The sequence below is a fragment of the Neorhizobium alkalisoli genome, assembly GCF_007829835.1.
GTDB lineage: Bacteria > Pseudomonadota > Alphaproteobacteria > Rhizobiales > Rhizobiaceae > Neorhizobium.
The window spans coordinates 562,240-674,823 of the sequence record NZ_VIWP01000002.1; the positions used below are offsets into that span (position 1 = coordinate 562,240).

Here is a 112,584-nt window from a genome sequence, read left to right on the forward strand (position 1 = left end):
GGTTTCCGCTGCCTGATCCGCACCATTTCGCTCGCAGGCGCAGAACTCGATGTCAGCCCGCATCTACCGGTTCCGAGCCATTTCTTCCTGGAAATTCTCGGCATTCATGACGAGATCGGCTGCACCGTGATCCGTCGCGAGGAAGAAAAGGTAACGATCGGCTTCAATATGCTGCTCGATGCCGAATTCCTGCACCACGTGATCCGGCTGAGCTTCGAGACGAGCCACTAAGGTCCAGGGTAGATTTGACGCAGTCATGGCAGATGCCGGTGGTTTAATGCCGGCATTGCTGCCCTTGCGGATTTCGGCGCACCGGCTGCCTCCGGAAAGCATGGAGATGTAAAGCGTCCTTGACACCGCTGGCGCCTCGCCAATATGTAAAGGAAACTTTACATGGAGCAGTCAGATGCGAATTCCGGCCAGATATCGTTATTTCTTAGAATTCGGCGCCTGCATGGCGGCCTATATCATCGCACTGATCGCCTCCATCTCCGTCCTGAACACGATCGACGGCGGACCTGCATTCCGCATTATACTCTCTCTTCTGCCCATGCTCCCCGGCATTGCGATCTGCTGGGTGGTGCTGCGACAGCTTCGCCGCATGGATGAGATGCAGCGCAGGATGCAGTTTGAGGCGCTGGGTCTCGCCTTCGCGGCAACCGCAGTCGTGACCTTCAGCTACGGTTTTCTCGAAGGTGTCGGTTTTCCGAAAATGTCGATGTTCGTCATCTGGCCCGTCATGGCCACGTTCTGGATCATCGGCACCATCGCAAGCCATCTGCGTTACCGATGAAAAACCGGCTCAAAGCGCTTCGCGCCGAAAGACAATGGTCGCAAGGCGAGCTCGCCACACGCCTTGATGTCTCCAGACAGACGATCAATGCGATAGAAACCGGCCGTTACGACCCCAGCCTGCCGCTTGCCTTTGCAATCGCGCGCGTCTTCGGCCTGAAGATCGAAGAGATTTTCGAGGAATAGAATCAGCATGGCGTCCTGCACGCGCACCGGAAAGCGAGCAAAACCCGATGAGCCTCAACGACACGAACGCCCTGTCGGCGGGCAAGACCGCGATTCTCGGCGTTGCGGACTGGATCAGGAGACTGGAGAGCGATCCGGATATTTCCGTCTGGCAGGTATGGCTGGGCGTGCGCGAACCACTCACCCGGACATTCTATTACAGGCTCTCCAGCGCGCGCCAAAAACATTATGCCTATCTGCCGGGAGCGCCGATGCAGGTCTGCAAGGGCAGCGAGTTCACCAGCCGGTTCGAGCGAGCCCTGGAATGCCCGGCATTCATCAATCTCGTGAACCTCACCTTCGACTTCCCGCCGGCGGCAGATATCGGGGACCATACGGATCTCGATGACCGATGGATCGTCTCCTATCACTCGAGCTTCACCGATACCCGCCTGTCAGGAAATGAGCAGTTTCAGAAATCGACGCGGTTTTTTGTCGGCCTGAAAGGTCATGCCGCCGCTCTGGAAAGCGATGCCGCACGCCTGACTGCGCGGCTCTAGAGCCCCCGGCCTTATTGCCCGCTGCCGCAATGCGATTCGGACTGTTTTTCGCCCACTCTCCCCAATGCGGCAAAGGCGCACTTGCGCGACAGGCAAACCCTCCTATTGTGGGCGCGATTTCGAAACGGACCCTTTTGGTCCCCTCACTGGACCCCTCTGCCATGCCCGCATTCTCGCGCTTCACACCTCTGGTGGGTGCCCTTCCCTCCACCGTTCCCTTTGTCGGCCCAGAAGCCATCGAGCGCAATCGCGGCCTCGAGGTGAAGGCGCGCATCGGCGCCAATGAAAACGGCTTTGGCCCCGCGCCTTCGGTGATCGAGGCGATGCGCACGGCGGCAACCGATACGTGGAAATATGCGGATCCGGAAAATTTCGAGCTGAAAAGCGCCCTTGCTGCCCATCTCGGCTGTCAGCCGGGCAATCTGGCGATCGGCGAAGGTGTCGATGCGCTCTTGGGCATGATCGTACGCATGGTGATCGATCCCGGCATGCCGGTCGTCACCTCGCTCGGCGCCTATCCGACCTTCAACTTCCATGTCGTCGGTTATGGCGGCAGACTGGTGACGACGCCTTATGTCGACGACCGCGAGGATCTGAACGGCCTGCTGGATCTCGTGCGCCGGGAAAATGCGCCTCTCGTCTATTTCGCCAACCCGGACAATCCGATGGGCAGCTGGCACAAAGCCGAGGATGTGGTCGCTTTCGCCAAGGCTCTGCCGGAAACCTGCCTGATGGTGCTGGACGAAGCCTATTGCGAAACAGCACCCGAAGGTGCCACGCCGGCGATTGCCGAGCTGATCGACTTGCCGAACATCGTGCGCACCCGCACCTTCTCCAAGGCCTATGGTCTTGCCGGCTCGCGTGTCGGTTACGTGATCTCGACGCCGGGCACGGCACAGGCCTTCGACAAGGTCCGCAACCACTTCGGCATGAACCGGATCGGCGTTGCCGCCGCGATCGCGGCCCTCAAGGATCAGGCCTATCTTTCCGAGGTGATCGGCAAGATCAAGGTTTCGCGCGAAAGGATTGCGGCAGTTGCCGCCGCCAACGGCCTCAAGGCCCTGCCTTCCGCCACCAATTTCGTGGCAATCGACTGCGGCCGCGACGGCGCTTACGCCAAGGCGATCGTCGACGGGCTGATGCAGCACGGCGTCTTCATCCGCATGCCGGGTGTCGCGCCGCTCAACCGCTGCATCCGCGTCAGCACCGGACCGGAAGCGGACATGGCGCTTTTTGAACAGGCGCTGCCACAGGTTCTGGCTTCGCTTTAAAGCACGTCGCGATCCTTCGGATTCGCTTCCGCGCTTTAAGCTTTTGTTTTATCGCATGTCGTTATCGCAAAACCGCTGCACACTTTTGCGCGACATGCTTGAGCCCCGGAATCGACAGGAATCAAAACGACCGCGCCGGCCTTGTTTCTGCCGGTCGCGGTCGCAATTCTTCGGCTTCGGCTCCCTGACCGCTGCCGTCCATCCCGTTTTATTGTTTGTTCTTGTCGATCTTTATTGCTGCCGGCTTCTTCAACGACCGGCTCTGCATTGAAATTTTCAGAAGATCTCAGTGGACCGTCATCCATTCGCGGGCCGCACGCAGCGCGGTCGCCAGCTGCATCTTGGTCATCGTGGCGGCCAGATCGGCGCGCAGCTCGGCGGCGCGGTCACAGCCCTTGATCGCGGCGATGTTCAGCCACTTGTGGGCGGAGACGAGGTCGACCGGGCAACCACGGCCCGTCGCATACATCAGACCCATTTCGCACAGGGCGTCTGCCCGTGTCTCGCCACCCATGGTGGCCATTTCAGAACCATTCATTTCAAAGCGTGCCATCGGTTTTATCCCTGTTTAAAAGGTTGTTGTTCGTCTGCCCTGTTTTCCATCCGGACCACCGTCTTCTGCGGCTGTTGTTAAGGTCCTTCAGGGTGGCGGTTTGTCCCGCTCGTCTTGTGGCTTCACTATCGCTCAAACCTTGCAATGGACGCCTAAAAAGCAGAGTTAATTCAACGAAAACAAAGTTCAAATGCTTCGTAAACTTGGGTTTTCGTTAAGCATCGGATGCCTTGCATTTTAAGGATTTTGGCTCTCTGTTTACGAAGCATTTACGATGGCGCGTAAACCGAATGTTCACCACGAATTCGGGTCGCGTTTTTTCCTCTTGCGGAAAATGGGCGCAAAGCCGCACCGGAAAACCGGCGTTTCCGAGGATAATCCGAGCAGTATTTACCTTTACGTCTGCGTCAGATAGATCTCTTCCAACCCGCGCGGAGGAGCACGGCCAGGACGACAAACCACCGCCCGCTGAAACGAGGCGGTGATGAATGGGAGGATTTTTCTGATGAAGCGCACACTTATGCTGGCGGCCGCCTTTTCGCTTGCGGCCATTGTCGGCCCGATGGCGGCCCAAGCCGCCGAGCCGATCGAGGGCAACTGGAAGACGGAGAGCGGCGAGACGGCTGCGATCGGCAAATGCGGCGACGGCTTCTGCATCACCCTGAAGACCGGCAAGTTTTCCGGCCGCCAGATCGGCAAGCTTTCCGGCGCGGGCAGCGAATATACCGGCGAGATCACCGATCCCGAAGCCGACAAGACCTATAGCGGATCCGGCTCCGTCAGCGGCAATTCGCTGAAGATGAAGGGATGCGTCCTGAAGATCCTCTGCAAGTCGCAGACCTGGACGCGGCTTTAAAAGCTTGATGCGGAGGCAGTGCCGTGGTCGCGGCACTGCTTTTTTCATGATGAGGCTGCGTTGGGGGCTTTGGACTTCTCAAAAGCCATCATTAATCACCCTGAATGCCTCATGAATTCGGCTCTCAGCACCCATTCAGTCCGCCGCCTCTATTCTGCCTCCAATTCGCTCCGAACCGTTCCGAGGGCGATCTGGAGGGGTTCATGGATATCATCATTGCGCGCCGGCTCACCATCATCACGCTGACCTTCATGATCTTCGCGCTGACCTTCTCGGCACTGGTCGCCCATCCCGGCCGTCACGGGAGCTATCAGCTTGGCGGGCTTGCCGGCGGCTGCGAGGCAATGATGTCCTGCCATGTCTCGCTGTGATGGTTGTGCGCCATAAACATGGTTGCGCCGTCATTTGATTGTCGGCGAGATCTCATTATAATGGCGCATGAACACACGAATCTCTCTCTCCCCCCTCGCATTCATCAGCCCGGCCCCGGTGCCGGCACAAAGTTTCGACAATCCGGTCGAGGCTGTGGATGCCCTGATCGCGCTCTATGAGCGCAACACGCAATTCCTGATCGAGGCCTTCGGTGGCCTTGCCAAGGGCGATCCGGTGACCGCCCGTTATCGCGCCTGCTATCCGCAGGTGTCGATCGAGACGACCTCGTTCGGCCATGCCGATTCGCGCCTCTCCTACGGCCATGTCGCCTCGCCCGGTGTCTATACGACGACTGTCACGCGGCCAAAACTGTTCCGGCATTACCTGATCGAACAGCTCGACCTTCTGATGCGCAATCACGGCGTTCCGGTCGTGGTGTCGGAATCGACGACGCCCATCCCGCTGCATTTTGCTTTCGGGGAAGGCGCCCATGTCGAAGCCTCGGCCACCAATTCGCTGGCCGACATCCCGATGCGCGACCTGTTCGACACGCCGGATCTCAACAATACCGACGATCTCATCGCCAATGGCGAATATGAAGCGTCGCCCGGCGAGCCGGCGCCGCTTGCGCCCTTTACCGCCCAGCGCATCGACTATTCGCTGGCACGCCTCAGTCATTACACGGCGACCGGCGCCGAGCACTTTCAGAATTTCGTGCTCTTCACGAACTATCAGTTCTATATCGACGAATTCGCTGCCTGGGCCCGCAAGCTGATGGCGGAAGGCGGCGAAGGCTATACAGCCTTTGTCGAGCCCGGAAATATCGTCACACCAGCCGGTGCCGACCGGCCGGACGCGCCGGGCGCGGTGCGCCTGCCGCAGATGCCGGCCTATCACCTGAAAAAGGGCGACCATTCCGGCATCACGCTGGTCAACATCGGCGTCGGCCCCTCCAACGCCAAGACGATCACCGACCATATCGCCGTGCTGCGCCCGCATGCCTGGCTGATGGTCGGCCATTGCGCGGGCCTCAGAAACAGCCAGCGGCTCGGTGATTATGTTCTGGCCCACGCCTATGTGCGCGAAGACCACGTGCTCGACGACGACCTGCCCGTCTGGGTGCCGATCCCGGCGCTGGCCGAAGTGCAGCAAGCGCTGGAAAGCGCCGTCGAGGAAGTGACCGGTTACGAAGGTTTCGAACTGAAGCGGATCATGCGCACCGGCACGGTCGCGACGATCGACAACCGCAACTGGGAACTCCGCGACCAGAAGGGACCGGTCAAGCGTCTCTCCCAATCACGCGCGATTGCACTCGACATGGAATCGGCAACGATCGCGGCGAACGGTTTCCGCTTCCGCGTGCCCTATGGCACCCTGCTCTGCGTTTCCGACCGGCCGCTGCATGGCGAGCTGAAACTGCCTGGCATGGCGACCGCCTTCTACCGCACCCAGGTCAGCCAGCATTTGCAGATCGGCATCCGCGCCGTGCAGAAACTGGCGGCCATGCCGACCGAGACGCTGCATTCGAGAAAGCTCAGGAGCTTTTACGAGACGGCGTTTCAGTAAGATTGCGAGGCCTGCTTCAATGGTGTATGATTTTTCGAAATCATACACCATGAGGCTGAGATGCGTACCAATATCGAATTGGATGACGATTTGATCGCAGAAGCCATGGAGCTTGGCGGCTTATCGACGAAGAAGGCTGCCGTAGATCAGGCGCTTCGAGATTTTGTCCGAACCAAAAGGCAGTTGCGCGCCATCGATAACCTTGAAGGTATCGGCTGGGACGGCGATCTGGCTGCAGCGAGAGACAACTCTGTCAGATATGGAAACTGGGGCTTTCAGGAGGGGGAATGATCGTTGCGGATAGTTCCGTCTGGATTTCCCTCTTTCGCAAAGATGATGTCGACGTCGCTTCCAGATTGCGGTCATTGATACCCCGTGGCGTCGTTCTGCTCGGGGACGTCATCCTGATGGAAGTACTGCAAGGCGCGCGGGACAATCACCAGGCACGTTGGATCGAGCAGAATTTGCGGGATTTCCCGGTTGTGTCGATGCTGTCTCCCGAATTGGCGGTCAGGGCTGCATCCAATTACCGAGCACTGCGTGAGCGCGGCTTTACGATCAGCAAGGCGCCCGATCTGATTATCGGAACGTATTGCATAGCCAATGGCTACAGTCTCTTGCAGCGCGACAAGGACTACCTGCCGATGGCAGAGCATCTCGGCCTCAAACTAGTCTGATCACCCTTCCGTCTTCGGCCGCGCCGCAAACAGCGACAGCGCAGTGCCGATCATCGACGAGACGATCACCAGCAGATGGGTGTTGACCGCCGCACGCCCCAGTTCCGCCAGCGACGGGCCGCTCGCGCCTGCACCGAAAGCAACCGCACCGGCAGTGATGCCGGCGGGATAGGTGCCGACGCCGGCGGGGGCGTGGATCGGCAGGACGGAAGAGAGCTCTCCGCCCAGCGCGCCGCCGAAACCGGCCGCGATGTTCAGATCGCCGAGCAGGCAAAGAACCCAGGCGAGAACGGCAATCTTGGTGAACCAGTTGATCAGCGTCGCGCCCCAGGCGCGGGCAAAGGCGCCGGCATTGGCGGGAAGACCGGCCTCGACCTCGTCCAGCAGCTTTTTCGCCTTGCCGGGCAGGATTTTTGCCGCGAAACGCAAAGCGTGGCTGCGCAGCGCAAAGGCGCCGGCCGGCAGGATGAGGAAGACGAGCCAGAGGCCCCAGGCCCAGGCATGGCCGTTCTGCAGCGCAAGCCCGGTACCGGCCGCGGCAAGCAGCGCATGCAGGTCGAACAGGCGCATGACGAACAGGGCCGATGTACCGCGGGCGATCGGCAGATCGAACTCGCGCTTCATCAGCAGTGGAAAGCTCGCCTCGCCGGTGCGGAAGGGCAGCATGATGTTGAGGAGATTATGCACCTGCGTGAGGCGCAGCAGCGTGCCGAAACGGCCGGCAGTTTCCGTCGGAAAGTAATCGTAGATGCGCCAGGTGCGCAGGACATAGGTCGCGAGCAGAAGAAGAAGCGCGATCAGGCCGGATGTCCAGCCCGCCTCGATCCACAGCGAAACGACGCTTTCCCAGCCCCAGACCCATTGGATGAAGACGGCATAGACCAGCACGATCGCCAATGTTGCAAGGCTCATGGCGTGGCGAATTATCCACGGGCGACGGCTGGCAACCGGGGAATTCTTCATATAGTAGGAGGCCCCATCTGACGTTTGCGGGTCGGTATCGCCATGACGGCGGCTTTGAGGCCCGAGTTTCTAGGAGAAACACAAGGTGCGTACAACAGCAGAATCGGTCAAGAGCCGCATCGAGCCGGCGGAACCGATCGAACTGTCCCTCGTCGTGCCACTCTTCAATGAAGAGGAAAGCGTCGGCCCGCTGATCGAGCGGATCTGCGAGGCCATGACCGGTTATACCTCGACCTGGGAACTGATCCTCGTCGATGACGGCAGCACGGATGCGACCATTACCAATGCCCGTTCCTGGCTCGGCCGGCAGGGTCTCGATCTCAAGATCGTCGCCCTGCAGCGCAACTTTGGCCAGACGGCCGCCATGCAGGCCGGCATTACCCAGGCTTCGGGCCGGCTGATCGCGACGCTGGACGGCGACCTGCAGAACGACCCGAAGGACATTCCGGCCATGGTCGGCGAACTGGAGCGGCGCGAGCTCGACCTTTTGGTCGGCTGGCGGAAAAACCGCAAGGACGGTCTTGTCCTTCGGAAAATCCCGTCCTTCATCGCCAACCGGCTGATCGGCCGCATTACCGGCGTGCGCCTGCACGATTACGGCTGTTCCTTGAAAATCTATCGCGGCTCGGTCATCAAGCAGGTCAAGCTGATGGGCGAGATGCACCGTTTCATTCCGGCCTGGGTGGCCGGCGTCGTGCCGAGCTCGCGGATCGGCGAAATGCCGGTGACGCACCATGCCCGCCAGCACGGCGTTTCGAAATACGGTATTTCGCGCACATTCCGGGTCATTCTCGATCTTCTGTCGGTGATGTTCTTCATGCGCTTCAAGGCGCGGCCGGGGCATTTCTTCGGCTCGCTTGGACTTGGCCTCGGCGCGCTTTCGGCGCTGATCCTGTTCTATCTGTTCATCGACAAGTTCATCATGGGCAACGATATCGGCACACGGCCGTTGTTCATGATCGGTGTCATGCTCTTCCTCTCGGCGGTGCAGATGATCACAACAGGCATTCTCGCCGAAATGCTCGCGCGGACTTATTACCGCGAGGATACGGCGCTGAGCTATATCGTCAGGGAAGTGTATGAAGGCGATACGCCGGCTCCGTGAGACCCTCGCACTTCGGCCCGAATTCGTTCTCTGGCTGATTGCTGCCTATTACATTACGGCGATCACCTTCCGTGTCCTGCGCACGGAGGGCCTTCAGAATGATGAGGCCGAACAGCTATTCCTGTCGCAATTCCTGCTGACCGGCTACGGCCGGCAGCCACCACTCTATAACTGGATCCAGCACGCTGTCGTCACCCAGCTAGGGCCGTCGATCCTGGCGCTGTCGCTGGTCAAGAACACGCTGCTTTTCCTGGCATGCGCGCTTTACGCCATGGCCGCCCGCAAGATCGTGACGCAGAAGGGCCTGCCGGCGATCGCAGCCCTCGGCGTCATCGCCGTGCCGACCATCTCCATCCTTGCCCAGCGCGACTTGACCCATGCGATCGCGACCATCTGTGCCGTCGCCTTTTTCCTTTACGGCTTCTTCGGCACGCTGACCCGGCCGAGCATCACCACCTATGCGCTGACCGGGCTTGCCGTCGGTCTGGGGCTGATCTCGAAATACAATTTCGTCATCGTGCCGGTTGCCGCGGCCCTCGCAATTCTGCCCGAGCCGGATTTCCGGCGCCGCCTTTACGATGTCCGGATGCTGGTGACGGTCGCCGTTGCTCTCGTCATCTGTCTTCCGCATGGCCTGTGGCTGATCGAGAATTTTCGTGCCGCGACGGTCGGCACGATCAATGCGATGCGCGACGATGCGACCGGCAACCCGATCGCCGACCGCTGGAGCGGCTTGAGCGACCTCGTCGTGTCGATCATCGACACCTCGTTTGCGCCGATCGCCTTTTACCTGGTCGTCTTTCGCGGCAAGATGCTGACCATCATCCGCGCCGAAAGCGTCTGGACCCGGGTTCTGGGCCGCACCATCATTTTCAGCCTTCTGCTCGTCTGTCTGATCGCCATTATCGGCATCGGCGCCTCGACGATGAGCCAGAAATGGCTTTCGCCCTTCCTGATGATGATGCCGCTCTACCTCTGTCTCAAGCTCGACGCTGCCGGCCCGATCGACCGCAATGCGACGCCGCATATGGCGGTGCCGGTCTTCCTCATGGCATTCGGTTTCATCATCTATCTGATGCTCAGCACGCTTCTGGCGCCCTTCACCGGCAGCTATCCGAAGGACAGCCTGCCTTCGCGGGCCTTCCTGCGCGAGGTTGTGGAAAAACAGATGGGCGGCGACCTCCCCGGCTATATCATTTCCGGCGACATGGCGCTTGCCGGTGCGGCACGGCTTGAACTGCGCGACGTGCCGGTGATCATGCCTAATCTCAACGAGATCGAGCAGGAACAGCTCTACAGGCCGGAGGCCGACGGGCTGGTCATCTGGCAGCCGAAGGGGCATGACACGACAATTCCGCCCTGGACCGCGGCCTTTCTTTCCGCGCACGGAATTGTTGCCAAGCCGGATGCAGTCAGAATATTGGATGTCCCGTTCATTCGTTCACGGGGAAAGGCGACGGCGCCTTTCGCCTATCTGGTGCTCGACAGGCGCTAGCGCATAACCATAGACCAGTGTTCTGGCCAGTATTCTGGAGATCCGATGAAACAAGCCCGCCTCTCACCGCTCGACGGAACGCGCCGGCTTGACGGCAGATCTCCGGTTGGTGGCCAGCTGGAAAGCGCCAAAACGCTGTTTTCGGTCCTCGCTGCCTATTTCCTCTTCAACATGGCCTTGCGGCTGATCATGCCGCACGGGCTGGAACTGGACGAGGCGGAACAGACCAATTTCTCGCAATGGCTGCTCGCCGGCTACAGCTCGCAACCACCGCTCTATAACTGGCTGCAATATGCGGTTTTTCAGATTTTCGGCACGTCTCTCGCCTCGCTTTCGGGGCTGAAGAACGCGCTGCTTTTCTCTTCCTATGTCTTCTATTATCTCGCTGCACGACAGGTCGTGGCGGACAAGCGGCTGGCAATCGTTGCAGCGCTTGGTCTGCTCACCATTCCGCAGGTCGCCTTTGAGGCGCAGCGCGATCTTAGCCACACGGTGGCGGCCATCTTTGGCGCGTCGCTTTTCGCCTATGCGCTGCTCAGAACCCTGTCGGCACCGTCCTTCGTGGCCTTTATCCTGTTCGGCATCGCCACCGGTGTCGGCGGCATTACCAAATACAATTTCATCCTGCTTCCGGCAGCGGCGCTGCTGGCGATCCTCTGCGACCGTGACTTGCGCCCGAAACTGCTCGACTGGCGGCTCCTGATCAGCGGCGTGATCGCTCTTGCAATCGTCACGCCGCATGCGCTCTGGCTGCGCGACAATTTTGCGGCGACGAGCAGCCACACGATGCAAAAACTGGTCGGCGGTGACGGCAATCCGTTTATCGCCATCCTTGAAGGTCTCGGGACGCTTGGCCTTTCGGCGATCGGATTCCTGGCGCTGACTTTCGTCATCTTTGCCATCTGCTATCGCGAGCATGTCAAAACGCTGATCAGGGCGGAAAACCGCTGGACCCGGTTTATCGGGCGCGTGCTGATCTTCTCGCTGGCGCTGATCGTGCTGATGGTTCTGTTTGCCGGCGTCGAGCGGGTGCGCGACCGCTGGCTGACGCCGATCCTCATTCTAGGCCCGCTCTATCTGACCCTCAAGGTCGATGCGGCAAAGATCCCGCTTCTGCCGGGGCTGAAACGGATCTGGATCACGGCCGGCATCATCATGGTGCTGGTGCCGGCTATCCTGTTCGGGCGGATCGCCACCTCGCGTTACACGCATGACTACGAATATATCAACATCCCCTTCCAGGCGGTTTCGCGCGAGGTCGCGTCGCGGATGGCGGGGGCGGATTCGGTGGTGCTGACCTCCGACGGGCAGCTGGCCGGTAATATCCGGCTGAACCTGCCGCAGGCGACCGTTTTGACGACCAAGGCGCCGACCGGCATGCAGCCCGTCTCGCTCACATCCTACCAGCGCATCGTTTTCGCCTGGCGCGACCGGGACGGCTCGACGCCGGCGACTTTCGAGGCCGAGTTTGCCGATTACCTGCGCGAGCGGGGGATTACCGCGACCTCGCCTTCGGTCGCAATCGTCAGCTATCCCTATGTCTGGGGTAATGTCGGCGATCAGTATGCGTTCGGGATCGCCGTGATGGATCTGCCGCGCTGATGGAGCCAACCATGCCGGTCACGATATCTGTCGAGAGCCCACGTCAAGCTGGCGTGATCAGGCTTTTGGAGGCGTCCAATGCCTATGCTGCCTCATTGTACCCGGCAGATAGCAACCATCTTCTCGACCTCGAAACCTTAGAAAAACCAAACGTTACGTTTTTCGTCGCGAGAAGAGACGAAGACATCGTTGGCTGCTGCGCCCTGGTGAATTCCGGTGATATGACGGGTGAAATCAAGCGCATGTTCGTCGATCCGGATGCGCGCGGCCTTAAAATCAGCAAACGAATTATGGACCAGCTCGTTCTTCGAGGCCTGGAAATGCGTCTGCGGGCCATCCGGCTGGAAACCGGCATCTACCAACCCGAAGCCATCAGACTTTATCGCAGTTACGGGTTTCGGGAGATCGGGCCTTTCGGGAGTTATAAAGCTGACCCCCTTAGCCTTTTTATGGAAAAAGAACTGACCTGAGCCAACCGCAGCGGAGCGATGATGTCCGCTTAGGGCCGAAAGCAGTCTTGGCTTTATTCGGGAGGATCGAAGCCGGCAACAGACTTGCCATCACGCCCTATTACTGAACCGCCGCTCACCACAATAACGTAGGGCGTCTGTTTCGATGGTAAGGGATCGTCTGGATCGCCAGTAAAAAACCTTACACTATTACCCAGATCATCGGGATCGTCCCATCGCCAGCCCGGAGCGCTGGAGGTAGGGCGGCCCATCCAGTGCGACGGGATTTTCTCCGGTCGGACCTTACCTGAAAAAATATCGTCTTCCATCAGAAACCCTGCTAGTTGAATGGCGCATACTGCATAGTCGTATACTGATTTCAATGACCGCTTCGGGCCGAAAGCAGTCTTGGCTGGTCGTCGGATATTCCTCGCCGCCTATCCCAGCCCCTTCTCCCGCAAATGATCCAGCGCCTTCGACAAGGTCTCGATCACCTGATCCACTTCGCTCCGGCTGATCGTCAGCGCCGGCGATGCCAGCATGCGGTCGCCGGTGGCGCGCAGGATCAGGCCGTTTTCGAGGCAGTGGTTGCGCACCAGCGTGCCGATATCGTCCGGCTTTTCGTAACGGCGGCGCGTGGCCTTGTCGGCCGCCAGCTGCAGGCCGCCCATCAGGCCGACCGATTGGGCCTCGCCAACGACTTCATGGCTTTCGAGGCTTTTCCAGGCGGCGGCGAAATAGGGGCCGATATCGTCGCGGACACGTTCCACCAGCCCCTCTTCCTCGATGATGCGGATGTTTTCCAGCGCTGCGGCAGCGGCGACCGGGTGACCGGAATAGGTAAAGCCGTGATAAAACTCGCCGACCTCGTTCATCATCACCTCGGCGACACGGTCCGAGACCAGCACGCCGCCGATCGGCAGATAACCGGAGGACAGGCCCTTGGCGATCGGCGCGAGATCCGGCTCGACGCCGTAATGCTGGTGCCCGAACCATTCTCCGAGTCGGCCGAAGCCGCAGATGACTTCATCCACCACCAGCAGGATGTTGCGCGCCTTGCAGATGCGGGCGATTTCCGGCCAGTAGGTGTCCGGCGGAATGATGACGCCGCCGGCCCCCTGGATCGGCTCGGCGACGAAGGCGGCGACGCGGTCCTCGCCGAGTTCGTCGATCTTCGTTTCCAACTCGCGGGCGATCTTCAGGCCGAATTCGGCCGGCGAAAGATGTTCGCCCTCGGCATACCAGTAGGGCTGGTTGATATGGTGGATGCCGTCGATCGGCAGGTTGCCCTGTTCGTGCATCAGCTTCATGCCGCCGAGCGAGGCGCCGGCGACGGTGGAGCCGTGATAGCCGTTCTTGCGGGCGATGACCTGCGTTTTCTGCGGCTTGCCGAGCGCCTTCCAGTAGACGCGCGCCATGCGGAACCAGGTATCGGTCGCTTCCGAGCCGGAATTGGTGAAGAAGACGCGGTTGAGATTTGGCCCCGCATGCGAGGCGACCTTCTGGGCAAGCAGGGTGGCGGGCGGCGTCGTGGTGCCGAAAAAGGCGTTGTAATAGGGCAGTTCCTGCATCTGCCTGTAGGCCGCCTCGGCAATCGACTTGCGGCCATAGCCGACATTGACGCACCACAGGCCGGCAAAGGCATCGAGATATTTTTTGCCGGTGGAATCAGTGATGAACAGGCCTTCGGCCCGCTCGATGATGCGGGTGCCGCGGGCGTTCAGCTCGGCCATGTCGGAAAAAGGATGGATGTGATGGGCAGCGTCGATCGCGGCGAGATTGGAAATCGATGGCTTTTCGTTCATGGCGTGCCTCCCTGCCCTTGAGCATCAGCCCAGCCCGATGCCTCAAGATTGTAAGGCCAATTCTTATCGGCTACGAACAGGCTTCTGCAACCATTCAAGTGCAACCGTTCAGGTGATCTTCCCGCATGGCTTTAGAAACCGCGCCGCCCCGTATCGAAATCCTGCTCGTCGGCATGAATGGCGACCTGCGCGGCAAGCAGATCCCGCTCGAGGCCGAAAAGAAGGTCTGGGACGGCACGGTGCGCCTGCCCTCCTCCACCCAGTCGCTGGATATCTGGGGCGATGACAATGACGATATTACCGGTCTGTCGCTTTCGGTCGGCGATCCGGACGGGCAATGCCTGCCGGACCGCCGCAGCCTTGCCCCCATGCCCTGGGCGCCGGAAGGATCGAAACAGGTCCTGGCGACGATGCACGAATTCGACGGCACGCCATCCTTCATGGATCCGCGCGCCATCCTCGCCGCGCTTCTGAAACGCTTTGATGACCGTGGCCTGACGCCGGTCGTGGCGACGGAGCTGGAATTTTACGTGGTCGAAGACGACTGGCGCGAGACCGGCAAGCCGAGGCCGCCGGCAAAACTGACCTATCGCGGCGAGCCGAACGGTTTTCAGCTCTACGACATGGGCGCCGTCGATGCGCTGGACGACTATCTGCAGACGGTGCGCAGCTGGGCCAAGGCACAAAATCTGCCGGCCGATGCGACGACGGCGGAATTCGGCCCTGGCCAGTTCGAGATCAATCTTTTGCACCGCGCCGATGCGCTGGCCGCCGCCGACGACTGCATTTACCTGAAGCGGATCGCTGAGCAGGCCGCCCGCAAGCATGGGCTCAAATCCACCTGCATGGCAAAACCCTATGCTGATCATGCCGGTTCCGGCCTGCATGTGCATGCCAGCATCATCGACCGCGACGGCAAAAACATTCTCGATGCCAAGGGCGGCGATCCGCAGAAACTCAAATCCGTCTCAGCCGGCATGCTGAAGACGATGCGCGATGCGCAGCTGATCTTTGCACCCTTTGCCAATTCCTACCGACGCTTTCAGCCCGGCTCGTTTGCGCCGGTCGATATCGACTGGGGGTTTGGCCATCGCGGCACGGCGGTGCGCATTCCGGATGCCGATGGCCCGGCTGCCCGTATCGAACACCGCGTCGCCGGCGCCGATGCCAACCCGTATCTGCTTTTGACCGCCATTCTCGGCGGCATGCTTTTGGGCCTAGACGAGACGCTTGATCCGGGTCCTGCGACCGAACCGGGCAAGGAACCGCCGGCCGGCACCAAACGCCTGACCCACGACTTTCTGACCGCCGTCGAAGACTTTTCCGCCTCGCCTTTCATCGCCGACGTGTTTGGCGAACGGTACCGGAAGCTTTATGGCGACACGAAGCGGAAGGAAGCGATAACCTACCTACGCACGGTTTCGGATTTCGATTATCAGACCTATCTGCCGCGGATCTGAGGCTTCGATTTCACGGCTCTGGCGAAAGGCAAAAATCCGTCCTACAGATATTGCGAGCATTCGCGGCGCGGCACACCGCCACGGAGGACCGCGGAGGATGTGGAATGGTGCTGGTCGACGGGTTTATCAAAGCGGTCATCAGGCGTTTGTGGCTCGGGCTGCTGGCGTTGGGCCTTGGGCTTTCCGGGGCCTCCGGCCTCTCCGCGCAGGACGCGCCGCTGACGATCGTACTGCGTCCGGGCCAGAGCGAAGCGGATATCAAGCCGATCCTCGACATTGCGGCGCAAAGCGGCCGGGCGGTCAGCATCCGAATGGATGGTGCGGCAAGCCCCTCCTCCAGTGCAGTTCAGGGTAATACATCAGCGACCACCCAGCAGACCAGCCAGGTCGCATCTGCCCCCGCCCAGCCAACTCCCCAGCCAACCATGGAAATGCCCGAGACGGCAGCGGCCAATATGGGCATGGCCTCCTGGGAACGCCTGACCAGCGCTTTCGGCCGCGGTGCCTCGACTGCGGTAGCCGGATTACTCGGCATGTCGACGATGATGGACATGACCAAGTCGCAGCTGGAGGCCGAGGGGATTGGCCATGGGCGGATCCTGTTCGTCGCCCTTTCGGCGATTGCTGCCGGGCTTGTCGCGGCCGGCCTGGTGAGGACGCTGTTTGCGCTTGCCATGCGTCACCGCGATCCTCGTGTTCACCGGATTGCCGGAAAATTCCGGCGGGCTTTCAAGCGGCTGATCGGCGATCTCGTGTCGGTCGCAATCTTTCTCGGCGTCGCGCGGCTGGTGTTGCACATGCTGCTGCGTGACAATACGGTCGCCTTCGAGGTCGGCCGGGGTGTCGTTGCCGTGGCGCTGGTCTCGCTGATCTACCTGTCGGTCGGCCGTTTCCTGTTTCGCCCGGACCAGACCGGCCAGACGCTGATCGCCATCCGGCATCCGCAATGGCATTTCCGCATTTTGGCTGTCTATGGCGTGATCAGCGCCTTTTTCAGCGAAGCGATGCGGATTTCCGACCAGATCGGCCTTGATCGCGGTTCGATCGACGGGCTGTTCCTGATCGGCGGCACACTGCTGACGCTCCTGAAACTGATCTGGTTCATCGGCGGACGGAGCAGCATTCGTGATGCCTTTATCGGCGAAAATTCCGGCCTCGTGCGCCGGGTGATCGGCAATATCCTGCCGGATTTCTACACCGTCTCGGCCATTTTCATCTGGCTCTCAGGCTTTCTTGTCGCCGGCACGCCGGATAGCGCCCGCTGGAGTTATGCCGCCGTGCTGACCCAGGTCATCCTGCTGGTCCTGCCGATCCTGGCGCTCGGTGCGCATCATGTGGTCGACGAATTCGCGCGCCATTGCGAGACGACCGGCGGTCCCGGCCTGATGTCCTCGATCCTTGCCAGCCTGCGCGTCGTCTGCTCGGGCGCAGTCTGGATCGGCGGGCTGCATCTGATCGCCGCCCTATGGTGGCCGCTGATGGCCGGCGACGCGGCGATCGCCACCGGCTGGATCATCTGGCTCGAGCGCCTCAGTTTCGCGATCGTCGCAAGCTGGGCGGTCTGCACGCTGATCTGGCGGTATTCGGAATCGATCGCCCCCTCGCCGCATGTGCAATTGCCCGGCCAGGAAGACGAACAGGCAAAAAAGCAGACCAGCCGGCTTTCGACCGCTCTGCCGGTCGTGCGCAATCTGGCGCTCGGGGCGGTGCTGGCGGTCGGGGCACTGCTGGTCCTGAGCTCGATCGGCATCAATGTCGCGCCATTGCTGGCAGGCTTCGGCGTGCTGGGTCTGGCACTTTCCTTCGGCTCGCAGGCGCTGGTCAAGGATGTCGTTTCGGGGATTTTCTTCATTACCGACGACGCATTCCGCATCGGCGAATATATCGATACCGGCAAGCTGCAGGGCACGGTCGAACAGATCACCGTCCGCTCGATCCGGCTTCGCCACCATAACGGCCCGATCCACACGATCCCCTTTGGCCAGATCAGCTCGGTCACCAATTTCAGCCGCGACTGGGGCACGACGAAATTTCAGCTGCGTTATGAGCGCGATGCGGATGCCGAGGTGATCCGCAAGATTGCCAAGAAGATCGGGCTTGCGCTTCTGGAGGATCCGGAATTCGGACCGGAATTTCTGATCCCGCTGAAGATGCAGGGCATTCAGGACATTACCGAGAATTCGATGATCGTCCGCTTCAAGTTCACCTCGCGGCCGGGCAATCCGAGCCTGATCAAGCGGGAGGCGATGAAGCGGCTGATCGCCGATTCCAAGGCCGCCGGCCTGGAATTCGCGTCGAATGCCGTGACCGTGCGCTCGGGAGCGGGCGGGCAGGCTTCGACCGAGGCTGCGGCGGCAGCGTCACTGCCGACCGCGACACCGATTGCCGTTTAAGCCGATCTCGATCACACCGACCGGGTCAGGCCACCATCGACCTTGAGGTTCTGGCCGGTGATGTAACCCGCCCCTTCCGAGGCGAGGAAGGCGACAGTTGCGGCGATTTCGGCGCTGGTGCCGTAACGCTTCATCGGCACGGAATCGCGGCGTTCCTCGATCGCCGGCAGGCTGTCGATCCAACCGGGCAGGACGTTGTTCATGCGGATATTGTCGGCCGCATAGGTATCGGCATAGATCTTCGTGTAGGAGGCAAGGCCGGCGCGGAACACGGCCGACGTCGGGAACATGGCGGCCGGTTCGAAGGCCCAGGCGGTCGAGATATTGACGATCGCGCCGGATTTCTGGGCCTGCATGATCGGCGTCACCAGCCGCACGGGGCGGATGACGTTCATCAGATAGACGTCGAGACCGGTATGCCATTGTTCATCGGTGATCTCGGTGATCTGAGCCCGCGGGCCGTGGCCGGCGCTGTTGACCAGGACGTCGATACGGCCCCATTTTTCCATGGTCACATCGACGAGGCGCTTGAGATCGTCATTCGACTGGTTGGAACCCGTAATGCCGATGCCGCCCAATTCGGCCGCCAGCGCCTCGCCCTTGCCGGAAGAAGACAGGATGGCGAGCTTGTAACCATCCTTGACCAGTCGCTTTGCGGTTTCGGCACCCATGCCGCTGCCGCCGGCCGTAACGATTGCTACTTTTTCTACTGACATGATCCGGTTCCTTTCAAAAAAGGCTGCTGCTTGATTATGGTCTGTCGAAAGGTCTAGCATCATGGGCGGCCACTCCGCCAATCAGTTCTCTTCTTTCCTGGCAGTAGAAAATCTATCGGATGAGCAATGCACCCGGAAAGCTTCCGTCGCTCAATGGCCTGAAAGCCTTCGAGGCTGCGGCGCGCCGTCTGAATTTCAGGCTTGCGGCAGAAGAACTCGGCGTGACGCAGGGGGCGGTGGCGCAGCAGGTGCGCGGGCTGGAAGCCGAACTTGGCGTCAGATTGTTCGAGCGGTTGCCACGCAGCCTTGCTCTGACCGGTGAAGGCCGGGGATATATCGCCGATATTCGGCGAGCCTTCGAGATCATCGCGCGGGCGACCGGCGATCTGCGGCCGCGGCCGGTGACGCTGACGATCAGCACGACGCCGACCTTCGCCTCGAAATGGCTGATCCCGCGCCTGCCCGACCTGACGGCCCGGCATCCGGATCTCGACATCCATATCGTCGCGACGGATCGCATCTCCAGCTTCCAGATCGACGGCATCGATCTCGCTGTCCGTTATGGTCGGCCGCCCTTCGGACCGGGGCTGGAATCGCGGCTTCTGTTCCGGCAGGAGATCATTGCCGTCTGCAGCCCGATGCTTCTGAAGGAACGCGCGCTGCCAAAAACCGCCGCGGAATTCTCCGGCTTCGCGCTACTCAACGATGCGCATAATTTCTGGCCGGAATTTCTCGAGCGGCATTTCAGCGGAAACCCGCAGCAGACGCCGCCGCTGTCGAAACGCATCAGCTTCAACCAGTCGTCGCATGCAATCGATGCCGCGATTGCGGGACAAGGGATTGCCCTTGCGACCCGCAGCTTCGTCGCCGGTGACCTTGCGGAGAAACGGCTGGTGCAGATGGATGCGCCAATCCTCTACGGGCCGTCGGACTTCTATCTCGTCTGGCCGCGGCATCGAAAATCCGCCGCGCTGCAATCGGCAATGGACTGGATGATTGCATCCATGGATGCAGGAGCCGAAGCGGCCACCCGGTAAAGGTCTCCGGATGGCCTGTGACATGGCGATCGGCGCTCAATCAGGGTTCATGGCAGCAAAGATGCTGTCGTAAGTGCCGTCGCGTTCGGCAAAGCGGCGGGCGAGGTCGCTGTCGAGCAGCAGTTCGCCGCGCGGATGCCTGCCCTCTTCCAGCATGGCCATGACCTCCGACATATAATCGCCGAGCGGCATCGCCCGTGGATCGGCAGCCTGGGCGGCCCCCGTCAGTTCGGTCTGAACATAGGGCGGCGACAGTTCGAGCACCTCGATCGGCAGTTTCCGCAGCTGGTGGCGCAGCGAGACCAGCCAGGAATGCAAAAAGGCCTTGCTGGCGCAATAGGCGGGAAAATCGGCGCGCGGCAGGAAGGCAAGCGCCGAGCTGGTTGCCATGATCGTTGCCTGCGGCTGTTCCTTGAGGATCGGCAGGAAGGCCGCGGTGACGCGCAGCACGCCGAGAATGTTGGTATTGACGATCGCCTCGGCAGCCGACGCGTCCCAATCGGGGGATGCCATGTCTTCCGTCCGCGAAATGCCGGCATTGGCGATCAGGACATTGAGTTCCGGGAAACGTCCGCGGACTTCCCCGACCAGATGCGGGAGGGAGCTGGGATCGTCGAGATCGAGATGGAGGCCGGTGATGCCGGGGCGAGCTTCAGCGATGTTTTCCAGCAAATCGCGGCGCCTACCGGTGACGATGACGCGATTGCCGCGATCATGAAATGCCTCGGCCAGTGCACGGCCGATGCCGCTTGTGCCGCCGGTGACGAGGATAGTGTTGTCGGTCATTCTCATTGTCGGACCTTTCAAAAGTCGTGCTTTTGGGAAGGCCACGGCGAGATCATCGATACCCGCAGACAAATGTGCGGAGCCGAAAAACGGTCCTGCAAAAACTTGTCCGGGGTGAGGATTGAAATCCATACCGCGCGCCTTGGTGATCGAGCTTTCCCAGCCGGGACCTTCTCGAAAAGGCGCGTTGGATGACGGTAACGCCTACGGCAGCGTTTGTATCGCTGCATGCAGATCGCTAATGGAAACGCCGCCGGCAGTCAATCCGGCAGCGGAAAGCCGCGCTGACGGTCAGATGCCGCCGCCCATCTCGTTTTCGCCGGCAGATGACCGTTGCGGCCGGTTGACCAGCACTTTCAGCTCGCCGGCATGGATCTTCAGAACGACATCGCGCTTCATCGGCAGGAGCTCACCATCGATGACGCAGCGCACGTCCTTGCGATGGCGGGGAAAATGCAGCTCCAGTTCGGTTGCGGTCATGGCGGTGACAGCCGCGTTTTCCTTCAGCCGGCCGCGCAGGATGTCGAAGGTGAGCTTGGCGACGCCGGCCGGCTTCATCGGTTCGGCAAGGTAAAAGCCGAGGCGGCCGCGCGTCAGGCTGTCGGCATACATCAGCGGGTCGCGGCCGAACTCGTTGTTGGAAACGGAAATCGCCGAGACCTTGCGATAATTCGTCTTGCCGTCGACCGTATATTCCACCTCGAATTCCGGCGGATTGAGCATGACGCCGATCGCCGCCCGCGTGCTAGCGCGGATCTTTCCCAGCCGCGAGGCAAAATGCATGGAATTGCGATAGCGCACCATGCGGGCATGCAGGCCGGCGGAAAACTGGTGGACGAAACTCTTGCCATTGGCGCTGGCAATGTCGATCGCCTCCGGCTCGCCCTCGGCAAGCGCATCGAGGACCTGCCAGATATCGAGCGGCAGCTTTAGCGAGCGGGCAAACAGGTTCATCGTGCCGGCCGGCACGACGCCGAGCGCAATGCCTTCCTTCCAGGCGATGCCGGCCGCTGCCGAGATCGTGCCATCACCGCCGCCGGCGATCAGGCCTTCGACACCCGAACGGCCGGCCGCCTTCTTCATCGCGTCGACCACATCGTCGCCGGGCACGACATGGCATTCGAAATCATGGCCTGCCGCGCGAAAAATCTCGGTGGCGCGGGCGCAATAGGCTTCCATGTCGGTGGTTCGGAAGGTACCGCCATCGCGGTTGAATACGGCAGACAGTTTCATCGCGTCCCGGGCTCACGAGCAAATTGGTCAGCCCATCAAGGGCAAGACAAAAATGGTCACTGCTCGAAAATTATCAACGGCATTTCGCTGCAACACCTTGCGACAAAAGCCCTCTGGAGCAGGACGGCGGCGCCAATCGAGGCTCGCTCGCACCCCGACATGCGGCAGGCGCACACATTCCTGTGAGGCAAATGCAAATTTGCCGGGACGGCTACCGCGGTGCACAATAAAGTGATAGCATTGATAAAGGTCATCTTAATGACCACTCGCCTTCAGCGTGGGTAGGCGCCGTTCAGGCCTGACCCGCTTTCTTTTTTCGATACCCGACAGATCAGACGCGATGACAGAACCTGCCATTCCTTTCGATTCCGCGCGCCCGCAAGACAGTGAGGCGATCCCTGCCCTCTCCCCGATCGCCATTCTCCTGATCGAATTCGCACTCGCCGTCGGCGGCTTCGGCATCGGCACGGGCGAATTCGTCATCATGGGCCTGCTGCCGGATGTGGCCAGCAGCTTTCAGGTCAGCATTCCGATGGCGGGTTACGTCATCAGCGCCTATGCGCTCGGCGTCGTCATCGGCGCACCGATCATCGCCGTGCTTTCGGCAAAGCTGCCGCGGCGCACGCTGCTTCTGTGTCTGATGAGCGTATTTGCGCTCGGCAACATTCTGTCCGCGGTTGCTCCGTCCTTCTGGAGCTTTACCGTTCTGCGCTTCATCACCGGCCTGCCGCATGGCGCCTATTTCGGCGTTGCCGCGCTCGTGGCCGCCTCGATGGTGCCGCCCAACAAGCGGGCACGGGCCGTCGGCCGGGTGATGCTTGGCCTGACCATCGCAACGCTTGCCGGCACGCCGCTGGCCACATTCATGGGCCAGATCCTCAACTGGCGCGCAGCCTTCTTCCTCGTCGGCGGCATCGGTGCACTGACCGTTGTCCTGCTCTGGTATTTCCAGCCGCGTGATACGGTGCAGGAAGGCGCCAGCATCCGCCGCGAACTCGGTGCCTTCTCCAGGCCGCAGGTCTGGCTGACGCTTGGCGTTGCAGCGGTCGGCTTCGGCGGCATGTTCTGCGTGTTCAGCTATATTGCCTCGACCACGACCGAGACGGCCCATCTTCCTGCCTCGACGGTTGCGATCGTGCTCGCACTGTTCGGCATCGGCATGAATGTCGGCAATATCGTCGGTTCGCGGCTCGCCGATGTGTCGCTCGGCGGCACGATCGGCGGCTCGATGGCTTTTTATGTCATCGTCATGCTCGGCTTTGCCGCTTTCGCGCATATTCCGGCCATGCTCTATGTCACCGTCTTCCTCGTCGGTTGCGGTTTTGCCTGCGGCCCGGCGCTGCAGACACGGTTGATGGACGTGGCAGCCGATGCGCAGACGCTGGCGGCCGCTTCCGTGCATTCCGCCTTCAACATCGCCAATGCGCTCGGCGCCTGGCTCGGCGGTCTGGTCATTGCCTGGGGATGGGGTTTTGCCTCGACCGGTTATGTCGGCGCATTCCTGTCCTTCCTGGGCCTGATCGTCTTCATCGTCTCCGTCCTGCTTGAGAAGAAGACCGCCCACGCCTGATAGCCTCCCGGCGAGCGGGTGCCTCCTGCTCGCCGTCGCTCTTTCCGAATGAAAATCGGTGCGATCACGCTTGCTCGCACCGGGTAGATGCGCCATCTAACCGGGATATCAGACAGACCGGGAGAAGAGACCATGCGCGCCGTCGGCTTCAACGCACCGCAACCGATCACCTCGGACACGGCCCTTCTCGACATAGATCTGCCCATGCCGGAGCCCGGCCCGCGCGACCTTCTGGTCGAGATCAAGGCGATCTCCGTCAATCCCGTCGATACAAAAGTGCGCAAGTCGGCGCCGGTTGAACCCGGTCAGTATCGTATTCTGGGGTATGACGCGGCCGGCACCGTGACGGCGGTCGGCAAGGACGTGAAACTCTTCAAGCCGGGTGACGAGGTGTTTTATGCCGGCGCCATCAATCGGCCGGGCACCAATGCCGAATATCATCTGGTCGACGAACGGATTGTCGGGTTCAAGCCCAAAAGCCTGTCCTTCGAGGAGGCGGCTGCCCTGCCCCTCACCTCGATCACCGCCTATGAAACGCTCTTTCACCGCATGAAGGTGCAGGACCGGGTGACCGGTACCTGGAACGCCGTGCTGATCATCGGCGCTGCCGGCGGCGTCGGTTCGATCGCCGTCCAGCTTTTGCGCACGCTGTCCGACGTGACTGTGATCGGTACCGGGTCGCGGCCGGAAACGAAGGACTGGATTGCAAAACTCGGCGCCCATCACGTTCTCGACCATTCCAAGCCGCTTGCGCCGCAATTTGCGCAGATGGCGATTGGTGCGCCTTCCTTTGTTTTCTCGATCACCGAAACGTCGCAGCATATCGAAGACATTCTCGAACTGATCGCGCCTCAGGGGCGTCTCGGGCTGATCGACGACCCGAAGGATCCGGTCGATCTGCGCCTGTTCAAGCGCAAGGCGCTGTCGATCCACTGGGAAACGATGTTCGCCCGCCCGGTCTTCCAGACGGCCGACATGATCGAACAGCACAAGCTTCTCAATCAGGTTGCCGAGCTGGTCGATGCCGGAAAGGTGCGCACGACGCTTGCCGAGACGCTGGGCACGATCAACGCGACGAACCTGAGACGAGCGCATGCGATGATCGAAAGCGGAACGACGCGCGGGAAGCTGGTGCTTTCGGGATTTTGACCCTTCCTCATTCCTGTGCTTGTCACAGGGATGAGGCCGAAGACATGTTCGCACCAGCACATCTTACAAAAAGACGTCTCTCATGTATCATCCGACCCGAGGGCAAAGGGGGATGTCATGTCGACACTACAGAACAATACATTCGGAAATCCGCTGAGTATCGTCACCAGCACGAGCTGGTTCGGTTACTTGGCGCGGATCGTGCTGACCTTCATGTTTTGGGGCAGCGGCCTGTCGAAACTTATCGATTTTCAGGCGGGCATGGCGGAGATGAGCTTTTTCGGGCTCGAGCCGGCGGCCGCCTTCAATACCGCTGTCATCATCACCCAGCTCGGCGGCTCGGCGCTGATCATTCTCAACCGCTGGACCTGGCTCGGCGCCGGTGCGCTTGCCGTCTTCACCGCACTGACCATCCCGATCGTCCATCATTTCTGGACGATGGAGGAGCCGATGCGGACATTCGAGTTCTACGTGGTGATGGAGCATATCACCGTCATCGGTGGCCTGATGGTCGTCGCCTGGAAATCGCGCTGAGCGCAGAAACGAAAAAGCCCGCCGTGGCTGAAACGGCGGGCTTTCGGGTTGGGCCTGAGGCGGTGGTTTTGATTCAGGCCCGGATCTTCAATCACGCCTGGATCACGACCACATGGGCGCCGACCTTGACGCGTTCGTAAAGGTCGATGACATCGTGGTTCATCATGCGGATGCAGCCGCTCGACATGGCATAACCGATCGATTCCGGCTGGTTGGTGCCATGGATGCGGAAATGCGTGTCATTGCCGGCGCGGTAGAGATACATGGCGCGGGCACCGAGCGGGTTGTTGGGGCCGCCCGGCATGCCGCCGGCGAGTTTTTTGTAGCGGGCTTCGCGGTTCTGCATGTTGAGCGTCGGCGTCCAGGTCGGCCATTCCGCCTTGCGGCCGACATAGGCATCGCCCGAGAGCGCCAGACCCTGGCGGCCGACGCCGACGCCGTAACGGATCGCGCGGCCACCGCCGAGCACGTAATAGGCGCGACGGGCCGGCGTATCGACGACGACGGTGCCGGCTTCATGCGTGGTTTCATAGGCGACTTCGGTGCGGCGCAGGTCCGGCTTGATCTTGTCGATCGGCACCTGGCGCAGCGGAAACTTTTCATCCGGAAGGGCTGCGTAATTCGTCTGGCTGTTCAGCGTCGTGGACGAGCAACCGGCCAGGAAGAGCGGCAGGCCGGCCAGAAGGCCGCGGCGGGAAATCGGCATGAACGTGTCCTTGGTGCGTCGAAATGATGTCGCAAGCTAAGGAGTTTATGGTTAACGAATGGCTAAATAAGCGGCGCGATTGCGCTGACGAATGCGTGAATTTTAACCTTTTGCATTGCCCTTCTGCTGCCTGCGCCTGGGAGCCAGTTCCGGGACTGGTTCCGTTGCGACCTTCGTGTCATGTCTCGTGACGCAGAATGGCGGATCAGGTGCGTTGCGTGTCGTATATCGACAGGGCATGACGGCCGTCCTGAACTAACGTCGCCCGCAGATCACGGAGCAAGTCATGGCAAAATTCCCCGAAAAGGCAAAGGTCGTCATCATAGGTCTCGGCGGCATCGTCGGCGCCTCCATCGCCCATCATCTGATCGAGCGCGGATGGGACGATATCGTCGGCATCGACAAGTCGGGCATCCCGACCGATATCGGTTCGACGGCGCATGCCTCGGACTTCTGTTACACGACGAGCCACGACTATCTCTCCGTCTGGACGACGCAGTACTCGATCGATTTCTACGAGAAGATGGGCCATTACGCCCGCATCGGCGGCCTTGAAGTGGCCCGCACCGGCGACGATACCTGGATGGAAGAGATCAAGCGCAAGCTTTCCTCCGCCAAGGCCTTTGGCACCCGTGCCCATTACGTCTCTCCGGCCGAAATCAAGGCGCTCTTCCCGCTGATCGAGGAAGATCAGGTTCAGGGCGGCCTGTTCGATCCGGATGCCGGCCTCGTCATTCCGCGCAGCCAGACGGTTGCCGGCAAGCTGGTCGATGCGGCTGAAAAGACCGGCAAGCTTTCCATGTTCGGCAATACGCCGGCGACTTCGCTGATCGTCGAGAAGGGCCATATCAAGGGCGTGGTGACGCCGCGCGGTACGATCATGGCCGACCATGTCATCGTCTGCGCCGGCATCTGGGGCCGTCTGATCGCCGAAATGGTCGGTGAAGATCTGCCGGTCATGCCGGTCGATCATCCCCTGACCTTCTTCGGCCCGTATAACGAGTTCGAAGGTACCGGCAAGGAAATCGGTTATCCGCTGCTGCGCGACCAGGGCAATTCCGCCTATATGCGCGATACGGGTGATCCGAACACGACCGAAGGCGGCCAGATCGAGTGGGGGTATTACGAGACCGACAATCCGCGTCTCTGCCATCCGCGCGAGATCCTTGAAAAGCACGAGGCGCGCCTGTCGCCGTCTCAACGCGATCTCGACATGGAACAGATCCTGACACCGCTTGAAAAGGCGATGGAACTGACGCCGATCCTCGGCGAACTCGGTTACAATGAGGGCCATTCCTTCAACGGCCTGCTGCAGGTGTCTGCCGCCGGCGGCCCGTCCTGCGGCGAAAGCCAAAAAGTGCGCGGTCTCTGGTATTGCGTCGCCATCTGGGTCAAGGACGGTCCCGGCTACGGCAAGCTGATCGCCGACTGGATGACCGACGGCCGCACCGAGATCGACCACAATTCGATCGATTATTCGCGCTTCTACCCGCATCAGCTGACGGAAGAGTTCATTCACGGCCGCACATTCGAGGCCGCGCAAAAAATCTATTTCCCGGCCGTGCATCCGCGCGAGCCCTATGCGACCGGACGCGGCGCCAAAAAATCGCCCTTCTATGAGCGCGAGAAGGAACTCGGCGGTCATTTCATGGAACTGGGCGGTTGGGAACGCGCCCATGGTTACGCTGCCAACGAGCATCTGCTCGAAAAATATGGCAACCGGGTTCCGGAGCGCAAGAACGAGTGGGACAATCGGCATTTCTGGCGCGTCTCGAATGCCGAACATCTCGCGATGAGCGACGATTGCGGCATCGTCAACCTGTCGCATTTCCACATGGTCGATATCGAAGGCCCCGACCATGTCGAGCTCTTGGAATGGCTCTGCGCGGCAAAGATCGGCGGTGACGCCAATATCGGCAAGGGGATTTATACCCACTTCCTCGACGACGAGGGCATGGTGCGGGCCGACTTCACCGTCTTCCGCCTCGCCGACCGCGGCCGCCTCGTAAACGGCGCCGATGCCGGCCCGCGCGATCTGCATTACATGAAGCGTATCGCCGAGGATCGCGGCCTCGACGTTACCATTACCGACGTCTCGGAAAAATTCATTACGATCGGCATCTGGGGCCCGAATGCCCGCGATACGCTGAAGAAGGTGGTTGCGGATCCGGCAGGCCTCGACATCGAGAATTTTGCCTTTGCGGCGATCAAGCCGATCGAGATTGCCGGCAAGCAGGTCACTGCCTTCCGCATTTCCTATGTCGGCGAACAGGGCTGGGAACTGCATATGAAATACGAGGACGGCCTTGCCGTCTGGGACGCGCTGCGCGCTACCGGCGTGATGGCGTTTGGCGTCGAGACCTATGCGAACTCGCGCCGCATGGAAAAGAGCCTACGCCTGCAGAACTCCGACCTGCTCACCCAGTACAACCTGATCGAGGCCGATCTGGCCCGTCCGAAGGTCAAGGAAGCCGATTTCCGCGGCAAGGCGAAACACCTGGAATACAAGGCCCGAGACCATCAACCGGCCATGCTTTGCACGCTGGTCATGACCGACAATGTCGATGAAAAGGGTGTCGCGCGTTATCCGGTCGGCTCGCTGCCGGTGATGGATCCGGCGACCGGCGAGACGCTGGTCGACAGCCTCGGCCGCCGTTCCTACACGACCTCGATCGCCTATGGCCCGACGGTCGGCAAGAACATCGCGCTCGCCTATCTGCCGCATGATTATTGCCAGGTCGGCCGCAAGCTGAATGTCGAATATTTTGCGGAAACCTATCCGGTGGAAGTGGTCGGCATTGGTTACAAGCCGATCTACGATCCGGAAAACCTCAAGCCGCGGACGTAAGAGGGGATTGAGAGGGGAAGCCGTCTCAGGTTCTGCCGTGTGGCGCGCCCCTCTGCCCTGCCGGGCATCTCCCCCACAGGTGGGGAGATCGGCTCGGAGAGCTCACATCACCCAGACCTCAAGCGTCAAGAGAAGCGAGAGGTTGCCACGACTGGATCTCCTCCCTTGTGGGGCAGATGGCCGGCAGGCCAGAGGGGGGCTCTGGCACGAACGACACCAGATCACCCCTCGTCCACCCTCCCGTGGTCGCTCCCTGCCAGTTTCAGCATGATCCCGGCCGCCTCCATCAGCACCGCCCGCTGACGCTCATCGAGCGTCTCTTCCATGGCGCCTTCGAGCCAGACCCGGCGGGCTTCGATATCGCGGCTCAACACCCGTTTTCCTTCAGGCGTGATGGCAATCAGGATCTCGCGCCGATCGGCATCGCTGCGGCGGCGGGCAATCCAGTCCTTCTCTTCCAGAATGCCAATCATCCGCGTCAGTGACTGCGGCTGCAGTCGCTCTTCCGCCGCCAGCCGCGTGGCCGGCATTTCTCCCAGACGATGCAGCGTGCCGAGAAGGCTCAGCAGGGACAGAGGCGCCGCCCCTTCCGGCCGTTCCGAGCGTAGGCGTCGGGCGAGCAGCAGAACGGCTTTGACGATGGCGGGCGAAATCTTCGAATCGGGCGATTGCATTTCATACGTATAGCGTATTAATTTTAGTACGCATAGCGTATCATCTGGAACCCGCGCCTCGGAGACAGCCATGACCTATCGTTCGCATCTGAAGGACATGTTTCACTGGTCCGTCGAGACGGAGGTGACGATCGTCGAAATGGCGGCCGGCGGGCTTGCCATGCTTTTGCCGGCGGCGGCGCTGACGATGGGAGGGCATCTCGGCGCGGGCCTCGCCGCAGCTTTTGGCGGCATGGCGGTGAGTGGCCCGGTCGATGCGGATACCGCACAGAACCGGTGGCGACTGCTTCTCCTGAGGTTTGCCGCAGTCGCTGTGGCCACGATCGCTGCCCTCGCATTTGCGGGCTTCGGGCAATTGGCCCCGGTCGCCATCATCGTCTGCGCGGGAATGGTCGCCGTGATCTGCGGCTATAGCCGGCCGCTGGCAGAGGCCGGCATACGGTTCGTGCTGTTCCTCGTCATCGTGAGCGGCATGATGGGAAGCGGCATGGCGGCAAGCATCGCGGCTGAGGGCGCGCCGAAAGGACACCACGTCATTCTGGCCGGACTTGTACTCGCCGGCGCGTTTTTCGCCATTCTGCTGATGATGGCAGCGGGCCTGATCGAAAGGCGGCTGGGACCGGCCAAAGCCGCACAAGCGGCAGCGACAAGACCCGAGCCCACCCACGTCCAAAAACGCGCGCGTCTGAAACGCAGCCTGAAGCAACTGGCGGGTTGGCATTATCCGATCAGGCTCTGCACATGCCTTGCGATCGCAGCGCTCGCCGAATGGTTTTGGCCGGGCCATCATCTGCACTGGATTGCCGTTACCACCGCGACGCTTCTGCGCCGCCAACCGGATGCCGCGGCGATGAGGGCGAGCCAGCGTGCGATCGGTGCGATCATCGGCGTGGCGCTGGCCGGTGCACTCCTGTTCACGCGGCCGGATGCCTGGCTGATCGTCGCCGCAACCGGCCTGATCGCCGCCTTGCGCCCTCTCCTCGCCGCCCGCAACTATATCGCCTATTCGGCGCTGATGACGCCGCTGATCATGCTGATCCTCGACGGCAGCGGGCATTTCGACAGCGGGCTTTTGGCAGACCGGCTGATCGCGACGTTTGCGGGAGCGTTTCTTGTGATTTCGGCGGACAAGCTGACGCTGCGGTTTCTACCGCAAGATCAACCGACCGGCGAGCCCAAGCCAGCTGTGCGTTGAAATATGCATCATTCGGTGATAATTTTGATGCGCCTTTGGAGATGCCCATGCGCACGACAATTACCATTGACGACCAGCTTATCGAGCGGGCTCAGGAAGTAACCGGGATCACCGAAAGATCGGCGCTTATCAAGAGGGCATTGACCCAGATGATCGAGCGTGAGGCAGCGCTTAGGCTGATCGCGCTTGGCGGCAGCGAGCCCGATGCGAAAGCTCCGCCGCGACGACGCTGGAATACCGAAGAAAGCTTCGGCAGCCCTGAATGATCATTGCCGACACATCGGTCTGGATCGATCATCTGCGGACTGCGGAGCCATCGCTTGAGAGCTTGCTTCGGCGAGAACAGATCCTGATACATCCCTATGTGATCGGTGAGTTGGCTCTCGGATCATTGCGGAACTACGATGCCGTGATTGAAGCACTGTTGGAAATGCCTCAGGCGGCAGTGGCAACGCCCGAAGAAGTTCTCTTCACGATCAAACGGCATTCACTGATGGCAAGCGGCATTGGTTATGTCGATACGCATATCCTGACGGCGGCCAAGCTGATACCCGGCACGCTCGTCTGGACCCGCGACAAGCGCATGGCGCGCATCGCCGCCGGTCTTGGCCTCAGATACGAACCTTGAGGCCAATCACGCAGCGACGGCGCACAATGCCATCCGGGATCACATATTCGGATAAACCGGCCCTTCGCCACCCTGCGGCGGCACCCAGTTGATGTTCTGGTTGGGGTCCTTGATATCGCAGGTCTTGCAGTGGACGCAGTTCTGGGCGTTGATCACATAGACCTCTTCGCCGTTCTGCTCGCGCCACTCATAAACCCCGGCGGGACAGTAGCGCGTCGAGGGACCGGCATAGATGTCGTGTTCGGAACGCTTCTGCAGATCCATGTCCTTGACCTTGAGATGGACCGGCTGGTCTTCCTCATGATTGGTGTTGGACAAAAAGACCGAGGACAGGCGGTCGAAGGTCAGGACACCGTCCGGCTTCGGGTAGTTGATCGGCTTATGGTTTGCAGCAGGCTCTAGGCTCTGCGCATCGGTCTTGCCGTGCTTCAGCGTGAAGGGCGACGTGCCAAAAATCTGGTTGATCCACATGTCGAGACCGCCGAGCGAAATGCCGAGCACGGTGCCGAGCTTCGACCAGAGCGGTTTTACGTTGCGGACGCGCTTCAGGTCCTTGCCGATCGCGGTATCGCGCCATTCGTTCTCGATCTCGACGACCTCGTCATTGGCGCGGCCGGCAGCGATCGCAGCCGCGATCTTGTCGGCTGCGAGCATGCCGGAGAGGACGGCGTTGTGCGAACCCTTGATGCGCGGCACGTTGACGAAGCCGGCCGAACAGCCGATCAGCGCGCCGCCCGGGAAGGTCAGTTTCGGCACCGACTGGTAACCGCCTTCGGTAATCGCGCGGGCTCCGTAGGAGAGGCGCTTGCCGCCCTCGAACGTGTCGCGGATGGCCGGATGCGTCTTGAACCGCTGAAATTCCTCGAAGGGAAAGAGATAGGGGTTCTTGTAATTGAGATGAACGACGAAGCCGACCGCCACCTGATTGTCTTCGAGATGATAGAGGAAGGAGCCGCCGCCGGTCTTCATGCCGAGCGGCCAGCCGAACGAGTGCTGCACGAGACCTTGGCGGTGCTTCTCCGGCTTGACCTGCCACAGCTCCTTGATGCCGATACCGAACTTCTGGACGTCGCGATCCTTGGACAGGTCGAATTTGGCGATCAGCTGTTTTGCCAGCGAGCCGCGCACACCTTCGCCGATCAGCACATATTTGCCGAGCAGCGCCATGCCGCGGGTATAGTTAGGGCCGAGTTCGCCGTTCTTCTCGATGCCCATGTCGCCGGTCGCGACGCCGATCACAGCGCCCTCGTCATTGTAGAGGACTTCCGATGCGGCAAAACCCGGATAGATATCGACGCCCAGCGCCTCAGCCTTTTCGGCGAGCCAGCGACAGACATTTCCGAGCGAGACGATGTAATTGCCGTGATTGTTCATCAGCGGCGGCATCATGAAGTTCGGCAGGCGGATCGAGCCGGCGGGGCCCAGCACGAGGAACTGGTCGTCCTTCACCTCGGTCTTGAACGGATGGCCTTCTTCTTCGCGCCAGCCCGGCAGAAGCGCATCGATGCCGATCGGATCGACCACGGCGCCGGAGAGGATATGCGCGCCGACTTCGGCCCCCTTTTCGAGAACGACGACGGAGAGATCCGGATTGACCTGTTTCAGGCGGATCGCCGCCGAAAGGCCGGCCGGGCCGCCACCGACGATCACAACGTCGAATTCCATGCTCTCGCGTTCGGGAAGCTCTTGTTCGCTCATCTAAAACTCCGCATGCCGGTCCCTTCCCGGCTTGTTATTCAAGCTCTTCTTGACAAAAGCCGCCCTGCTTGTCGAGGCGCTAAAGCGTCCTTGGCCTTGCCAATCGCGCAATGGGCCGTGTCTTTTTCTCATATTACGTTTACGTTCACGTAATATCAATGTGGATTGGACCCGGACAAGTTCAAGCTTTCGCCTTTGAAACGGCAAAGCTATAACGGCCAGCGCATCATTCGACCGGTCGCGTTCCGTCATCGTTGCGGGCATTGGCGACCTCAAAGGGCAAGGACTTCATCATGGATCTCGGCATTACCGGCAAACGCGCACTCGTGCTCGCCTCCTCCCGCGGCCTCGGCCTCGGCATCGCAACCGCGCTGGCAGCAGAAGGCGCAAACGTGCTTCTGGTCGGCCGCTCCGGCGACAAGCTGGCGGAGAACTGCAAGGCGATCAATGCGCTCGGCAAGGGCAAGGCCGACTGGGTCTGGGGCGATCTCGGCGAAGAAAATTTCGTCGAGTCGATGGTTGCGGCCGTCAAGGAAAAGCTCGGCGGTATCGACATTCTCGTCAACAATACCGGCGGCCCGACGCCCGGCACGACCGAAGACATGAGCGTCGACAAGCTGGACACCTTCTTCCAGTCCATGGTGCTGCGCGTCATCGCGCTCACCAACGCGCTTCTGCCGCAGATGAAGGCGCAGGGCTGGGGCCGCGTCCTGACCGTTGCCTCTTCGGGCGTGATCGAGCCGATCGCCAATCTGGCGCTGTCGAACACGCTGCGCGGCGCGCTCGCCGGCTGGAACAAGACGCTGGCGACGGAAGTGGCCGGTTCAGGCATCACCGCCAACATGATCCTGCCCGGCCGCATCCATACCGACCGGATCGAGGAGCTGGATGGCGCCGCCGCAAAGCGCACCGGCAAAAGCGTCGAGGAAATCCGCGAAGCGTCCGTCAAAACCATCCCGGCCGGCCGTCTCGGCACGGCGAAGGAATTCGGCGCTGCCGGTGCCTTCCTGTGCTCGGAACAGGCAGGTTACATTACCGGCACGATGCTGCGGGTCGATGGCGGCGCGGCGCGCTCGCTCTGATTTTTCTTGCGGCAGCCCAAAAGCTGCAAACCCTGTTTTGATAAAAGCACGTCCTAACCCTCCCCGCCTCATGGGGAGGGTTTTCTACTCCACTCAGCCTTGGCCTAAGTCGACAGACATCCCCCTCTCCATCACAGTTTTGCGTTTCGCGATCGGCTCGCCACAGTGTAGATTGCCTCAACAGGCAAGCACGCAACAGCCGAAGATGGAGGCTCCTTTGGCAGTCCTGCGCATAGCGGTTTCACTGGTCGGCATTCTTGTCATCTTGAGCGGTGTCATATGGATCGGCCAGGGCAGCGGACTGTTTCCCTATCCGGCCTCGAGCTTCATGATCAACCAGTCGCCATGGATCTGGCGGGGCGCGCTGACCGCGGTTGCCGGCCTCCTCATTCTCTGGGCGGCGCGGCGTTTCCTGCGCTAATGCAATACCGCAGATCGCAGACCGTATCGGACAGCACGCAGAGATCGCGAAAAACGCTTTACCTTACCATCCGGTAAGCCCTTCATTACCGAGATTTAATGCCTCATTTCAGAAACTTGGCGTAGTATTTTTCCGTATTGCAGCAGGGCAGCTCCATTGCGACGTCTCGGCAGAGACAGCAGGCAGACGGGAATATCCGATGAAGAAGACGTGGCTTTTTGTTTTCTGCCTGGCCATTGCCGGCATAGCGGCGTGGCAATATCGCGACCGCATCCCCTATCTCTCCAGTTTCGGCAAGACGACAGCCGGCTCGCAGGAAGCCAGCAGCGGACAGCAGCAAGGCGGCCAGAACGGTGGCCAGTCTGGCGGTCAACGCCGTGGCAACGGTGCCCCGCCCGTCGTCAAGACGGTTGCTGCCGCAAGCCGCGTTCTGCCGCTTGACGTAACCGCGACCGGTTCGGCCGATGCCGACGAAAACACCACGATCGCCGCCCAGGAGGCGGGGATCATCACGTCCATCGCTGCCCATGACGGCGATGTCGTCAAGGCCGGCGACCTGATCGCCAAGCTCGACGACCGCACGGCCAAGGCCGATCTCGACAAGGACAAGGCGCTTTTGCTGCGCGACCAGGCAACGCTCGCCCAGGCCGAAACCGCCCTTGCCCGCGCCGAAAACCTCGTGCAGCGCAATGCCGGCACGCAGCAATCCGCCGACGAAGCGCGCGCCGCCCGCGATACGGCCGCAGCGACGATCGAAAGCGACAAGGCCGCTATTGCCGCCGACGAGATCGTCGTCGAGCACACGGAAATCCGCGCACCCTTCGATGGCAGGCTCGGCGATATCACCCCGAGCGTCGGTGCCTATCTGACGGCCGGTTCGGCAGTCGTGACGATTGCCAAATACGATCCGATCTTCGTCAATTTCCACCTGCCGGAAGCCTATCTTGCCGATCTTCGTGATGGTTTTGCCGCAGGCACGGTCACCGTTGATGCGATGCCGCTCAGCACGGCGCCGGAAAGCAATGTCAAACCGGTCCAGGGCAAGCTCAACTTCTTCAACAACGTGGTCGACACCGCTTCGGGAACAATTCTTGCCAAGGCACGGTTCGACAATGCGAATGGAGCACTCTGGCCGGGTCAGTCGCTGAATGTCACCGTGCATTTCCAGAGCGACAAGAAACATGTCGTCGTGCCGACCGTGGCGGTCAATCCCGGTGCGGACGCGCCTTTCGTCTTTACCGTCGGCGACGACAAGAAGGTGCATATGACACCGGTCACGGTCGTGCGCACCAATGGCGACAATACGGCGATCGCCAAGGGCCTTGATGAGGGTGCACATGTGGTCGTCGAAGGCCAGGTGCAGCTGGTCGACGGCTCGCCGGTGCATGAAGAGTTTTCCGGCGACAAGCACGGTACGGCCCAGAAAGATGCGGGCCAGAAAAATTCGGATGGTTCGATCGAGGTAGGAGAGGCGCAATGATCCCTGCATTCTGCATTCGCCGCCCGGTCGCAACGACGCTGCTTGCGATCGGCGCCATTCTTGCAGGCCTTGCCGGTTATCAGCTCCTGCCGGTCGCAGCCCTTCCGAAGGTCGATTTTCCGACCATCAACGTATCCGCCCAGCTGACCGGCGCTTCGCCGCAGACCATGGCGACGGCGGTCGCAACGCCGCTGATCAAGAAATTCGAGACCATTCCCGGCATCAGCGAAATCAGCGCCTCGAACTCGCTCGGCAATACGTCGATCGTGCTGCAGTTCGACCTGAACCGCGATATCGACGCCGCTGCCGCCGACGTGCAGGCGGCGATCAGCCAGGCAACCCGCCAGCTCCCCGACAACATGACGACGGCGCCGAGCTATCGCAAGACGAACCCGGCCGATGCGCCGGTTCTGCTGCTTGCGGTGCGCAGCGATGCCATGCCGGCAAGCAAGGTGGACGAAATCGCCGAAAACGTGCTCTCCCCTGCCCTTTCGACGCTGTCCGGCGTCGCGGAAGTGACGATCTACGGCTCGAAAACCTATGCCGTACGCGTCGAGGTCGATCCGGCAAAACTGCAGGCGCGCAATATCGGTGTCGAAAGCGTCACGGATGCGATTTCCGCCGCCAACAGCCAGACGCCGGTGGGCTCGCTGCAGAACAAGGCCCAAAAGCTGACGATCAATGCCGATACGCAGCGCACCAATGCCGCCCAATTCCGCTCGCTGGTGATCGCTTCACCGAATGGCGCGCCGATCCATCTCGGCGATGTCGCGCGGGTCGAGGACAGTGTCGACAATCTCGATTCCGGCAGCTGGTATGACGGCAAGTCGGCAATCATCCTTGCCATCCAGCGCCAGCCGGATGCCAATACGGTCGATGTCGTCGATGCCGTCAAGGCAAAGCTGCCATCGCTGCAGGCCGAACTTCCCGGCTCCGTCTCGATTGCCGTGATGAACGACAATTCGACCGCGATCCGCGATTCCATTTCCGACGTGAAATTCACGCTGTTCCTGACGATCGGCCTCGTCGTCCTCGTCATCTACCTGTTCCTCGGCCGCGTCTCGGCGACGATCGTGCCGGCGCTGGCCGTGCCGCTGTCGCTGGTTTCGACCTTTGGCGCCATGTATGTGCTCGGCTACAGCGTCGACAACATCTCGCTGCTCGGGCTGACACTCTCGGTCGGCCTCGTGGTCGACGATGCGATCGTCATGCTCGAAAACATCATGCGCCATATCGAGGAAGGCATGCCGGTGCGGCAAGCCGCCCTGCAGGGGGCTGCGGAGGTCAGCTACACGATCGTTTCGATGTCGGTTTCGCTGATCGCGGTCTTTATCCCGATCCTTCTGATGGGCGGCGTCGTTGGGCGGCTGTTCAACGAATTCGGCATGGTCGTGGCGCTCGCGATCGTTGCCTCGGCGATCGTCTCGCTGACGGTGACGCCGATGCTCGGTTCGCGCATGTCGGACAAACATCACAAGCCGAGCCTTGTCGTGCGCATCTTCGACCGCGGTTTCGACTGGACGCTGAAGGGCTACGACAAGTCCGTCGGCTGGTGTCTGAAGCATCGCGGCGTGATCATGCTGGTCTTCCTCGCCTCGGTCGGCGCCTCCGTCTATCTGTTCAAGACACTGCCTTCGAGCTTCTTCCCGAGCGAGGATATCGGCCGCCTGTCGATCTCTACCCGTGCCCGCGAAGACATTTCCTATTCGGCCATGGGGGACCTGCAGAGCCAGATCACCGCGATCGTGCAGGCCAATCCGGCGGTGCGCCACGTCACCTCGATCGTCGGCGGCAATGCCCGCAGCCCGCTCAACAACGGCACGATCTTCGTCGAGCTGAAGGACCGCGACCAGCGGCCGCCGCTCGAGCAGACCCTGCGCGATCTGCGCCAGGCAACCGGCAAGGTGGCCGGCATCAAGGCCTATATCACGCCGCAGCAGAGCCTGCGTTTCGGCGGCCGTTCAACCGCAAGCCAGTATCAGCTGGTCGTGCAGGCGCTGAGCGCCGACCAGACCAATGTCTGGTCCGACAAGCTGCAGACCGCAATGCGCGCCGACCGGTCGCATTTCACCGACGTCACCTCGGATGCGCAGAATTCGGCGATCCAGGCGGATATCAAGGTGGATACGGAAAAGGCAGCCTCGTTCGGCATTACCGACGAGACCCTGCGCCGGACGCTGGAAATGGCCTTTGGCGGTTATACGGCCGGCCAGATCCAGTCGACCGGCGACAGCTATGACGTGATCACCGAGTTCGACAATGCCAAGCCGTGGAACGACCAGTCGCTGCAGGATATCCGCGTCATGTCCAGCAACGGTTCGCTGGTGCCGCTTTCCAACTTCGCAACGGTGAAGCGCAAGACGGCGCCGGTGACGATCAACCAGACCGGCCAGCTCGTTTCGACCACGGTCTCGTTCAACCTGCCGCAGGGCGTAGCGCTTTCGGATGCGACGGCCGCAATCGACCAGATCAAGCGTGACCTGCAGATGCCGACGGACGTGTTCACCTCCTATGGCGGCACGGCGCAGATTTTTCAGCAGAGCCAGGGCAATACGCCGCTTCTCATCCTCGCAGCCGTGATCACCATCTATGTCGTGCTGGGCGTGCTGTATGAAAGCTTCATCCACCCGCTGACCATCCTCTCCGGCCTGCCGGCTGCTGCCTTCGGCGCCCTTCTTGCGCTGAAAATCTTCGGCTTCGACCTGTCGATCATTGCGCTGATCGGCCTGCTGATGCTGATCGGTATCGTCAAGAAGAACGCGATCATGATGATCGACGTCGCGGTGGAACTGATTCGTGAAAAGGGCGAAAGCCCGGCGGCGGCGATCCACGAGGCCTGCGTGCGGCGTTTCCGGCCGATCATGATGACGACCTTCTGCGCCCTTCTCGGCGCGCTACCGATCGCCATGGGCACAGGCGCCTCGTCGGAACTGCGCCAGCCGCTCGGCATTGCCGTTGTCGGTGGCCTGATCGTCTCTCAGGCGCTGACGCTGTTCATCACGCCGGTCATCTTCGTCGAGATGGACCGTTTCGGCCAATTCCTGAAACGGCTCGGCGGCGGCAAGGATGGTGACCGGCACGAGGCCAATGACGACGTGCCGCGGTCGATTGCGGCGGAGTGATCTCCGCCGCTTCTTCCTCAAGTTTACGCAGACCGCGCGGCGCGAGCCAAACCGTGTTCGACCAGCCTGTCCAGCACCTCCGCATAAGGCACGCCGCTTGCGGCCATTGCCTTGGCATACATGCTGATATCGGTGAAGCCGGGGATGGTGTTCACCTCGTTGACGACGAAGCGCATGTCGGCCGAAAGGAAGAAATCGACGCGGGCCATGGCGTCACAGCCGAGGGCTCGGAAGGCGCGCGCTGCCATGGCGCGGATCTCGCTCTCGATCTCCTCCGGCAGTTCAGCCGGCACTTTCAGCGCCGCCCCTTCGGCATCGATATATTTGGCGTCATAGCTGTAAAAGCCATGGCTTTCGGCCGGTGCGATCTCGCCGGGGCGGGAGATGAAAAGCGAGCCGTCCGGCGCTTCCAGCACGCTGCATTCGATCTCGCGGCCGGGAAAGAATTCCTCCGCCAGCAGCTTGTCGTCATGACGAAAGGCTTCGGTGATTGCCGGGCCGAATTCCTGGCTGCCGGAGACTTTTGCGACGCCAACCGAGGATCCCTGCCGGGCGGGCTTGATGAAGAGCGGCGATCCGAGCTTTTCCTCCAGTTCTGGCAAAGTGGGCGCCTCCCCCTTGCGGATCGTTATGGCGCGGGCGACGGGAAGGCCGGCAGCGGTCAGGAGCCGCTTGGCGATCTCCTTGTCCAGGGCCGTCGCCGAACCGAGAATGCCGCAGCCGACCAACGGCACGCGCGCCACATCGGCCAATCCCTGTACTGAACCATCCTCCCCGTGTGGGCCATGCAAGACCGGGAACAGGATATCGATCTTTCCGGCATCGCGCATGGCACCATCTGGCTGGATGGACAGCATGCGTCCTTCGCCTCCGGGCAGAAGGCAGAGTTCCGTACCACTTGCCGGCCGCGACAGGCGCCCATCCTCGAAACGGCTTACCAGCCACCGGCCTTCATGGGTCACGAAGATCGGGACCGTCTCGTATTTGTGCGGATCGAGGGCAGAGACGACGTTGGTGGCCGACAGGATCGACACTTCATGTTCCTGCGAACGCCCGCCGAACAGGACGGCAATCCGCAGTTTTGGGGATGGGGTGGGCATGGGTTGGCTCCGGGGAAAATGGATTGGGCAAGAGGTGGAGACTTCAAGTGTCTGGATTTGGGCGAGAGCGAGCCGCCCGCCGATCTCCCCCCTTGTGGGGGAGATGCCCGGCAGGGCAGAGGGGGGACTTCGCGCACCGTCCGTAACCTTTGAATTTGCTGAGCCGTTTCTCACCCCCCTCTGTCAGCTTTCGCTGACATCTCCCCCACAAGGGGGGAGATCATCGGGAGGCCGTCGCGGTGCAACGTTCGAACCGGGGAGGATGCGGCCCTATTACTGCCCACCAACCAGCTTCGGCAGATCTGCGATCAGGCTGTCGCGGACGACATAGCTGATCGGGTCGTCGGGATACCGTTTCGTATCGACAAGCAACCGGGCGAAAACGACACGGCGGCCGTCCTTCACAGCCCAGCCGACGAACCAGCCGAGCGGCCGGTCACGATCCGTCTTGCCGGCCGCATCGCGCATCCAGCCGGCCCCGGTCTTGCCCTGCACGTCCCAGCCGCCATCGGCGGAAAAATGCGGGACGATGGCCATCGTGTTTTCCTGCGCCTTCCTGGAGATCGGCAATTGGCCATTCAGGAAACGGCGCAGGAAGGCCACCTGCTGATCCGCGGAAATCTTCAGCGACGACATGAGCCAGGCTTCGGTCAGCCCGTCCGTCTTGCCGGGGCCGCCGGAAACGTCGTGATTGCCGTAACTGAAACGGGCGGTGTAATCCGCGAATTTCTGTTTGCCCAGGCGCCGGGTGACTTCCTGCGAATACCAGACGATCGAATCCCGCTCCCAGATCGTCGGATCGGTGTCCTTCTGCTCGCGCTTCGAGCGGTTGAACTTGGCCTGATACGGCCAGAGCGGCGTATGGGCATCGGTCAGAATGCCGGCATCATAACCCATCATGGCCAAGGGAAGTTTGAAGGTCGATTGTGGATAGACCGCCTCGGCGCAGCTTCCCTGGCGATAGAGGGTGGCGCCGCTTGCGGCATCGGCAATAACGGTGCAGCGCAGAGGTTCTGCCGCAGATGCTGTGGCTGCCATCGGTGAAGTGGCCGCAATCGTGAGAAAAAATGCCAATATACCGACAATCCTGCCGGTTTTGCGGAAAGCCATGCTTCGCCCCTCGTGGTTGTGTCGGGACCTATCTAGGCCGGCTTGCTTGTGTTCGACAAACGATGATAACTGCCACGAGGTATAAAGTGATCTAGGGCATTGCCATGGTTCGACCGCATTTGCCGCTGAATGCGCTGCGCGCCTTCGAGGCCGCCGCCCGGCACCTGAGTTTTACCCGTGCAGCCATTGAGCTCTGCGTGACGCAGGCGGCGGTCAGCCATCAGGTGAAACTTCTGGAACAGCGGCTGGGCGTGACGCTGTTCCGCCGCCTGCCGCGCGGCCTGCTGATCACCGAAGAGGGGGCGGCCCTCCTGCCCTCGCTGCAAGAGAGTTTTGACCGCATGGCGGACATGCTCGAGCGCTTCGATGGCGGGCATGTGCGTGAACAGCTGAAGCTCGGCGTGGTCGGCACGCTTGCGGTCGGCTGGCTTCTGCCGCGACTTGGCGATTTTCGTGAAAAATACCCGTTCGTCGACCTTCGGCTTTCGACCAACAATAACCGCGTCGATATTGCCGCCGAGGGACTCGATTATGCGATCAAGTTCGGCAATGGCGCGTGGCGGGATATCGAGGCGGAAGAGCTGTTCGAGGCGCCGCTTTCGGCACTTTGTGTGCCCTCCATCGCAAGGCAGCTGAATGCGCCGGAAGACATGGCGCATCAGACGCTTCTGCGCTCCTATCGCGCCGACGAATGGACGAGCTGGTTCGACAATGCCCGCGTCCCGGCCCCGCCGATCCGCGGCATCGTGTTCGACAGTTCGGTGCTGATGGTGGAGGCGGCGCTGGATGGTGTCGGCGTGGCACTGGCGCCGCCGCAGATGTTTTCCCGACAGCTTGGCAGCGGGGCGCTGGTGCAGCCGTTTCCGGTCTATGTCTCGAAGGGGAGTTACTGGCTGACGCGGCTCAAATCCCGCGCCGTTTCGCCCGCCATGGAGATGTTCCGCAACTGGCTTTCCGGCATGGCGAAGGAGACCTCGGCCGCGTCAAATCTTCTTCGCTAAACCTTTAATCTAATTCACGCTTCGGTTTTGACCGGGCAGCAAGACAAGGCTGCTACAGACCCCGCTACATGAGACACGAATGGAGCGGAAATTGCTTGAAGAATTATTAGGAGGCGGTAGTCATTCCTCGCCTTCCAGCCAGACGACACCATCGAATACGCAGGCCAGCCAGTCCACATCTCCTTCTTCGAGCACTTCTTCTTCCAGTACGCCTGCTTCGAGCCAGACCGATACCAGCGGTTCCTCGGCGGACTATGACGAAGTCACGGCTCCCGGCGATACGGACGATGGCACCTATTCGGCTGCACCCGCGCCGGCAGAGAATGAAGCTGCATCCGACGATACGGCCGGCGTAAGCGCCGGCAGCAGCGAAGCGCCTGCCGCCACGACCGGCGAAACGGCTGAAGCCGCCCCGCAGCAGACGCAGCCGAGCACGCCTGCCACGGAAGAACAGGCACCGGCCGCGACCGAGAACAGCGGTTCCGCCGAAAGCGCTGCTCCTGACGAGACTGAGAACAGCGGCACGGAAGCCACTGCGCAAACGCCTCCGAATGCTGCGGCTCAACAGCCGGCAACAACCGGAAGCAATGCATCGGCCGGCACCGGCGCGACTGCCGACGCCAGCGCCAGCGCTCCTGCGGCCAACGGCGCATCCGCCGGCACCCCGCCGTCCAGCACTGACGCAGACAATGAGACGAGCGACGACACCGCAGCAGCACAGCCGACGACACCGGCCAAGTCTGCCGACACGAACGCTTCCGCGCCCGTCGTCATCCAGCCGGCCATTACGCCGGAACCGGCCGTCGAAACCGGCACCGACGCGGCTGTCGAAACGCCTGCTACGACCAAGGAAGCCCTGCCCGATTACGCCTCGCAGTTCCTCGACAAGATGTCCGATATCCAGGACCGTTATGCGAACCTGACGACGGAACAGAAGGACCGCACCCGCGAGCGCGCGCTGGAAATGGTCCAGGGCCTCGTGGTCAGCCAGATGCTGAGCGGCCTCGCGACCCAGCAGAGCGCCAATGCCGCGAGCCAGACGAAGTCGAGCGACGCCGTCAGCGGCACGATGTCGCTGGCCAATCGCTGGTACATGGAAGCCTGATTGCCGAAAACGGAAGGCGGATCCCTTTCATCCGCCTTCCGTAAATACATTTACGCAGTCTCTTTCCGGCGATTGCGACATCTGACTGCCTAACTATCCGTTCGAGAGCGGCTCTTGTCATTACAGGCCGCTTGTGCCATCACCCGCCCTCTCAAAAATTCCGGAGGACGGGCGCCTGCCCCCTTCGCCTTCGGGGCCTTGCCCCGGTTCAACCCATTTTGGCAAAAGGCCATTTCGGCAAAAGGATGGAGCACGGCCATGGCACGCGCGCTCGGGCTTGATTTCGGCACGACAAACACGGTTCTGGCACTGAGCGACGGTGGAGCGGAAACGCATTCCATGTCGTTTTCCAGCAGCGCCGGCACGACGGACAGCATGCGCACCGCGCTTTCCTTCATGAAGGATGCGCAGCTCGGCGCACAGGCACTGAAGGTCGAGGCTGGACAGGCGGCCATCCGCCAGTTCATCGACAATCCGGGTGATGCCCGCTTCCTGCAGTCGATCAAGACCTTTGCGGCAAGCGCGCTGTTTCAGGGCACGCTGGTCTTTGCCCGCCGGCATTCGTTCGAAGACCTGATGGAAATCTTTCTGAAGCGGCTGCAGAGCTATGCCGGCGATGCGTGGCCGGCAAACGTATCGCGGCTGATCGCCGGCCGGCCCGTGCATTTTGCCGGCGCCAGCCCCGATCCGGCACTCGCGACAGAGCGTTATAACGAGGCGCTGACCCGGCTCGGCTTTCCGGAAATCCATTACGTCTATGAACCGGTCGCGGCCGCCTATTACTTCGCCCAGACGCTGAAGAGCGATGCCACCGTTCTGGTCGCCGATTTCGGCGGCGGCACGACCGACTATTCGCTGATCCGTTTCGAACGGGTGGCCGGCAAGCTGACGGCAAAGCCGATCGGCCATTCCGGCGTCGGCATTGCCGGCGACCATTTTGACGCGCGCATGATCGAACAGCTCGTGGCACCGGAGATCGGCAAGGGTACTTTCTTCAAGAGCTTTGACAAGCTTCTGGAAGTCCCGTCCAGCTACTACGCCAATTTCTCGCGCTGGAACCAGCTGTCGATCTTCAAGACGACCCGCGAATTCAACGACCTGAAATCGCTGGTGCGTTCGGCCGTCGAACCCGACAAGCTGGAACTCTTCATCGACCTCGTCGAACATGACGAGGGTTACCCGCTCTATCAGGCGATCTCCGCGACGAAGATGGCACTGTCCGGCTCGGAAGAAGCGGAGTTCGATTTCAAGCCGCTCGGCAAGGCCGGCCGCAAGATGGTGAAGCGTGCCGATTTCGAAAGCTGGATCGGCGACGAGCTTTCCCGGATCGAAGGCGCGCTCGACGACGTGCTGACGAAGACCAATACCGCGCCGGAAACGGTGGACAAGGTGTTCTTGACCGGCGGCACATCCTTCGTGCCGGCCGTGCGCCGGATCTTCACCCGCCGCTTCGACGAAAGCCGCATCGAGACCGGCGGCGAGCTTCTCTCGATTGCCCACGGCCTGGCGCTGATCGGCGAGAGCGACAATGTGGAACAGTGGGCGGCTTAAGGTCGTCCATATGGTTCTCGTCGAGGCGAATTCAGTGAGTCTGGCGGTCGGGACCGTGAAAGCGGTTCCCTGCTGCCTTCCCCGTGCTATAGATCGGGGATGAACGCCGCCTCTGACCTCAACCCAGCCGAACTTGCCGCGCTTCTGCATTTTTATGCGGATTCGGGCGTGGACTGGCTTGTCGAGGACGAGGCGATCGACAGGGTTGCGCAATTTGCAGCCCAGAAAGCCGCAAGGGCCGAGGCGCGGGCTCCGGCAAATGCGCGACAATCCCAGCCGCAGGAAGCCGGTCAGGCTACCCCGTCCCGAATGGGGGGCGCTCAAACTGCCGCAGCGACACGCAGCCCCGCACCAGCTCCGGTCAACCAGCAGGTCGCCGTGCCGGATGGTGAGGCGGTTGCCGCTGCAAGGATGGCTGCGGAAGCCGCAGGCTCGCTCGGCGCGCTGAAGGAGGCTGTCGAGACTTTTACGGGTTGCAACCTGAAGCATGGTGCGCGTTCGACAGTGTTTGCAAGCGGCGATCCGGCTTCGCGCATCATGGTGATCGGCGCCATGCCGAATGCCGATGACGACCGGGACGGCACGCCGTTTTCCGGCCGGCAGGGTCAGCTCCTCGACCGCATGCTCGGCGCGATCGGGCTTTCGCGCGAAGGCGTGATGCTGACCAACATCATTCCCTGGCGGCCGCCGGGCAACCGGATGCCCTCCCCCGCAGAGCTTGAAATCTGCCGGCCGTTCCTCGATCGCCAGATCGCGCTTGCCGATCCGCAAATGCTGCTTCTGCTCGGGAATTTTCCGGCCCGCTTCTTTTTCGGTGGCACCGGCACGATCCATTCGATGCGTGGCGAATGGCGGGATGTTTCGATCGGCACGTCGAAGATTGCGGCGATCGCAACGCTGCATCCGCAGGAATTGCTGGCGGCTCCCGCCAATAAGGCCCTTGCCTGGCAGGACTTGCTGACGTTCAAAAAGAGGCTGGGTGCGGGCTGATTGGCCACGATTAAGCCATTAACGCATCAAAAACGAGCAAAGTTACGGAAATATGAAAAACGCCATGCATAGGTTGCATGGCAGTCTCGCATTCTCTCACATTGTCGAATCAATGCTGCGCTGCAATATTACAATTGTCTTGGGAGGAATTCTGGTTAAGGAACCAAGGCAATGACCACGCGCTTTCGTCCGATCCATTCGGGCTTCGAAACCCTCCGCATCGCCGGCCTCTCGCCGCGCACGACCGATGGGTATCATCATTTCGGCTCTGCTACCAATGAGCAGATGACCTCCCGCGGCATGGGCCGTCCGCTCGGCGCACTTCGCCCGGCAGCCGTCTTCGCTGATTTTCGCGAACGCTGATATAATACAAGGAGCGCGGCGATGACGGTCATCCTCACCCCTATCCGCGCTTTGCGCGAAAGCTTTTATCAGATCAATGCCGCAGTCAGCGCTTCACGCTCCTATAGCTGCGAAAGCTCTTCCGCCGCCTGCAAGCGGGATCCGGCAAGCGCTGCGATCTTTTTCTGATCGCCCTGTTGCGATCCCCTGGAGCGCTACTGCACTCCTGATCTCGTGAACATCCTGCCACATGTCAGCCCCGCGCCTTTCTCAGGCCGGGGCTTTTTGTATTGAAGCGTTTCAGGCTCCGGCACCGGGCGGCGATGCCTTTCGGGCAGCCTTGCGTTCCAGACCGAGCTGATGCTCGCGATAAATGATGAAAATGCCGGCCGAGACGGTGATCGCGGTGCCGATCAGCGTTGCCCTGGTCGGCTCCTCGCCGAACAGGCCATAAGCAATGACGATGCCGAGGATGATCGACGAATATTCGAAAGGCGCGACAGTCGAGACGTCCGCCTGGCGATAACTTTCGGTGAGGAAGATCTGGGCGACCCCTCCACAGAAACCCGAACAGATGAGGAAAATCGCCTGGCTCGGGCTGAGCAGGATCCAGCCGAAGGGAATGCTTGCCATGGAAAAGACGGCGGCCGTCAGCGAGAAATAGAGAACGATCGTCGTCGTCTTTTCCGTATGCACGAGCTGGCGGGTCTGGATCATGGCAAGCCCGCCGAGAAAAGCGCCGGCGATGACGGCAATGGCACCGAGCGCCTGCTCGGAGCCCATGCCGCCCGATCCGAACATGCTCAGCTTCGGCCAGGAGATGATGACGACACCGACCATGCCGATGCCAACCGCCGTCCAGCGATAGAAGCGGACGGACTCCTTCAGGATGATTGCGGCGAGCGCAACGGCGATCAGCGGCGAGGAATAACCAAGCGCGATCGCATCCGGCATGGGCATGTGCACCAGGCCGTAAAACCCGCAGATCATCGCCAATATGCCGAAGAAACCGCGCTTGAGATGGCCGGAAAAACTGTCGGTATGGAACGCGCCCTTAAGCTGCGCCCGCCAGGCGAGATAGCCCATGATCGGAACAAGCGCGAAGGCGGAGCGGAAAAAGGTGATCTGCCCTGCCGGAATATCCTGCCCTGCCGCCTTGATGCATGTCTGCATGATCACGAACAGGACGACGGATATGACTTTCAGGAAAATCCCCCGGAGAGGATTGATGGCGGGGGCAGGCATCGACAACTCTTCTGGAGAGGCTTTTCGCGGCAAGGCGAAGGCCTCCTAATCGGCGGGACGGGTGATCAGCTACGTGTACATGTGCGAAGGTAACGCAATTGTGGCGGCAGGACCATGAAAAGTGGTGATACACCTATGAATATCCGTAGGTAAAAACCAATAGGCAAATCCCGACACAAACGGCAGTTAATTTGGTTGCGGTTCAATAATCGTTTAACTTTGAATGCAATCATCCCTGCGCGACACAGATGCCAGTCTGACGGGACACGTCTCGTTCCATCGCTTATTTTTAGAGTCGTCCGGGAATCACTATGCGAACAGATATTGGTCAGATCGTTAATCTGGCAGATTACCGCCCCACGGATTTCGTATTGGAACGTGTCGATCTGACATTCGAGCTCGATCCAACCAATACCAAGGTGGAAGCCCGGCTTATCTTCCATCGCCGCGAAGGCGTCGATCCGTCCGCTCCGCTGGTGCTCGATGGCGATGAGCTCAACCTCTCCGGCCTGCTGTTCGACCAGAACGAGGTTCCGGCCAGCCAGTATGACGTCACGCCGGAAAGCCTGACGATCCGTGACCTGCCGGCAGAAACGCCGTTCGAAATCACGGTCACGACCTATATCAACCCGGAAGCCAATACGCAGCTGATGGGCCTCTATCGTACCAACGGTGTCTATTGCACCCAGTGCGAGGCGGAAGGCTTTCGCCGCATCACCTATTTCCCCGACCGTCCGGATGTTCTGGCGCCCTATACGATCACCATTATCGGTGACAAGGCGGCCAATCCGGTCATGCTGTCGAACGGCAATTTTCTCGGCGGCGCCGGCTATGACGAAGGCCGCGCCTTCGCCGCCTGGTTCGATCCGCATCCAAAACCGTCCTATCTCTTCGCGCTGGTCGCCGGCGATCTCGGTGTCGTCGAAGACACGTTCGAGACTATGTCCGGCAATGAAGTCGCGCTGAAAATCTATGTCGAACACGGCAAGGAAGCCCGCGCGGCCTATGCCATGGATGCGCTGAAGCGCTCGATGAAATGGGACGAGGAACGGTTTGGCCGCGAATACGATCTCAACATCTTCCAGATCGTCGCCGTCTCCGACTTCAACATGGGCGCCATGGAAAACAAGGGGCTCAACGTCTTCAACGACAAGTATGTCTTGGCCGATCCGGAAACCGCGACCGACCAGGATTATGCGAATATCGAGGCGATCATCGCCCACGAATATTTTCACAACTGGACCGGCAACCGCATCACCTGCCGCGACTGGTTCCAGCTCTGCCTCAAGGAAGGCCTGACGGTTTTCCGCGACCACGAATTTTCGGCCGACATGCGCTCGCGCGCCGTCAAGCGCATCGCCGAAGTCCGCCATCTGAAATCGGAACAGTTCCCGGAAGATGCCGGCCCGCTGGCGCATCCGGTACGCCCGACGAAATATCGCGAGATCAACAATTTCTACACGACGACCGTCTACCAGAAGGGTTCGGAAGTCACCCGCATGATCTCCACCCTGCTCGGCCAGGACGGGTTCAAGTCGGGCATGGATCTCTATTTCGAACGTCATGACGGCCAGGCCGTCACGGTCGAGGACTATGTGAAGTGCTTTGAGGATTCCGCTGGCCGGGATCTGAAACAGTTCTCGCTCTGGTATTCGCAGGCAGGCACGCCTCTCGTCACCGCGTCGAGCGAATACGATCAGGCAAGCGGCACGTTCACGCTGTCGCTGGAGCAGATGGTTCCGGCAACGCCCGGCCAGCCGGACAAGCTGCCGATGCACATTCCGCTGTCCTTCTCGCTGATCTCGGATAACGGTGCGGCTGCCACGCCCTCCTCCGTCACCGGCGGCGAAGTGACCGGTGAAGTGCTGCACCTGACCGAGCGCAACCAGATCTTTGTGTTCAAGGGCATTTCCTCGCGTCCGGTCCTGTCGCTCAACCGCGGTTTCTCGGCGCCGATCAATCTGCAGTTCAACCAGAGTGCAGCCGATCTCGCCCATATCGCCCGCCACGATACGGATCTGTTTGCCCGCTGGCAGGCCCTGACCGATCTTTCCATTCCGAACCTGACGCAGGCCGCACGCGATGCCCGCGACGGCAAGGAGATCACCTGTGATCCGGCCCTGATTGCCGCGATCCTGGAAGCTGCCGGCGACGATACGCTCGAGCCCGCCTTCCGCTCGCAGGTTCTGACGCTTCCGAGCGAGGCCGATATCGGCCGCGAACTCGGCGGCAACAATGATCCCGACGCAATCCGCACCGGACGCCAGGCCATCATCTCGGCTATCGCCACGGCCGGCGCCCAGACCTTTGCGCGCCTCTTCGACGATATGCAGACGGACGGCGCCTATAGCCCGGATGCCGAAAACGCCGGCAAGCGGGCGCTGCGTTCCAGTGCACTCGCCTATCTCACCTATGCGGAAGCGACGCCGGCTCGGGCCGCCGGGGCTTTTGCAGCCGCCGACAACATGACGGACCAGATGTCGGCGCTGACGCTGCTTGCGCATCATTTTCCGGATGCGCCGGAAACGGCCAAGGCGCTCGACACGTTCCTCACCCGCTTCGACGGCAATGCTCTGGTCATCGACAAGTGGTTCTCGGTGCAGGCGACCATTCCGGGTGCCGGTGCGCTCGACCGCGTCAAGGCACTGATGGAAAACCCGCGCTTCATCGCCGGCAATCCGAACCGCGTCCGTTCGCTGATCGGCACGTTTGCCTTCGGCAACCCGACCGGCTTCAACCGCCGCGACGGCGAAGGTTACAAGTTCTTGGCGGAGCGTATCCTCGAGATCGACCCAAAGAACCCGCAGCTTGCCGCCCGCATCCTGACCTCGATGCGCTCCTGGCGTTCGCTCGAGCCGCAGCGAGCCGACGCTGCCCGCGACGCGCTGATGACGATCGAACGCACGCCGACGCTGTCGACCGACGTGCGCGACATCGTCGAGCGCATGCTCAAGGGCTGAGTTCAGCCCTTACCGCCTAAAAAATCCGAAACCAGCGCCCGGCAATAGTCGGGCGTTACTGCCTTATCCTGAAACAGGATGTGGTAGACGATCGGCGCGACGATCTTGTCCATCGCGGCATCGACTTCAAAACCCGGCTCTCCCCGCCCCTCGGCACGCTGACGCAGCGTTTCGAGGTGATGGATCGTATAATGGCAGCAGCGGGCGGCGCTATCCGACGAGCTGCCGAGAATGTCGGAATACATGCCGCGACCGACATCCGACGACATTTCCTCGGCATAATCGACGATGAAGGTTTCGATATCCGATCCCATCGCGCCCGTGTCTTCCGGATCGGCGATCGGCCGTAGGCGCTCCAGCGCAACATCGGCGAGAAGATCGGAAAGGTCGCCCCAGCGGCGATAGATGGTCGAAGGCGGGACGCCGGCCTTTTCGGCAATCATCGGCACGGTGATCTCGCTGCGATCCATCTGCGCCAGAAGCTCCTTGACCGTGCGATGCACCGCCTCCTGGATGCGAGCACTCCGGCCGCCCTGACGCAACATTTCCCTGGCCATTGTTTTCCTTCCCGCGCCGGTTCTGCCGGCATCCGCATTTTTACCCGCGCAAAAAGCCGTTTCACCGGCATTGCGCATCTCACGCCATCCATTGCGCATATCGCCCCTAAATAGCGACGGCAAATCTTCACGACGCATCTTAATGCAAATATATTGCATTAATTCAGGATCGCAATTATATCCCACTAACGCTAATAATTTGCGTTAAGGTGATCTCATGAACCAGCCCACTCCCGCAGCGGCCAATTCGGCCTTTTCGCGCATGACCGTCTACAGCTTCATCGGCGCCGTGATGATCTCGGCCTGCAGCAGCGCGCCGACGCCGCTCTATCATCTCTACCAGCAGACGTTTCACCTGACCTCCGGCACGATCACGCTGATCTTCGGCGCCTATGCCTTTGCGCTTCTGGCAGCACTGCTGACGGCCGGCGGTCTTTCGGACTTTCTCGGGCGCAAGCCGCTGATCCTGATGGCGCTGCTTCTCAATGGCGCAGCTCTGGTCATCTTCCTCTTTGCCAATTCCGCTTCAGGCCTGATCTTCGCCCGGATCATCCAGGGTTTTGCGACCGGCATCGCCTTCCCGACTTTCGGTGCCACCATTCTCGACACCGACAAGGCAAGGGCACCGCTCCTCAACGGCGTTACGGCCTTTCTCGGCCTGACTGTCGGCTCGCTCTTAAGCGGCTTTCTGGTCGAGTTCGCGCCGCATCCGACACAGCTCGTCTATATCGTCCTCCTCGTCCTGACCGCGCTCGGCATCGCAGCGCTCACCCTGATGCCGGAGACGATTTCGCGGCGGCCGGGCGCTCTCGCCTCGCTGCGTCCGCATGTCAGCGTGCCTCGCCGGGCGCGCTCGACCCTCATCCGCGTCACGCCGGTCAATGTCGCGGGCTGGTCGCTGGGCGGTTTTTACCTGTCGCTGATGCCGACGCTGGTGACGGTTGCGACCGGCATCGTCTCGCCCTTCATCGGGGCTGCGGTTGTCGCCACGCTGATGCTGAGCGGCACCGCTTCCGTCTTCATCTTCCGCAAATGGCCGGCGCAAAAGGTTCTGTTCAACGGCACGGCGGCGCTCGTGGTCGGCGTGATCGTGACGCTTGCCGGCGTGCATCTGCAGGCCGTCGGCCTGCTGTTTGTCGGGACCGCCCTTGCCGGCCTCGGTTTCGGTGCGATCTTCTCGAACATTCTGCGGATCCTGTTGCCGCTTGCAGAAGCCCATGAGCGGGCCGAACTGTTCGCCGCCTTCCTGATCGAAAGCTATCTCGCCTTCTCCGTGCCGGCCATCATTGCCGGTTTTGCCGCCCCGATGGTCGGCCTGCAGACAGCGGCCTATGTCTATGGCGCAGCGATCGTTCTGCTCTCCGCGATATCTGTGGCAATCACCAGAACCAACTTGACGGAAGCCAAGGCGCTCTCGTAGCGCAAATCATCAAGGGTTGCGGTCGTGTGATTTCCACGACCGTGAATCCCTTTTGAATCAAATCGTTAAAAAAATATTACCAGCCCTCTGGACACAGAGAATCACTAATGATTCACTGCTCATATTCGGGCGGCGGCGCGCCGAATCACCACGAGGGACTACATGACCATCATTGCGAGCGAGCAGCGGGAAACCGCGGCCGGAGGACAGCTGCGCTTTAAATTTCCGAGTTTTGCCGGTCTGCGGGGCGCTCACCCCGACGAGTCCCATCTTACCGTTCAGCCGATCGCCCGTCCCGTGCCGCGCGTCGAGATGATGCTGAAGCGCTCGATCCCCATTCTCATCCTTGCCTTCCTTGCCGTGGTCGCCGCCTCACGCATCGTTGGCATTATCGGCGAACATGGGCGCATGGAAGACGCCGCTCGCCAGACAACCGCGCTGATGGGCGCAACGGCCGCCGCAGCCTTTGCCGATCAGGCCGATGTCTTTGCCGCCGGCAATCGCGGTGCTGCCGAAGCGCGCCTTTCCGCCTTCATCGGCCAGGGCAATCTGCAGGAAGGGGCCGCCATCCTTCTCGTCGACACGTCCGGCCGGATCTTTGGCGGCGCTGGCGACAGCGGTTCCTATCTCGGCCTTTCGCTGTCCTCCATCCTGCCGGAAACAGCAGCCCTGCGCCGCGTCGATGGCGGCAGCGGCGTGATCGAGACCTATTTCGGCGAGACGCCGTTCTTCGCCGCCATCCAGCCGATCGGCAGCGACGGGGCGCTCGTCATCGCCGCCCATTCGCTGGAACTGACCAACCGTTTCATCCGCCACGAAGTCTCGCTCAACGTCACGATCTTCGCCGGCATTTCCGCCATTCTTCTCGTCATCCTTTATGCCTATTATGTGCAGGTGAAGCGCGCCCGCGACGCCGACGAGACCTTTCTCCAGTCCAACCTGCGCATTGAGACCGCGCTTTCCCGTGGTCGCTGCGGCCTTTGGGATTTCGACGTCGACAACAAGCGGCTGTTCTGGTCCGGCTCGATGTATGAAATGCTCGGCATGCCGCCGGTCGGCAATGTCGTGTCCTTTTCCGACGCCGCGAGGATGATGCACCCGACCGACGGCAATCTCTACGCTCTTGCCCGCACCATCAGCCGCGGCAATGCCCGCCAGGTCGACCAGGTGTTTCGCATGCGCCACGCCGCCGGTCACTATGTCTGGATGCGCGCCCGTGCCCAGGTGGTCCGCATGGCAAACGGCCGCACCCATGTGATCGGCATCGCCATGGACGTGACCGAACAGCACCGCCTGGCCCAACGTTACGCCGAGGCAGACCAGCGGCTTGCCGACGCGATCGAATGCACCTCGGAAGCCTTTGTTCTCTGGGACAAGAACGACCGTCTGGTGATGTGCAACACCCATTTCCAGCAGGCGCATGGCCTGCCGGACAGCGTGCTGGTGCCCGGCACCGAACGTGCCGCCGTGACGGCCGCCTCGGCCCGGCCGGTGATCGAGCGTCGCGTCGCCGATGCCGATGGCAGCGGCCTGTCGCGCACGACGGAAGTGCAGCTTGCCGACGAGCGCTGGCTGCAGATCAACGAACGCCGCACCCGCGATGGCGGCACGGTTTCGGTCGGCACCGACATTACCCTTCTCAAGCGCCACCAGGAGCGCCTGCGCGAAAGCGAACGCCGCCTGATGGCAACGATCGGCGATCTTTCCGCCTCGCAGAAGAAGCTGGAGCGCCAAAAATCCGAGCTTTCCGAGGCCAATGCCAATTACCAGGCGGAAAAGGAACGTGCTGAGGCCGCCAACAAGGCGAAGTCGGAATTTCTGGCCAACATGTCCCACGAGTTGCGCACGCCGCTCAACGCCATTCTCGGCTTTTCCGAAATCCTCGTCGGCTGCATGTTCGGCCCGCTCGGCTCGCCGAAATATGCGGAATATTCCAAGGATATCCACGACAGCGGCAAGCACCTGCTCAACGTCATCAACGACATTCTCGACATGTCGAAGATCGAGGCCGGCCATATGCGCATCAGCTGCGAGGCCGTCGACCTGACGCCGCTGATCGAGGAAACCCTGCGCCTGACGTCGATCGTCGCGCAGGAAAAGGAAATTTCCATCCACCAGAAGTTCTCGAAAAACCTCGGCATCAATGCCGACCGCCGGGCACTGAAACAGGTGATGCTGAACATCCTGTCGAACTCGGTAAAGTTCACCAATGAAGGTGGCAATATCGAACTGCGCGCCAAGCGGACGAGCGGCGGCATCCTGATGACGATCGCCGATACCGGCATCGGCATTCCGAAAGAGGCGCTTTCGAAGATCGGCCAGCCCTTCGAGCAGGTTCAGAGCCAATATGCCAAGAGCAAGGGTGGTTCGGGCCTCGGTCTCGCCATCTCCCGCTCGCTGGTGGCGCTCCATGGCGGCCGCATGCGCATCCGCTCCAAGGTCGGAATGGGCACGATCGTTTCGCTGCATATTCCTGACCTGCCGATGCCGGTGGTTGCCCGCAAGCGGATTGCTTGAAGACCTTTAGCCACTGAGTTCCTGATTGCCCCTCACCCTAACCCTCTCCCCGTAAACGGGGCGAGGGGACGTGGCTCATGCTATGTCTGAGAGGGACGGAGACGTTTCGGCATATCCCTTCTCCCCGTATTTACGGGGAGAAGGTGGCGGCAGCCGGATGAGGGGCAGCCGCAACCACTAAGCCCCGACTGTTTTCCTGAACACCGCCCGCACCGCCTTCGCCAGCCTCTTCATCTCGCCCTCCAGCGTGCCGATATCCGGGCAATCGCCGATCTTGCAGATACGCTCAACGAGCCCTGCCGGCGCATCCTTCGGATCGAAGGGCGCGTCGAGGCAGAGGCGCGTGATCTGGGCATATTCGGAGAAGAGATGCAGCGCCTCAAGGCAGATGGCGAGATCATCAGGCGCCAGCTGCGGCGTGCCGATGGCCTGAAGTGTTTCCGCCGTGCTGGAGCCATAGGTAGACGGTGGGACACCCTTTGCCGGGGCGACGAGGCTCAGATATTGAGCAATAAACTCGATATCGACGAGACCGCCCGGTATCAGCTTCACATCCCAGATATCGCGCGGCGGCTTTTCCTTTTCGATCAGGGCCCGCATCTCGCGGACGTCAGCTGCGATCTTTTGCGGATCGGATTTTTCCGAGAGCACGTCCGAGATCAGCGCCTCCGCCTCGGCCGAAAGGCTCTCATCGCCGCAGATGAGGCGCGCCCTTGTCAGCGCCATATGCTCCCAGGTCCATGCCTCTTCGCGCTGGTACTTGCCGAAGGCGCCGATACGGGTGGCGACCGGGCCCTTGTTGCCGGAGGGGCGCAGGCGCAGGTCGACCTCGAACAACACGCCTTCCGCCGTTGGTGCAGAGAGAGCCGCGATCAGCCGCTGCGTCAACCGCGTAAAATAACGCTGCGCATCGAGCGGCTTTGCGCCATCGCTCTCGAATGCCGTGTCGTCATAATCGTAGAGGAGGATCAGGTCGACGTCGGAATCGGCGGTCAGCTCGAAACTGCCGAGCTTGCCCATGCCGAGCAGCGCCACACGTCCGCCCGGATAGGTGCCATGCGCCTCGGTCACCTCATCCAGCACGGCATCGAGCGCCGCGCCGATCAGGATATCGGCGAGATGGGTGAAGGCACGGCCGGCCTCCTCGCCTGAAATCGCGCCGGTCAGCAGGCGCACGCCGATCAAAAAACGCTGTTCGGCGGAGAAGATGCGCAAGCGGTCCAGCCGCTCCTCATAATAACGGGCGCCGTTCAGGAAGGTGGCGAGGCGTGCGGAGAGATAGTCGCGGGTCGGCAGTTGCGACAGGAGGCCGGGATCCAGCATGCCGTCAAAGATATGCGGCTTGGCCGCGACGCTATCGGCAAGTCTTGGCGCCGAGGACATGATGGTGACGATCAGCGACAGAAGCGCCGGGTTGTTGCCGATCAGCGAAAACAGCTGGATGCCGGCAGGGAGTGCCTTCAGGAAACTGTCGAAGCGTAGCAGGGCTTCGTCGGCACGCCGGCTTTCGCCAAAGGCTTTCAGCAGCGCCGGCATCAGTTCGGTCAGCCGTTCACGCGCCTCGATCGACTGGGTGGCGCGGTAGCGACCATTGTGCCAGGTGCGGATCAGCCGCGACATGTCGGCGGGGCGGGAGAAACCGAGATCAGCCAGCGTCTTCAGCGTATCGGGATCATCCTTCTGGCCGGTGAAGACGAGATTGCCGATGTCGCCGGAAAGCTTTTCCTCCTGCTCGAACAGTCTCGAATAGCGCTTTTCGACCAACCGCAGCACATTCTCGAGCTTTTCGGAAAAGGTGCGCTGGTCGGCAAAACCCAACATCAGGGCGATGCGTTTCAGTTCCGCATCAGTGTCCGGCAGGCGATGGGTCTGTTCGTCATGCACCATCTGGATCCGGTGCTCGACATCGCGCAGGAACCAGTAGGCCTCCGTCAGTTCGATGGCGATCTCGGGGCGGATCCATTTCGCCTCGGCAAGTGCATTGAGCGCTATCTCAGTCTCGCGCGCCCGAAGGGCGGGCATGCGACCACCGGCGATCAGCTGCTGGGTCTGGGCAAAGAATTCGATTTCGCGAATGCCGCCTCGGCCGAGCTTGACGTCATGGCCCTTGATGGCAATCGAGCCATGCCCCTTGTGGACGTGGATCTGCCGCTTGATCGAATGGATGTCGGCGATGGCCGCATAGTCCAGATATTTGCGGAAGACGAAGGGCGTCATCTGGCGCAAGAACTCTTCGCCGGCCGCGAGATCGCCGGCCACCGGCCGCGCCTTGATATAGGCGGCCCGCTCCCAGTTCTGCCCCCTGCCCTCGTAATAGATCAGCGCCGCATCGACCGAGACGGCAAGCGGTGTCGAGCCGGGATCGGGGCGCAGGCGCAGGTCGGTGCGGAAGACATAACCGTCCGCCGTCCTGTCCTGCAGGATGCGGATCAGCCGGCGCATCATCCGGCCAAAAGTTTCCGAGGCATCGAGAGGATCGGCGAGAATCCCCGCTTCCGGCTCGTAGAAAACGACGATGTCGATATCGGAGGAATAGTTGAGCTCGCGGCCGCCGAGCTTGCCCATGCCGAGCACAATCAGGCCGGAGTTCTTGGCCGGTTCGGCCGGATCGACGAGCTTCAGCTTGCCGGACTGGTGGGCGGCGAGAAGCAGATGATCGATCGCGGAGGCCGTGCAGGCGGAGGCGAAATCGCTCAGCCAACTTGTCGTCTCGGCGGCGGAAAAGATGCGTGCAAGATCGGCAAGTGCTGCGGTCAGCGAAAAGGCGCGCTTGGCATATCGAAGCGTCGCCATCACCTCGCTCTCGGAGGGCACGGCACCGCCGTCTGACGGCCGCCAGGCGTTGCGGGCGGTTTCGATCAGGCCGGACAGAACGGTTTCCACGGGGTCTGCAAGGGCGTCCGCCAGCAGTTTGGGAGAGATGGTCGCCATATCGCGCAGGAAGGGCGAGAGGGAAAAGGCGGCGGCGAGGAAATCCCGCAGCGCCGGGTAATCCGCAAGAATTTTGGCGATGTCCGGCTCCGACTTGCCGATCTCCTTCAAAGCGGCTAGCGCCGCCTTGGCTTCCGTCTGGTTCAGCGGACGGATGGTTTCCGCCTCGACGGCATCGAGGCGTCGTTCGGGCTGCATTGTATCTGTACTGGTCATCGCATTCCTCCCTTCGCTGCAATCCTTCCCAAAGGGAATAGCTGCAGGCGGCGGGCGCGCTCATGGACCGGTGTTCACCCCGGCTCGCATCGCCCGTCGCATCCGCACATTCGAATGTCAACGGAGCCGGGTCAAGCCGGGCAAGATGCCTGAAACGGACCTGTCTTGCCGAAACCTCTTCTTCAGAGAGCGTACCGGCACAGCGGGATCCGCCATTGACGAATGCGAAGAAAGCGCGATTTAATTGGCATCCCATCTATCTGGATGTCGATCCGACTCCGCCGCCCGCACACCATTCCAATCTGTCTTCATCAGGCAAGCGCTCTCGGTTGCGGGAGAGCGGCGTCGATCAATGAATTATCTATCGGGAGTGACCATGAGTTCCACGGATATCCAGCTTCTCGTGACCGCCGTCGGCGGCGTCGTTTTCCTTGTCGCGCTGATCGTGTCCCGCATCCGGCTGCATCCGCTGCTCGCTTTGCTGATCACTTCGATCGCCGTCGGCCTTGTGGCCGGCATGCCGGTGGACAAGCTGATCAAGTCGATCGAGGCGGGCGCCGGTGGCACGCTCGGCGCAGTCGGCCTTGTCGTTGCGCTCGGCGCGATGCTCGGAAAAATCCTTGCAGATGGCGGCGTGACGGAAGGCATTTCGGAAACGATCATCCGCAAGACGCCGACACGGCTTTTGCCCTGGGCCATGGCCGGTGCCGCCTTCATCATCGGCATTCCGATGTTTTTTGAAGTCGGTCTCGTCGTGCTCCTGCCGCTGATCTTCAGCGTCGCCCGCAAGCTGGATGCACAATCCAGCGTTCGCGGCTCCGCCTATGTCTATGTCGGTGTTCCGGTCATTGCGGCACTTGCCTCAATGCATGGCATGGTGCCGCCGCATCCCGGCCCGCTGACGGCGATCGCCTCGCTGAAGACGAGCATCGGCCCGACCATGCTCTACGGCTTCATTGCTGCGATCCCGGCCATCATTCTCGGCGGCCCGATCTATGGCGCCTTCATCACGCCGCGGCTTAAGGTCAAGCCGGATCAGGCGCTGATCGACCAGTTCGCATCGACCGGCTCGAAAGTGACCGATCCTTCGCATGTGCCGCCCGGCCTCGGCATTTCGCTGCTGACGGCGCTTCTGCCGGCCGTGCTGATGCTGCTCAACGCCATTGCCGAACTTGCCTTCGACAAGGGTTCTGTGATCGTCAGGATCACCGGTTTTCTCGGTGATCCGGCGATTGCCATGCTGATCGGCGTGCTGTTTGCGGCGTGGATCCTGATCTATGCACGCGGCGGCGTTTCCGAGGAATTGCGCAATTCGATGTCGGCCAGCGTCAAGCCGATCGCCAATGTGCTCTTGATCATCGCCGGCGGCGGCGCCTTCCAGCATGTGCTTACGGATGCGAAGGTCGGCGATGCGATCATGCATCTCAGCCAGCAGTTCTCGCTGTCGCCGATCCTGCTCGGCTGGTTCATCTCGATGCTTCTGTCGGTCTCGACCGGTTCCGCCACCGTCGGCATTGTCGGCGCCTCGGGGCTTCTCGCACCGCTTGCCGGCGCAGACGCGCTGAACGTGCCGCTTCTGGCGCTGTCGATCGGCTGTGGCTCGCTCTTCTTCAACTATGCTAACCATGCCGGCTTCTGGCTGGTGAAGGAGAGCTTTGGCATGTCGATGGGGGAAGCCACCGCGACGATCTCGGTCATCCAGTCGATCGTCTCAGTGGTCGGATTGATCATGGTCCTGCTGATGAATCTTCTGCCGCCGCTGGTGTAGTGCAAGGCGAAATCGCCCCTCATCCGGCTGCGTCCTTCGGACCCTTCTCCTCGCCTGCGGGGAGAAGGGTATGCCGAAACCACTCGCTCCCCATTCCAGGCCTATTGGGGCAAGTCCCCTCTCCCCGCCTGCGGGGAGAGGGCTAGGGTGAGGGGCAAGACGCTACAATGAACCCAATTCAGGGTTTTGGCACCGGAAACACCATCGTCACCGTTAGCCCCGGTGACTCCACCCTCGCCTCGTCGGTGGCCGAGAGTTCCAGCGTGCCGCCATGCAGTTCCATGACAGCCTCGACCAGTGACAGGCCAAGCCCGGTGCCCGGTTTGGAGCGGCTTTCATCCAGGCGCACAAAGCGCTTTGTCACTTCGCCACGCTTCTCGGCCGGAACGCCGGGGCCGTTGTCGCAGACCGACAGGCGGACAGCACCATCGGCCGTTTCCAGCCGCACGCCGATCTGCGGCGGGCCGCTGCCCTCGGCGGCGTATTTGATGGCATTGTCGAGCAGGTTGAAAATCGCCTGTCCGATCAGTTCGCGATTGCCGTTGACCTTGAGATTGGCGGCGATCTCCGTCGTCAGCGTCAGGCCCGCTTCCTCCGCCGCCGGCTCATAGAGCTCGGCGCTGTCAGCGGAAATGACCGAAAGATCGACTTCCGTCATCTCGGCGGCAATCGAACCCGCCTCAACACGGGAAATCATCAGAAGGGCGTTGAAGGTGCGGATCAGCTGGTCGGATTCGGCAATGATGCCTTCAAGCGCTGCCCGGCGCAGGTCGTCGCTGTCTTCCGCAATCGCGTCCGCCGCCTTGTTGCGCAGCCGTGTCAGCGGCGTCTTCAGGTCATGGGCGATATTGTCGGAGACCTGGCGCAGGCCTTCGTTCAGTTTTTCGATGCGGCCGAGCATGGCGTTGAGCGAATCCGACAGGCGGTCGAACTCGTCGCCGGAGCGGCCGACGGGCAGCCGCTGCGAGAGGTCGCCGGCCATGATCTTCTGACTTGCGGCCGACATCCGGTCGATGCGTTTGAGCGCATTGCGGCCGATGCCGAACCAGATGACCAGCGCGCCGAGACCCATGATCGCCAGCGCCACCATCAGCGCCTGACGCACGATATAACGGAAGCGGCTCGGATCACCGAGATCGCGGCCGATCATGATCCGCATGCCATTATCGAGCTGCAGGACATTGGCCGTGGCGAGATGGAAACGCGGGGTGCCCTGTTCGGAAAAGGGCTCGTAGCGGAAGGGAATATCCGTCCAGCCTTCCTCGTTCAGAACACCCGGCTGTACCGAGGCAACGTTACCGGCAAGGATTTCGCCGTTCGGCCCGGCGATCACGTAAAGATTGGCACCCGGCTGGCGGGCGCGCCTTTCCATGATCCGCAGGAGAAGGTTGATGCCACCCCGCTCGTATGCGCGCTGGATATCCGTCACCTCTTCCTGCACGGCCTGACGGGTCTGCTGCGCCAGAAGGCGCTCCGACATGGCGGTGACGTAAAAGACGAGAAAAGCGGCGCAGAGCGCGAAAAGCAGGATGTAGAGGGCCGACAGCCTGACGGCCGTCGAACGGAACATCAGCCGGGACCGCCGGACGGCGCGGGAAAACAACGGATGTTACCCCTCGTCCTTGATCATGTAGCCGGCGCCGCGAATGGTCTTTAACAGCGGCTTGTCGAAATCCTTCTCGATCTTCGAGCGAAGGCGCGACACATGCACGTCGATGACATTGGTCTGAGGATCGAAATGATAATCCCAGACGTTTTCGAGCAGCATGGTGCGGGTCACGACCTGGCCGGCATTCTTCATCAGATATTCGAGCAGACGGAATTCACGCGGCTGCAGCAGGATTTCCTTGCCGGCCCGCTTCACCTCATGGGACAGACGGTCTAGTTCGAGATCGCCGACACGATAGGCCATGTCCTGCTCCGGCGTGCCCTTGCGGCGGCCCAGAACTTCGACACGCGCCAGAAGCTCGGAAAAGGCATAGGGTTTCGGCAGGTAATCATCGCCGCCGGCGCGCAGGCCGGTCACGCGGTCATCCACCTGGCCGAGGGCCGAGAGGATGAGGACGGGCGCGTTGACGCCACGCTTGCGCAACTCGCTGATGACCGAAAGGCCATCGCGGCGCGGCAGCATGCGGTCGATCACCATGACGTCATAGGCGTTTTCGGAGCCCATGAAGAGACCGCTTTCGCCGTCGCTTGCATGGTCGACAACGATGCCAGCCTCACGAAAGGCTTTCGTCATGTAGGCAGCCGCCTCGAGATCGTCTTCAATCACCAGAATCTTCATGTGGGGAACAATAGCGTCTACGGCCATTTTCGCGCCAGTAGATTCGTCTGGCGTTTTGGACGAAGCCGGGGAATTTGGGGATATCGTCTGCATGGCATCCTCTCCTCAAAGCAGAAGGGCGCCGGCCGTTGCCGGCGGCGCCCCTTCATGAAGGCAGCTGGGAGATCAGCCTTCGTTGATCGGCAGCGCGATGAAGCGGCTGGAACCGTCCGCCTCGACCTGGAACAGCGCGCGGGTGCGGCCGTCCTTGCGGGCCTGCTCGATGACCTTGCCGACTTCGCTGGCAGAGGTGACCTTGCGGTTATTAACCGAGATGATCTTCTCGCCGGTCTTCAGGCCGCGGGCAGCAGCTTCCGAATCCGGGTCGACATCGGTGACGGCGAGGCCCGAACCGTCATCGGACGGCGAGACGGTGATGCCGAGCGAGGCGAGCGCCTTGGAGCTCGACGGAGCCGGCGTCTCGGACGGACGGCTGTTGTCATTGGAAGCCGTATCGTCGCTTGCCATGTTGCCGAGCATGACCGGAATGGTCTGCTGCTTGCCATCACGCCACAGATCGACATCGACCTTGGTGTTCGGGCCGAAGGCGGCAACGCGCTTGGCGAGGTCACGGGCATCCTTGACCGTAGCGCCGTTGACGGCGGTGATGACGTCACCTTCCTTGATACCGGCCTTCTGGCCCGGCGAGCCTTCCTGCGGGGCGACAACAAGGGCGCCCGAGGCTTCCTTCAGGCCGAGCGAGTCGGCGATATCCTTGGTGACAGGCTGGATCTGCACGCCGAGCCAGCCGCGGGCCACCTTGCCGTCCTTCATCAGGTCGGCAATGACGTCCTTGGCGGTCGAGGCCGGAATGGCGAAGGCGATACCGACATTGCCGCCCGACGGCGAGAAGATCGCGGTGTTGATGCCGACGACCTGACCATTGAGGTCGAAGGTCGGGCCACCCGAGTTACCGCGATTCACGGCAGCGTCCACCTGGATGTAATCGTCATAGGGGCCAGAGCCAATGTCGCGGCCACGGGCCGAAACGATACCGGCGGTGACGGTGCCGCCGAGGCCGAACGGGTTGCCAACGGCGACGACCCAGTCACCGACACGGACCTTGCTGTCATCAGCAAAGGAGACATAGGTGAACTTGCGGGCCGGCGCATCGACCTTCAGAAGCGCCAGATCGGTGCGGCTGTCCTTGCCGACCAGCTTGGCATCGAGCTCGGTGCCGTCGCTGAGAACGACCGTATAGGCCTGACCGTCGGAAACGACGTGATTGTTTGTGACGATGTAGCCATCTTCGGAAATGAAGAAACCGGAACCCTGGGCGGTCGGACGCAGGTGGTGCGGACGCGGGCCATTCTTGTCGGCGCGGTCCTGATTGCGGTTCTGGCCGCCCTGACCGTTCGGGCCCATCTGGCCGCCGAATTCACGGAAGAAACGCTTCAGCGGGTGATCATCGGGAAGCTGGTCGAAACCGCGGCCACCGAAGGAGAAGGTGTTGCCACCGTCATTGTCGGCAACCTGCTGCTCGTCGGACTGAACCTTGACGGAGACAACGGCGGGGGAAACGGCCGAAACGACATCGGCAAAGCTCGGGGCCTGCGGGGCGTTGACGCTCACCGGCGCGGCATAGGAAGACATGATCTGGGCAGGAATGCCGGTCGAAAGCATGACGGCCGCAAGGCCGGCGACGGTCGAGGTTTTCAGGACCGTTTTCAGGGAGGGACGTCCAATCGTGCGCATGTGTGGCTACCTTCTTCTCTTCTGTCACTCTTGCATGCCGGACCATGCCGGCTGCGTTTGATGACCAAGATATAGGAGCCGTCACGTTAACTGGAGGTGGCGAGCGAATGAAATGTTCGTAATGTTGGAAAAACCCGACTATTTGCCGAGCAGATCGTCGATCCGTGCCTTCTCTTCGGCACTCAAGGCAGCAACTGAACGCTGGCTCGGGCGGGTGCGGATGAAAATGACGAGCGCCAGAATACCGATCAGGAGTGCTGCGATCGGCATGACCCAGAGAATCACCGTCTTCGCACTGAAACGCGGATTGAGCAGCGCGAACTCGCCGTAACGCGACACGACATAATCCAGCACCTGGCCGTCGCTGTCGCCATCTGTCAGCCGCTCGCGCACAAGAACGCGCAGGTCGCGGGCGAGATCGGCATTCGAGTCATCGATGGACTGGTTCTGGCAGACCATGCAGCGCAGCTGCGCCGAGATTTCCCGGGCTCGATGTTCGAGAGCCGGGTCTTTCAGCATCTCGTCGGGATTGACGGCGAAGGCCGGGATGGGGACGAGGATAAACAGGATGAGAAGAAGCCTGCTGACGAAGCCCCTCATCCGGCTGCCGCCACCTTCTCCCCGCGCGCGCGGAGAAGGGAACAAGCCGCATGCTCCCAGACCCAATTGAGGCATGTCCCCTCTCCCCGCTAGCGGGGAGAGGGCTAGGGTGAGGGGCAATTTCCGGGAACGACCCATCATTCCGCCGGCTCCATGACCGGCTTCGCAGCCTTGACGGCTTTAGCCTTGCGGTTCGGCGCGCCGACGCGCAGGCGGCGGTCGGAGAGCGAGACGAAGCCACCGAACATCATAACAAGCGCACCGCCCCAGATGCAGAGGATGAAAGGTTTCCACCAGATGCGTACGACCATGCCACCGCCATCGATCGGGTCACCGAGCGAGACATAAAGCTGGCTGAGGGCCATCGTCAGAATGCCGGCCTCGGTGGTCGGCATGCGGCGGGCGGTATAAAGGCGCTTTGAGGACCAGACGTCGGAGATGACGGCGCCACCCTCACGGACCGTAAAATGGGCGCGCTGCTCGGTATAGTTCGGGCCGGCCGCATCCTTCATGCCGTCGAACGTCACCTGGTAACCGCCGGCATTGACGGTCGCGCCCTGTTTCATGTCAACGACCGTTTCGGTGCCGAACGTGGTTGCGGCAAAGATGCCGAGAACGGTGACGCCGAGGCCGAAATGGGCGATGGCCGTGCCAAAGGCCGAGCGTGGCAGGCCGGCAAGACGGCGGAACGCCACGGAAAATTTCAGCTTGCCGAAATTGCCGCGATACCAGAGATCGGCGATCGCGCCGAACATGCCCCAGAAGCCGAGGGCAAGGCCGAAGATCGACAGGATCGGACCGCCGCCCTTCAGGTAAGCGAAGACGAAGCCGGCGGCGAGTGCGAGCGCCGCAAAGACGTAGATGCGCTGCAGCGCGCCCAAAAGATCGCCGCGCTTCCAGGCGAGCATCGGTCCGAAGGGAACGGCGATCAGGAGCGGCAGCATCAGCAGGCCGAAGGTCATGTTGAAGAAAGGCGCGCCGACCGAAATCTTTTCACCGGTCAGGGTTTCGAGAACCAGCGGATAGAGCGTGCCGGTCAGGACGGTCGCGGTCGCCACCGTCAGGATCAGGTTGTTCAGCACCAGCCCGCCTTCGCGCGAGATCGGCGCGAACAGGCCGCCTGCCTTCAGCATCGGCGCCCGCCAGGCGAACAACGAAAACGCACCGCCGATGAAAAGCGCCAGAATGCAGAGGATGAAGATGCCGCGGGTCGGATCGGTCGCGAAGGAATGGACCGAGGTCAGCACGCCGGAACGCACGAGGAAGGTGCCGAGCAGCGACAGCGAGAAGGTCATGATGGCGAGAAGCACCGTCCAGATCTTCAGCGCCTCGCGCTTTTCCATGACGAGCGCCGAATGCAGCAGCGCCGTGCCGGCGAGCCAGGGCATGAAAGAGGCGTTTTCGACCGGATCCCAGAACCACCAGCCGCCCCAGCCGAGTTCGTAATAGGCCCAGTAAGAACCCATGGCGATGCCGGCGGTGAGAAAGGTCCAGGCGGCAAGCGTCCAGGGACGCACCCAGCGCGCCCAGGCGGCATCGATACGGCCTTCGATCAGGGCCGCGACGGCAAAGGAGAAACAGACGGAGAAGCCGACATAACCGAGATAGAGAAGCGGCGGATGCACGGCGAGACCCAGATCCTGCAGGACCGGGTTGAGATCCTGACCTTCCGCGGGCGCCGGATTGAGGCGGAGGAAGGGGTTGGAGGTGAGGAGAATGAAGAACAGGAAGGCCGAGGCGATCCAAGCCTGCACGCCGAGCACGTTGGCCTTCAACGTTTCCGGCAGGTTTCGACCGAAGACGGCGACCAGCGCGGAAAACAGCGTCAGGATCAGCAGCCAGAGCATCATCGAGCCTTCGTGATTGCCCCAGACGCCGGAATATTTGTAGATCAGCGGCATCATCGAATGGGAGTTTTCCCAGACGTTGTTGACCGAGAAATCCGAGACGACATAGGCCCAGGTCAGCGCGCCGAAGGACAGTGCCACCAGCAGGAACAGGGCGATAGAACCGGTCGTGCCGAGCGTCATCAGCGCGACATCGCCGCGGCGCGCGCCGATCATGGGCAGGATCGAGACGATCAGCGCCGTCGCCAGCGCCAGAACGAGCGCGTAATGGCCGAGTTCGACGATCATTGTTTTATCACTCCCTGCCCGTCAGCCTTATTCGTGCCCTGGGCCATGCCCTTGCCGCTACCGTCTTCCCAGACACCGTCCTTCTTCAGGCGGTCGGCGACTTCCTTGGGCATGTATTTCTCGTCATGCTTGGCAAGCACGCTGTCGGCGACGAACTTGTGGCTGACGTCAAAGGCACCTTCGGTGACGACGCCCTGCCCTTCGCGAAACAGGTCGGGCAGGATGCCGGTATAGGTGACGGGCACATTACCGGTGCCATCGGTGACCGTGAAGCTGACCGTCGATCCCTGCCCGCGCTTGACGGAGCCTTCGGCGACGAGACCGCCGAGACGGATGCGCGTGCCGGGCTGGACATCGGTCTTGGCGAGATCGGCCGGCATGAAGAAATAGGCGACCGATTGCGAGAAGGCGAACATGACAAGGAGCACGGCGACCATGATGAAGCTCATGCCGCCGAGAATGACCGTCAGGCGTTTCTGTTTACGGGTCACTGCTTTGCTCCTTCGGCAGGGTTTTGCACCTGCGCGGTCAGTCCGACTTCTCCAGCCAAAGCGAGAAGCTGGCTTTTGCCGTTTGCATCGGCGGAAAACTGCACCAGTCCCTGGTTCAGTGCTTCGCCCGCCTTGTCCTTTTCACCGAGCACGGCATAGGAACGCACCAGCCGCAGCCATCCGTCAAGATTGTTGGGTTCTTCCTTGAGGCGCGCTGCGAGACTGTCGACCATACCGCGGATCATCTGCTGACGATCGCCCTGCGACAGGTTTTCGGCCGCCGCGACATCCTCCTGGCTCGGACCGCCCGGCGCACGGCCGGCCCCCGACCCATTTTCAGGGGCGGCAGCGGCCAGCGGAGCACCGCCATTCTTGGCAATGTGCTGGCTGAGAAGCGGCATCCAGGGTGCGTCGGCGGGGGAGTTTTTCGCAATATCCTCGAAGGCGGCCAGGGCCTCGGGCGCCTTGCCGGCCTGTTCGAGGCCGAGCGCAACATAGAAACGGGCGCGAGTATCATCCGGCTCCAACTTTAGCGCCGCTTCGAACGAGGTACGCGCATCTTCGGTAATCACACCATCGCTCAGCGTCATCAGCGCTTCGCCGAGCCCGGTCAGGCGGGCAGCGCTCGGGCCGATCAGGCGGATCGCGTTGCGATAGGCAAGCTCCGCATCGCCGGGGCGCTGCATGCGCATATAGATCGGCCCCAGCAGATCCCAGCCGGCGCCATCGGACGGGTTTTCGGCGAGATGCCGTTCGGCCTTCGTCACCAGAAGCGCAATATCATTGCCCGGCGCGGCGAGGCGCGCTTCGAGCGGCTGATCCGGAAGTCCCGGACTGCCGAGCATGATGTAAAGACAGAGCCCGATGGCAGGAGGAAGAATGGTGACGATCGCCGTCGCCAGCCCATGTTTGCGCCGGGTCGACCCGGCCTGCACTTCGCCATCCTTCAAAGCGGCTGCGGCAAGAAGCCGGCGGCCAACCTCGGCGCGCGCGTATTCCGCCTGCTCGGCTTCGATCAGGCCCTGCTCGCGGTCCCGCTCGATTTCCTTCAGCTGGTCGCGGTAAACTTCGATATCGCCCGCATGACCACTCGCATGGCCCTCTCCCGCCGCGATCGCGTTGCCGCGCAAAAGGGGGATAAGCAGGGCCGCAGCGACGGCGGCCGTCAGAAACGCAAGGAGGATCCACAACATCATCCCCGCCCAATACTCCAAGCGGGAGAGCTTTCCAATCGCTCAGAAATTGTTAACGCGAATTTGAGGCGCCGTGGGGCGATTTACCGCCGGATCAGGTCAGAGGCGACCATGTGCCATCGGAATTGCGGCAGGCAGCCCCCCTCGCCATCATCTCCTTGCCATCCACCGTCACGGTATGACGATACTGGCGGCAATTCTGCTGGCCGACCTGGTAGGGCGCGTTGGCGACAACCTCGCCGCTGGCGCCATCGCCCTTCCAGCTGATCACCTGGCCGACGGCGGTGGCTTCAAGCGCACGATACTCCGCCTCGAGCGCCCGCGAACGATCGCTGCTCGACAGTTCGGCACCGGTGCGGCCGACAATGCCGCCCTGAAGCGCGGTGATATAGGACGCGGAGCTCGACGGTTTTGGCGACAGAAGGCCGCGCGACCCGTTCGATGCCGTCGAGGTCGTGTTGCAGCCGGCCAGAAGGCCAGCAACCAGAAGAAGGGAAATCGTATTACGGGAACCTGACAGTCGCATATCGTCTGAAACCGGGTGATTGAGGGTTGTCGCAGCACCTGCTGAAGCAGAGCTCGGCTTCCGGCATGGCATCTTTATGACACCGCGTGAACGAGGCAGATGGGCAGCGATGGTCACATTTCCTGTTTCCGGTTTCCAGACGTGTTCAAGAGAACAAGATATAGCAGGCGATCGATCCGTCCAGAGCAATTCGGGCAAAGGATTGCTTCAGCACCTTGTGTGGAATTGCGCAATATCAATAATTTAGAAGATTTTGCTATGATTTCAGGCCATGCAGCCTATGGCAAGTCACGCAGCGTTGCCTTTCGGCCACAGGTCAACCGGGTAGAAGCATCATAGCCGGGAGTCGATGCGACCGCGATTCAGGCAGCGTCCTTGCTGAGGCCAGGCAGGATCAGCCTTGCCTGCAATCCGCCTTGCGCGGCCCGGCCGAGTTCGAACTGGCCCTGATATTCGCTGGCGATTTCCTTGACGATCGAAAGGCCGAGACCGGCGCCCGGCTTGCTCTCGTCAAGCCGCTTGCCGCGCTTCATCGCCTCGCTGATCTGGTCGGGATCAAGGCCCGGACCGTCGTCCTCGACCAGGATTTCCACCCAATGGCGGCGGGATGCATCGCCTTCGGTCGCCGGATGCGCATAAGGGGTGACGGTCACCCAGACGGCGGTCTTGCAGAAGCGCGCGGCATTTTCGAGCAGATTGCCGACGGTCTCCTCGATATCCTGCTGTTCCATGGCGAGGAACTGGCCGGGCGGCAGCAGCGACAGGTGAAATTCCCGCTCCGGGTTGAGCCGGCGGATCACCCGCATCAGCCGTTCCATCACGGGCTCGACATCGGTGCGGGCCAGCAGCGATTCCCGCTGAGCGGCGATCCGCGCCCGGTTGAGATAGGTCTGGACCTGCGCCTGCATCGTCTCCGCCTGGGTCTGCACCAGATCGGACTGGACCTTGTCGAGCATGCGCGATTCATTGAGCAGAACAGCAATCGGCGTCTTCAGCGAATGGGCGAGATTGCCGACCTGCATGCGCGCCCGCTCGACGATGCGCCGATTGCTTTCGATCAGCGCATTGATGTCATTGGCAAGCGGCATGATTTCGCGCGGGAACTCACCTTCCAGCCGTTCCGCCTCGTTGCGGCGAACCCGTTCCAGAGCACGGCGGGCCGCATCCATCGGCTGCAGCCCGTAGAGAATGGCAAGGCCGTTGACGATCAGGCTGCCGACGCCGAAGACCGCAAGCGCGATGTAGAGGCTGCGGGAAAAGCTGCGGACATCGTCCTCGACGACATCGAGATTGCCGGAGACGCGGAAACGCGCGGCCCGCCCCTCCCCGTCAAGGACAACTTCGGTTTCGGCCACGAGGACGTGGTTTCCGAAGGCGTCGCGGGTCGGATAAAACCGCTCATACCGATTGTTGAATGGCACGGCGAGGATGGTCGGCACGGTGATATTGGATGTGCCGAGCGAGGAAGAGGACAGCGGCGTCGCGGCAAAGGTGCCGAGCGGCTCGATGATCCAGTACCAGCCGGTTTCAGGCTGCGAGAAACGCAGATCGCCGAGCTGAGGATTGCCGGAGAGCTTGTTGTCCTCGCCGATCGTGATCGAATTGATGACGTTGTAGAGCTGCGCGCGCAGAAGGTCGGTGAAGGCGCGATCGGACGACTGTCGGTAGAGCTGCAGGATCACGACCGAAATCACCACCAGCGCAACGGCCGACCAGGCCGTGGCGAGCAGAAGGACGCGGGCGGTAAGTGATCTCGGGCCGATCGGTCTAACGCGCATCGTTCGGCGCTTGCATGCGGTAACCGAGGCCGCGGACGGTCTCGATCAGGTCGACGCCGAGTTTTTTGCGCAGGCGTCCGACGAAAACTTCAATCGTATTGGAATCGCGGTCGAAATCCTGATCGTACATATGCTCGACCAGTTCCGTGCGGGAAACGACCTCGCCCATATGGTGCATCAGGTAGGAGAGAAGCCGGAACTCATGCGAGGTGAGCTTCAGCTGCATGCCGTTGACGGTCGCCTTCGACGCCTTCGTGTCGAGCCGGACCGGGCCGCAGACGATTTCAGACGAAGAATGGCCGGCTGCACGGCGGATCAGCGCCCGCACGCGGGCCAGCACTTCCTCGACATGGAAAGGCTTTGCGACATAGTCGTCGGCGCCGGCATCGATGCCGGCGACCTTGTCGCTCCAGCGATCACGGGCGGTCAGCATGATGACCGGCATGCCCTTGCCACTGGCGCGCCATTTTTCAACGACGGTAATACCATCCATCTGCGGCAGGCCGATATCGAGGATAACGGCATCATAGGGCTCGGTATCGCCGAGATAATGGCCTTCCTCGCCGTCGAAGGCCTGATCGACCACATAACCGGATTCCTTGAGGGCGTCCGAAAGCTGCCGGTTGAGATTGACGTCGTCTTCGACCACCAGAATGCGCATGAATTTTTCCCTAGAACTTACCCGGCGCCGACATCCCGACTGCAGCGCGCCCCCAAATTGCCTCTGTAGCGCCGCAATATCGCCTTTGTATAGGTCCCTACATAGGCACCCGGACCGTGACCTTGCGCGGCCGCTCGCTGCCATTGCCCTGAACCAGGACGGTGACGATGCAGGTCTGGCCATCGGACGAAGGCTGGGCGGAAAGCAGCTGGCCGCCGGTGTCACGCATGACCTTGGTTGCCGCAGTACTGCAGTCCCCCGCGACCATCACCAGATAGTCGCGGTAGTCGCGCGCGGGCGCCTTGCCCGGCAGCAAGGCGGCAAGGCCCGCCAGTGCTGCGGCGATTATCGCGATGATCGGCAGTCGCGCCATGGCTGCAATTTCCACTCACAAGACGAACAAGGATCATGTCCAAAGCATGTGATGGATTATGTAGCCAATAGCGGCTGAATGGCAAATGAATGGTCTGTAATGCTGGCCTTCATCCGGCTTATCCACCGGTCGTTCCGCCCCCGGCCGCGGTCGGACGCGCCACCGAAGCCGTGGCGACAAGCCGTCCATAGATCGACAGAAGACCGCCAAAAGCACCGACGAGCGTCACCGCGATATCGGCCAGTTCCCCTTGCGCATCGGGCGCAAGATCGAAGCCGACGAGGTGCAGAACCGAGGCAGCGACCGCAATCAGCGCGCCCCAGATCGTCTTCGACTGGTACCATTCCTTGATGCCATCCATGTCCATTCTCCTCTTCGAAAACTCGTTCTCTTCCAGCAGGCTGGCCGGATATCTGGTGAAACGGATTCACAGTTTCACGGTCGCCTGTGCGGCAATTCCAAGCGCAACCGCACGCCCCATCTGGCGTATGCGCAGGTCGATCATGCTGCGACGACTGCCGAAATCGGCGATCTCATCGGCTGCGGAATAGGTGAAGGACGATGCATCGACATCCACCGTCCGCCGCACTGCCGAACCGTCGAGAAGCTCGACGCGGTAACGCTCAAAAGGTTCGTCCAGCGGAATGTCGGACGCCTCCCAACCATCGGCATCGATCCGGCCGCGTCTCGTCCAGCTGAACCGGATACTTCCATCCGCCTGGCGGCGCCCGCGAAGGTGAACGGGAGAGAGCGGTGTCTCCGCCCGCTCGCCGCCGGCAAAGACGACCGGGCCATAACGCTCCGTCGCGCCACCCAGGCTTTCGGCGAGCCAGTTCAGGCTGCGGCCGCGTTCTTCGGTCAAAAGCCCCAGCGGCAGAACCGCGTCGTCGAGAACGACGCAGGCCGCACCGGCGATGGCACCGGCGAGCATCGCGTCTTCCGTGCCGGCAAGACCGCGCAGCAGGCCCGTCAGCCGCCAGATTCCGGTGGAAATCTCTTCAGCGGACAGAAAGCCGAGGATCTCCCACGCTCCGTTCTCAGCCCTCACCGCGATACGGTTTTCACCGCCGAGAACGGAAAGCGGATCGGCCGAGGCAAGGCCATCGAAAAGCAGATTGACCTCCACCGCCTGCCCCCTCTGGAAACGGCCCGAAACACCGGCGGATAAATCCGCGGTCAATGCGCCGATACGGGCCGGACGGTCGAGGATGACGCGCTGTCGATATCCTTCCACCGTAGCAGACGACGACAGGGCGATGCGACGCCAGGGTTTTGCATAGGCTGCCACACAGGCAAAGTTTTCGGCCGAAGCCGTCGAAAGCCGCGGCAGATCGAGAAAATGCAGGATCGGCGCAAAGCCGGCGGAAGCGCTGCTCCCCGTCGACTTCCGCTTTGTCGTGCGCGGTACGCTGGTTGGCGGCAAGGCTGCGTGGTGGCGGGCCTCGATGCGTCGGAAGGCTCCATCCTCGATCCTTTCGACGACGAATGTGCCATCGACCAAACCGGGCAGACGGATCGCATCGCCCGGCTCGACCGCGATATCGGCCGGCGAGATGGAAATGCCGATCGAGCGGCGGGCAACACGCTGGGCGCGCGGCAAAGTTTCGACCGCCGTCTGCGCCGCCTCCTCGGCAAGCGTCGCGGGCAGCGCATAGGCCGCGGTCCGATCGCCTGCCGACGGGGTGCGGCGGGAGCGGACGCTGGCCTGTTCGTAATCGAGGACAGGATTGTAGAAATTCAGCACCGCATCGGCTGCCAGATCGCTGTCATGGGCGCGGGTTTCAGACCAGAGTGATTCATCTTCGACATCGCCGAGAACCGAGATATCGCGCGGCGCAAGGCTGGCGCGCAGCCGCGAGCGGAAATTCAAGATGCCACCGTCTTCCGCCGCATCGACCTGAAAAACCTCCATCAACGGTTCGAGCAGCGCCCGCGCCGAAGTGACATCCGCCTGGACGTAACCGCCGAGATCGCCGCTCACCGAAGAGACGTCGAAATCGTCGAAACCCTGGTCGGTGAGGATGGCGGAAAACGTGTCGGCCAGCGTCGCCGTCCCCAGCCGGCCGTTCAGCCAGTGACCGGTGCGCCAATTTTCGCCATCGCTCCAGACGGTCAGATCATCGGGAAAGGCAGGCGACGGCCGAGCATCCCAGGTCCAGACAAAAATATGGTCCGGATCGACCATGCCTTCCGGTGGCTGTTCGGATTGCCACCATTGATGATGCGCTTCCAGAAAGCGCCTCTGCTGGCTGTCCGAGCGATGGCCGGATGAATAATAGGGAAGCTCGCTTTCGGCGGATTTGGGATCAACGAAAACATTCGGCTGGTTGGCGCCCTTGTCCACCGCCGGGCAGCCGAGCTCGGTGAACCAGATCGGCTTCATGCGCGGCAGCCAGTCGGTCGGCACCATATGCTCGGCGCCGCCCTCGCGGTCGCAATGGCGATGCGACCACCAGCCTTCGAGATCCTTGTAACGAAACACCCAGGGCTTGCCCGCAAGCCCGTCCTCGATCGGCAGGCGATCACGGCCGTTTCGGCCGAACGTATCGGCATAATACCAGTCGAAACCCTCGCCGGAATCGATCTGGGTCAGCATGCCGTGCGCATCATCGATCGATCGGAAGACATCCGGATTTGTCGCCGCGAGATCCTCGTCGCGCCAGTCGGACAGCGGCATGTAATTGTCGATGCCGACGGCATCGATATCCGGCGAGGCCCAGAGCGGATCGAGATGGAAAAAGACGTCACCCGACCCATCGTCCGGGTGGTAGCCGAAATATTCGCTCCAGTCGGCGCCATAGGTGATCTTTGCCGCACTTCCCAGCGCCTCGCGCACATCCGTCGCGAGATTGGTCAGCATATGGACAAAGGGAAAGACACCATCCTCGTCACGCAGTCTTGTGAGGCCGCGCAGTTCGGAACCGATGATGAAACCATCGACACCGCCGGCATCGGCGGCAAGCCGTGCATAATGCATCACCAGCCTGCGATACCCTTCCGGTCCGGCAGCAAACGCCTGCAGCTGGCTGCGGGCAGCGGCCGTCTTGTCGGCACTGCCCGGACGCCCCGGCCCGGGATGGCAGGTGATCCGCCCGCGCCAGGGATAAGCCGCCTGCTCTTCCCCGCCATAGGGGTCGGGCAGACCGTTGTCCAAAGGCACATCCATCATCAGAAACGGGTAGAGATAAATCTTCAGCCCCCGCGCCTTCAGATCCGCGATCGCCTGGATGACACTGGCGTCGCTCGGCGTGCCGCCATAGGCGGGAGATCCGGCACGCCGGCTGACGAGATGCGCATCGGCGCGGGTGATATCGCCCACCCACCAATCGCTGCTCTCGTTGTTGCGTGCCGCGACCTCGACGCCCGGCAGAATACGGCACTCACCGGCGCGAAGGTCGGTGCCGAACCACGAAACGACCAGCGCCACCCGTTCGAGATTGGGGCAGAGCGCCTGCAATTCGTCGATCGAGGCCTCCCAGTCGGTCGAGGCAGTCAGCACATTGCGGTTGAGGATGCGTTTTGATCCTTCGCCGGTCTTTTCCGTCACCTTGATGGTCGAATAACCGTGTTCCGTCGCACCGGGGATGATCGTCACCGCCCGGATCTGGCGTTCCAGCCGTCCGACCGGTCGCAGGACCTCGAACTGCAGCAAAGGAATGCGATTGCCGAACGTATCGAGCGGCAGGCGGTCGAAGACGACATAGGCGAGGCCGCGATAGGCCGGCGCCTGCCCCTCCCCCTGCTTCGCCTCGATCAGCGGATCCGGCTGCTGGTTTTCGCCGCCGATATGGACACGCATCTCGATCGCGGTCAGGTCGAGTTCGCGGCCATCGGCCCAGACGCGACGGACCATGGCGATCGGCCCTTCGCAGAGCCCGACTGCAAAATTGGCGAAATAGCGAAAATTCTCGACCTGCGAACCGCCGGCCTTGCCGCCGGAGCGCTCCTTCGTCACCTCCTCCTCGAAACGCGTCGCCCAGATCAGCGTGCCGCCGATCCGTGCCGTGCCGTAAAGCCGGTTGACGGCCGTGCCCTCGTCGGCACCGGGAATGCGCGCCGTGGCGAGCCTTGCGCCGGTGACGGTCGAGCTGCCGCCGATCAACGCCCTGTCGACAACGCTGCCTGCAAGAGCGCCCGCTGCGCGACCCACGATCGCGCCGACCGGGCCAAAGACGCTGCCAAGCGCGGCACCCGCCGCCTGAAGGAGAAGAGTGGCCATAAGCGCCCTCCGCGGCAACCAGATCGAAAGCCGGATGCGCGTTAAAATTGTGATATTTTATCGGAATACGGGAACGGAAGATGAATAAAACGAGGCGTTTTCACCCATTATCCGGATGAGCGGTCATTGCTTGCCGACAAAACCGGTACACAGCCGCAACGTGCGTAAAAGGATCGGCGCGAAAGACAGCCGCTTGCGCGACATTTCGCGTGGCATGACATCAATCCGGATCGCCTAAAAGGAGAAAATTCAGCCATAGACACGCATAGATTGCGCGATATGATTGTGGCGGTTGAGAGCAAAAGCAGCATGCGCCGAACCAGCCGGCGTGTCGATGAAGACAGGCCGCATCGACCGAGGCAGAGGCCCTGCTCTCAACCGTGGAGGTGACTTCTATGAGGTTCAGACCGATTAGAATCACACTTAGCTGGATGAAAACCCGGACGGGCTGGTCTATCGCCGTCCGGGTCATCTTCAAAGCATAAGCAAACGATGGGCGGGGTTGCACCCCCGCTCATCACTCCACGAATATAACCGACCCCCAGTAAAATTGCAACGACAACGCGATTCGCCTCATAATTGCATCAAGCAACAGAATTGCGCGTAAAACCTTCTCATTCAGCCACGTCAGGAAACCTGAACACACCCGCAATCCGGCGCCGCCAGGACGGCACCAGAGCCGAGCGCATCACAGATCCCCGCTCGTAGGCATGGATGAAATGCGTGTTCCCGGCGAGGATCCCTGCGTGTTTGGCGGCACAATCCGCCCGCCAGCGAAACAGCAGCAGATCACCCGGCGCGGCATCCGCGATCGCCAGTGGCTGGCCGAACAGCCGCAAGGCCGCGGCCATGAGCCGGTCTTCGCCGCTGCGTTCGGCCCAATCTGGCGCATAGGCCGGCACCGGCTCCGGTTCGCCGCCGTAAAGTTCGCGCCAGATGCCGCGGATCAGGCCGATGCAATCGCAGCCGACGCCCCTGGTCGCGCCCAGATGGCGATAGGGCGTGCCAAGCCAGCTTTCGGCCAAGGCGACGATCCTTTGCCCCTGCCTTTCCCGCTGGCTGTTCATTCGAACAGCGCCCCGCCGTCATGCACGCGCTCGCCATCGACATAGGAATAGGCGAAATCCGTACCGGGCACATGCGGAAAGCCGCGGAAATTCAGCTGGTTGGAAAACCGCGACCGGCAGGTGGCAAAACTCTTGTCACAGCCTGCCGTGATGCTGCAGCCGCGCCCGACCGTAATGGGCACTTCAAGCGGCAGCCAGAAACCGATCACCGCCAGCCCGCCAGCCTTTTTCACATGCGTCTCGACAACGACAGTCGGGCCGCCGGAAAAGGTCAGGGTGCCGCGGTCAAAAAAGCCGGCGGCGAAATCCGAAAGACCCGAGACGACCACCCTGCTCTCGTCGACGATATCCGAAACCTGCCCGTTGCCGCGCCATTCGGAAAGATCGACACGGCAACGCTCATCACCAAGGCGCGCATCGCAGCGGCGGCCGTAAAGGCGGCCCTGCGGCTGATCGAGCCGATGCGTGAGGCTGCGCAGCTCGGCACGAAATTCCCCGCCCGCCCGCGAAACCTCGCCGATCTCGCGCATGTTCAAAAGCAGGTTCTGCTCGGGTGCCGTCCAGTTGACGAGAAAGAGTTCGACCCTGGCGCCATCATAACGCCCCGCGGCCAGATCATCCTCGCTGATCGCCACGCTTGAAAACCCGCCCGCCACCTCACCGGCATTGGCGGAAAGCCCCGTGGCGGCTTCCGTATCGCTTGCCGCAAAACCGCTGGCGGCGAGATAGGTGGTGCCGTCGAAGGTCAGATCGCGGTCATGTTCGGTAAAACCGAAAACCGCACCATCGCGCCGCGTCACCCGCCAGCAGTGACAGGTCGTCGTCGCATCGCCGGCCAGATGGTTGCGCAAGGCAACCGGCACCTTTCTCATGGCAATATCTCCGTCAGCGGAATGGTGGGAATCCGCCCCGCCTCGAAATGCGCAAGGCTGACATCGATCCGGTCGATATCGAAACGCACCGGCACATCGAATTCGAAGCCGGCCGTGATAACCGCGCCGGCCGGCGGCACATGGCCAGATGCAAAGGTGAGCACACCGGTCACGGCATCCACGGCAAACGACCCGGCCGGTTTTGACGCGCCCGCGACGGCAACAAGAACCGAACCCGCGACCGGTTTCGAAATCCGTCGCGCCCAGGAGCCGGCGAAATCGGCATAGGTTTTTAAGAGTTCAAAGGCAGCCGTCGCGCCGTCACCGGCGCCGAGGATCTGGTCCATGGCCGAAACGACGCCACCCGGCGCACAGGATTTCCAGTCGAGGGGATCGCGAAAACGAAACCCGTAAAGCTGGCCGGCGCGTGCCTCGAAAAACTCGAGCACCTCATAGAGATCCGTCGTGGAGCGGATGCCCGATCCGGCATCATAACTGCGGCGGCTGTCGCGCCAGCGCTGGTTGCGCTGTTCGCGCCCGTTCGATAGATTGACGATATCCGTGCGCCGCACCGGGCCACCAGACGCGCCGAGCGCCAGCCGCAGCGGAAACCGCACCTCATGAAATCCGGCCATGACCGCCTCCCCTCATAGCCCGCGCCGGCCGCGTGCGACACTGCGCGCCAGCATGGCCGAGATCTGCCCTTCGCTTTTGCGAAAACTCGCCGCATCCGTGGCCGTGACGTTGAAGACGATCTGCGGTGTTCGCCCATTGCCATCGCTACCGGTCGCCACGCCAAGCGCTCCGTCGGGACCACGCTGCAGCGGCAGGATCGCTTCAGCGCCCGCCTCACCCATCAGCCCGGCACCACCATCCATCGGAAAATAGGTCGGCGCGCGGACGACACCGCCATCGGCAAATGGCGTCACCGAACCGGCAAGACTGCCGACGGCATTGCCAAGCGCGGTTTCAAGCGGCTTCAGGCCCGCGGCAAGCGCGATATCCGTCAGCCGGTTTCCGAGCCCTTTCAGCACATCCTCCAGCCCCTTGCCGCCCGTCGTGGCGGATCGAAGCGCGCCGGTCAGTGCCGCGCCAAAACGCTGCGAGCGGGCTTCAAGATCGGCCATGACGCCGGAAAGCGCCTCGGCGCCGGAGAGAGCATTGGAAAAGTCATCGCTATCGGTCTGCATGGTTCGCTTTACTCCGTCAGGCCACTGTTTCAGCGCCTATTCTGGCGGGTCTGCCTCATCGATCCGGGAATTCCCCCATCAACGCATCCAAAACCCCTCGTGCGAGAGGCGTCGCGCGCCGCCGCGTACCGCCGGTGATGATGAAGAATTCGCGCGGTGTCATCGCCCAGAAATCCCGTGGCGGAAGCCGCAGCAGGAAGAGACCGGCATGCATCACGGCATCCCAGGGAAAGGGCGCTGTTTCGACCTTCCCTCGTGCTCCATCTGCAGCTCCGTCCGATCCCGCCGCGGCCTTCAAGGGTTTGCGGCAACCGCTCCTTCCGATACTCCCTCCGGCCCGGCAAAGGTCGCGGTCAATAGGTCGGCGGTGATGCGGGCATAGGCAGCAAGCCCGCCCTCGACGCTCATCGCCGCCACCTCGTCGTCCGAAAACAGATTGCCGCCGCCGCGCAGGCCGGCGCCGAGGATGCGGATCATATCTGCCGCCTTCAGCCTGCCGGATGAAAACCGCTCGCCGAGCCCGCCGAGATCGCCGACGGAAAAGGCCGTTTCCAGCTCGGCCAGCGCGCCGAGCGTCAGGCACAGGATGCGCCTCTCGCCATCGATCACAGCCTCCACCTCGCCCCGCCGCCGGTTGGCGCGGGCGGTGCCGGCGCCATGCGCGGCAATTTCAGAACCTCTCATCGCCGCCTCCCGCTCAGAGCGTCGCAAACGTCAGAGCACCAGCCGATTCCAGCGCCAGTTCGAAACGCACCTCGCCATCATGCTCACCGGAATATTCGAGCGCCGTAACCTGGAAAGGTCCGGTCACCGTGCCGAAGGCCGGGATGACTACCTGCCAGGAGAGAATGCTGCCCGCAAAGAAGGCGCTACGCACCAGAAGATCGCTCGCCTGGTCCTTGAAAATGCCGGCGCCGGAGAGCGAGGCGCGCTGCACGCCGGCGCCACCCAGAAGTTCGCGCCAGCGCCCGGCGCTTTCCGCGTCCGTGACATCCACCGTCTCGGCGTTAAAGGCCAGTCGCCGGGAGCGGAGGCCCGCGACGGTCGCGAACGTGCCGCCATTGTCGATCTTCAGGAGCAGGTCCCTGCCCTTCTGCGCTACCATGGTCGAATTCCTTTTCTGCAAAGAAAAGCCGTTCCGTTCCCGCAGACGATGCTGTAGGACCGGCTTCATATTCTCATTTCAAAAGACTTGCCTCGATGCCCCAGTCTTCCCGGTTCCGCTCGGCGCGGACAATCGCGGTGCTCGCGATCACCCAGATCACGTCATGGGGCACGAGCTTCGACATGCTGGGCGTCATGGGCCGTATCGTCGCTCCCGATCTTGGCCTGCCGAACGAAATCGTCTTCGGCGGCCTGACGATCATGATGCTGGTCAGTGCCGTGGTCGGCCCGACGACCGGGCGGCTGCTCGTGAAGCACGGGGCTGCAAAGGTGCTAGCCTGCGGCTCGCTGCTGTTTGCGCTCGGCCTAGCGCTGCTCGCCGCAGCCCACGGTCCATTCGTCTATTTCGCCGCCTGGCTCATTATCGGCATTGCCGGTTCCTTTGGCTTGTCCGCGCCGGCCTATACGGCCGTGGTCGAACGCGAAGGCCTCGACGGCAAGCGGGCGATCGCCATTCTGATGCTGTTCACTGGCCTTTCGGTCACCGTGTTCTGGCCGCTCCTCACCTATCTGACCGATCTCATCGGCTGGCGGGAGACCTTTGTCGTCTGTGCCGGCGTGCATCTTTTCATCTGCCTGCCCTTGCACCTGTTCGGCCTGCCGCCGCGGGTGGAAAGCGCCGAGCGCGCGAAGGCCGACGAGATCGAACCGGTGCAGCTGACGCCGGAGCAGAAGAAAAGGGCCTTCTTCTACCTTGCTGCCGTCATCACCATCAGTGCGCTGGTCAGTTACGGCCTTGCGCCTTCGCTGATCACCATCCTGATACAATCCGGCGCAGCACCTGCCCTTGCGCTGCAGCTCGGTGCCGCTCGCGGCGCTTTCGGGGTCTCGGCCCGTGTCGTCGACATGACGCTTGGCCGCCGCGGCAATGCCCTGATCACCTCGCTGATCGGCCTGTCGCTGATGCTGTGCGGCTTCCTGATCGCCGCCACGCTCGCGCCGGCAACGGCTGCGCTGGTCACTTTCATGGTCCTCTATGGTTTTGGCTCCGGCGTTGTCGGCGTCGCCCGCGCACTGCTGCCGCTGACCCTGTTTTCGGCCAAGGATTTCGGCATGCAATCGGCACGCCTGACCTTGCCGCAGAACCTTGCGACCGCCGCCTCTCCCGTCGTCTTCACGGCAATCCTCGATCGTCTCGGCGGCCAGTATCTCCTGATCCTCAGCGCCGTGCTGATCCTCGCCGCCCTGACTTTCGTCCTTCTGCTGACACGGCTGGTGAAAAGCGCCAATGCGACCTCCGCTGAGGCTCACTCGGTGACGGCTCGCAGCCGCATCTCGGCCAGATAAAACCGCGTCTTCGGCTGCCGGGCGATCTTTAGCCCCGTCATGACAAGATTGACCAGCGCAGCGCCCTCGAGCGCCGGCTCGATCCCGGCGAGCACTTCGCCCAGAAGACCGGCAATCTCCTGCACCTGCCGCCGTCCATCCGCATCGGACCAGATTTCCAGCGTCAGAAAATGTTCCTCGCCGGGCTCCGTGCCGGTCGAATAGTCCCGCGTTTCCATGTCGCCGAAGACGATGCACGGGAATTTTGGCCGGGCCAGAAGCCGGTCGTAAAGACCATCCGGCCCGATGATCGTCGCAAGCGCCGGATCACCGGAAACCCGCTGATGGATCGCTTTCAAAAGCGCACCGGCCGCCGTCATGGCGCCTCCTCCTCGCATTGGCAGACGAGGTAGCGCTCGGTCTCGTCCGGATCACGCACGAGCTTGATGGCAAACAGCCGCGCCCCCTTTCGAAACCGCTGGCCGGCGGCGAGCCCTTCGCGAAAGCGGACCCAGATCCGGTGACTGACCGTGCCGCCTTCGGCTGAGGCCTCTTCACCGACGGCAAAGGAAACGGGCTCGATCCGTGCCCAGAGCGAGGCGACCTCGTTCCAGACAACCACCGCGCCGCCCTGCCCGTCCGGCTCGGCCTGCGGCGCTTCCAGCTCCAGACGCGCGGTCATCTGGCCGGGGTCGAGAAAGGTGACCATCAGAGCCTCCGCATCCGGAACGGCGCGATCAGCCGTTCATACCCTTCGGGAATGCCGGCCGGCTGCTGGTCCGGTGAAACAACGCCACGAAAGGCGAACATATGGCCGACATGCAGCGACATCGCCCGTTTCAGCGTGCCGGGCACATCCGTTCCGGCTTCGCCGTAACCGGCGATAAAATCGATCTCGATGCCGTTCATCGCCTGGCCGGGCATGGGCGGATTTTTCAGCCACAGCCGCGCCGGGCGGGCAGCGCCATCGAGGAGATGATCCTCAAGCGAAACCTCAACACCCGTGCCGTCCGCTTCGTAAACGGTAACCGCCTCAACGGTTTGGACGGGCGACCGGTGAATTTGAATCACGCCGTCCTTCGGCCAGTGATCGAGGCAGAGGCGCAAGGGCCGGCTGATCAGGCAAAGCCCGGTCTCGCGCTCGAGATGTTCGCGGGCGGTGGTGACGAGCGACAGGAGAAGCGCGTCCTCATCGCTGTTGTCGAGCCGAAGATGGGCCTTGATCTCGGCCAGCGTCAACGGCTCCGCGGTGGGCGGAGTGGTTTGGATATAGGTCATGGGGAATTTCCTATGGAGTGTCTGCCCCTCATCCGCCTGCCGGCACCTTCTCCCCGCTTGCGGGGAGAAGGGATATGCCGCACCGTCGAAGGTCATGGGAGGCCGCGTGTGGCACGTCCCCTCTCCCCGTCAAGACGGGGAGAGGGTTAGGGTGAGGGGCAAATCCTGCATTCAGCGAAATCAAGCCGCCGCAAACTTCACCAGCTTGATCGCCTCGAAATTCTGCACCCCGCCGCCGACGCGTTTGGTCGTATAGAAAAGCACGTAGGGTTTTGCCGAATAGGGATCACGCAGCACCCGTACCCCGGCGCGGTCGACAACGAGGTAACCCGCGCGGAAATCGCCGAAGGCGACGGCAAGCGCATTGGCCGCCACGTCCGGCATTTCCTCGGCTTCGGCGATCGGGAACCCCATCAGCGAGGCGGGCTGGCCGGCCGATGCCGGCGGGCGCCAGAGATAATTGCCATCGGCATCCTTGAATTTGCGGATGTCGGACTGGGTGCGGCGGTTGAGCATGAAGGTGCCGTTCTGGCGATGGCCGGCCTTCAGCGCGTAGATCAGTTCGATCAGCGTGTCGGACGGGCCAGCCGCCTTCCAGGCGCCGGCGGATCCGGTCGCGACATAACCGAGATTGCCCCAGCTCCAGCTGGTATCGGCCACCGCCGTATAGGAGAGAAAACCCTTCGGCTTGTTGAGACCATCACCGCGGATGAAAGCGTCGCCTTCCTGTTCGGCAAAAACGATATCGACCTCGCCGGCGATCCAAGCCTCGATGTCGACCGCCGCATCATCCAGCAGACCCTGGGTCGCGGCCGGCATGGCGTAGAGTTCCATGGTCGGGAAGGAGAGTTCGGCGAGAAGCGGCGACGCCGTCTGTGGGCGCGCCGCGGTTTCCGCCACCCAGCCGGTCGCAAGGCCGGCCGTGGTGAAGGGCTTTTTCAGGATGGCGGAGGAGACGGTGCGCACGGTGGACAGCGCCCGCATCAGCGAAACGACCGAGATGCGGCGGCCGATTTCCGTGTCGGTCTCATCGGGTACGAGATAACCACCATCGGCGCCGCTGCCGGCAGACAATACCTTTGCCTCGAGCTCGCGCAGGCCGGCCTCGTCGCCGCGGCGTATATAGGCGTCGAAGGCCGCCTTGTGCTCGACCATGTCGGGCGAAAGCTCGCGGCCATTGCCACCCGAACCGAGCTGCGGACGGGCCTTTTTCAGAACCATCTGGTCGAGCAGTTTCTTCTGCTCGTCGACCACGCGGTTGATGCGGTCCATCTTGTCGCGGGTGACGACATCGGCGGTCAGTTTCTGCTCGATCTCGCCGAGACGGCGGTCGTTGACCTCCTTGAAGGCCTCGAAAGCCTCCATGAAATCGTCGAAGGCGGCCGTCATGGTTTCCGGCACGGCCTTCACTTCAGGAGCTACCGGCGCGGCCGGGGCGGCTTTCGTCCTTTCGGGCATTGCTTCCGTCATCTCGATCATCCTTTGAAGGTTGCGGAAAACATCATTTTCGCCGCCCGCCGCATCTGGCGGACGAGTTCGGTCTCGCGGTCGCGGAAAAAGCGTCCGTGCTTGACATCGGAGACGCGGGCGGAGGGCAGCATCGGGAAGGTGACGACCGAGATCTCCCAGAGATCGGCCTCCAGGATGCGGCGCACACCGGTCTTGGCGTCGGTTCTGGCGCGCACGGTGCGAAAGCCGATCGACAGCCCGTCCAGCGCGCCGGATTTCATCAGCGCCAACACTTCGCGGGCGCGGCCGACGCCGGGCGACAGAAACCCTTCGACATAAAGGCCGCGGCCATCCTCGCGAATGGTCTTCCAGGCGCCGATCGGTTCGTTCGGGTCATGCTGGTAGAGCATGCGCACGCCGCCTGCCCCGCGCGCCGTAAGAGAGCTTAGGAAAGCGCCGCGCTCGATCTTGTCCTTGCCGAGATCGACCTCGCCAAAAACGCTGGCATAACCGGAAAACACCCCGTCGCCGGTAATGCCGGACAGTTCCAGATTGGCGAATTTGCGCATGGTCGGGCACGGCCCGCGATAGACGTGCATAAAAGTCTCCCTGCAATGTTCTTGGGTCTTGCCGGTGCGGCTAAAGCGCCGTTACCGCGATATGCGCCCGTAACGGCCGGCGACGCGCGAGAGGACGCCGAGCACCCACCAGGCCGAAAGGCTGGCGGCCGCCGAGCCAGCAAGAATGGTTTCGGCGCCGGAAAGCTGGCCGCCGAGGCCGAGCCTTTCCGTGAGCCAGAGCCCGGTCGGTCCGCCAAAGATCAGGCCACAGCTGAGGCCGGTCGCAAAACGGCTTGCGGCTTCCCGGCGGCTTTTCGGCAGGAGGTAGATCAGTGACACGCCGGCTCCCGCCGTCGCGCCAAAAACCTTTGCCAGCCAGACACCGGTGATCGTGCCCGGATCATTGCCGAGGTCAGCCATTGTTAATCTCTCTTGATTAGGATGCGCACAGATTGAAGCCGCGCTCTGGCGCTTTTCCGCCGGCGGCTCTTCAAGCGTCACACGAAGCGACGCGTCATTCTCAAATATTCTGAATCGCTTGGCGGCCGGTCTTCGCAGGCTGAGTCCGGTTGTTCACAAAGTGAATGAACTTGTGTGGAAGACTGCCCAAAGCCGGCAGGCGTCACTTGTCGGCCGGCAGATCCTCGTCCTTTTCAAGATCCGGCGGCAGCTGGCGGCCATGGTGGATATGCGAGACGGCAAGGAACCGGCCGTCTACCCGGTAACGGATATGGTAATCGCCCGACACGAAATGACGTCGACCGGGGAGCGCAGGATCGTCGCTGCCCGCCTGCGGATATTCAGCGAGATGATGCAGCGATTTCCACAATTGCCGCATGACGTTTTCAGCAGCGCGGGGATTAAAATGCTCCAGATAACGCTGCTCGTTTTTCAAAAATTTCCCGGCATTTTTAGAAAGCCGGATCCGCATCAGGCGGCATCGCTGTTTTTGGCGCCTGACTTCTCGCCCAGCAATTCGGCGAAAAATTCGTCGGCATCGACAAATTCACCATTGGCGATCTGCTCCTCGCCTTTGCGGATCTGCAGAATGTCGTTGCCCTCCGCCATCAGATAATATTTCAGCGCCCGCACGATCACCCAGGATCGGCTGCGCTCGGATGTTTCGGCGATCTTCTCGATATCGTCCAGAATGTCCTGCGGCACACGCAGGGTGATCGGGTCGGAGAGAACGGGTTTGTCGGCCATGGAAACCTCCAGTTTGTAATACGCCGTATTACAAATTTACACCCGTCCACCATTTCCGACAACTGGCCTCAATAGCCGACCGCCTCGCGCTTCTCCTCGTCGCTCAGGAACCCGGCCGCCCCGACGCGCGACCAGAGCGCCTCGCGCTCGGCGGCCAGGCCGGTGATGGCGTCCAGATCCGGCACCAGTTTCAGCGCACCGTCGAAAGCCCCGCCGAGCCAGGCGGAAAGGCTGGCGGCGGTGCGGGAGACGAGCGGCAGAACGGTCAGGCGATAGAAGGCGCGGTTGGCCTCCTGGTAATTGGCATAGGTATTGTCGCCGGGAATGCCGATCAGCATGGGCGGCACGCCGATGCCGAGCGCAATGTCGCGGGCGGCCCCGTTCTTCGCCTCGATGAAATCCATGTCCTTCGGCGTCAGGCCCATCGATTTCCAGTCCAGCCCGCCTTCGAGCAGAAGCGGCCGTCCGGCATTGACGGCGCCGGCATAACCGGCCTCCAGCTCCGCCTTCAGCCGCTCATACTGGTCGGCGGACAGATTGCCGCCATCCTTCGGCTGGTAGACCAGCGCGCCGGAAGGCCGGGCGGAATTGTCGAGCAAAGCCTTGTTCCAGGCCGAGGCGGCATTGGAGAGATCGAGTGCCGCACCGGCGGCACCGAGCGGCGAAAAACCGTAATGGTCGTCGAGCGGATGAAACAGTTTTAGATGCAGCAGAGACAGCCCGTCGCCATCGGCCGGCAGTCTTCGCGTGCCCTGCCCGGCGCGATAATCATAACCTGTCACCCAGCCGTCGCGACCCTCGACGACGCTGACACGATCAGGCCGCAAAAGATGCAACTCGCGCAGGTTTTCGCCGATCGTCAGCGGCTCGACAAAGGCATTGCCGGAGAGAAGCAGGTGGCCATAAAGCGCTTCAAGGAAATCCGGGCCGCTCTGGCGTCCGTTCGGCCGGGCGATCAGCGCCAGAACCGGGTGATCCGCGGCCTCTTCCGTTCCGCGATAGGCAAGCAGCGGGACGGCCGCCGCGGCCTCCGCGACCATGCGCATCGCCCGATAGGCAACCGGATTTCGCATGAAGCCGGCCCTTGCCAAAGCCGCATAGGAGCGGCCCGACCATTGCGCCACGCCTTCGGAGGCGACGATGGCGAAACCGGCGGAGAGTGCGGAGGCTCCCTTCTCCTCGATTGCGGTCGGGGAAGACTTGCCGCGCGATGAAAGCCAGGGCCGGAAAAATGAACTGTTCATGCGAAGTCCTCGCGATTGGAGTCGGTGCTTTCGCAGATCCGGAATGGCTGCGTTCAGTCCGCCTGAGCATGCCGTTTGCGCTTCGAAACCTGCTTCCGGCCATCGCGGCGCGGCCATCGGCATTACTCCCGTGCCGCCTCTCACAAGTTTCAATCGGTTTAGAAAAACTAAATCGTTTTAAGCGTTTAAGGCGTCATTTACTTCTCGCGTCCGCTGTGGAACCAATTCGCTCAGACACCGTTCATGTCGGCGCCGTTATGACGACGGCGGCACAACAGGAGATGACGACCATGCAGCAGCCGACCCAGGCAGTTCCTTCCAAATCGATCCCGCAGCATGTCGTCGAGCGGATGGAATCCGAATGGAAGCAGATCCGCGAAAGCGCGCCGCCGCAGCCTGTTCGCCGCTGATTTTTGACAGGGCGCGATGATGTCAACTTCATCGCCTGCCCTGAAGGACACGGTTCAAATGCCGCGCACCCGCGGCTCTCCCTGCCCTTCTAGAACAAGCGCCGTCAAAGCCCAGACCAGCGCATCGAGCCGGTCGGGCGATCGGCCTGACGAAAGCCCATCCGGGCCGAAATCACACATCTGATCCTCGAGCTCGGTAAACCGGGCGGCATGTGCCACCCTTCCCTGCTCGTAGAGCGCCGCCACGGGCTCGGCGCGTAAAAACTTTCCCCTTGTCGCGCGCACCATCGTCACCGGCAGGTTGGCATCGATGCTTTTCAGCATGGCCGAGACCATCTCGCCGCCCTGGTTGACCTCGGCGACGATCCTGTCCGCATTGAAACGCTGAAACGCCCTGACGACCGCCTGCGCCCAGCCGGCCGGGCTTTTTCCCTCTACCGAACAGTCCGACAGCACGACGGCGCGCCCGCCGGCCTCCAGGCCGGCGACGACAATGCCGCAGCAGGAAGAAGCCGCCGAACCGGACGGCGGATCGACGGCGACGACGATGCGCCTCAGACCCGAGGTAAACCGCGTCGTTACCGCCTCGATCTCGGCGCGCTTCCAGAGCGCATCCTCGCGGTCCTCGATCAGCTCGCCATCCAGCTCCTGTCGCCCAAGCCGCGTGCCGCCATAGCGCGCCTGAAGCGCTGCGATAAAGCCGGGCGCCAGATTGCCGGCATTCGCGCCGGTCGAAATCCGCGTCAGATGCGTGCCGGGATCGGCGATCAGCCGTTTCAGCACCGGCACCGGCCGCGGCGTCGTGGTCACCAGCTGGCGCGGATCGTCACCGAGCCGCAGGCCGAATTGCAGCATGTCAAAAGTTTCCGCCGCGTGTTTCCACTTGGCGAGCTCGTCGCACCAGGCGAAATGAAATTGCGGCCCGCGCAGCGCTTCGGGATCCTCGGAGGAAAAGATCTGCGCCATCGCACCGCTCGGCCAGATCAGCCTTCGCCGCGAAATCTCGAAATCCGGCACGTTTTTGCGGGCAATCCGGCAGATGCCGGAGACTCCATCGATCATCACTTCGCGGGCATCACCCAGTGTTTCGGCGACAAGTGCAATGCGCAGGTCCGAGCGTTTCGAAGCACTCGCCAGCGCCTGCACCCATTCGGCACCAGCCCGCGTCTTGCCGGAACCGCGGCCGCCGATGACAAGCCAGGTCCGCCAGTCGCCCTTCGGTGGGTGCTGGTCGGGACGGCCGATGAAGCGCCAGTCGCGGGCGGAGCGGATGGAAAAATCCGCCGGAAAGTGTTGGCCGTCGATGACGATATCGGCGGGGCGGCTGTCTCCTGCAACAACAAGAGCTTGTGGCATCTGCAAACTCGGCATTTCTGCCGGCACGGCGTGATGGTCGGAAAGCGGAGGATCTGCAGGATCAATCTCCGACGTTGAGGCAGAGTTATCGCATATAGCCAAAACCCTCTCTGGCCTGCCGGCCATCTCCCCCACAAGGGGGGAGAAGACTCGCGGCGCTCGCCCACTCAAATCCACGCCAGGCAGATCGATTGGGTTAATCCCTCCCCCTTGTGGGGAGGGGTCTTTATCCACCCTCGTGATGCTCCCCACGCGTCCGAGAATTCCATCGACACCGGCCGTCGGAAGCACAGCCATTGCGTATTCGCCTTCATGCCATGCGTTGATCCCGTCCATCATCGTTCCGTAAGAACCGATGATCTCATCTTTCAAAGTCAGTTTCGGCCGCAGGATCGAAGCCTCGGCACGCCGCTCATGCCGTGCCGGCCGGTGGTCCAGTGCCGGCAATAACAGCGGCAGGCGGAGATGCGGATAACCCGGCAGAAGCTGCGGCGCTGCCCGGATCGTCATCCCGTTTCCCATCCCGCTTCCATGCCTCGAAAAGCAATCTTGCCTGTTCATCCGCCTTGACCCTGATGAGCTGCAGCAAGCGTTCCCGCGCATCCTCGTAAGCATCGCGATCGGCGGATGCTTCCGCTTCCTCGCGGCGGTCGCGGGCGAGCTGACGCTGCAGGCTGTCGATCTTTTCCAGCGTGCGGACGATCAGCGACATGGCGTCGGTCGCCGCCTTCACATCGGCACGGGCAAGTTTTTGCGCCGCGTCGTCGCCATCGGCGAGTTCCCCTTCGGCAGCGCGGCGCATGTCGCGAAAGGTTTTGAACTGCGCCTGCATCTCCTCGGTCATCTGGTTCAGGAGAAGCCGCAGGGTTTCCGTGGGCGAAACGGTGTCCTCGCCGGACTTGGTTTCGAGAAACATGCCACGCAGCTCCGCCGGCATCTCCTCGGAGGCCGGATCGCCATAGGTCGGCGCCTCCCGCCAGATGCCGAACAGGTTCGGATCGAAATGATCGAAATCGTCCGTGTCGTCATCCATGTCACGCTGCATATCCGAGCTCCCATAAGGGCATGTGGAACCGGCCGCCGGCCTGGAGCTGCGCGTTCGTTTCCACTGTCGATGGTGAAGATGAAAAAGGCCCGGTTGCGAACCGAGCCTTCGTGTCGACGCACCCGCGATCCGATCAGGACCGTCATCGGCGCAGTTCTTCGACTATGCCATAAACCTACCAAACGACCGTCACGGCGTCAAGGATTATTTTCCTATTTGTGGATTTTATTCCGATGGCAAGATTTACACGAACAGCCCCTCATCCGGCTGCCGCCACCTTCTCCCCGTCATTACGGGGAGAAGGGATATGCCGCGCCCTCCCCGGTTCTCCACAGCGTCGCATGGGGCACGTCCCCTCTCCTCGCTCGCGAGGAGAGGTTGAGAGCAGCTAGCTGCTCTCCGGCTGAGGGGCAATCGCCTCACGTCCCGCAAAACGTCCTTGCCACCCTCTCCTCAGGCGTCGGCGCCAAAGCGAGATCGGCGAATTCCTCGCGTGTCTCGAACGGTTTTGCCGTCGCCTCGACCAGGCGGTGGAAAAAGCTCATGTCGCCGTAATTGGCGGCCGCGATCGCTTCTTCGATGCGATGGTTTCGGGGAATGAGATAGGGATTGGCAAGCCGCATTTTTTGCGCCCGCTCTGCCAACGAAACCTCTTCCGAGTCGAGCCTTGTGCGCCAGAGGCCGAGCCATTCCAAAGCCTTGGCCGGATCTGCGAAACAGGCAAGAAAGTCCGTATCGTCGCCTTCGGCCGCATCGCAGAGCGCCCGGAAGGCAAGCGTGAAATCGGCGCCGTCGCCCTGCATCACGGCCAGCAGACCCTGTACCAGATCGCCATCACCGTCTTCGGCAGTCGAGAGGCCGATCTTGTCGCGAAACACCGAAAGCCATTTTGCCTGAAAGGTCTCGCCAAAGGACTTTAGCACTCCATTGGCCTTGTCCACCGCCTTCTCCTCATCCGTGTCGAGCAGCGGCAAAAGGCATTCGGCAAGCCTTGCTATGTTCCACTGGCCGATGCCGGGCTGGTTGCGATAGGCGTAACGGCCACCCTGGTCGATCGAGGAAAACACCTTCATCTGGTCGTATTCGTCGAGAAAGGCGCAGGGGCCGAAATCAATCGTCTCGCCCGAAATCGTCATATTGTCGGTGTTCATCACGCCATGGATAAAACCGACACCGAGCCAGCGGGCGATCAGTTCCGCCTGACGCGCGGCAATCGCGGACAGCATCGCGAGGTAAGGGCTTTCGGCAGCCTTCAGCTCCGGGTAATGGCGGTCGATGACATAGTCGGCGAGCGTTTTTACCCCCTCATTGTCGCCTCGGGCGGCAAAGAACTGGAACGTGCCGACCCGAACATGGCTTGCCGCGACGCGCACGAAAACTGCCCCCTGCTCCACCCGCTCGCGATAAACCTGCTCGCCGGTTGCGACGGCGGCAAGTGCCCGTGTCGACGGGATGCCGAAAGCGTGCATGGCTTCGGAAACGATATATTCGCGCAGGACCGGTCCAAGCGCCGCACGCCCATCGCCGCGGCGAGAAAAGGGTGTCGGGCCGGCGCCCTTCAGCTGGATGTCACGGCGCGTTCCGGCCCGATCGACCACTTCGCCGATCAGGATGGCACGGCCATCCCCCAGCTGGGGCGAAAAGCCGCCGAACTGATGACCCGCATAGGCCATGGCAAGCGGCGTAGACCCTGCGGGCAGGACATTGCCGGAAAAAATCGCTGCCAGCCGGTCGGGATCGGACAGATCGACATCAAGGCCGAGTTCAGCTGCGAGCTTGGCGTTGAATTTCAACAGTTTTGGTCCTTCGACCGGCTCGGGATAGACCGAGGCGAAAAAGCGCTCCGGCAAGCGGGCGTAGGAATTGTCGAACTGGAACACGAAATCTCTCCCTTGCGGACGGCCGTCAGAAATCTGTGCTGATCAGCCTTTTCCGGGTCTCTTCCAATATGGTGTTTTGGGCCGCGCGAACAAGCGTTTCCGGCGATGTGAACGGCTGTGGTGGCAGGTCCGGACAATGGCTGGGCACGGATCGGGTCAGGTTCCGGCCGGGCCTACACGCAGAATTTACGCAATTTTCTAATAAAGCACGCGCTTTTCAAACGAGGCGCACTACATAGGCATTTGGGAGACCGGAGGAGCGTTGAGAACAGGATCCGAAACAAGGATCCGGGGACTTCGGAGACAATGTCATGAAGACAGCATTCATTCTGGGTTCGGTATTCGTTTTCAGTGTAGCGCCCGCGGCCTTTGCGGCGGATGCGGTCGAGGCGATCCCGTCAGCGCCGGCGGCGGTCGAGACCGTGCCGGTCTTTACCTGGAGCGGCCCTTATCTCGGCCTGCATAGCGGTTACGGCTGGGGCGACGGCAATGCGTCGGGCGCCGGTGGCAGCGCGTCGGACAATTTCGACGGCTGGCGGATCGGCGGTTTTGCCGGATATAACTGGCAGCTTTCCAACGGCTTTGTCGCCGGTGTGGAAGGCGATCTCAATTACGACTGGAACAAGAACAGTTATCCGGGCGGGTTCGATATCGATACCGGCCTGTCCGGTTCGGTGCGCGGCCGGGTCGGTTATGCCTTCGACCGGGCGCTGGTTTATGCCGCCGGCGGCTGGACGGCCACCAATGTCAGCCTCGACGGACCGGCCAGGGATGACGACACGCTGAACGGCTGGACGATCGGCGCCGGCCTCGATTACGCCTTCACCGACAATGTCTTCGGCCGGCTGGAATATCGCTACAATGATTACGGCCACGGCGATCTCGGCGGCGCCCGCACCGATTTCAACCAGAATGTCGTGAATTTCGGGATCGGCGTGAAGTTCTGAGGTTTGAGCGGCGTCCGGCGCATCACTGCGCCGGCACCGCTTTCAGGTAAGCTGCGATCGCCTCCAGATCACCTTTCGGCAGATGGGCGATGTTCTGCTGCACCTCGACCATCGAGCCGCCGGCGGAATCGAAGTCGGGGGTGAAGCCGGTTTCGAGGTAGTTGACGATTTCCTCCCCGCTCCAGGAGCCGATCTCCTTGGAGCCCGGCGTGATGTCGGGGATGGAGCCCTTGCCTTCCGGGTTCGGGCCACCCGCCAGCCATTTGCCGGCGAGAAAGCCGCCCATGGCGTCGCGCGGCGTGTGGCATTCGCCGCAATGACCGGGGCCTTCGACGAGGAACTGGCCGCGCTTCACCTTTGCGTCGGCCGAAGCAAGTTCGACGCGGGGTTTGTCGTTGAAATACAGGAATTTCCAGACGCCGACGCCCATGCGCAGATTGTAGGGGAATTTCAGGTCATGCGGGGCGGCGACGTTGGTGCTGGAGGGCAGCGTCTTCAGGTAACCGAAGAGATCCGCGACATCCTGCGGCGAAAGCCTTGCATAGGAGCCATAGGGAAAGGACGGGTAGAGATGTTCTCCGCGCGGACCGACGCCGCGGGTCATGGCATTGCCGAATTCGGCAAGCGTCCAGCGGCCGATTCCGGCTGCCGGGTCGGGCGTGATATTGGGGATATGGAATGTGCCGAACGGGCTTGGCAATTCGCGCCCGCCGGAAAGAAGTTTTAGGCCGTCGCCGGTGGCGCCCGGTTCGGCGTGACAGCTGGCGCAGCCGCCCGCCCAGAAAAGCTGTTCACCCTTGGCAAGGTCAGGTCCGCCGACGTTTGCCCAGTCGCTGTCGGGCCTTGGGGCGGGTTTTGTCAGCGCCCAGCCGGTGGCAGCGCCCGCGGCGATGATCACCACGCTGGCGACCAGAAATTTCGACCATTTCGAAGCCATGACGCTCCTCCCCCTTACAAGCTGAATAGCAGGCGGCCATCACAGGGAATGGCCGCCTGCCGGTCGGGATGACTGCGCTTACTTCTTCAGGCGATAGGTCTGGTGGCAGGCGCCGCAATTGGCGCCGAGCGTCTGGGCTGCCTTGCCGACGCCGGCCGCATCGGTCGGCATGGCGGCGAGGATCATGTCCGCATCGCTGCCGAGCTTGGCGGCATGGGCGCGGAAATCGGCATTGTTGGTCCAGATGGCCGGAGCAGCTTCCGAATCGGCATCGGAGCCGGCCGGGAACTGGTCGGGAAACGCCTTGATATTGGTGCTGATCGTGCTGACGGCCGTCTTGACGGCATCGGCGTCAAACGGCTTCGTGCCCTTGGCAATCGCCGCCAAGGCACCCATCGAGCCGCCGATCTGCTTCATCATCGTCTCGCGCTTCTCCACCACCGCATCCTTGGCGGATACGGCAGTGAAGCAAAGACAGAGTGCGGCGGTTGCCAGGGTGATCGTTCTGAACTTCATGACATGCTCCCTCATGTGCCAATGCGCCACCTTATGCGGCCATTGCTACCGGGCGATGATGGCAAGCATATGCGGTTGAAAAAAGTCACGATTCCGTCAGGTCACGGTTTCAGCGCATCAGCGCTTCCCACAGTGTCGCAAGCGACACGAGCAGCAGCAGAAGCCCGGCAATGCGACCGACCCAGATCGTTGCAGAATCATTGCCGACCAGTGCTGCGCGGGCGCGGCCGGCGGCAAGCGCAAGGCCGCCATAAACGGCAAGCTGGGTACCGGCGGTCATCGCCGCCATCACTGCCGCCTGCGGCGCCAGCGGTCCGAAATCCGGCCGCAGGAATTGCGGATAGATTGCGAGCATGAAGAGATAGGCTTTTGGATTGGCAAGGCAGGTCAGCGCGCCGCGGCGAAAGGCCTGCCAGCGGTCATGGGTGGCAGCCGGACCGACGTCCGAGACGGTGATGGCACTGCGCATCAGGGTCAGACCGATCCAGGCCATGTAGAGCGCGCCGGCAACGAGCAGCGGCTTGAAGAGGAAAGGCACGAGGCTCGCCAGAAGCCCGACGCCGATGGCGCCGTAAAGCGAATGCACAAGGCCGCCCGCCATGATGCCCGCCGTCGCCGCCAGGCCAGCCGCCCTGCCGCGGGAGAGCGAATTGGCAAGAACGAAGATCATGTCCATGCCCGGCACGACGATGATGCCGAACAGGAGGGTGAAGAAGAGCCAGAGGTTTTCGGTGTAGGTCATGTCAGTTGTCGAGCCTTGCATTTGGCTCCGGCAATGCGCAGAGCCTTGAAATTCAGGGGAATATGCGGCTCTATACGGCAGGCCAACTGACAGCGTTCTGTCAGTTGCGGTCGACGATGGGCAGGAAAATCATGCGCAAGGCATCGCGGCTGTTCGAGATCATCCAGATCCTGCGGCTGGCCAGAAAGCCGGTAACGGCGGCCGAGATTGCCGCCCAGCTGGAAGTGACGGTGCGGTCGATCTACCGGGATATTGCCGCTCTTCAGGCGATGCGAGTGCCGATCGATGGCGAGCGCGGCATCGGTTACATCCTGCGGCCCGGCTTCACCCTGCCGCCGCTGATGCTGTCGATCGAGGAGACCGAGGCGATCGTGCTGTCGTTGGCGCTTCTGGAGCGGACCGGCGATACGGGGCTGAAACAGGCGGCAAAACAGGTGAACAGAAAAATTGCCGCGGCCCTGCCCGCGCCGCTTGCCGGGCTGTTTTCAGACAATGCCCTGCATGCCTGGGGCACCGCCGCCCCTTCCCCCGAAGCGGTCGATCTTGCCATGCTGCGCAAGGCGATCCGCGACGAGCAGAAGCTGCTTCTGGACTATCGCGACGAATATGGGCGGGTCACGGAAAGAACCATCCGGCCGATCGCGCTGATCTATTATTCGCAGACATCGAACATCGTCGCCTGGTGCGAGCTGCGGCAGGCGATCCGCAATTTTCGCGCCGACCGGGTGGAGGCCTGCGAGCCGGTGCAGGATTTTTTCCGCGGCGAAGGCGACGGGTTGCGAAAACTCTGGGTGGATGGCTGGCAGGCGTCGCAGGCGAGCGCCGGCAATGCGGCGCCCGGCCAGACGACACAAGTCTGATCCCGCTCAGAGCGGCAGGCTGCGGCTTTCCTCGCGGCCATGACCGGTGATCTCGATCCGGTCGGCAAAGATCTCGACGACAGCAAAGCTGTTCTCGTCCTTGGTATCCACCATGCCCTTGAAATTGACATACCAGGTGGAGCCGTGGCGGCCGAGATTGCCGACATGGTTATGGCCGTTAAGATAGGCGGTCACATTGCCGGCCTGTTCGAACAGGTCGATGAGCTTTTGGGCATTCCAGAGATTGTGGTCGTTTTCCGGGAAAAGCGGATAATGGCCCATGACGATAACCTTCTCGCCATCGGCCTTTGCCTTTTCCAGAACAGATTTCAGCCAGGAAAACTGCTCGTCGCTGATGCCGGCATTCCAGGGTTTTGCGTTGATCGCGCCTTCAGCGAGAAGCGTATCCAGCATCTGCTGCGCCAGCGCCCGGCGCGGGTGGCCTTCGGGGGCCGAAAACAGGCTGACCTCATTGCCGTCGATCACCACGAAACGGAAACCGTTGCGGGCAAAGTGGTGCCAGGGGGCCGGCATGCCGAGCGTTTCGTGCACTTTTGCCAACAGGTCCGGCGCGATGGAAAAGTCGTGATTGCCGGGCATCAGGAAGCTTTCGTGACGCAGGGCATCATAGACCGGCAGGATATCGCCAAAACTCTTCGCGTCCCGATCGATGAGATCGCCGAGCGTCACGACGAAGGAGAGATCCTCGTTGTTTAGGACAGTGATGGCTTCGCGCAGCTTGCGCGGGCTTTCGCGATAATGGCGATCAAGCTCGGCCCAGGGGTCGGCGTCGGCATATTGGGGGTCGGCGATGACGCCGAAGCGGATAAGGGAGGTTTCGTCAGACATTTGCCCGCACTAGATCGGCATTGTGACAACTGCATTACAGCTTTGTCGCAATGGAAGCGGATTCCGGTCAATAGCGCAAATCGGCAGGGATTCAGGGGGCTGAAAACGAAAACACCCGGCGTTTTCGACGCCGGGTGTCTTTGAAAAAATGCTTGGAAGCGCCGATTACTTGGTGGCGGCTTCGTACATTTCCAGGACGTAGTCCCAGTTGATCAGGCTGTCGACGAAGGCTTCGAGATACTTCGGACGGGCGTTGCGGTAGTCGATGTAATAGGAGTGTTCCCATACGTCGACGCCGAGGATCGGGGATGCACCGTGAACGAGCGGGTTTTCGCCGTTCGGGGTCTTGGAGATGACGAGCTTGCCGTCCTTGACGGAGAGCCAGGCCCAGCCGGAGCCGAACTGGGTCGTGCCGGCAGCAACGAAATCAGCCTTGAACTTGTCGTAGCCGCCGAGATCCGAAGCGATCGCGCTTTCCAGCTTGCCCGGCAGCTTGTTGCCGCCGCCGCCCTTCTTCATCCACTTCCAGAAATGGATGTGGTTGTAGTGCTGGGCAGCGTTGTTGAAGAGGCCGGCATTGGTGCCGAACGACTTCTTGACGACTTCCTCGACCGACAGGTCAGCCAGGCCGGCTTCTGCAGCAAGCTTGTTGCCGTTGTCGACATAGGCCTTGTGGTGCTTGTCGTGGTGGAACTCGAGCGTCTCCTTCGACATGAAGGGCGCAAGGGCTTCGTAATCGTAGGGGAGTTCAGGAAGTTCGAAAGCCATTGGTCTACTCCTTTTGGCAAGCACCGTGGGTAACAGGTCGTGCGGGAACATAGGAGCGTGGCCGGCAAGAGGCAACGGTGAACTTGCCAAAAATCAACTCATCCCCGTCAAGAAACTGCTGAATTTTCGGGCCAGTATGGACTGGATTGGCGCCCGACGCGAAGATGGGGGCCACGACATGAAAGGACCAAGATGAGAACCACGCTCGCAATCGCCACGATCCTGTCCGCCACTTTCGCCATCGAGGCGCATGCCTCTTCCGACGACGCCTGGGGCGCCTTCAGCAAGGACGTTTCCAAGGCCTGCATCACCGCCGCCAAGGGGCTGATCGACAATGGCAAGGCGGTGGTCGATCCGTTCGGCAGCCAGAGCTATGGGCTGGCCGTCGTCACCGGCAAGGCACATGGCGGCAAGGCCACGGTCAGCACGATCTGCGCCTATGACAAGAAGACGAAAAAGGCCGAAGTGGGCGGCGAAATCCCGGGCGAACAGCTGATCGCAAAGCCTGCGAAATAAGCCTTCAGGACAAGGCGGGCGCATGCCCTTTGATCTCTGTCAGGCAGGGCGGCGCCTTGCCTGATAGCATTTTCCTCGCGTTTACCATTCGTCAAATCGAGCCCTTTCACCCCCGAGTCCCCTTAGAAAATCGTTAAATGGTCGGGGCTACAATTGGCTCCCGTGATATTGAGGGGATTGGACGAGCCAGGCCGTGGAAAGACTTGTCAATTTGGAAGATCATGAGACCCTCGAGAGCCGCCGCCTGCGTGGTCTCGAGCTCGCAATGGACCATCTGCCCGTGGCGATCGGCATCCTGACGCTCGAAGGCAAGCCGGTCTATCTCAATCAGCCCTTTATCGACCTCTACCGGTTCGACTGGTGGCAACAATCCGGCATCACCTTTTCGCAGATGATCAACAAGGGCCTGTTCGCCCAGTGGAAGATCGATCCGGCCGGCTATTTCGACCAGATGCGCAGGACGATCCTGCAGGACCGGCCTTTCATCATGGAAGTCGAATTCGGCGATCGCGTCATTGCCATTCATGACCGGCTGCTGGAAGGCCGCTTCATCCTCTCGACCCAGGCGGATGTGACGGCACGCGTTCTGGCGGAGCGGCAGGTGACCTATCTTGCCCATCACGACCCGCTGACGCGCCTGCTCAACCGAGCCGGTTTTGCGCAGCGTTTCAATCAGGTCATCCAGGCCAATGAGAAACATGGCGGGCGTTTCGGCGTGCTGTCGCTTGATCTCGACCACTTCAAGGATATCAACGACATCCATGGCCATGCCGCCGGCGATATCGTGCTGGTGGAAGTGGCGCGGCGGATGCGCACCTGTCTTGGCGACCAGGGATTCATCGGCCGTCTCGGCGGCGACGAGTTCACCATCATCAGCACGTCCGACAACCAGCCGCCATCCGTGCTGGCGATCGCGACACGGCTGCAGGAGAGCATTCCGAAGCCGATCCTGTTCGAGGGCAAGGCGCTGCGTGTCGGTGTCAGCATCGGCATCGCGCTTCACCCGGATAATGGGCTGGACCGCGCGACGCTGCTGCGCAATGCCGACGAGGCGCTCTATCGGGCCAAGCGGGAAGGCCGCGGCAGGATTTGCATCTATGACGGTCGCGGCAGGCACCATGTGGCCGCAAGCGACCATGAGGCCGGGCTGCAGCAGGCAGAACTGTTCGATCCCTCTGCCGAGACAGGCCGCGATGCCGACACGGTGACAACATCGGTCCGCAGGGGCGGTTTTGGAGCCTGACGTGAGGTCAGGCCCCGAAACCCCGCAACACCCCAGGCCTTAGCGGACGACCGGTTCGCCGTGGAAACGGCGGCGCGAGGGCGGCGAAACACCGAAACCGACTTCCATCATCAGCCGCGGTTTTGCAGTCGGCACGGTGCCCATGTGGAAACCGAACGGATCCTCGACGAAACCGGAACCGGCAGGGCCGGTGAGAGTGACGGGGCTGCCGGAACCGTAATAATCCAGCACCTCTTCGGCCGGATGGCCGACGAGCAGCGTATACTGGTGTTTTGCCTTGCGGCGGGCATGGCTGCCCCTGACGAAGACATGCGGGCCGGTCGTATCGTCGACATCGACCAGATTGAAGAAGAACTTGATCATCCGCCAGTCGTCGAGATCGAAATGGAACTTGTCGAGCGAGGCGAGATGCCGGTCTGCTTCGGAGGCCTCGGTCGGAAAGCTCCACCAGATCCGCGTCGTGATCAGCCGCGCCTGGGCGCCGAGATAATGGCGGGCGACATCGATCAGAAGCGGGTCGTCCCGCACGGTGCGCACGCCTTCGCTATCGAGCGAGCGTTCGAAGAAATGACCGCTCAGCAGTGAGCGGCCAAAACCCTGTTCGGCCGCCTTGTGGTCGGGCGCCAGGAATTCGAGCTTGCGGCTGAAATTGCCGAAACAGGGCGTGCGGTCGGCAAAGGCGCGGATTTCCCGATGCACCGCTTCCGGCAGCTGAAGACCGTTGAATATGCCTTCGGACCGCAGGGATTCTGCCACTTTCTCCGCGTCGAGATCACCGAAGATCGACGGGCCGGAGGCCTCTGTGGCCCGGTGGCGTTTCGACATCAGCCAATGGGCACGGCGGCCCGGCATGGTGCGCGCCAGGATGAACATCGGCAGCCAGGCCGGGTTTTCCTTGACGTCTGCAAGATAGGTGGGGATGCGCACTGCCATGCGGCGGAAACGACTGCCGCTGCGCGCGACGGCTTCAAGATCGTTTGCGGGAGAAGAATTGACCGACATTGCGACTCCTATCCGGTATTGGGGTTCCGAGAGCGGGAGAGAGATAGCGGGCATTACTTGACTGCCCGGGTATCATTTTGCTGCAATGCGGCAGAAATGAGATCAACCAAAGTCTTGGCCATGATGAATGGCTAGTAATTCGTGAATTGCATGTATTGGAACAGTGCAATTCACGTATTTCTCACGACAATACGATCACTACTCGGATTTCAACTGCCAGCGGGCACGCGACGCCTCGAAATGGCCGATACGCTCGGCAACCCAGCGCCAGAGCGGCAGAACCTGGATGAGAAGATCACGGCCTTGCGGGGTCAGCGCGTATTCCACCCGCGGCGGTACCTGCGGATAAAGCGTGCGGGTGACGAGCCCTTCCCGCTCCAGCCGGCGCAATGTGTGGGTCAGGACCTTCTGGCTGATACCATCGACACGCTCCATGACGCGCGAAAAACGCACCGGCTCAGGACTGGCGCCCAGAACCTGCATGACCCAGAGCGGCCATTTGTCCGCAACAAGGCTCAATATCTCGCGCGCCGTCTCATCCTGCGCATCAGTGAGCCCCTTGCAGAAGTCTTCTGCACCTTCGAGTATCTGGTCTTTAGTATCCATGAGGTAAGTATAGATCATCAGGGTACCTTCTTTCAAGAATGCACTGATGTTTCTACATGCTGGGTCTCAACCACGAAGGAGACTTTTCATGACACGCACATGGTTCATTACAGGCGCCGCGAACGGCCTCGGCCGCGATATCACAGAAGAGGTTCTGGCCCGCGGCGATCAGGTCGCGGCGACCGCGAGACGGCCGGAAGAACTGGCGGATCTCGTCCAGACCTATGGCGAGCGGATCGAGGCGATCGAACTCGACGTGCGCGATGCGCAGGGTGCGGAAGGCGCCGTCGCGCAGGCCATAAAACGCTTCGGTCGGCTCGACGTGATCGTCAACAATGCCGGCTACGGCAAGCTTTCCGCCTTCGAAGACACGGATGCGGACAGTTTTCGCGACCAGATCGACACCAATCTCTACGGCACGATCTTCGTGACCCGCGCAGCACTGCCGCATCTGCGCCGGCAGCGGTCGGGACATATCCTGCAGATCTCGTCGGTCGGTGGCCGCGTCGCCTCGCCCGGGCTCAGCGCCTACCAGACGGCCAAATGGGCGGTCGGCGGCTTTTCCGGCGTGCTGGCCGCGGAAATGGCGCCGCTCGGCATCAAGGTGACCGTGGTCGAACCGGGCGGCATGAAGACGAACTGGGCAGCCCGGACGATGGGTGATGCGCCCGAGATCAGCCCTGATTACGAGGAAACGGTCGGGCGGATGCTGAAACTGCGATCGAGCGGCGAGGTCAACCTCTTCACCAGCGATCCGAGACGGGTGGCAAAAATCCTGTTCGAGCTTGCCGGCCACGACAATCCGCCGCTGAAACTCTTGATCGGCAGCGACGCCGTGGCGAATGCGCGGCGGGTGGAGGATGCAAGGCGCGAAAGCGACGAAAGATGGGAAGCGGTGAGCCGCAGTGCGGATGCAAAGGCGGAGGCGTTTGCGGCGATGCCGGAGTGAGTGTTCTCCGGGCCTGCCGCTCTATCGGCCTCTTCTTGTTCTCTACCTGAGAGAGTGCCATATTTAAGGTGGAACCAGGGATCTTCACCGTGAACGGAAATGAAGAAGCCAAACTGCTGGCGCTGATGGAAGCCATGTTCAATGGTCAGAAACGGACATTGAACATGGTCGAAGCTGCGATCGAAAAGTTCAGTTCGACGGAAACGGAGATCACCAAGCTCAATCGTGGCATGAATACCCTGCAGGAGCTTTTGCTTCGGCAGAATGGCGCGGCTCATACGCTTTTGCTCAATCTGCAGAATGATTTTAGCAATCTACGTAATGAAATCTCGTCAAGATTCGACGCGATAGTTGCCCGACTCGAAGATATAGACAGGCTGCTGGACGAACGCGCGAATGACATCAAGCGAGCCCAGATAGATCTGATCAGCCAGTATAATGAAGTGTTGAACGCCGTGCAGGATTCATCACAGGCGGCTCGCATGGCCCGCGACCTGGACGTGAGGTTGACTGAAGTCGAGAACAAGATCGCACGCCTCTGACGCGCATCTTCACCTTCAGGCAGGAAGACATAGTTGGCCGGATGAGGTGCGCCCTCACCCGGCCATTTCTCAAAAATCTCAGACGTCGTCGCCCTTGGTCGAGCGGGCCCAATCCATGTACAGCTCCAGCGCCTTGCGGGCGACCGGGCCTTCCTGCAGCGAGCGCTCTTCGAACTTCGTGACCGGCACGATCTTGGAATAGTTGCCGGAGGTGAAGATCTCGTCGGCATTGGCGAAATCCTCGACCGTCAGCGTCACTTCGCGAACGTCGAAACCGCCCTTGCGCAAAAGGCCGAGAACGCGGGCGCGGGTGATGCCGGCGAGGAAGGTGCCGTTGGCGATCGGGGTCATCACGACGCCGTCCTTGACCATGAAGATGTTCGAGGAGGCGGTTTCGGCGACATTGCCGTTCATGTCGCGGGCCAGCGCATTGTCAAAACCGCGGTTGCGGGCTTCGATGATCATGCGGCCGCTGTTCGGGTAAAGGCTGCCGGTCTTGGCACCGGTCATCGCGACTTCCGGGTTCGGACGGCGATAGGGCGAGACGGTGAGCGAGGACGGCTGGGCGGTGTGCATCGGCGCTTCGAACATGCAGAGCGCGAAACGGGTCGATTCCGGATCGGCGGCAACGACGCTGTAAGGCATGCCGTGTTCGGCCCAGTACATCGGCTTGATATAGATCGCCGTCTTGCCGTCGAATTTCTTGACGCCTTCCATGGCGAGCGCTTCGATTTCCTCGGCCTTCATGACGGGCTGCATGCCCATATTTGTGGCGGAGCGGTTGACGCGCTGGCAATGCAGGTCGAGGTCCGGCGAGATGCCGTCGAACCAGCGGGCGCCGTCGAACACGGTCGTGCCGAGCCACATGGCATGCGAGGTCGGGCCAATCAGCTTCGGATTGCCCTCCAGCCATTCGCCATCGACGAAGGTCCAGGTGGTGGAACGGGGGGCTGTGTTGACGGCCATGACGGTCTCCTTGAACATATAGGCAGGTCGAAAAATCGCGGCGAGTGAAGGACCCGCCAGCACGCCGCGTCAAGCAATAATGTCAGATGGAACATCACAAAAATTGATTGATTGCGCCGAAGGCCGTCATGGTGGCGTCATTTCCATCATGGTATCCCGCCGCCGACAGAGGAGAAATGCCGATGGTCTGGTCCCCCGAACAATATGTGAAATTCGAAGACGAGCGGACACGCCCTGCCCGCGACCTGCTGGCGCAGGTGCCACTTGGAGCGGCCAGCCGCGCCTATGACCTCGGCTGCGGACCGGGCAATTCCACCGAACTGCTGGTCGAGCGGTTCGGCGCCGGTAGCGTCATCGGCCTCGATAGCGACGAAAACATGCTGGCCGCCGCCCGTGAGCGCCTGCCCGGAACGGAATTCATCTCGGGCGACCTTTCTAGCTGGGCGCCGCCGGAAAAGGCCGACCTGCTTTATGCCAATGCCGTGTTTCAATGGGTGCCGGAGCATCTTTCCGCCTTGTCGCGCCTGATGGACCATCTGACACCCGGCGGCGTGCTTGCCGTGCAGATGCCGGACAATTTTTCCGAACCGACGCATGTTTTGATGCGCGAGACGGCCGCGTCCGGTCCCTGGGCGCCGGCCTTTGCAAACGGCGGCGTCGCCCGCCCGCTCCTGCCGCCGCCATCGGCCTATATGGAAGCGCTGCAGGCCAAATCCATGCGCGTCGATGTCTGGCACACGATCTATTACCATCCTCTCGCCAATGGTCCGGCCATCGTCGAATGGGTGAAATCGACGGGCTTGCGGCCTTTTCTGGCTGCAGCAGGCGAAGAACATCGCGAAGGGTTTCTGGCGGATTATACGGATCGTATCGTCAAGGCCTATCCGCCGATGGCCGATGGCCGGGTGCTGTTGCGCTTCCCGCGGATTTTTGTCGTGGCGGTGAAGGCTTAAACGCCGGGGCGGATAAAAACCCCTCCCCACCCTCCCCACAAGGGGGGGGGCTTAACCTGGCCGAACCGCCGGAGCTCGATTGGGGCAGGCGAGTGCCGCAGGTATTCTCCCCCCTTGTGGGGGAGATGGCCGGCAGGCCAGAGAGGGTCTTTTAACCGAGACCTCAGATCCGCTTCAGATCCAGCTGCGTCGTGACCACCGATTTGCCGCTATCGGGGTCCTGATCGATCGTGCGGATGCGCAGGCCGTTATCGCCGACCTTTTCGATCGTCATCTTGGCTTCACGATCGCCATATTCGACCTTGGCCCAGGTGACGTCGAGATTGATCGTGTCGCCGCTGCGGCTCCCCGCCAGTTTTGACGGCTGACCGGAAACACCGACATAATTGCCGGAATAGGAACTGCCCGACGTGTTGACCTTGGCCGTAAAGGTGCGGGAAATCACCGCCAGCGCACGGCAGGTACCGTTCATCGAAAAGCCGGAGGACGTGGCATCGGACGTCATCTTGCAGGAGACGGGGACATTGCTGCCGCCAAGTTTGGTCAGCACCTTGCCGCCGCCGGTCCATTGTCCTTCGATGGACTTCAGAAAATCCTGCTCGGCGGCAAAGGCGCCTGATGAAGCAAAGACGGCACCGGCCAGTGCCATGGCGAAAAGAGCTCGCATGATCAAAATCCTGTCTGGTTGATGACGGAAAACACCGTCCGGAACGGTTTTGTTCCCCTTCCCCAGATAGGTGCTGCTGCGAGGCCTTTCCACCTTTCGGCATGATCTACCGGTTTATTGACCGGGCTGCTGCGGGGTCGGCGCCGGCAGGAAAGGCGCGTCGGAAGGCTGCTGCACGCTCTGGCTACGGCTGTCTCCAAGCGGCCAACGGCTCTTGTCGTTCATCCAGACGAGGGACAGGACACAGGCGACCAACAAGATCAGGACAAGGATAAACAGCCAACGCATCAATCAGGGCTCCTTCACGCTTCGACGGGTTGCGACACGCCAGATTACGCGCCGCAACGATCCGTGATCTCTCTAGGCAAACAGTTGGGCCTCTATGCGGCAAGGCTTAAAGAAGAGCCTCCGAAAAGAGAACGCAGTGCAGCAATTGACAGGTTCCGATACCAGCGGCACTCTTGCGTTGATCTTCTGCAAACCAACCCGACGTTATGCCAATGCCCCGCGCCATGTCGCTCACCCAGGACCTTGTCGATCTCTGCTTTCGCGAAGAGGCCGATCCCGGCACCCCGGAGAACTGGCAGCCGCTGAGCGATTCCGATTTCGCCACCATCGCCGACCGGCTGACCGCAGAGATCGGCGATGCGCCGCTGTGGATCTTCGCTTATGGTTCGCTGATCTGGAAACCCGGTTTCGACTCGATCGCCTGCCAGAAAGCGACCGCCTATGGCTGGCACCGGTCGTTCTCGCTGCATATCGAACGCGGCCGCGGCTCGCCTTCCCAGCCCGGCCTGATGATGATGTTGTCGCGTGGCGGGCGTTGCGACGGGGTAATCTATCGCGTTGCCGACGACGACAAGCGCAACCAGATCGAAAAGGCGCTGCGTCGCGAGGTAAGCCACAAGGATAGTCTCTCCACCTTCCGTTTCCTGCCGGTGAGAACCGCGGAGGGCGAAACGGTGCGGGCGCTGACCTTCTGGGCCGGCGGCAAAAGCCCGCGCATCATTTCGCCGCTCTTGCCGCTTGAGCGGGTCGCGCCGGTCCTTGCCCGCGCCTGCGGCCATCGCGGCTCCTGCGCCGAATATCTCTACAACACCGTCGTCCATCTCGCCGAATTCGGCATTCGCGACCGCAATCTCTGGCAGTTGCAGGACATGGTGGCGAAGGAGATCCGGGCGCTGCAGGAGGAAAAGGTGGCGGTGGAGGCCTGAGAACCGCGACGGGAACTGCTTCTGAGAACGGTTCCGCTACCGATGAACCATCACCCGGTTGGGAGGCCGATGATGACCCCTGTCCTTTATTCGCACCCCTTTTCATCCTACTGCCAGAAAGTGCTGATTGCGCTTTACGAAAACGATACGGAATTCGAGACGCGGATGCTCGGGCCGGAGGATCCTGAAGCCTATGAAGAGCTCGTTGATCTCTGGCCGGTCAAGAAATTTCCGATGCTGAAGGATGGGAGCGAGACCATCCATGAAGCCTCGATCATCATCGAATATCTGCAGATCCACTATTCCGGCCCGGTGCAGCTGATCCCCCAGGATCCGGCGGCGGCGGTCGAGGTGCGCATGCTCGATCGGTTCTTCGACAATTATGTTTCCACGCCGCAGCAGAAGATCGTCTTCAACGCCATCCGCAACGAAGAGAACCGCGATCCCTATGGCGTGCAGGAAGCGCGCGACATGCTGGATGCCGCCTATGGCTGGCTGGAGGCGCGGATGAAGGCCCGCGAATGGGCTGCGGGCAATACATTCACGCTGGCGGATTGTGCGGCGGCACCCTCGCTGTTTTATGCCGACTGGTCGCATCCGCTGGGAGACCGGTTTCCGGCCGTGACCGCCTATCGCAGCCGGCTTCTTGCCCGCCCCTCTTTCGCGCGTGCCGTCGACGAGGCCCGGCCATTCCGAAAGTATTTTCCGCTCGGAGCACCGGACCGGGATTGATCCGGATCAGATCCGCGCCGCCAGAAAATCGATGAAGGCGCGGATGCGCACCGCCAGATGTTCGTGGCCGGCATAAACGGCATGGATCTCCTCGATGTCGTCCGGATTGTAATCTTCCAGAAGCACGAGCAGGCGCCCCGCCTGAATATCCGGCTCGACATGGAACCGCCCGACCCGGCCGATGCCGAGACCATCCAGACAGAACTGGCGGATGATCGAGCCGCTGGAGGCCTTCAAATTGCCGGCGACCGGCCTTGGCTCAATGCGGCCGGTCTTCGGATCGCGGAACGGCCAGCCTTCGACCGAGCGGCGGAAATTGAAGTTGATGCAATTGTGGTGGATCAGCTCTTCCGGCGTTTTCGGCATGCCGTGGCGGGCGACATAGTCCGGCGAGGCCATCACCACCTGCCGGCTCTGGCCGAGTTTTCGCGCCATCAGCGATGAATCCCGCAAAGGCCCGTGGCGGATGGCGATGTCGACGCGTTCGCGGATCAGGTCGACCGTGTCGTCGGTCAGGGTGACGTCGAGCTGAACATCGGGAAACTGTGCCAGAAACTCGCCCGTCAGCGGCAGGATATAGCGCTCCCCGAAACCGACCGAGGCATTGACCGAGAGCGGCCCGCGCGGCAGCATCCGCCCGCCACCGGCCACCACCGCCTCGGTATCGGCGATCTCCGCAAGTATCCGCTTTGCCCGCGCAAAATAGGTCTCGCCTTCGGGGGTGAGCTGCAGGAGGCGGGTGGAACGGACGACTAGGCGCGTGCCGAGACGATCCTCCAGCCGCGTCACCAGCTTGCTGACGGCTGAGGGGGATAGTTGCAGTTTTCGGCCTGCCGCGGAGAAGCTTTTCAGCTCGGCGGCGAGGACGAAAACTTCCATTTCTCCGGCGCGGTTATCCATGGGGGTAAATTCCTAATATCCGCTTCTGCATCTGGTTTTGGGACGGTGCCCGATTTTTACGCCTGAAGTCGGCAATTGCCCCTCATCCGCCTGCCGGCACCTTCTCCCCGTTCTGATGGGGAGAAGGGAGGTTGTGGCTCTCTCCCAACCTCAAGCAGGCCACGTCCCCTCTCCCCGCAGGCGGGGAGAGGGCTAGGGTGAGGGGCAAGTCGCATCGGCAGCCGAAAACGCGACCGCCACCAACCAATCACCTGTGACTTCATTTCACAAATGATTATCCACCTACCCTGCTACACAGGCAAGTGACGGAAGACGATATTGCACTGCATCAGATGCCGCTCCTCCCAAGCACATTTCCAAAGGCATCTCCGCACAAGGACTAAAACCATGCCTCTCGCTCTTTACGCGCTGACGGCCGGTGCCTTTGGTATCGGCGTCACCGAATTCGTCATCATGGGTCTGCTGATCGATGTCAGCAAGGATCTGGGTGTCTCCATCTCCGCCGCCGGCCTCTTGATCTCGGGTTATGCGCTCGGCGTCGTCATCGGCGCGCCGATCCTCGGCGCCATTTCCGGCAAATGGTCGCGCAAGACCCTGCTGATGGCGCTGATGGTCGTCTTCACCATCGGCAATCTCGCCTGTGCGCTGGCGCCCGATTACTGGACGCTGATGGCTGCCCGCGTGCTGACCGCCTTTGCCCATGCTTCCTTCTTCGGTGTCGGCTCGGTTGTCGCAACCAGCCTGGTTGCCCCGAACAAGAAGGCCTCGGCCATCGCCGTCATGTTTACCGGCCTCACCGTCGCCAACATTCTCGGCGTGCCCTTCGGCACCTGGCTCGGCCAGGCCTATGGCTGGCGCTCGACCTTCCTCGCCGTGACGCTGATCGGCATCGTTGCCTTTGCCGTCATCGCTCTGCTTGTCCCGAAGGACAAGGCCTCGGATGCGGATGAAGAAGCCTCGCAGGGCGTTGCCGCCGTGCTCGGCCGCCGCAGCGTCATTCTCGGCCTGCTGACCACCGTTCTTTCCTGGGTGGGTGTCTTTGCCGGCTTCACCTATATCGCGCCGATCCTGACGCAGATCACCGGCTTTTCTGAAGCCGCCGTTTCGCCGATCCTTTTGATCTTCGGTGGCGGTCTGGTCGTCGGTAACCTGTTCGGTGGCTGGCTGGCCGACAAGCATCTGATCCCGACGATTGTCGGCAGCCTTGTGGCACTTTCCGCCGTGCTGCTTGTCATGACGGCCGCAATCCATCAGCCTGTGCTTGCCGTGATCGCGATCGGCCTGTTCGGCGCTGCCGCTTTCGCAACTGTTGCACCGCTGCAGATCTGGGTGCTGAAACAGGCGGAAGGTGCCGGCCAGGGCCTCGCCTCCTCCTTCAACATTGCCGCCTTCAATCTCGGCAATGCGATCGGTGCCTGGCTTGGCGGCGCGGTGATCGACCATGGCCCCGGCCTCGGCGCCGTCACCTTCGTAGCAGGCATCATTCCGCTCGGCGCACTTGCCGTCGCAGTCATCGCAATCCGCCTCGATCAGAACAAGAACCGCAACATTCCTCTCGCCAGCCCGGCCGAGTAATCAGCAGAAGGACCATGATCATGGACTATCGCACACTTGGAAAATCCGGCCTGAAAGTGCCGGTCCTCTCCTTCGGCGCCGGCACTTTCGGCGGCTCCGGCCCGCTGTTTTCCCATTGGGGCACGACGGATGTGGCGGAAGCCCGTCGCCTTGTCGACATCTGCCTCGAGGCCGGCGTTACCCTGTTCGATACGGCAGATGTCTATTCGGCCGGCGCCTCGGAAGAAGTCCTGGGCGAGGCGATCAAGGGTCGGCGCGAGGAGGTGCTGATCTCCACCAAAGCCAGCCTGCCGACCGGTGACGGCCCGAACGACTGGGGCTCGTCCCGTTCCCGCCTGATCGGCGCCGTCGAGAAGAGCCTGAAACGGCTTGGCACCGATCATATCGATATCTTTCAGCTGCATGCCTTCGACGCCTCGACGCCGGTCGAGGAAGTCGTCTCGACGCTCGACCGCCTCGTGCAGGACGGCAAGCTGCGTTATATCGGCGTTTCCAACTTTTCCGGCTGGCAGATCATGAAATCGCTGGCCGCCGCCGAAAAGAACGGCTGGACGCGGTATGTGGCAAACCAGGTCTATTATTCGCTTCTCGGCCGCGATTACGAATGGGACCTGATGCCCTTAGGCGCCGATCAGGGGCTTGGGGCTCTGGTCTGGAGCCCGCTCGGCTGGGGTCGGCTTACCGGCAAGATCAGCCGCTCAAAACCGATCCCGGCCGGCAGCCGCCTGCACGAGACGGCGGATTTTGGCCCGCCGGTGGAGGACGAACATCTCTACCGCGTCGTCGAGGCGCTGGAAGCGGTTGCCACTGAAACCGAAAAGAGCGTGCCGCAGGTGGCGATCAACTGGCTGATCTCGCGGCCGACCGTCTCCTCCGTCATCATCGGCGCCCGCAACGAGGAACAGCTGCGGCAGAATCTTGGTTCCGTCGGCTGGTCGCTTTCGGCAGAGCAGATCGCCAAGCTCGATGCGGCCAGCACCGTGACCGCACCCTACCCGCATTTCCCCTATCGCCGGCAGGCCGGGTTTGCCCTGCTCGATCCGCCGCTCGCCGGCTGAAGTTTTCGCCGGCTGAACTTTTTGGATGAACGGATCACTGCGGAACACGCAAAATCTGGCAGTTGATCCGATCGTCAAAGGCACCATGTAATGGGAGCCCCATTACAGTCTGCGGGCCACTCCACGAATTATGGAAGGCCCGCCCCCTCCCTGCCCGGCGCCGCCGGGCAATCCGTCCACAGGAGTTACCATGCACGACGTCAGCGCCCTTGGCGCCAACATTCCCGCCCTCGGTTTCGGCACGTTCCGCATGCCGGATGCCGATGTCCATCGCATCCTGCCGGCCGCACTGAAGATTGGCTTCCGGCATGTCGATACGGCGCAGATCTACAAGAACGAACAGGCCGTCGGTGACGTGCTGAAAAGCTCGGGCATTCCGCGCCAGGACATTTTTCTGACCACGAAAGTCTGGGTCGACCGCGTTGGCCATGACGCCTTCATCGCCTCCGTCGACGAGAGCCTGGCAAAGCTGAAGACCGATTATGTCGACCTTCTGCTTCTCCACTGGCCGCAGAGCGAAATGCCGCTCGCTGACCGGATCGGCGCGCTCAACGACCTGCGCAAGGCCGGCAAGGTCAAGAATATCGGCGTTTCCAATTTCTCGACTGCGCTGATGGCCGAGGCGGTAAAGCTGTCGGATGCACCGATCGTCAACAACCAGGTCGAATACCATCCCTATCTCGACCAGACCAAGGTTCTGGCCGAGGCCGCCAAGACCGGCATGTCGGTAACCGCCTATTACCTGATGGCCGACGGCGCCGTGCCGAAGGACGAGGTTTTGAAGGATATCGGCGCCAAGCATGGCAAGACCGCCGCCCAGGTCGTGCTGCGCTGGGCCGTACAGCAGAAGGACGTGATCGCTCTTTCCAAGACCGCCACCGAAAGCCGCCTGCCGGAAAATTTTGAAGTTTTCGACTTCGCGCTGTCGGAAGAGGAAATGCAGGCCGTGCACAAGCTGGCCCGTCCGAATGGCCGCATCGTCAGCCCGGGCCATTTGGCACCGGACTGGGACAAGTAAGCAGGACGTTGATTCTGGTTTATAAGGAAGGCTCCGGGGAGGTTATCTCCGGAGCCTTTTTCGTTTGATGACGGCAGAGAGGTTTGCTTAGCCTTGCCGGCAATCCGAAGGCTCCAGCAGGATTTTAGGGGGCGGTGGCGTTCAGTTGCGCGGACTGATAACTGGTTGAGACCTGCGCGAGATTGTCCGTCTGCGGCCTGTGATCCGGCACCGTCCGTGCAATGAAGACGGCCAAAACGAGCAGCGAGAGCCTGAAAATGAAGGCGTGGAGAAGGGTTTCTGAAGCATCCATGGAGCGATCCCCGGCGGTGAAAATCATGTCGCCAAGGATCGCAGACAGGCGACTTTGCACAATGCGGAAGATACAAGGGAACCCTTCGGATAATCCGAAGGGTTCAAGAGAGGCATCGAGGAGGAGGCATCCATGCGTTTTGACCTGACGGACCTTCGCCTGTTTCTGCATGTGGTCGAGGCGGAAAGCATTACCCAGGGCGCGGAACGGGCCGGCATGGCTTTGCCATCGGCGAGCGCCCGCATTCGCGGCATGGAGGAGATGAGTGGCGTTTCGCTGCTCGACCGGCGCCCACGCGGGATCAAGGCGACGGCCGCCGGGGAATCTCTTGCCCATCACGCCCGCATCGTGCTTGGCCAGATGGAACAGATGCGCGGCGACCTTCAGCTTTATGCCCGTGGCCTGCGCGGCAAGATCCGCTTCTTTTCCGGCCGTGCGGCGATGGCACATCTTCCCGATGTTCTTCGCCGGTTTCTCGCGGCACATCCCACGATCGACATAGACCTCGTGGAGCGGCAGAGCCCCGATGTGGTCGCGGCCGTCGCCGGCGGGCATGCGGATCTTGGCATTGCCGCCGATACGACCGATACGGGGACGCTGGAAACCAAACCATTCGAGGCCGACCGGCTGGTGCTGATCACGCCGGCCGATCATCCGCTCTGCGATCTCGAATCCGTTGCCTTTGCCGACGTTCTGGATGAACCCTTCATCGGCCTTCCGGCGGAAAGCGCATTGCAGGGGCATCTTGCCATTCATGCGGCGCGGGAGGGGCGGCCGTTCAAGCTGCGCATCCGGCTGGACAGCTTTGAGGATATCTGCGCCATGGTCAGCAGCGGCATTGGGCTTGCCATCGTGCCGGAAATCTATGCCCGGCGTTATCAGGCGGAAATGTCCTTTCGAGTCGTGGCGATCACCGATACATGGGCGGTGCGGCATCTTCTCGTCTGCGCCCGCAGCTTTGCGGCGCTCCCG

Annotated in this window: 111 protein-coding genes (2 of these 111 cut by a window edge); 52 read left to right on the forward strand and 59 right to left on the reverse strand. The window is 61.6% G+C overall.

The window, feature by feature from the left end; all coding sequences use genetic code 11:
* The 5 genes from FHW37_RS08535 to FHW37_RS08555 all read left to right on the forward strand — a co-directional run.
* Nucleotides 1–231 carry the 3' portion of a hypothetical protein gene (locus FHW37_RS08535; RefSeq protein WP_186458217.1) on the forward strand. The gene continues 126 nt to the left of window position 1, outside the view, so the window shows 231 of its 357 coding nt (coding positions 127–357); its start codon lies off the left edge, out of view; it ends in the stop codon at nt 229–231.
* Between the two features lie 223 nt (nt 232–454).
* Nucleotides 455–793 carry a hypothetical protein gene (locus tag FHW37_RS08540; RefSeq protein WP_186458190.1) on the forward strand — a complete coding sequence of 113 codons (339 nt, stop codon included), beginning with the start codon at nt 455–457 and terminating at the stop codon, nt 791–793.
* Entirely contained in the window at nt 790–978 is a 189-nt protein-coding gene (locus FHW37_RS08545; protein ID WP_145635005.1) for a helix-turn-helix transcriptional regulator, read from the forward strand. The genes FHW37_RS08540 and FHW37_RS08545 overlap by 4 nt, the downstream gene beginning before the upstream one ends.
* Nucleotides 979–1,025: 47 nt before the next feature.
* On the forward strand, nt 1,026–1,517 hold the full coding sequence (locus tag FHW37_RS08550) for a hypothetical protein (RefSeq protein WP_145635008.1): 492 nt from the start codon (nt 1,026–1,028) through the stop codon (nt 1,515–1,517).
* Between the two features lie 161 nt (nt 1,518–1,678).
* Nucleotides 1,679–2,788 carry a pyridoxal phosphate-dependent aminotransferase gene (locus tag FHW37_RS08555; RefSeq protein WP_145635011.1) on the forward strand — a complete coding sequence of 370 codons (1,110 nt, stop codon included), beginning with the start codon at nt 1,679–1,681 and terminating at the stop codon, nt 2,786–2,788.
* Nucleotides 2,789–3,074: 286 nt separating this feature from the next.
* Here FHW37_RS08555 and FHW37_RS08560 read toward each other — a convergent pair whose 3' ends face one another.
* Nucleotides 3,075–3,341: an SEL1-like repeat protein gene (locus FHW37_RS08560; protein ID WP_145635014.1), complete on the reverse strand. Its 267-nt coding sequence runs from the start codon at nt 3,339–3,341 to the stop codon at nt 3,075–3,077.
* Between the two features lie 505 nt (nt 3,342–3,846).
* Here FHW37_RS08560 and FHW37_RS08565 point away from each other — a divergent pair.
* From FHW37_RS08565 to vapC, 5 genes are all read left to right on the forward strand, one after another.
* Nucleotides 3,847–4,197, forward strand: coding sequence for a DUF2147 domain-containing protein (locus FHW37_RS08565; protein ID WP_145635016.1), 351 nt, complete (start codon nt 3,847–3,849; stop codon nt 4,195–4,197).
* A 203-nt stretch (nt 4,198–4,400) separates the two neighbouring features.
* On the forward strand, nt 4,401–4,568 hold the full coding sequence (locus FHW37_RS33500; protein ID WP_186458191.1) for a hypothetical protein: 168 nt from the start codon (nt 4,401–4,403) through the stop codon (nt 4,566–4,568).
* A 67-nt stretch (nt 4,569–4,635) separates the two neighbouring features.
* Nucleotides 4,636–6,135 carry an AMP nucleosidase gene (gene amn, locus FHW37_RS08570; RefSeq protein ID WP_145635018.1) on the forward strand — a complete coding sequence of 500 codons (1,500 nt, stop codon included), beginning with the start codon at nt 4,636–4,638 and terminating at the stop codon, nt 6,133–6,135.
* Between the two features lie 60 nt (nt 6,136–6,195).
* On the forward strand, nt 6,196–6,426 hold the full coding sequence (locus FHW37_RS08575) for a type II toxin-antitoxin system VapB family antitoxin (RefSeq protein WP_145635020.1): 231 nt from the start codon (nt 6,196–6,198) through the stop codon (nt 6,424–6,426).
* Complete coding sequence (vapC, locus tag FHW37_RS08580; RefSeq protein ID WP_145635022.1) at nt 6,423–6,812, forward strand: type II toxin-antitoxin system VapC family toxin; 390 nt, start codon at nt 6,423–6,425, stop codon at nt 6,810–6,812. The genes FHW37_RS08575 and vapC overlap by 4 nt, the downstream gene beginning before the upstream one ends.
* Here the strand turns inward: vapC and FHW37_RS08585 are convergent, their stop codons facing one another.
* The gene (locus FHW37_RS08585; protein WP_145635024.1) at nt 6,813–7,775 is read right to left on the reverse strand and encodes a lysylphosphatidylglycerol synthase domain-containing protein; all 963 of its coding nucleotides are present in this window, start codon (nt 7,773–7,775) and stop codon (nt 6,813–6,815) included.
* Nucleotides 7,776–7,860: 85 nt separating this feature from the next.
* On the opposite strand from FHW37_RS08585, the gene FHW37_RS08590 reads away from it, so the two are divergent.
* Genes FHW37_RS08590 through FHW37_RS08605 form a run of 4 tightly spaced genes read left to right on the forward strand, consistent with a single transcriptional unit; the run spans nt 7,861 to nt 12,447 of the window.
* Nucleotides 7,861–8,880 (forward strand): glycosyltransferase family 2 protein, encoded by a 1,020-nt coding sequence (locus tag FHW37_RS08590; protein WP_145635026.1) that lies wholly within the window; start codon nt 7,861–7,863, stop codon nt 8,878–8,880.
* On the forward strand, nt 8,855–10,375 hold the full coding sequence (locus FHW37_RS08595) for a glycosyltransferase family 39 protein (RefSeq protein WP_145635028.1): 1,521 nt from the start codon (nt 8,855–8,857) through the stop codon (nt 10,373–10,375). Before FHW37_RS08590 ends, FHW37_RS08595 begins: the two co-directional genes overlap by 26 nt.
* A gap of 45 nt (nt 10,376–10,420) precedes the next feature.
* Nucleotides 10,421–11,977 (forward strand): ArnT family glycosyltransferase, encoded by a 1,557-nt coding sequence (locus tag FHW37_RS08600; RefSeq protein WP_145635030.1) that lies wholly within the window; start codon nt 10,421–10,423, stop codon nt 11,975–11,977.
* Between the two features lie 11 nt (nt 11,978–11,988).
* Entirely contained in the window at nt 11,989–12,447 is a 459-nt protein-coding gene (locus tag FHW37_RS08605) for a GNAT family N-acetyltransferase (protein WP_145635032.1), read from the forward strand.
* Between the two features lie 53 nt (nt 12,448–12,500).
* On the opposite strand, the gene FHW37_RS08610 is transcribed toward FHW37_RS08605, so the two are convergent.
* On the reverse strand, nt 12,501–12,755 hold the full coding sequence (locus FHW37_RS08610; RefSeq protein ID WP_145635034.1) for a hypothetical protein: 255 nt from the start codon (nt 12,753–12,755) through the stop codon (nt 12,501–12,503).
* A gap of 108 nt (nt 12,756–12,863) precedes the next feature.
* Nucleotides 12,864–14,231: an aspartate aminotransferase family protein gene (locus FHW37_RS08615; RefSeq protein ID WP_145635037.1), complete on the reverse strand. Its 1,368-nt coding sequence runs from the start codon at nt 14,229–14,231 to the stop codon at nt 12,864–12,866.
* 125 nt (nt 14,232–14,356) lie between these two features.
* Between FHW37_RS08615 and FHW37_RS08620 the strand changes: the two genes are divergently transcribed.
* Together FHW37_RS08620 and FHW37_RS08625 are read left to right on the forward strand one after the other, a co-directional pair.
* Nucleotides 14,357–15,691, forward strand: coding sequence for a glutamine synthetase family protein (locus FHW37_RS08620; RefSeq protein ID WP_145635040.1), 1,335 nt, complete (start codon nt 14,357–14,359; stop codon nt 15,689–15,691).
* 104 nt (nt 15,692–15,795) lie between these two features.
* Nucleotides 15,796–18,084: a mechanosensitive ion channel family protein gene (locus tag FHW37_RS08625; protein WP_145635042.1), complete on the forward strand. Its 2,289-nt coding sequence runs from the start codon at nt 15,796–15,798 to the stop codon at nt 18,082–18,084.
* 11 nt (nt 18,085–18,095) lie between these two features.
* On the opposite strand, the gene FHW37_RS08630 is transcribed toward FHW37_RS08625, so the two are convergent.
* The gene (locus tag FHW37_RS08630) at nt 18,096–18,800 is read right to left on the reverse strand and encodes an SDR family oxidoreductase (RefSeq protein WP_145635044.1); all 705 of its coding nucleotides are present in this window, start codon (nt 18,798–18,800) and stop codon (nt 18,096–18,098) included.
* 119 nt (nt 18,801–18,919) lie between these two features.
* On the opposite strand from FHW37_RS08630, the gene FHW37_RS08635 reads away from it, so the two are divergent.
* Complete coding sequence (locus tag FHW37_RS08635) at nt 18,920–19,837, forward strand: LysR substrate-binding domain-containing protein (protein WP_145635046.1); 918 nt, start codon at nt 18,920–18,922, stop codon at nt 19,835–19,837.
* Nucleotides 19,838–19,873: 36 nt separating this feature from the next.
* On the opposite strand, the gene FHW37_RS08640 is transcribed toward FHW37_RS08635, so the two are convergent.
* The gene (locus tag FHW37_RS08640; protein WP_246690706.1) at nt 19,874–20,623 is read right to left on the reverse strand and encodes an SDR family oxidoreductase; all 750 of its coding nucleotides are present in this window, start codon (nt 20,621–20,623) and stop codon (nt 19,874–19,876) included.
* Nucleotides 20,624–20,914: 291 nt separating this feature from the next.
* The gene (locus FHW37_RS08645) at nt 20,915–21,856 is read right to left on the reverse strand and encodes a diacylglycerol/lipid kinase family protein (protein ID WP_145635051.1); all 942 of its coding nucleotides are present in this window, start codon (nt 21,854–21,856) and stop codon (nt 20,915–20,917) included.
* A gap of 340 nt (nt 21,857–22,196) precedes the next feature.
* Between FHW37_RS08645 and FHW37_RS08650 the strand changes: the two genes are divergently transcribed.
* The 3 genes from FHW37_RS08650 to FHW37_RS08660 all read left to right on the forward strand — a co-directional run bounded on the left by FHW37_RS08650 (nt 22,197) and on the right by FHW37_RS08660 (nt 25,109).
* On the forward strand, nt 22,197–23,426 hold the full coding sequence (locus FHW37_RS08650) for an MFS transporter (RefSeq protein ID WP_145635053.1): 1,230 nt from the start codon (nt 22,197–22,199) through the stop codon (nt 23,424–23,426).
* 132 nt (nt 23,427–23,558) lie between these two features.
* Complete coding sequence (locus FHW37_RS08655) at nt 23,559–24,575, forward strand: zinc-binding alcohol dehydrogenase family protein (protein WP_145635055.1); 1,017 nt, start codon at nt 23,559–23,561, stop codon at nt 24,573–24,575.
* A 117-nt stretch (nt 24,576–24,692) separates the two neighbouring features.
* Nucleotides 24,693–25,109, forward strand: a complete 417-nt coding sequence (locus FHW37_RS08660) for a DoxX family protein (RefSeq protein ID WP_145635057.1) — start codon at nt 24,693–24,695, stop codon at nt 25,107–25,109.
* A gap of 91 nt (nt 25,110–25,200) precedes the next feature.
* On the opposite strand, the gene FHW37_RS08665 is transcribed toward FHW37_RS08660, so the two are convergent.
* Entirely contained in the window at nt 25,201–25,815 is a 615-nt protein-coding gene (locus FHW37_RS08665) for a L,D-transpeptidase (RefSeq protein ID WP_145635059.1), read from the reverse strand.
* 286 nt (nt 25,816–26,101) lie between these two features.
* Between FHW37_RS08665 and FHW37_RS08670 the strand changes: the two genes are divergently transcribed.
* On the forward strand, nt 26,102–28,663 hold the full coding sequence (locus FHW37_RS08670) for a GcvT family protein (protein ID WP_145635061.1): 2,562 nt from the start codon (nt 26,102–26,104) through the stop codon (nt 28,661–28,663).
* 221 nt (nt 28,664–28,884) lie between these two features.
* Here the strand turns inward: FHW37_RS08670 and FHW37_RS08680 are convergent, their stop codons facing one another.
* Complete coding sequence (locus FHW37_RS08680) at nt 28,885–29,337, reverse strand: MarR family transcriptional regulator (RefSeq protein ID WP_145635064.1); 453 nt, start codon at nt 29,335–29,337, stop codon at nt 28,885–28,887.
* A 70-nt stretch (nt 29,338–29,407) separates the two neighbouring features.
* Here FHW37_RS08680 and FHW37_RS08685 point away from each other — a divergent pair, with 70 nt between their 5' ends.
* Genes FHW37_RS08685 through FHW37_RS08695 form a run of 3 tightly spaced genes read left to right on the forward strand, consistent with a single transcriptional unit; the run spans nt 29,408 to nt 31,160 of the window.
* Nucleotides 29,408–30,532, forward strand: coding sequence for an FUSC family protein (locus tag FHW37_RS08685; protein ID WP_145635066.1), 1,125 nt, complete (start codon nt 29,408–29,410; stop codon nt 30,530–30,532).
* A 47-nt stretch (nt 30,533–30,579) separates the two neighbouring features.
* A complete protein-coding gene (locus FHW37_RS08690; protein WP_145635068.1) occupies nt 30,580–30,798 on the forward strand; it encodes a type II toxin-antitoxin system VapB family antitoxin in 219 nt (72 codons plus the stop codon).
* Nucleotides 30,795–31,160 carry a type II toxin-antitoxin system VapC family toxin gene (locus tag FHW37_RS08695; RefSeq protein ID WP_145635070.1) on the forward strand — a complete coding sequence of 122 codons (366 nt, stop codon included), beginning with the start codon at nt 30,795–30,797 and terminating at the stop codon, nt 31,158–31,160. Before FHW37_RS08690 ends, FHW37_RS08695 begins: the two co-directional genes overlap by 4 nt.
* A 39-nt stretch (nt 31,161–31,199) precedes the next feature.
* Here the strand turns inward: FHW37_RS08695 and FHW37_RS08700 are convergent, their stop codons facing one another.
* Entirely contained in the window at nt 31,200–32,858 is a 1,659-nt protein-coding gene (locus FHW37_RS08700; RefSeq protein WP_145635072.1) for an electron transfer flavoprotein-ubiquinone oxidoreductase, read from the reverse strand.
* A gap of 293 nt (nt 32,859–33,151) precedes the next feature.
* On the opposite strand from FHW37_RS08700, the gene FHW37_RS08705 reads away from it, so the two are divergent.
* The 4 genes from FHW37_RS08705 to FHW37_RS08720 all read left to right on the forward strand — a co-directional run bounded on the left by FHW37_RS08705 (nt 33,152) and on the right by FHW37_RS08720 (nt 38,963).
* Nucleotides 33,152–33,940 (forward strand): SDR family oxidoreductase, encoded by a 789-nt coding sequence (locus FHW37_RS08705; protein ID WP_145636017.1) that lies wholly within the window; start codon nt 33,152–33,154, stop codon nt 33,938–33,940.
* Between the two features lie 217 nt (nt 33,941–34,157).
* Nucleotides 34,158–34,361 (forward strand): hypothetical protein, encoded by a 204-nt coding sequence (locus tag FHW37_RS08710; protein WP_246690707.1) that lies wholly within the window; start codon nt 34,158–34,160, stop codon nt 34,359–34,361.
* Nucleotides 34,362–34,560: 199 nt separating this feature from the next.
* Nucleotides 34,561–35,841: an efflux RND transporter periplasmic adaptor subunit gene (locus tag FHW37_RS08715; RefSeq protein WP_145635076.1), complete on the forward strand. Its 1,281-nt coding sequence runs from the start codon at nt 34,561–34,563 to the stop codon at nt 35,839–35,841.
* Nucleotides 35,838–38,963 carry an efflux RND transporter permease subunit gene (locus tag FHW37_RS08720; RefSeq protein ID WP_145635079.1) on the forward strand — a complete coding sequence of 1,042 codons (3,126 nt, stop codon included), beginning with the start codon at nt 35,838–35,840 and terminating at the stop codon, nt 38,961–38,963. The genes FHW37_RS08715 and FHW37_RS08720 overlap by 4 nt, the downstream gene beginning before the upstream one ends.
* Nucleotides 38,964–38,986: 23 nt before the next feature.
* On the opposite strand, the gene FHW37_RS08725 is transcribed toward FHW37_RS08720, so the two are convergent.
* A complete protein-coding gene (locus tag FHW37_RS08725; RefSeq protein ID WP_145635081.1) occupies nt 38,987–40,063 on the reverse strand; it encodes a D-alanine--D-alanine ligase family protein in 1,077 nt (358 codons plus the stop codon).
* A 273-nt stretch (nt 40,064–40,336) separates the two neighbouring features.
* Complete coding sequence (gene blaOXA / locus FHW37_RS08730) at nt 40,337–41,173, reverse strand: class D beta-lactamase (RefSeq protein WP_145635083.1); 837 nt, start codon at nt 41,171–41,173, stop codon at nt 40,337–40,339.
* 104 nt (nt 41,174–41,277) lie between these two features.
* Here blaOXA and FHW37_RS08735 point away from each other — a divergent pair, with 104 nt between their 5' ends.
* From FHW37_RS08735 to FHW37_RS33505, 6 genes are all read left to right on the forward strand, one after another.
* Complete coding sequence (locus tag FHW37_RS08735) at nt 41,278–42,174, forward strand: LysR family transcriptional regulator (protein WP_145635085.1); 897 nt, start codon at nt 41,278–41,280, stop codon at nt 42,172–42,174.
* Nucleotides 42,175–42,253: 79 nt separating this feature from the next.
* A complete protein-coding gene (locus FHW37_RS08740; RefSeq protein WP_145635087.1) occupies nt 42,254–43,279 on the forward strand; it encodes a hypothetical protein in 1,026 nt (341 codons plus the stop codon).
* A gap of 258 nt (nt 43,280–43,537) precedes the next feature.
* A complete protein-coding gene (locus FHW37_RS08745; RefSeq protein ID WP_145635089.1) occupies nt 43,538–44,830 on the forward strand; it encodes an Hsp70 family protein in 1,293 nt (430 codons plus the stop codon).
* Between the two features lie 99 nt (nt 44,831–44,929).
* Complete coding sequence (locus tag FHW37_RS08750) at nt 44,930–45,820, forward strand: uracil-DNA glycosylase (RefSeq protein ID WP_145635092.1); 891 nt, start codon at nt 44,930–44,932, stop codon at nt 45,818–45,820.
* Nucleotides 45,821–45,991: 171 nt separating this feature from the next.
* Nucleotides 45,992–46,183 (forward strand): hypothetical protein, encoded by a 192-nt coding sequence (locus FHW37_RS08760; RefSeq protein WP_145635094.1) that lies wholly within the window; start codon nt 45,992–45,994, stop codon nt 46,181–46,183.
* Nucleotides 46,184–46,204: 21 nt separating this feature from the next.
* On the forward strand, nt 46,205–46,351 hold the full coding sequence (locus tag FHW37_RS33505) for a hypothetical protein (RefSeq protein ID WP_186458192.1): 147 nt from the start codon (nt 46,205–46,207) through the stop codon (nt 46,349–46,351).
* A gap of 111 nt (nt 46,352–46,462) precedes the next feature.
* Here the strand turns inward: FHW37_RS33505 and FHW37_RS08765 are convergent, their stop codons facing one another.
* Nucleotides 46,463–47,407, reverse strand: a complete 945-nt coding sequence (locus FHW37_RS08765) for a DMT family transporter (protein WP_145635096.1) — start codon at nt 47,405–47,407, stop codon at nt 46,463–46,465.
* A gap of 311 nt (nt 47,408–47,718) precedes the next feature.
* On the opposite strand from FHW37_RS08765, the gene pepN reads away from it, so the two are divergent.
* Nucleotides 47,719–50,367: an aminopeptidase N gene (gene pepN, locus FHW37_RS08770; protein WP_145635098.1), complete on the forward strand. Its 2,649-nt coding sequence runs from the start codon at nt 47,719–47,721 to the stop codon at nt 50,365–50,367.
* 2 nt (nt 50,368–50,369) lie between these two features.
* Here the strand turns inward: pepN and FHW37_RS08775 are convergent, their stop codons facing one another.
* Nucleotides 50,370–50,924, reverse strand: coding sequence for a TetR/AcrR family transcriptional regulator (locus FHW37_RS08775; RefSeq protein WP_145635100.1), 555 nt, complete (start codon nt 50,922–50,924; stop codon nt 50,370–50,372).
* Between the two features lie 217 nt (nt 50,925–51,141).
* Here FHW37_RS08775 and FHW37_RS08780 point away from each other — a divergent pair, with 217 nt between their 5' ends.
* Entirely contained in the window at nt 51,142–52,344 is a 1,203-nt protein-coding gene (locus FHW37_RS08780; protein WP_246690709.1) for an MFS transporter, read from the forward strand.
* Between the two features lie 171 nt (nt 52,345–52,515).
* Nucleotides 52,516–54,861 (forward strand): PAS domain-containing sensor histidine kinase, encoded by a 2,346-nt coding sequence (locus FHW37_RS08785; protein WP_432442842.1) that lies wholly within the window; start codon nt 52,516–52,518, stop codon nt 54,859–54,861.
* 177 nt (nt 54,862–55,038) lie between these two features.
* On the opposite strand, the gene FHW37_RS08790 is transcribed toward FHW37_RS08785, so the two are convergent.
* Nucleotides 55,039–58,008, reverse strand: a complete 2,970-nt coding sequence (locus FHW37_RS08790; protein WP_145635105.1) for a bifunctional [glutamine synthetase] adenylyltransferase/[glutamine synthetase]-adenylyl-L-tyrosine phosphorylase — start codon at nt 58,006–58,008, stop codon at nt 55,039–55,041.
* A gap of 376 nt (nt 58,009–58,384) precedes the next feature.
* Here FHW37_RS08790 and FHW37_RS08795 point away from each other — a divergent pair, with 376 nt between their 5' ends.
* A complete protein-coding gene (locus FHW37_RS08795) occupies nt 58,385–59,776 on the forward strand; it encodes a GntP family permease (RefSeq protein WP_145635107.1) in 1,392 nt (463 codons plus the stop codon).
* Between the two features lie 178 nt (nt 59,777–59,954).
* Here FHW37_RS08795 and FHW37_RS08800 read toward each other — a convergent pair whose 3' ends face one another.
* The 20 genes from FHW37_RS08800 to FHW37_RS08895 form a co-directional block, all read right to left on the reverse strand.
* Complete coding sequence (locus tag FHW37_RS08800; RefSeq protein WP_145635109.1) at nt 59,955–61,346, reverse strand: sensor histidine kinase; 1,392 nt, start codon at nt 61,344–61,346, stop codon at nt 59,955–59,957.
* Between the two features lie 39 nt (nt 61,347–61,385).
* Entirely contained in the window at nt 61,386–62,090 is a 705-nt protein-coding gene (locus FHW37_RS08805; RefSeq protein ID WP_281407242.1) for a response regulator transcription factor, read from the reverse strand.
* 138 nt (nt 62,091–62,228) lie between these two features.
* On the reverse strand, nt 62,229–63,797 hold the full coding sequence (locus FHW37_RS08810; RefSeq protein ID WP_145635111.1) for a Do family serine endopeptidase: 1,569 nt from the start codon (nt 63,795–63,797) through the stop codon (nt 62,229–62,231).
* A gap of 138 nt (nt 63,798–63,935) precedes the next feature.
* Nucleotides 63,936–64,397, reverse strand: a complete 462-nt coding sequence (locus tag FHW37_RS08815; RefSeq protein WP_145635113.1) for a cytochrome c-type biogenesis protein — start codon at nt 64,395–64,397, stop codon at nt 63,936–63,938.
* 137 nt (nt 64,398–64,534) lie between these two features.
* Nucleotides 64,535–66,532, reverse strand: coding sequence for a heme lyase CcmF/NrfE family subunit (locus FHW37_RS08820; protein ID WP_145635116.1), 1,998 nt, complete (start codon nt 66,530–66,532; stop codon nt 64,535–64,537).
* Entirely contained in the window at nt 66,529–67,023 is a 495-nt protein-coding gene (gene ccmE, locus FHW37_RS08825) for a cytochrome c maturation protein CcmE (RefSeq protein WP_145635119.1), read from the reverse strand. Before ccmE ends, FHW37_RS08820 begins: the two co-directional genes overlap by 4 nt.
* On the reverse strand, nt 67,020–68,219 hold the full coding sequence (ccmI, locus tag FHW37_RS08830; RefSeq protein ID WP_145635121.1) for a c-type cytochrome biogenesis protein CcmI: 1,200 nt from the start codon (nt 68,217–68,219) through the stop codon (nt 67,020–67,022). Before ccmI ends, ccmE begins: the two co-directional genes overlap by 4 nt.
* A gap of 91 nt (nt 68,220–68,310) precedes the next feature.
* Nucleotides 68,311–68,742: a hypothetical protein gene (locus FHW37_RS08835; RefSeq protein ID WP_145635123.1), complete on the reverse strand. Its 432-nt coding sequence runs from the start codon at nt 68,740–68,742 to the stop codon at nt 68,311–68,313.
* Nucleotides 68,743–69,104: 362 nt separating this feature from the next.
* Nucleotides 69,105–70,520, reverse strand: a complete 1,416-nt coding sequence (locus tag FHW37_RS08840) for an ATP-binding protein (protein WP_145635125.1) — start codon at nt 70,518–70,520, stop codon at nt 69,105–69,107.
* The gene (locus FHW37_RS08845) at nt 70,510–71,181 is read right to left on the reverse strand and encodes a response regulator transcription factor (protein ID WP_145635127.1); all 672 of its coding nucleotides are present in this window, start codon (nt 71,179–71,181) and stop codon (nt 70,510–70,512) included. The genes FHW37_RS08840 and FHW37_RS08845 overlap by 11 nt, the downstream gene beginning before the upstream one ends.
* Before the next feature lie 97 nt (nt 71,182–71,278).
* Entirely contained in the window at nt 71,279–71,554 is a 276-nt protein-coding gene (locus tag FHW37_RS08850; protein WP_145635129.1) for a hypothetical protein, read from the reverse strand.
* Nucleotides 71,555–71,672: 118 nt separating this feature from the next.
* Entirely contained in the window at nt 71,673–71,915 is a 243-nt protein-coding gene (locus tag FHW37_RS08855) for a hypothetical protein (protein WP_145635132.1), read from the reverse strand.
* A gap of 66 nt (nt 71,916–71,981) precedes the next feature.
* Entirely contained in the window at nt 71,982–75,773 is a 3,792-nt protein-coding gene (locus tag FHW37_RS08860) for a baseplate multidomain protein megatron (RefSeq protein WP_145635134.1), read from the reverse strand.
* A 614-nt stretch (nt 75,774–76,387) separates the two neighbouring features.
* Complete coding sequence (locus FHW37_RS08865) at nt 76,388–76,840, reverse strand: NlpC/P60 family protein (protein WP_145635136.1); 453 nt, start codon at nt 76,838–76,840, stop codon at nt 76,388–76,390.
* Nucleotides 76,837–77,712, reverse strand: coding sequence for a DUF2163 domain-containing protein (locus tag FHW37_RS08870; RefSeq protein WP_145635138.1), 876 nt, complete (start codon nt 77,710–77,712; stop codon nt 76,837–76,839). The genes FHW37_RS08865 and FHW37_RS08870 overlap by 4 nt, the downstream gene beginning before the upstream one ends.
* Nucleotides 77,709–78,347 carry a DUF2460 domain-containing protein gene (locus tag FHW37_RS08875; protein ID WP_145635140.1) on the reverse strand — a complete coding sequence of 213 codons (639 nt, stop codon included), beginning with the start codon at nt 78,345–78,347 and terminating at the stop codon, nt 77,709–77,711. Before FHW37_RS08875 ends, FHW37_RS08870 begins: the two co-directional genes overlap by 4 nt.
* 12 nt (nt 78,348–78,359) lie before the next feature.
* Nucleotides 78,360–78,902, reverse strand: coding sequence for a phage tail tape measure protein (locus FHW37_RS08880; RefSeq protein ID WP_145635142.1), 543 nt, complete (start codon nt 78,900–78,902; stop codon nt 78,360–78,362).
* A 55-nt stretch (nt 78,903–78,957) separates the two neighbouring features.
* Nucleotides 78,958–79,200 carry a rcc01693 family protein gene (locus tag FHW37_RS08885; protein WP_281407243.1) on the reverse strand — a complete coding sequence of 81 codons (243 nt, stop codon included), beginning with the start codon at nt 79,198–79,200 and terminating at the stop codon, nt 78,958–78,960.
* Nucleotides 79,197–79,586 carry a gene transfer agent family protein gene (locus tag FHW37_RS08890; protein WP_145635147.1) on the reverse strand — a complete coding sequence of 130 codons (390 nt, stop codon included), beginning with the start codon at nt 79,584–79,586 and terminating at the stop codon, nt 79,197–79,199. Before FHW37_RS08890 ends, FHW37_RS08885 begins: the two co-directional genes overlap by 4 nt.
* A 13-nt stretch (nt 79,587–79,599) precedes the next feature.
* Nucleotides 79,600–80,007 (reverse strand): phage major tail protein, TP901-1 family, encoded by a 408-nt coding sequence (locus tag FHW37_RS08895; RefSeq protein ID WP_145635149.1) that lies wholly within the window; start codon nt 80,005–80,007, stop codon nt 79,600–79,602.
* A 95-nt stretch (nt 80,008–80,102) separates the two neighbouring features.
* Here FHW37_RS08895 and FHW37_RS08900 point away from each other — a divergent pair, with 95 nt between their 5' ends.
* Nucleotides 80,103–81,353: an MFS transporter gene (locus tag FHW37_RS08900; protein ID WP_145635151.1), complete on the forward strand. Its 1,251-nt coding sequence runs from the start codon at nt 80,103–80,105 to the stop codon at nt 81,351–81,353.
* Here the strand turns inward: FHW37_RS08900 and FHW37_RS08905 are convergent.
* From FHW37_RS08905 to FHW37_RS08960, 12 genes are all read right to left on the reverse strand, one after another.
* Nucleotides 81,314–81,712, reverse strand: a complete 399-nt coding sequence (locus FHW37_RS08905) for a DUF3168 domain-containing protein (RefSeq protein ID WP_145635153.1) — start codon at nt 81,710–81,712, stop codon at nt 81,314–81,316. The genes FHW37_RS08900 and FHW37_RS08905 overlap by 40 nt on opposite strands.
* Nucleotides 81,709–82,041: a phage head closure protein gene (locus FHW37_RS08910; RefSeq protein WP_432442833.1), complete on the reverse strand. Its 333-nt coding sequence runs from the start codon at nt 82,039–82,041 to the stop codon at nt 81,709–81,711. Before FHW37_RS08910 ends, FHW37_RS08905 begins: the two co-directional genes overlap by 4 nt.
* Nucleotides 82,041–82,610, reverse strand: coding sequence for a head-tail connector protein (locus FHW37_RS08915; protein WP_145635156.1), 570 nt, complete (start codon nt 82,608–82,610; stop codon nt 82,041–82,043). Before FHW37_RS08915 ends, FHW37_RS08910 begins: the two co-directional genes overlap by 1 nt.
* A gap of 180 nt (nt 82,611–82,790) precedes the next feature.
* Complete coding sequence (locus FHW37_RS08920; RefSeq protein ID WP_145635159.1) at nt 82,791–84,080, reverse strand: phage major capsid protein; 1,290 nt, start codon at nt 84,078–84,080, stop codon at nt 82,791–82,793.
* A gap of 5 nt (nt 84,081–84,085) precedes the next feature.
* On the reverse strand, nt 84,086–84,658 hold the full coding sequence (locus FHW37_RS08925) for an HK97 family phage prohead protease (protein WP_145635161.1): 573 nt from the start codon (nt 84,656–84,658) through the stop codon (nt 84,086–84,088).
* A 51-nt stretch (nt 84,659–84,709) separates the two neighbouring features.
* A complete protein-coding gene (locus tag FHW37_RS08930) occupies nt 84,710–85,039 on the reverse strand; it encodes a DUF6107 family protein (RefSeq protein ID WP_145635162.1) in 330 nt (109 codons plus the stop codon).
* A 202-nt stretch (nt 85,040–85,241) separates the two neighbouring features.
* The gene (locus FHW37_RS08935) at nt 85,242–85,550 is read right to left on the reverse strand and encodes a type II toxin-antitoxin system RelE/ParE family toxin (RefSeq protein ID WP_145635165.1); all 309 of its coding nucleotides are present in this window, start codon (nt 85,548–85,550) and stop codon (nt 85,242–85,244) included.
* Entirely contained in the window at nt 85,550–85,825 is a 276-nt protein-coding gene (locus FHW37_RS08940) for a CopG family ribbon-helix-helix protein (protein WP_145635167.1), read from the reverse strand. Before FHW37_RS08940 ends, FHW37_RS08935 begins: the two co-directional genes overlap by 1 nt.
* A gap of 68 nt (nt 85,826–85,893) precedes the next feature.
* Nucleotides 85,894–87,069: a phage portal protein gene (locus tag FHW37_RS08945; protein WP_145635169.1), complete on the reverse strand. Its 1,176-nt coding sequence runs from the start codon at nt 87,067–87,069 to the stop codon at nt 85,894–85,896.
* Nucleotides 87,070–87,533: 464 nt separating this feature from the next.
* Entirely contained in the window at nt 87,534–88,835 is a 1,302-nt protein-coding gene (locus tag FHW37_RS08950) for a DNA-packaging protein (RefSeq protein ID WP_145635172.1), read from the reverse strand.
* Between the two features lie 412 nt (nt 88,836–89,247).
* Nucleotides 89,248–89,880 (reverse strand): hypothetical protein, encoded by a 633-nt coding sequence (locus tag FHW37_RS08955; protein WP_186458194.1) that lies wholly within the window; start codon nt 89,878–89,880, stop codon nt 89,248–89,250.
* Between the two features lie 419 nt (nt 89,881–90,299).
* Complete coding sequence (locus FHW37_RS08960) at nt 90,300–91,760, reverse strand: protein adenylyltransferase SelO (RefSeq protein ID WP_145635174.1); 1,461 nt, start codon at nt 91,758–91,760, stop codon at nt 90,300–90,302.
* A 311-nt stretch (nt 91,761–92,071) separates the two neighbouring features.
* On the opposite strand from FHW37_RS08960, the gene FHW37_RS08965 reads away from it, so the two are divergent.
* Nucleotides 92,072–92,707 carry an outer membrane protein gene (locus FHW37_RS08965; protein WP_145635176.1) on the forward strand — a complete coding sequence of 212 codons (636 nt, stop codon included), beginning with the start codon at nt 92,072–92,074 and terminating at the stop codon, nt 92,705–92,707.
* A gap of 22 nt (nt 92,708–92,729) precedes the next feature.
* Here FHW37_RS08965 and FHW37_RS08970 read toward each other — a convergent pair whose 3' ends face one another.
* The 3 genes from FHW37_RS08970 to FHW37_RS08980 all read right to left on the reverse strand — a co-directional run bounded on the left by FHW37_RS08970 (nt 92,730) and on the right by FHW37_RS08980 (nt 94,902).
* Nucleotides 92,730–93,644, reverse strand: coding sequence for a cytochrome c (locus FHW37_RS08970; protein ID WP_145635178.1), 915 nt, complete (start codon nt 93,642–93,644; stop codon nt 92,730–92,732).
* A gap of 78 nt (nt 93,645–93,722) precedes the next feature.
* Nucleotides 93,723–94,160, reverse strand: a complete 438-nt coding sequence (locus FHW37_RS08975) for a c-type cytochrome (protein ID WP_145635180.1) — start codon at nt 94,158–94,160, stop codon at nt 93,723–93,725.
* 109 nt (nt 94,161–94,269) lie between these two features.
* Nucleotides 94,270–94,902, reverse strand: coding sequence for a LysE family translocator (locus FHW37_RS08980; protein ID WP_145635182.1), 633 nt, complete (start codon nt 94,900–94,902; stop codon nt 94,270–94,272).
* A gap of 131 nt (nt 94,903–95,033) precedes the next feature.
* On the opposite strand from FHW37_RS08980, the gene FHW37_RS08985 reads away from it, so the two are divergent.
* Complete coding sequence (locus FHW37_RS08985; RefSeq protein ID WP_145635184.1) at nt 95,034–95,762, forward strand: helix-turn-helix transcriptional regulator; 729 nt, start codon at nt 95,034–95,036, stop codon at nt 95,760–95,762.
* Nucleotides 95,763–95,768: 6 nt separating this feature from the next.
* Here the strand turns inward: FHW37_RS08985 and FHW37_RS08990 are convergent, their stop codons facing one another.
* Both FHW37_RS08990 and FHW37_RS08995 read right to left on the reverse strand, forming a co-directional pair.
* On the reverse strand, nt 95,769–96,611 hold the full coding sequence (locus FHW37_RS08990) for a metallophosphoesterase (protein WP_145635186.1): 843 nt from the start codon (nt 96,609–96,611) through the stop codon (nt 95,769–95,771).
* Between the two features lie 165 nt (nt 96,612–96,776).
* Entirely contained in the window at nt 96,777–97,379 is a 603-nt protein-coding gene (locus FHW37_RS08995) for a superoxide dismutase (RefSeq protein WP_145635189.1), read from the reverse strand.
* Nucleotides 97,380–97,571: 192 nt separating this feature from the next.
* Here FHW37_RS08995 and FHW37_RS09000 point away from each other — a divergent pair, with 192 nt between their 5' ends.
* Nucleotides 97,572–97,895, forward strand: a complete 324-nt coding sequence (locus FHW37_RS09000; RefSeq protein ID WP_145635191.1) for a hypothetical protein — start codon at nt 97,572–97,574, stop codon at nt 97,893–97,895.
* A gap of 193 nt (nt 97,896–98,088) precedes the next feature.
* Entirely contained in the window at nt 98,089–99,138 is a 1,050-nt protein-coding gene (locus FHW37_RS09005; protein WP_210249282.1) for a sensor domain-containing diguanylate cyclase, read from the forward strand.
* Between the two features lie 39 nt (nt 99,139–99,177).
* Here the strand turns inward: FHW37_RS09005 and FHW37_RS09010 are convergent, their stop codons facing one another.
* Together FHW37_RS09010 and FHW37_RS09015 are read right to left on the reverse strand one after the other, a co-directional pair.
* Nucleotides 99,178–100,140, reverse strand: coding sequence for a hypothetical protein (locus tag FHW37_RS09010; protein WP_145635196.1), 963 nt, complete (start codon nt 100,138–100,140; stop codon nt 99,178–99,180).
* A 198-nt stretch (nt 100,141–100,338) separates the two neighbouring features.
* Nucleotides 100,339–100,764: a winged helix-turn-helix transcriptional regulator gene (locus FHW37_RS09015; RefSeq protein WP_246690710.1), complete on the reverse strand. Its 426-nt coding sequence runs from the start codon at nt 100,762–100,764 to the stop codon at nt 100,339–100,341.
* Between the two features lie 70 nt (nt 100,765–100,834).
* Here FHW37_RS09015 and FHW37_RS09020 point away from each other — a divergent pair, with 70 nt between their 5' ends.
* Both FHW37_RS09020 and FHW37_RS09025 read left to right on the forward strand, forming a co-directional pair.
* On the forward strand, nt 100,835–101,695 hold the full coding sequence (locus tag FHW37_RS09020) for an SDR family NAD(P)-dependent oxidoreductase (protein ID WP_145635198.1): 861 nt from the start codon (nt 100,835–100,837) through the stop codon (nt 101,693–101,695).
* An 89-nt stretch (nt 101,696–101,784) separates the two neighbouring features.
* Nucleotides 101,785–102,237, forward strand: a complete 453-nt coding sequence (locus FHW37_RS09025) for a hypothetical protein (protein WP_145635201.1) — start codon at nt 101,785–101,787, stop codon at nt 102,235–102,237.
* 78 nt (nt 102,238–102,315) lie between these two features.
* Here FHW37_RS09025 and FHW37_RS09030 read toward each other — a convergent pair whose 3' ends face one another.
* On the reverse strand, nt 102,316–103,203 hold the full coding sequence (locus tag FHW37_RS09030; RefSeq protein WP_145635203.1) for a branched-chain amino acid aminotransferase: 888 nt from the start codon (nt 103,201–103,203) through the stop codon (nt 102,316–102,318).
* Nucleotides 103,204–103,385: 182 nt separating this feature from the next.
* Between FHW37_RS09030 and tam the strand changes: the two genes are divergently transcribed.
* A complete protein-coding gene (tam, locus tag FHW37_RS09035) occupies nt 103,386–104,156 on the forward strand; it encodes a trans-aconitate 2-methyltransferase (RefSeq protein WP_145635205.1) in 771 nt (256 codons plus the stop codon).
* A gap of 163 nt (nt 104,157–104,319) precedes the next feature.
* Here tam and FHW37_RS09040 read toward each other — a convergent pair whose 3' ends face one another.
* Nucleotides 104,320–104,823 (reverse strand): hypothetical protein, encoded by a 504-nt coding sequence (locus FHW37_RS09040; RefSeq protein WP_145635207.1) that lies wholly within the window; start codon nt 104,821–104,823, stop codon nt 104,320–104,322.
* A gap of 114 nt (nt 104,824–104,937) precedes the next feature.
* Nucleotides 104,938–105,111 (reverse strand): hypothetical protein, encoded by a 174-nt coding sequence (locus tag FHW37_RS33510; RefSeq protein WP_186458195.1) that lies wholly within the window; start codon nt 105,109–105,111, stop codon nt 104,938–104,940.
* A 206-nt stretch (nt 105,112–105,317) separates the two neighbouring features.
* Between FHW37_RS33510 and FHW37_RS09045 the strand changes: the two genes are divergently transcribed.
* A complete protein-coding gene (locus tag FHW37_RS09045) occupies nt 105,318–106,037 on the forward strand; it encodes a gamma-glutamylcyclotransferase (protein ID WP_145635209.1) in 720 nt (239 codons plus the stop codon).
* 72 nt (nt 106,038–106,109) lie between these two features.
* Nucleotides 106,110–106,769 (forward strand): glutathione S-transferase family protein, encoded by a 660-nt coding sequence (locus FHW37_RS09050; protein WP_145636026.1) that lies wholly within the window; start codon nt 106,110–106,112, stop codon nt 106,767–106,769.
* Between the two features lie 6 nt (nt 106,770–106,775).
* On the opposite strand, the gene FHW37_RS09055 is transcribed toward FHW37_RS09050, so the two are convergent.
* The gene (locus FHW37_RS09055; RefSeq protein ID WP_145635211.1) at nt 106,776–107,669 is read right to left on the reverse strand and encodes a LysR family transcriptional regulator; all 894 of its coding nucleotides are present in this window, start codon (nt 107,667–107,669) and stop codon (nt 106,776–106,778) included.
* A gap of 387 nt (nt 107,670–108,056) precedes the next feature.
* Between FHW37_RS09055 and FHW37_RS09060 the strand changes: the two genes are divergently transcribed.
* The 3 genes from FHW37_RS09060 (at nt 108,057) to FHW37_RS09070 (ending at nt 111,320) form a co-directional block, all read left to right on the forward strand.
* Nucleotides 108,057–109,244 carry an MFS transporter gene (locus FHW37_RS09060; protein ID WP_145635213.1) on the forward strand — a complete coding sequence of 396 codons (1,188 nt, stop codon included), beginning with the start codon at nt 108,057–108,059 and terminating at the stop codon, nt 109,242–109,244.
* A gap of 20 nt (nt 109,245–109,264) precedes the next feature.
* Nucleotides 109,265–110,302: an aldo/keto reductase gene (locus FHW37_RS09065; RefSeq protein ID WP_145635216.1), complete on the forward strand. Its 1,038-nt coding sequence runs from the start codon at nt 109,265–109,267 to the stop codon at nt 110,300–110,302.
* A 190-nt stretch (nt 110,303–110,492) separates the two neighbouring features.
* Nucleotides 110,493–111,320 (forward strand): aldo/keto reductase, encoded by an 828-nt coding sequence (locus FHW37_RS09070; protein WP_145635218.1) that lies wholly within the window; start codon nt 110,493–110,495, stop codon nt 111,318–111,320.
* A 124-nt stretch (nt 111,321–111,444) separates the two neighbouring features.
* On the opposite strand, the gene FHW37_RS33515 is transcribed toward FHW37_RS09070, so the two are convergent.
* Nucleotides 111,445–111,612 (reverse strand): hypothetical protein, encoded by a 168-nt coding sequence (locus FHW37_RS33515; protein ID WP_186458196.1) that lies wholly within the window; start codon nt 111,610–111,612, stop codon nt 111,445–111,447.
* 132 nt (nt 111,613–111,744) lie between these two features.
* Here FHW37_RS33515 and FHW37_RS09075 point away from each other — a divergent pair, with 132 nt between their 5' ends.
* A protein-coding gene (locus FHW37_RS09075; RefSeq protein ID WP_145635220.1) for a LysR family transcriptional regulator crosses the window boundary here: on the forward strand, nt 111,745–112,584 show its 5' portion. It continues 48 nt past the right edge of the window; the window shows 840 of its 888 coding nt (coding positions 1–840); the start codon lies at nt 111,745–111,747; its stop codon lies off the right edge, out of view.

Coding starts and splice junctions, on each gene's coding strand:
- FHW37_RS08540 (WP_186458190.1), top strand. CDS start 455: ATGGCGGCCTATATCATCGCACTGATCGCCTCCATCTCCGTCCTGAAC.
- FHW37_RS08545 (WP_145635005.1), top strand. CDS start 790: ATGAAAAACCGGCTCAAAGCGCTTCGCGCCGAAAGACAATGGTCGCAA.
- FHW37_RS08550 (WP_145635008.1), top strand. CDS start 1,026: ATGAGCCTCAACGACACGAACGCCCTGTCGGCGGGCAAGACCGCGATT.
- FHW37_RS08555 (WP_145635011.1), top strand. CDS start 1,679: ATGCCCGCATTCTCGCGCTTCACACCTCTGGTGGGTGCCCTTCCCTCC.
- FHW37_RS08560 (WP_145635014.1), bottom strand. CDS start 3,341: ATGGCACGCTTTGAAATGAATGGTTCTGAAATGGCCACCATGGGTGGC.
- FHW37_RS08565 (WP_145635016.1), top strand. CDS start 3,847: ATGAAGCGCACACTTATGCTGGCGGCCGCCTTTTCGCTTGCGGCCATT.
- FHW37_RS33500 (WP_186458191.1), top strand. CDS start 4,401: ATGGATATCATCATTGCGCGCCGGCTCACCATCATCACGCTGACCTTC.
- amn (WP_145635018.1), top strand. CDS start 4,636: ATGAACACACGAATCTCTCTCTCCCCCCTCGCATTCATCAGCCCGGCC.
- FHW37_RS08575 (WP_145635020.1), top strand. CDS start 6,196: ATGCGTACCAATATCGAATTGGATGACGATTTGATCGCAGAAGCCATG.
- vapC (WP_145635022.1), top strand. CDS start 6,423: ATGATCGTTGCGGATAGTTCCGTCTGGATTTCCCTCTTTCGCAAAGAT.
- FHW37_RS08585 (WP_145635024.1), bottom strand. CDS start 7,775: ATGAAGAATTCCCCGGTTGCCAGCCGTCGCCCGTGGATAATTCGCCAC.
- FHW37_RS08595 (WP_145635028.1), top strand. CDS start 8,855: ATGAAGGCGATACGCCGGCTCCGTGAGACCCTCGCACTTCGGCCCGAA.
- FHW37_RS08600 (WP_145635030.1), top strand. CDS start 10,421: ATGAAACAAGCCCGCCTCTCACCGCTCGACGGAACGCGCCGGCTTGAC.
- FHW37_RS08605 (WP_145635032.1), top strand. CDS start 11,989: ATGCCGGTCACGATATCTGTCGAGAGCCCACGTCAAGCTGGCGTGATC.
- FHW37_RS08610 (WP_145635034.1), bottom strand. CDS start 12,755: ATGGAAGACGATATTTTTTCAGGTAAGGTCCGACCGGAGAAAATCCCG.
- FHW37_RS08615 (WP_145635037.1), bottom strand. CDS start 14,231: ATGAACGAAAAGCCATCGATTTCCAATCTCGCCGCGATCGACGCTGCC.
- FHW37_RS08620 (WP_145635040.1), top strand. CDS start 14,357: ATGGCTTTAGAAACCGCGCCGCCCCGTATCGAAATCCTGCTCGTCGGC.
- FHW37_RS08625 (WP_145635042.1), top strand. CDS start 15,796: ATGGTGCTGGTCGACGGGTTTATCAAAGCGGTCATCAGGCGTTTGTGG.
- FHW37_RS08630 (WP_145635044.1), bottom strand. CDS start 18,800: ATGTCAGTAGAAAAAGTAGCAATCGTTACGGCCGGCGGCAGCGGCATG.
- FHW37_RS08635 (WP_145635046.1), top strand. CDS start 18,920: ATGAGCAATGCACCCGGAAAGCTTCCGTCGCTCAATGGCCTGAAAGCC.
- FHW37_RS08640 (WP_246690706.1), bottom strand. CDS start 20,623: ATGACCGACAACACTATCCTCGTCACCGGCGGCACAAGCGGCATCGGC.
- FHW37_RS08645 (WP_145635051.1), bottom strand. CDS start 21,856: ATGAAACTGTCTGCCGTATTCAACCGCGATGGCGGTACCTTCCGAACC.
- FHW37_RS08650 (WP_145635053.1), top strand. CDS start 22,197: ATGACAGAACCTGCCATTCCTTTCGATTCCGCGCGCCCGCAAGACAGT.
- FHW37_RS08655 (WP_145635055.1), top strand. CDS start 23,559: ATGCGCGCCGTCGGCTTCAACGCACCGCAACCGATCACCTCGGACACG.
- FHW37_RS08660 (WP_145635057.1), top strand. CDS start 24,693: ATGTCGACACTACAGAACAATACATTCGGAAATCCGCTGAGTATCGTC.
- FHW37_RS08665 (WP_145635059.1), bottom strand. CDS start 25,815: ATGCCGATTTCCCGCCGCGGCCTTCTGGCCGGCCTGCCGCTCTTCCTG.
- FHW37_RS08670 (WP_145635061.1), top strand. CDS start 26,102: ATGGCAAAATTCCCCGAAAAGGCAAAGGTCGTCATCATAGGTCTCGGC.
- FHW37_RS08680 (WP_145635064.1), bottom strand. CDS start 29,337: ATGCAATCGCCCGATTCGAAGATTTCGCCCGCCATCGTCAAAGCCGTT.
- FHW37_RS08685 (WP_145635066.1), top strand. CDS start 29,408: ATGACCTATCGTTCGCATCTGAAGGACATGTTTCACTGGTCCGTCGAG.
- FHW37_RS08690 (WP_145635068.1), top strand. CDS start 30,580: ATGCGCACGACAATTACCATTGACGACCAGCTTATCGAGCGGGCTCAG.
- FHW37_RS08695 (WP_145635070.1), top strand. CDS start 30,795: ATGATCATTGCCGACACATCGGTCTGGATCGATCATCTGCGGACTGCG.
- FHW37_RS08700 (WP_145635072.1), bottom strand. CDS start 32,858: ATGAGCGAACAAGAGCTTCCCGAACGCGAGAGCATGGAATTCGACGTT.
- FHW37_RS08705 (WP_145636017.1), top strand. CDS start 33,152: ATGGATCTCGGCATTACCGGCAAACGCGCACTCGTGCTCGCCTCCTCC.
- FHW37_RS08715 (WP_145635076.1), top strand. CDS start 34,561: ATGAAGAAGACGTGGCTTTTTGTTTTCTGCCTGGCCATTGCCGGCATA.
- FHW37_RS08720 (WP_145635079.1), top strand. CDS start 35,838: ATGATCCCTGCATTCTGCATTCGCCGCCCGGTCGCAACGACGCTGCTT.
- FHW37_RS08725 (WP_145635081.1), bottom strand. CDS start 40,063: ATGCCCACCCCATCCCCAAAACTGCGGATTGCCGTCCTGTTCGGCGGG.
- blaOXA (WP_145635083.1), bottom strand. CDS start 41,173: ATGGCTTTCCGCAAAACCGGCAGGATTGTCGGTATATTGGCATTTTTT.
- FHW37_RS08735 (WP_145635085.1), top strand. CDS start 41,278: ATGGTTCGACCGCATTTGCCGCTGAATGCGCTGCGCGCCTTCGAGGCC.
- FHW37_RS08740 (WP_145635087.1), top strand. CDS start 42,254: ATGGAGCGGAAATTGCTTGAAGAATTATTAGGAGGCGGTAGTCATTCC.
- FHW37_RS08745 (WP_145635089.1), top strand. CDS start 43,538: ATGGCACGCGCGCTCGGGCTTGATTTCGGCACGACAAACACGGTTCTG.
- FHW37_RS08750 (WP_145635092.1), top strand. CDS start 44,930: ATGAACGCCGCCTCTGACCTCAACCCAGCCGAACTTGCCGCGCTTCTG.
- FHW37_RS08760 (WP_145635094.1), top strand. CDS start 45,992: ATGACCACGCGCTTTCGTCCGATCCATTCGGGCTTCGAAACCCTCCGC.
- FHW37_RS33505 (WP_186458192.1), top strand. CDS start 46,205: ATGACGGTCATCCTCACCCCTATCCGCGCTTTGCGCGAAAGCTTTTAT.
- FHW37_RS08765 (WP_145635096.1), bottom strand. CDS start 47,407: ATGCCTGCCCCCGCCATCAATCCTCTCCGGGGGATTTTCCTGAAAGTC.
- pepN (WP_145635098.1), top strand. CDS start 47,719: ATGCGAACAGATATTGGTCAGATCGTTAATCTGGCAGATTACCGCCCC.
- FHW37_RS08775 (WP_145635100.1), bottom strand. CDS start 50,924: ATGGCCAGGGAAATGTTGCGTCAGGGCGGCCGGAGTGCTCGCATCCAG.
- FHW37_RS08780 (WP_246690709.1), top strand. CDS start 51,142: ATGAACCAGCCCACTCCCGCAGCGGCCAATTCGGCCTTTTCGCGCATG.
- FHW37_RS08790 (WP_145635105.1), bottom strand. CDS start 58,008: ATGACCAGTACAGATACAATGCAGCCCGAACGACGCCTCGATGCCGTC.
- FHW37_RS08795 (WP_145635107.1), top strand. CDS start 58,385: ATGAGTTCCACGGATATCCAGCTTCTCGTGACCGCCGTCGGCGGCGTC.
- FHW37_RS08800 (WP_145635109.1), bottom strand. CDS start 61,346: ATGTTCCGTTCGACGGCCGTCAGGCTGTCGGCCCTCTACATCCTGCTT.
- FHW37_RS08805 (WP_281407242.1), bottom strand. CDS start 62,090: ATGGCCGTAGACGCTATTGTTCCCCACATGAAGATTCTGGTGATTGAA.
- FHW37_RS08810 (WP_145635111.1), bottom strand. CDS start 63,797: ATGCGCACGATTGGACGTCCCTCCCTGAAAACGGTCCTGAAAACCTCG.
- FHW37_RS08815 (WP_145635113.1), bottom strand. CDS start 64,397: ATGAGGGGCTTCGTCAGCAGGCTTCTTCTCATCCTGTTTATCCTCGTC.
- FHW37_RS08820 (WP_145635116.1), bottom strand. CDS start 66,532: ATGATCGTCGAACTCGGCCATTACGCGCTCGTTCTGGCGCTGGCGACG.
- ccmI (WP_145635121.1), bottom strand. CDS start 68,219: ATGATGTTGTGGATCCTCCTTGCGTTTCTGACGGCCGCCGTCGCTGCG.
- FHW37_RS08835 (WP_145635123.1), bottom strand. CDS start 68,742: ATGCGACTGTCAGGTTCCCGTAATACGATTTCCCTTCTTCTGGTTGCT.
- FHW37_RS08840 (WP_145635125.1), bottom strand. CDS start 70,520: ATGCGCGTTAGACCGATCGGCCCGAGATCACTTACCGCCCGCGTCCTT.
- FHW37_RS08845 (WP_145635127.1), bottom strand. CDS start 71,181: ATGCGCATTCTGGTGGTCGAAGACGACGTCAATCTCAACCGGCAGCTT.
- FHW37_RS08850 (WP_145635129.1), bottom strand. CDS start 71,554: ATGGCGCGACTGCCGATCATCGCGATAATCGCCGCAGCACTGGCGGGC.
- FHW37_RS08855 (WP_145635132.1), bottom strand. CDS start 71,915: ATGGATGGCATCAAGGAATGGTACCAGTCGAAGACGATCTGGGGCGCG.
- FHW37_RS08860 (WP_145635134.1), bottom strand. CDS start 75,773: ATGGCCACTCTTCTCCTTCAGGCGGCGGGTGCCGCGCTTGGCAGCGTC.
- FHW37_RS08865 (WP_145635136.1), bottom strand. CDS start 76,840: ATGAACAGCCAGCGGGAAAGGCAGGGGCAAAGGATCGTCGCCTTGGCC.
- FHW37_RS08870 (WP_145635138.1), bottom strand. CDS start 77,712: ATGAGAAAGGTGCCGGTTGCCTTGCGCAACCATCTGGCCGGCGATGCG.
- FHW37_RS08875 (WP_145635140.1), bottom strand. CDS start 78,347: ATGGCCGGATTTCATGAGGTGCGGTTTCCGCTGCGGCTGGCGCTCGGC.
- FHW37_RS08880 (WP_145635142.1), bottom strand. CDS start 78,902: ATGCAGACCGATAGCGATGACTTTTCCAATGCTCTCTCCGGCGCCGAG.
- FHW37_RS08890 (WP_145635147.1), bottom strand. CDS start 79,586: ATGAGAGGTTCTGAAATTGCCGCGCATGGCGCCGGCACCGCCCGCGCC.
- FHW37_RS08895 (WP_145635149.1), bottom strand. CDS start 80,007: ATGGTAGCGCAGAAGGGCAGGGACCTGCTCCTGAAGATCGACAATGGC.
- FHW37_RS08900 (WP_145635151.1), top strand. CDS start 80,103: ATGCCCCAGTCTTCCCGGTTCCGCTCGGCGCGGACAATCGCGGTGCTC.
- FHW37_RS08905 (WP_145635153.1), bottom strand. CDS start 81,712: ATGACGGCGGCCGGTGCGCTTTTGAAAGCGATCCATCAGCGGGTTTCC.
- FHW37_RS08910 (WP_432442833.1), bottom strand. CDS start 82,041: ATGGTCACCTTTCTCGACCCCGGCCAGATGACCGCGCGTCTGGAGCTG.
- FHW37_RS08915 (WP_145635156.1), bottom strand. CDS start 82,610: ATGACCTATATCCAAACCACTCCGCCCACCGCGGAGCCGTTGACGCTG.
- FHW37_RS08920 (WP_145635159.1), bottom strand. CDS start 84,080: ATGACGGAAGCAATGCCCGAAAGGACGAAAGCCGCCCCGGCCGCGCCG.
- FHW37_RS08925 (WP_145635161.1), bottom strand. CDS start 84,658: ATGCACGTCTATCGCGGGCCGTGCCCGACCATGCGCAAATTCGCCAAT.
- FHW37_RS08930 (WP_145635162.1), bottom strand. CDS start 85,039: ATGGCTGACCTCGGCAATGATCCGGGCACGATCACCGGTGTCTGGCTG.
- FHW37_RS08935 (WP_145635165.1), bottom strand. CDS start 85,550: ATGCGGATCCGGCTTTCTAAAAATGCCGGGAAATTTTTGAAAAACGAG.
- FHW37_RS08940 (WP_145635167.1), bottom strand. CDS start 85,825: ATGGCCGACAAACCCGTTCTCTCCGACCCGATCACCCTGCGTGTGCCG.
- FHW37_RS08945 (WP_145635169.1), bottom strand. CDS start 87,069: ATGAACAGTTCATTTTTCCGGCCCTGGCTTTCATCGCGCGGCAAGTCT.
- FHW37_RS08950 (WP_145635172.1), bottom strand. CDS start 88,835: ATGCCACAAGCTCTTGTTGTTGCAGGAGACAGCCGCCCCGCCGATATC.
- FHW37_RS08955 (WP_186458194.1), bottom strand. CDS start 89,880: ATGCAGCGTGACATGGATGACGACACGGACGATTTCGATCATTTCGAT.
- FHW37_RS08965 (WP_145635176.1), top strand. CDS start 92,072: ATGAAGACAGCATTCATTCTGGGTTCGGTATTCGTTTTCAGTGTAGCG.
- FHW37_RS08970 (WP_145635178.1), bottom strand. CDS start 93,644: ATGGCTTCGAAATGGTCGAAATTTCTGGTCGCCAGCGTGGTGATCATC.
- FHW37_RS08975 (WP_145635180.1), bottom strand. CDS start 94,160: ATGAAGTTCAGAACGATCACCCTGGCAACCGCCGCACTCTGTCTTTGC.
- FHW37_RS08980 (WP_145635182.1), bottom strand. CDS start 94,902: ATGACCTACACCGAAAACCTCTGGCTCTTCTTCACCCTCCTGTTCGGC.
- FHW37_RS08985 (WP_145635184.1), top strand. CDS start 95,034: ATGCGCAAGGCATCGCGGCTGTTCGAGATCATCCAGATCCTGCGGCTG.
- FHW37_RS08990 (WP_145635186.1), bottom strand. CDS start 96,611: ATGTCTGACGAAACCTCCCTTATCCGCTTCGGCGTCATCGCCGACCCC.
- FHW37_RS08995 (WP_145635189.1), bottom strand. CDS start 97,379: ATGGCTTTCGAACTTCCTGAACTCCCCTACGATTACGAAGCCCTTGCG.
- FHW37_RS09000 (WP_145635191.1), top strand. CDS start 97,572: ATGAGAACCACGCTCGCAATCGCCACGATCCTGTCCGCCACTTTCGCC.
- FHW37_RS09010 (WP_145635196.1), bottom strand. CDS start 100,140: ATGTCGGTCAATTCTTCTCCCGCAAACGATCTTGAAGCCGTCGCGCGC.
- FHW37_RS09015 (WP_246690710.1), bottom strand. CDS start 100,764: ATGATCTATACTTACCTCATGGATACTAAAGACCAGATACTCGAAGGT.
- FHW37_RS09020 (WP_145635198.1), top strand. CDS start 100,835: ATGACACGCACATGGTTCATTACAGGCGCCGCGAACGGCCTCGGCCGC.
- FHW37_RS09030 (WP_145635203.1), bottom strand. CDS start 103,203: ATGGCCGTCAACACAGCCCCCCGTTCCACCACCTGGACCTTCGTCGAT.
- tam (WP_145635205.1), top strand. CDS start 103,386: ATGGTCTGGTCCCCCGAACAATATGTGAAATTCGAAGACGAGCGGACA.
- FHW37_RS09040 (WP_145635207.1), bottom strand. CDS start 104,823: ATGCGAGCTCTTTTCGCCATGGCACTGGCCGGTGCCGTCTTTGCTTCA.
- FHW37_RS33510 (WP_186458195.1), bottom strand. CDS start 105,111: ATGCGTTGGCTGTTTATCCTTGTCCTGATCTTGTTGGTCGCCTGTGTC.
- FHW37_RS09045 (WP_145635209.1), top strand. CDS start 105,318: ATGCCAATGCCCCGCGCCATGTCGCTCACCCAGGACCTTGTCGATCTC.
- FHW37_RS09050 (WP_145636026.1), top strand. CDS start 106,110: ATGACCCCTGTCCTTTATTCGCACCCCTTTTCATCCTACTGCCAGAAA.
- FHW37_RS09055 (WP_145635211.1), bottom strand. CDS start 107,669: ATGGATAACCGCGCCGGAGAAATGGAAGTTTTCGTCCTCGCCGCCGAG.
- FHW37_RS09060 (WP_145635213.1), top strand. CDS start 108,057: ATGCCTCTCGCTCTTTACGCGCTGACGGCCGGTGCCTTTGGTATCGGC.
- FHW37_RS09065 (WP_145635216.1), top strand. CDS start 109,265: ATGGACTATCGCACACTTGGAAAATCCGGCCTGAAAGTGCCGGTCCTC.
- FHW37_RS09070 (WP_145635218.1), top strand. CDS start 110,493: ATGCACGACGTCAGCGCCCTTGGCGCCAACATTCCCGCCCTCGGTTTC.
- FHW37_RS33515 (WP_186458196.1), bottom strand. CDS start 111,612: ATGGATGCTTCAGAAACCCTTCTCCACGCCTTCATTTTCAGGCTCTCG.